Raw genomic sequence first — 114,490 nt, forward strand, 5'->3', positions numbered from 1 at the left:
AATCCCAGCCAGCCACGAACACGTACAACAACCCTGGCGGGGACCTGAGACATGAGCAAAGACCAGCTGAAATCGCCCGACTGGTACGAGCAGATGGCCCGTGTCATCGAGGCCATCGGCACGCCAGGCTTCGTCGAAGCGCTGTTCGGCGCGCTCAACTGCCTGGCCCAATGCCAGGCCATCACAGTGTTCCTCTACCCACGCAAAGGTCTGCCTTCGGCCTTGTTCGAGAAAGACGAAGAGGGCCCTTGGTTGCCTGAAGGCAACGTGCAGAAGTACCTCGAAGGTTATTACCTGCTGTGCCCGTTCTACCGCGCCTGCATGGAAGGGCTGGCCCCTGGCTGCTATCGCCTGAGCGACGTGGCACCGGACCACTTCAAGCGCAGCGAGTACTACCTGTCGTTCTACCAGCACGCGCACCTTGAGGACGAACTCAACTACATCGTCCCGCTCGATGCGCAACTGACCATCGCCGTGGCCCTGGGCAGCACCCGGCGCCTGAGCGCGGCGCAGGTCACCGACCTCAAACGCATCGCCCCGTGGGTGGTGGCGGTCGTGCGCCGGCACTGGGGCCAGCTGGATGCCGACAGCCTGGGCGGACGCTTCGAAAGCGCCCTGGGCCGGCAGATCAACGCCGCCCTGAACAATTTCGGTTCCTCCCTGCTGACCGAGCGCGAATGCCGGGTCGCCCAATACTTGCTGCGCGGCCACTCGACCCGCTCGCTGTCGGAACGGTTGGGTATCAGCGAAGACACGGTCAAGACCCACCGCAAGAACCTCTACACCAAGCTGGACATCGCCAAGCAGTCCGAGCTGTTCTCGTTGTTCATCGATTCGTTGGCCCAGGCTCAGGAAGGCTTGAGCAAGGATCCGCTGGAAAGTTACCTGCGAAGGCGCTGACCGGCCTACCGCATCACCCCACCTACAACCATAACCAGCGGCCGCCCAGGCGGTCGCAAGGGAGTCCTGCGTGCATACATTGAGCGATTGGCAGCAGCGCGCTGCGCAACAAAGCTTCATCGACACCGCGTTGATCGACGGCCGCCGCGTGGCTGCCTGCTCGGGCGCGACCTTCGAGGCCATCAACCCGGCCACTAACCAGCTATTGGCCAAGGTTGCCGCCTGTGGCGAGCTTGAGGTCGATCAGGCGGTGCGCTCTGCCCGTCGGGCCTTCGAGCAAGGCCCCTGGGCCCGCATGGCGCCCACGGCCCGCAAACGCATCCTGCTGCGCCTGGCCGAGTTGATGCTGGCCCACCGCGAGGAACTGGCCCTGCTCGATTCGCTGAACATGGGCAAACCGGTCATGGACGCCTACACCATCGATGTACCGGGTGCGGCGCACGTCTTTGCGTGGTATGGCGAGGCCCTGGACAAGCTTTACGACCAGGTGGCGCCGACCGCAGGCAACGCGCTGGCCACCGTCACCCGCGAAGCCCTTGGGGTGGTGGGGGCGGTGGTGCCCTGGAACTTCCCCTTGGACATGGCCGCCTGGAAAGTCGCGCCGGCCTTGGCGGCCGGCAACAGCGTGGTGTTAAAGCCCGCCGAGCAGTCGCCGTTCTCTGCCCTGCGCCTGGCTGAACTGGCCTTGGAGGCCGGCCTGCCGGAAGGGGTGCTCAACGTGGTGACAGGCCTTGGCGAGCAGGCCGGTAAAGCCCTGGGCCTGCACCCGGATGTGGACTGCCTGGTGTTCACAGGCTCCACGCAGGTGGGCAAGTACTTCATGCAGTACTCGGCGCAATCGAACCTCAAGCAGGTCTGGCTCGAATGTGGCGGCAAGAGCCCGAACCTGGTGTTCGAGGACTGCCGCGACCTGGACCTGGCGGCGGACAAGGCAGCCTTCGGCATCTTCTTCAACCAAGGCGAAGTCTGTTCGGCCAACTCGCGCCTCTACGTGCAGCGCTCGATCCACGACGAGTTCGTCGAACGCTTGCTGGCCAAAGCCCGCGACTGGATGCCGGGCGACCCCTTGGATCCGGCCAGCCGCGCCGGGGCCATCGTCGATGCCGGGCAAAGCGCACGCATCAGAGCGGCCATCGACCAAGCCAAGGCCGACGGCGCACGTCTACTGTGCGGTGGCCAGCGCCTGAGCATCAACGGCTCGGACAACTTCATCGCACCGACGATATTCACCGGCGTGAGCGCCGACATGGCGTTGGCCCGCGAGGAGGTCTTCGGCCCGGTGCTGGCGGTCAGCACCTTCGAGGACGAAGAGCAGGCCCTGCGCCTGGCCAATGACAGCATCTATGGCCTGGCCGCCTCGGTATGGAGCGATGACCTCAACCGCGCCCACCGTGTGGCCCGGCGTCTGAAGGCAGGCACCGTGTCGGTCAACACCGTCGATGCCTTGGATGTGGTGGTGCCGTTCGGTGGCGGCCGCCAGTCCGGCTTCGGCCGCGACCTCTCGCTGCATTCGTTCGACAAGTACACCCAACTGAAAACCACCTGGTTCCAGCTGCGCTGATATTTCTACGGAGAACAACAATGAACGCACCTTTCCAGCCACAACGCGAAACCCGCGACTACCAGAACGCCGATGCCGCCCACCACATCCATGCCTTCCTCGACCAGAAGGCGCTGAACGCCGAAGGCCCGCGGGTCATCGTGCGGGGTGAAGGTCTGCACCTGTGGGACAACGACGGCAAGCGCTACCTGGACGGCATGTCCGGCCTGTGGTGCACCCAGCTGGGCTATGGCCGCAAGGACCTGACCGCTGCCGCCGCCGCACAGATGGACCAGTTGCCGTACTACAATATGTTCTTCCACACCACCCATCCGGCGGTGATCGAGTTGTCCGAACTGCTGTTCAGCCTGCTGCCGGGGCACTACAGCCATGCCATCTACACCAACTCCGGCTCCGAATCCAACGAAGTGCTGATCCGCACCGTGCGCCGCTACTGGCAGGTGATGGGCAAGCCTGAGAAGAAGATCATGATCGGCCGCTGGAACGGCTATCACGGCTCGACCCTGGCCGCCACGGCCCTGGGCGGCATGAAGTTCATGCACGAGATGGGCGGGCTGATCCCGGATGTCGCGCACATCGACGAGCCGTACTGGTACGCCGAAGGCGGCGATCTGACCCCTGCCGAGTTCGGTCGTCGCTGCGCCCTGCAACTGGAGGAAAAGATCCTCGAACTGGGCGCCGAGAACGTTGCAGGTTTTATCGCCGAACCGTTCCAGGGCGCCGGCGGCATGATCTTCCCGCCAGAGAGCTACTGGCCGGAAATCCAGCGCATTTGCCGCCAGTACGACGTGCTGCTGTGCGCCGACGAAGTGATCGGTGGCTTTGGTCGTACCGGCGAGTGGTTCGCCCATCAGCACTTCGGCTTCCAGCCGGACACCCTGTCCATCGCCAAGGGCCTGACCTCTGGCTACGTGCCCATGGGCGGCCTGGTGCTGAGCAAGCGCATCGCCGAGGCGCTGGTGGAGCGCGGCGGGGTGTTCGCCCACGGCCTGACCTACTCCGGTCACCCGGTGGCGGCGGCCGTAGCCATCGCCAACCTCAAGGCCCTGCGCAATGAAGGCATCGTGCGTCAGGTCAAGGACGACACCGGCCCGTACCTGCAGCGTTGCTTGCGCGAGGTGTTCGGTGATCACCCGTTGATTGGCGAGATCCAGGGCGCCGGCCTGGTCGCGGCGTTGCAGTTCGCCGAGGACAAGGCCACCCGCAAGCGCTACGCCAACGAGAACGACCTGGCCTGGCAGTGCCGGACCTATGGTTTCGAGGAAGGCGTCATCATCCGGTCGACCCTGGGCCGGATGATCATGGCCCCGGCCTTGGTCGCCAGCCGTGGCGATATCGATGAGCTGGTGGCCAAGACCAAGAGTGCCGTGGACCGCACGGCGCGGGGTTTGGGCTTGCTGTAAGCCGTCGGCAGCGTGATGGGGGGCCGCTTCGCGGCCCCTTCGCGGCTCGAACCGATCCTGTCGATAACGTGCGCTACCGCAGATGAGGGAACCGTTCGATCAGAAGGTGTAGCTTACGCCGGCCTGCACGGTACGTGGCGCACCGGGGTAGACGTAGTTGTTGAAGGCGCCTTCGTCGTATTCCTTGTTGAACAGGTTCTTTAGGTCCAGGTTCAGTCGTACGTGCTCGTTGACCTGATAGAAGCTCAGCAGGTCGACCACGGTGTACTGCTCCATGGTGTAGGTCTGCGGCGCGGTCTGGCCGGCGCGGTCGTCCACGTACTTCACGCCCATGCCCAGGCCCAGCCCTTTGAGGCCACCATCCTGGAACTCATAGGTGTTGAGCAGGCTGAAGCTGTTGCGCGGAATGTTGGCCAGGCGGGTGCCGGTCGGCAGGCTGGTGTCCTTGGTCACTTCGGCATCGACGTAGGCATAGCCACCGATCATCCGCCACTCGGGGGTGAGATTGCCGGCCACGGTGATGTCCAGGCCGCGGCTGCGTACTTTGCCGGCGGCCACCTTGTAGGTGCCGGTGGGGTCCAGCGGGTCGTTGGCCAGGACGTTTTCCTTGACGATGTGGTAGATCGCCGCATCGACGCTCAACTGGCGATCCAACGCCTCCCACTTCACACCCACCTCGTACGACTTGCCTTTTTCCGGGTCGAAGCCCTGGCCTTGCCGGCTGGCACCGCTATTGGGCTTGAACGAGCGGGCGGTGTTGGCGTAGACGGCGAGCGTGTCGGTCAGGTCGTACATCAGACCCAGACGAGGGGTGACGGCGTTATCGGCGGCGGTCCAGTCAGCAGCGCCCGGCAGGTAGTTGTCGTACTGGTGTTCGAATCGCTCGAAACGCACGCCCGCCAGGGCCTTGAGGCGGTCGGTGAGGGCCACCTGGTCCTGGATGAACGCTGCCCAGGTCTTGAGGTTTTCCTTGTCGTCGGTAGTGGTGCGGGTGAGGGCAGGGCGTGGCTGGCCCAAGACTGGATCGAACAGGTCGATCGGGTAGGCCGTGCTGCCTTTGGCCGAGCGCCGGATGATAGATTGATAGTCGTAGTCTTCGTATTCGATGCCGGTCAGCAAGGTATGGGCGTAACCTGCGGTTTCAAAGTGCCCGGTCAGGTTGAGCTGGTAGTCCCGATCGGTCCATTGCAGTTTCCGATAGCTGAAATTGCGCCCGAGGGTACGGCCATCGGCTTGCAGTTCATTGGCTTCCACCGCATTGCCCTTGAGCGTGCCGTCGAGCCACTGCATGCCACCGCCCAGGGTCCAGTCCTCGTTGAGCTGATGCTCGAAGCGCAGCTGGGCCATGTTGTTGTCGTTGTGCAGCAGGTTGTCGGAGCCTTTTTCCCAGACGTTGGTATCGCGCGAAGCTCGGTCGCGCTGATTGGCAAAGCGTGTCAGCCCGCGGTCCAGAGGGTGGTTGTTGCGCATGAAATCGCCTTCGAAGACGATGCGTGTGGTGTCGTTGACCTGCCAGCTGAGCACGGGTGCGACGTCGTAGCGCTCGGTCTGCACGTCGTCGCGGAAGGTCTCGCCGCCTTCGCCGAGTACGTTCAGGCGGTAGGCCAGGCGGCCTTCCTCGTCGAGCGGACCGGTGGCATCGAGGGTGGCGCGGTGCATCCCTTGGTCATCGAACTGGCTGCCCAAGGTGACTTTGGGGTCGGCCAGCGGCTGCTTGCTGACCACGTTGAACGTGCCACCGGGATCGCCACGGCCGTACAGGCTGGTCGCCGGGCCGCGCAGGATCTCCAGACGCTCGACGGTGTTGGCATCCGGCGCGTTGGGGTAGCCGCGGTTGATGGGGAAACCATTGCGGTAGAACTCGCCAGTGGTAAAGCCGCGCACGGTGAAGGTGGTCAGGCCCTGGCCGCCGAAGTTGTTGGCTCGTCCCACACCACCGGCATAGTCCAGCCCATCCTGCAAGCGGGTGGCGGCGGTGTCTTGCAGCACATCGCTGGGTACCACGCTGATCGATTGAGGCGTCTCGTGCAGCGCGGTGTCCGTGCGTGTGGCACTGGCTGAGCGCGTAGCCTTGTAGCCGATCACCGGACCGTCGGCGCGCTCCAGGTCGCTGGTGGCATCGATGTTGACCGCTTGCAACTCAAGAGCAGGCGAGGCCTGCGAGTCGGCCAGGGCAACGGGAGAAATAGCGGGAATCAGGCAGAGAGAAACGAACGTACGACGCATCGACAGCACGATCCTAGGGAGGGCGGGAGCTGCGGATCTTAACTGATAGGTATTATCATTTACAGTGGTATTTGGTGTACCACAGTACCAATTTCGAAGCGTCGTGAGCGGGCACGAAAAAGGGGGCACAGGGCCCCCGGTTTCGTCATCAGTGCGGTGCGCGCGGGATGGTCTTGAGCAGGTCTTCCGGGCTGATGTGTCCGACCACCTGGGCTACGGCGCTGCCCGGGCTTGGCAGGTCGATGATGTGGTCTTTCATCTTGCCGATCACATGCATCTCGCAGGGCTTGCAGTCGAACTTCAGGGTCAGCACTTCATCGCCATGCACCAGCTGCATCGGCGCGACCTTGGTGCGTACGCCGGTGACGCCCTTGGCCTGCTTGGGGCACAGGTTGAAGGAGAAGCGCAGGCAGTGCTTGGTGATCATCACCGGCACCTCGCCGTGCTCTTCGTGCGCCTCGAAGGCGGCATCGATCAGCTTGACCCCATGACGATGATAGAAGTCGCGGGCCTTCTGGTTGTAGACGTTGGCCAAGAACGACAGATGCGCCTCCGGATACACCGGTGGCGGTGTGGTCTCGGCTTTGCGCCCGCCACGGGGGTGGGCCTTGACCCGCGCCTCGGTCAGCGCCTCGATGGCTTCGCGGCGCAGGGCCTTGAGCTGCGAGTTGGGGATGAAGTACGCCTGCGGGGCGTCCAGCTCGATGGCATGGGCGTAGTACTGGGTGGTGCCCAGTTGACCGAGCAAATCATGCAATTGGTCCAAGGCCTGCTGGGGCTTGTTGGCTTCGCCGAACGGGCCGTCCAGGGCGACCTGCACGCTGACGCCTTCTTCGCTGGTGGCGGTCAGCGCCAGGCGCTGTTCGCGCAGCACGGCGTGCCACTCGACGCCCACGCGACGTTCGGCGGAGGTGCGTTGCAGCGCCTGTTGCCAGTTGTGGTCCAGGTTGCGCGAGAGCGGATGGTTCGGGCGCAGCTTGTGCAGGCCTTCGGGCATTTCGTTGGGCTCGACGCGGTAGCGATAGCGCTTCTGGCCGTCCTCTTCGAATTCACCTTTGGGTTCTGCGATGTTGGCACGAAAGCCCACCACCTCACGCTTGACCAGCACGTTGAGGCCGTCGCCGTTGGTCAGCGGCACCTCGGTGACCACGTATAGGTCGCGCTTGCCGACTTTTTCCACCACGCCCACCGGCAAGCCGGTGAAGGTGGGCGAGTCGAAGGCGCCAATGTCGATCTTGCGGTCGGTTACGAAGTAATCGGTGCTGCCGCGGTGGAAGGTTTTGTCCGGATCCGGCACGAAGAAATGCTCGGTGCGACCGCTGGAGGCGCGGGCCAGGTCCGGGCGGTCCTCGAGGATGGCGTCGAGTTCCTTGCGATAGTGGGCGGTGATGTTCTTCACATAGCCCATGTCCTTGTAGCGGCCTTCGATCTTGAACGAACGCACGCCGGCATCGACCAAGTCGCGCAGGTTAGCGGTCTGGTTGTTGTCCTTCATCGATAGCAGGTGCTTCTCGAACGCTACCACGCGGCCCTGGTCATCCTTGAGGGTGTAGGGCAGGCGGCAAGCCTGGGAGCAGTCGCCACGGTTGGCGCTGCGCCCGGTCTGGGCGTGGGAGATGTTGCACTGGCCGGAGAAGGCCACGCACAGGGCGCCATGGATGAAGAACTCGATGGCCGCGTCGGTTTCGCCGGCGATGGCGCGGATCTGCTGCAGGTTCAGCTCGCGTGCCAAGACCAGTTGGGAGAAGCCGGCCTGGTCGAGGAACTTGGCCCGCTCCAGGGTGCGGATGTCGGTCTGGGTGCTGGCGTGCAGCTCGATCGGTGGGATGTCCAGCTCCATCACCCCCAAATCCTGGACGATCAGCGCATCGACGCCTGCATCGTACAGCTGGTGGATCAGCTGGCGGGCAGGTTCGAGCTCGTTGTCATGCAGGATGGTGTTGATGGTGGTGAAGACGCGCGCGTGGTAGCGGTGGGCGAACTCCACCAGCTCGGCGATATCGCTGACTTCGTTGCACGCGTTGTGGCGGGCGCCAAAGCTCGGGCCGCCGATATAGATGGCGTCAGCGCCGTGCAGGATCGCTTCGCGGGCGATGGCCACGTCACGGGCGGGGCTGAGCAGTTCGAGGTGATTCTTTGGGAGGGACATGTCGTTAGGGTCGGGCTGTCACGGTCAAGGCGCGCATTGTACCGGTGAAATGGCCCGGGGGCATCCATCGGCTGTCCGATGGCGTGCCCCGTGTGGTGGGGCGCTGGGCAATCCGCGGGTGCGTCGGTGGTTTCGCGACCGCATTCGCGGGTAAACCCGCTCCCACAGGGCCTGGCGCGACCCGTGTGGGAGGCAGGGCTTTAATGACGCCCAGCTTTGAGGACCGGCTCAGGCCTTGGCTGCCATTGCCGTGACTTCCACCCGCATCCCCTCGACCGCCAGGGCCGCCACGCCAACCGCCGCGCGCACAGGCCAAGGCTTGGCGAAGAAACGCTGGTACACCTCGTTGAACGCCGGGCGATCGGCCATGTCGGTCAGGTAGATGGTCAGGTGCAGTACGCGGTCCATGGAGCTGCCAGCGCGCTCCAGGGCGTCCTTGAGCGCTTGGAGTGTGCATTCGCTCTGCTCGACGATGCCGCCAAGCTCCAGGCTGCCGTCGGCGCGGGTCGGGATCTGGGTGGTGACCAGCAGGCCGCGAAAATTCGCGACGTCGGAGGAAATGGACTCCGGGTCCGGGTCCGGGATGAAGGTGATGTCTGCGTTTGCCATGAGGGTATTTGCCTTGCAACGGAAGGAAACCAGCAAGCCTACGCGAGCGGCCCAAGCAGGTCGAGCGGTGGCTCTGGTCGGCGGTATTTGAAATGCCGGGCATTGCTCGTCAGAATCGCGCGCCGAACCGGCCACTGGCGCCGGTCGATTGATGCGAAAAGGGGCAAGGGTTGAACGAACAGACATTGTCGATGCGCCTGGAGCGCGTGGCCGCCCATGTGCCGGCTGGGGCACGCCTGGCCGATATCGGCTCAGACCACGGCTACCTGCCGGTGGCGCTGATGCTGCGTGGCCGAATCGAAGCCGCCGTGGCCGGCGAGGCGGCGATGACGCCGTTTCGCTCGGCCCAGCGCAAGGTGCGCAAGAACGGCCTGGAGCAGGCGATCACCGTGCGCCTGGCCGACGGTCTGGAAGCCATCGAGCCACAGGATCGCATCGACGCCATCAGCCTGTGTGGCATGGGCGGGGAGAAGATCCGCGAGATCCTCGAGCGGGGCAAGCATCGCCTGAGCGGCAAGGAGCGGTTGATCCTGCAGCCGAACGTGCGTGAAGGCACCCTGCGCGAGTGGTTGATGGAAAACGACTACCGTATCGTTTGCGAGGAGTTGCTTGAGGAAAACGAGTTCACCTACGAGATCATCGTGGCCGAACCGTGTCAGGCGGTAGCGTACTCCCCAGAGGAGTTGTATTTCGGGCCGTTGTTGATGCAGGAGCGCAGCCCTGCGTTTCTGGCCAAATGGGGCCTGAACCTGCAACGCAAGCAGCGGGTCATGGCCCACTTCGCCCGTGCCCGGCAGGCGGTGCCGACACAAAAGGCCCAGGAAGTGGCTCGACAGGTGCGCTGGATCGAGCAGTTGCTGGCGTAATTCCTGTTACAGCTGCGAGCAGTTGCCCATTTCCCGGTAGTCGACCTTGTGGGTCTGGCCCTGGTGATCGATGTAGACCATATGGGCGGTGCCCACCGCGCAATCGGCCGCATTGCTCGCCGGGGTGATGGAAATCACCTTGGCCACATCCAAGGGCATCCCGTATTCATAGGTCTCGCTGGTGGCCGCTACGGGCTGGCTGTTGGCAGGATCGGCGACGGCACCGAACGAAGCCAGAGCGGCGAACAAGGTGAAGAAGGCGATCGAAGGTTTCATGGCGATGTTCTCGTTTGGCGTTGACTCATGATGTGTTTCTTGGGTATCGCCAATAAAGACTCTGATCCGTGATAGATTCCTGCCTCGAATGCACGAATAGGTCACAGGGAAGACACATCATGGACATGCTGCACGCCATGCGAACCTTCGCCCGGGTTGTGGAATGCGGCAGTTTCGCCGCCGCCGCCAACGCCCTGGACATTTCTGCCGCACAGGTGTCGAGGATCGTCGCGGAACTGGAAAACCAGCTGCAGACCCGCCTGCTGCACCGCACCACCCGGCGTCTGCGCATGAGCGAGGCGGGCGAGCGGTTCCTCGAGCGCTCGCGGCAGATCATGCTGCTGACCGAAGAAGCCATGGACGAGGCACGCGGAGCCCACCTCACCCCCCGTGGTCGATTGCGCCTGCATTGCACTCATGGTCTGGGGCTGTTGATGATGCCGCTGGTGGCCCGCTACAACGCCACCTGCCCGGAAGTGGTCATGGAACTCACGTTGTCCCAGCGCAACCCGGACCCGCTGGCGGACGGCCAGGACGTGGTGATCGCCATCGGCCAGGGCCTGCCGGACTCGCAACTGATCGCCATCCCCCTGGGCAGCATCCACAGCATTCTCTGCGCTTCGCCCGATTACCTGGCACGTCATGGCGTGCCTCAGCGCCCGGAAGACCTGCACCAACATGTGTGCTTGCGCACAGTGGACCCGTTGTTCGAGGAGGACTGGTCGTTCGAAGGGGCAGACCCTTGCGTGATCGTGCCCCAGGACACCTTCCTGACCAATGTGGCAGACGCCATGCTCAAGGCGACGGAGCTTGGCATGGGCATCGGCCTGTTGCCGTATTACTCAGCTACCCAGGCCATCGAGCAAGGCCGCCTGTGCCGATTGCTCGCGCCCCATCGGCTGCGTCAGCGGGAGATCTATGCGATCTACCCGTCGCGGCATTACCTGGACGCCAAGGTCCGCACCTGGCTGGATTTTCTCAAGGAGCAGTTGCCGGTGTTGTTCCAGGCCCATGAACAGGTGGTGGACGACCCGCGCTACTGGCGGTGACCCTTGCGGAGCGGCCCTGAGGTGGCCTCTTGGCGGTTGAACCCCCCACACGATCCAGGTCAGCACCTCATGCCATCCTCGGGTTTGGCCCCGCATCTATTCCAGGCCAATCCAACGTCTGCTCAGCGGCTGTCCTGATCCTCGGCGGCACCGCCCGAGGCGCCTGCACCGGTGCCGGTGGCCTCGCCGGTGTTATTGGAGCCTCCGGTAGTGCCGTCGGGCACGTCAGAGCTGGAGTTGGTATCGGTGCTGTCGTTATCGCGAGTGCTATCAGGGTCGTTGACGCTGTTGCCTTGGCTCCCGGTGGTGCCTTGGGAATGCTCACCGGAGGAGTGGTCGGCCTTGGGGTGGGTGTCGGTGCCGTTCATATCGGTGGCGGCCAGGCTGGCAGTGGTGGTCAGGCCCAGGCACAGGGCGAGGAACAGGGGCTGGAAACGAACCATGGCGAATCTCCTGTCGGGATGATTGTCCTGCGTTCGGCCATGGGAGACGGGGCAGGGTGCCCTTCAGGCGACGGATGGTAAGGGGAGAAGGGATAAGTGGGAGCGTCGGCCTGACACTCCCACAGGGCTTGCCCGGTCAGCCCATCAGGATGAGGGTTCTGTGCGCGACGAAGGGGTCTCCCCGTTCGCTGTCTCGCCCATCGGCGGATGCTCCTGGGCCGCATGCATCAGCTCCTCGGTCACCCGCAGCTCGGCGCCGGTGGGCGAAAAGGTGGCCGTCGGCGCGAAGGGCGCGGGATGTTCCGGGGCCGGGCGCTTGCCGCGGCGCCACAGGAAGAAACCCACCATCGCCAGGTTGATCACCGCAAAGGCCCAGAACAGCCCCGTCTCGCCGTAGACGTTCATCACCGGAGAGATCGCCAGCGGGGCCATCGACGAGCCCAGCGAGTTGATCAGCAGCAGGCCTTGGATCATGGGCACCAGCGCATCGGCCGGGGCACGGTCGGCCGCGCTGCTGACCGCCACCGGGTACAAGGCGAATACGCCGCCGCCGAGCAAGAACAGCATCGCTGGCAACCACTGCGACTCAGCCGGCAGCAGAACGATCACCACCGACAGCACGGTGCACATCGCCGCCAGGGCGACCAGCACGCTTTGCCGGTCCTTGCGGTCCGACCAACGCCCAACAGGATATTGCAGCAACATGGCGCCGAGGATCACCCAGGCCATCATGTTGCCCACCTCGCCTACGTCCAGGCCGATGCGTTGCAGGTACAGCGGCAGCAGGGCGTAGATCCCGGCGATGGCCACGCCCGAGCCAAAGCAGCCGACCAAGCCGGTCGGGGCGATGCCCAGGAGCTGGCGCGGTTTGAGCGGTTCGACCTGATCGAGCAGTGGCGAGACCCGCGGCAGAATCACGATCGGCAGCACCGACAGGGTGGCGAGCATGCCGGCGACCATGAACGGTGCGGTCTCGCCCCAGCCGGTGACTTCGCCCAGCGTCGCCTGGGCCAGGACCCCGGCGCCGTAGAAGGCGATCATGTACAGCGCCAGCAGACGGCCACGTATCTTTGGATCGCCGGCCAGCAGCAGCCAGCTCTCGATGACCAGGAACACACCGACCGCAGCCCAGCCGTTGATCAGGCGCAAAGCAAACCACCAGGTGGTGTCGTAGAACAGGCCCTGCAGCAGGATGGTCGCGGCGATCAGCGAGGCGAAGCTGGTGTAGGCACGGATATGACCAATGCGCAGGATCAACCGGTCGTTGAAGATCGCCCCGAGTGTCAGGCCGATGAAGTAGGCCGACGAGACGATGCCGATCATGGTGGCCGATTCGCCGGCCGAGCCCAGGCGCAACGTGGTGAGGGAGGACAGGAAGCCGTTGCCCAGGGCAATGATGAACAGCCCGAGCAGGGGTGCCAGCGCCATGGCCAGCAAACGCGGAGACATAGTTACCTCTAGTTGGAAAACGCCGAAAGTGTGCCTTTTCGGTGGGCGCAAGGGCTGCGCGGGTATGCCTGGCTGTCGGTGCGAGCGAGGTGCGGCTCAACCGTCTGCAATGACGGCATGGCCGGGGGCGAAAAGGAGGCGCGATTCTAAAGCCTGGGCGGTGGCCGGGCCCTGCGACCAGAAGCCGCACCGGACCGGGTATAGGCCAACGCGTTTTCACCGTTCTGGGAGGAAAACCGCATAATGTCGCTTCGACTTCTGGGGGATCCGCTTCATGCTGGCTTCGCTGTTCGCCGTCCTGGCGCCTGTCTTCATCGTTGCCGGCATCGGCTATGGCTGGGCCCGCCGTGGTCTGGACTACCCCACCGAATTCATCGCCCGCATCGTCATGACGGTCGGCACCCCATCACTGGTGCTCTCGACCCTCAGCCGCACGCAACTGGACCCCGCAGCCTTCACCAGCATGGCCGTCGCGTGCGTGCTGTGCATGTTGGGCATGGCGCTGGCCGGGTTTCTCGTCAGCCGCGCTTCGGGCCAGCATTGGCGCGTGCTGATGCCGGCATTCATGTTCCCCAACACCGGCAACATGGGCTTGCCGATCAGCCTGTACGCCTTCGGCGAACATGGCCTGGCGCTGGCGGTGGCGTTCTTTCTGACCTTGTCGATCTTCCAGTTCACCTTAGGCATCGCCATGTCCGGGGCCAGCGCGTCGTTCAAGGCCCTGCTGCGCAACCCGATCGTGATCAGCCTGGCCGGGGCCCTGCCGATCATCTTCCTGGACCTGGAGCTGCCGCGCTGGCTGGCCAACACCGCGGACCTGCTCGGCGGCATGACCATCCCCTTGATGTTGCTCACCTTGGGCGTGTCCCTGGCCAGCATTCGCCTGCATCACGTGGGCAGTGGCCTGTTACTGGGTGGTCTGCGCATCGTGCTGGGGGCGGCAGTGGGGTGGGGCGTGGGTACTGCGCTGGGCCTGGAATCGTTGGAGCGTGCGGTGCTGGTGGTGCAGTCTTCCATGCCGGTGGCGGTGTTCAACTATCTGTTGGCGGTGCGCGCCAGCCGGTCACCCGAACAGGTAGCCAACCTGGTGATGTGCTCGACGGTGCTGTCTTTCGCCTGGTTGCCAGCGGTGTTGGCCTGGTGGCTATAAGCCCCGGCTGCGGCATCCTGTCCTGCCCACAGGCAAAGTGCCATGGCTCATCCATACTCCACTGACCTGCCGCACTCAAGCGCCAGGCTCAGGCGTCTCGGCGCTGCCGGGACAACCAACGGTTTGCGAGGGGAGTAGGCGATGGCCAAGGCTGTGAACAAGAAGCACAAGGACGAGCTGCCGGAGAAACTGGGACGCAAAACCTACGAACAAGAGCTCAAGCGCCTGCATGTGGAACTGGTCAAACTCCAGCAGTGGGTGGTGGCCAAAGGGCTCAAGGTGTGCGTGGTCTTCGAGGGGCGCGACGGCGCCGGCAAGGGCGGGACGATCAAGGCACTCACTGAACGGGTCAGCCCTCGCGTCTTTCGTGTGGTGGCGCTACCGGCGCCGACCGAGCGCGAGAAAACCCAGATCTATGCCCAGCGCTACCTGACCCACTTGCCGGCAGCCGGCGAGGTGGTGATCTTCGACCGCAGTTGGTACAACCGCGCCGGCGTCGAACGGGTGATGGGCTTTTGCACCGAAGAGCAGGCGCACAAGTTTCTCGCCGTGGTGCCGCTGTTCGAGCGGATGATGGTCGACTCGGGGATCATCCTGATCAAGTACTGGCTGGAGGTGAGCGCCGAGGAGCAGACCCGCCGCTTGCAAGATCGCATCAACGATGGCCGCAAGCTGTGGAAGCTCTCGCCCATGGACATCAAGTCCTACACCCGATGGGACGATTACACCCGCGCCCGCGACGATATGTTCGCAGCCTCCGATTCGTCCTGGGCACCGTGGTTCATGGCGCGCTCCGAAGACAAGCGCAAGGCGCGACTGAACATCATCAGCCACTTTCTGCAGCAGATCCCTTACCAGGACCTGAGTGCCAAGCAGAAGATCGCCCTGCCCAAGCGCGGCAAGATCGGCAAGTACAAGGCGGTGCCGTACCCGTTCAAGATGGTCTCCGAGCGATACTGAGGCCAGGCGGGCATGGACACCTCGACACCACCGCCAAAGCCCTTGGCCTATGCGGCGCAGCCGGTCGACCGTGGCTTGCAGCGCTGGATACCGGGCTTGCGTGTGGTACGTCAGTACCCGATGGCATGGCTGTCCAAGGACTTGGTCGCAGGGCTGGTGCTCACCGCCATGCTGGTGCCGGTCGGCATCGCCTACGCGCAGGCGTCCGGCGTACCGGGCATCCACGGCCTGTACGCGACGATCGTGCCCTTGCTGGCCTACGCCCTGTTCGGGCCCAGCCGCATCCTGGTGCTGGGCCCAGACTCGGCGCTGGTGCCGATCATCCTGGCCGTGGTGTTGCCCTTGGCGGCGGGCGACCCGGGGCGGGCGGTCACCCTGGCAGCGGCCATGGCGCTGGTATCGGGGCTGATCTGCATCGGCGCGGGCCTGTTGCGCCTGGGCTTCATCACCGAGCTGCTGTCCAAACCGATCCGTTATGGCTACATGAACGGCATCGCCTTGGCGGTGCTGGTCAGCCAGGCGCCCAAGTTGTTCGGCATCTCTGGGCAGAGCGCCGGGCCGCTGCGCGATAGCCTGCAATTGGTCAACGCCCTGCTGGACGGCAAGGCCAACTGGCATGCCTTCGCCCTGGGGGCGGGTACGCTGGTGATCATTCTGCTGCTCAAGCGCTGGGAGCGCTTGCCGGGCATCCTGATCGCCGTAGTGGCCGCGACTGGGATCTGCGGGCTGATGGGCCTGGAAGCCGCCCACGCGGTTAAGGTGGTCGGGTCATTACCCCAGGGCCTTCCAGGGTTCGCGTTGCCATTGATCGGTTTCAACGACCTGGCCACCGTGGCCATCGGTGGCGCGGCGGTGGCGTTGGTGTCGTTTGCCGACACCAGCGTGCTGTCGCGCACCTACGCCGCCAAGACCCGCGCCCAGGTCGACCCGAACCAGGAAATGGTCGGGCTGGGGCTGGCCAATCTGGCGTCGGGGTTCTTCCAGGGCATTCCCATCAGCAGCAGTTCGTCCCGCACGCCGGTGGCCGAGGCAGCGGGGGCGCGCAGTCAGCTGGCGGGTGTGTTCGGCGCCCTGGGCGTGGCGGCGTTGCTGTTGTTTGCGCCTGATCTGTTGCGCCACCTGCCGCAAAGCGCCCTGGCGGCGGTGGTCATCGCCGCGGCTATCGGGTTGTTCGAGTTCAAGGACCTGGCGCGGATCTACCGCATCCAACGTTGGGAGTTCTGGCTGTCCATCACCTGCTTCGTCGGGGTGGCGGTGTTTGGTGCGGTGCCGGGTATCGGCCTTGCGGTGGTCATCGCGGTGATCGAGTTTCTCTGGGACGGCTGGCGGCCGCACTATGCGGTGCTGGGCCGGGTCGATGGCATCCGCGGCTACCACGATGTGTCCCGCTACCCCGATGCACGCCGGGTGCCGGGCCTGGTGCTGTTTCGCTGGGATGCGCCGCTGTTCTTCGCCAATGCCGAGCTGTTCCAGCGCTGCGTGCTGGAAGCTGTCGCCCGGTCGGACGGCGAGGTGCGGCGGGTGGTGGTCGCGGCGGAACCGGTGACCAGCGTGGACGTTACCTCCGCCGACATGCTCGTGGAACTTGAGCAGACCCTGCGCGAGGCCGGTGTGGAGCTGCATTTTGCCGAGGTCAAGGACCCGGTGAGGGACAAGCTGCTGCGCCTCGAGGTGCTGAGCCACATCGGCAGCGACATCTTCCAGCCCACGGTGGGCGCCGCGGTGGACACTTACTTGCAGGACCACGCTGTGGACTGGACACCTTGAGCAAGCGCATCACTGGCGGGTATCGATGCTCACCACCACTGACATCCCTGGCCGCAGCCGCTTGGCATCCGGCTGGTCGGGATCGACGGTGATGCGCACTGGAATGCGCTGGGCAATCTTCACGAAGTTGCCGGTGGCGTTGTCGGCCTGCAACAGGGCGAACTCGGAGCCTGTGGCCGGCGAGATCTGTTGCACTTGCCCCCGCAGCTCAAGGTGGTCGAGCGCATCGACGGTGAAGGTGGCCGGTTGACCGATGCGCACGTGGGCCATCTGGGTTTCCTTCATGTTGGCGATGACCCACAACGTGTCGGGCACCAGCGCCATCAACTGTGCCCCTGAGTTGACATAGGCGCCCAGGCGCGTACCGATCTGCCCCAGCTGACCGTCGCGCGGCGCGGCCACGCGGGTATTGTCCAGGTCGATGCGGGCCAGCTCCACCGAGGCCTTGGCGTTTGCCACGGCCGCTTCCAGGGCTGCGCGGTTGACGACCACGGTTTCTTTATCCTGCCGGGCGATTTCCAGTGCCGCCTTGGCCTGTTCCAGGTTGGCGACTGCGCCAGCGTGGGTGGCACGGCTCAGGTCCAGTTCCCGGCGAGACACCGAGCCATCGCTGACCAGTGCCTGGTTGCGGCGCAGGTCCGCCTGGGCCTTGTCGGCCTGGGCGGTGGCATCGAGGATGGCGGCCTCGCGCTGGATGATGGCCGCCTCTGCGCTCTTGCGCTGTTGCAGGTTGTTGGCCAGCGCCGCCTGTTGCTGTTGCAGTTGAGCGATGGCTTGAGCCAGACGCTGGGTGTAGATGCGATCATCCAGGCGCACCAGCAAATCGCCGCGTTTGACGAACTGGAAGTCGTGCACCGGCACCTCGACGATATAGCCGGGCAGTTGTGGGCCGATGATCGTCACCTGGCCACGGACCAGGGCGTTCTCGGTGCTTTCGATGGCGCTGCTGAACGGCGGCAGGCGCCAGGCATAGAGCACCAGCAGGATGCCGGCCAGCGCCACGCAGGCGAAGCTGAGTGAGGAAAGCAGGCGCACACGGCGCGTGCGGGTCTGATCGCCCGGCCCGCTGGGCGGGGCGGTGCCCTCCGGGGTTTCGGCGATGGCGGTGGTGGTCGTGGACTGGGTGGGTTGGGTCATCAGGTCGAAGCGCCACTGGAGGTGTCGGGGGAGGCTATCGGCTGCGCCGCGCGGCGCAGCCAGTAGCTGCGAATCAGAATCCAGATCATCGTCGCCACGGCAATGGCGCCGATGAGCATGAATACATCGTTGTAGGCCAGGATATTGGCCTCGCGGGTCGCCGCACTGGCCAACAGACGCGTGCCGACTTCGGTGCGTAAGGCGGGGTCGGCGATCAGGCCGGCGTAACCGGCACCGCCGCCCTGGACCCTGGCATTGACCAGCGGTTCGAGCGCACTCAGGCGTTCGACCAGGTTGCTGGAATGGAATTTCTCCCGCGCGGTCTGGAAGGTGCCGAGCAACGCTGCACCGATCAGCCCGCCGAGGTTGTTGCAGATCCCGAACATCACCGAGAAGCTCACCAGGTTGCGCGGGTTGGCCCGTACGTGACTGATGCCCAGGGCCATGGATGGGCCGAGGAAGAACGTGCTGCCGAAGGCCAGCAGGAACTGGCTCAGGTACATCTGCTCGGGCCGGGTCAGGTTGCTGGAACTCGAATCCATGAAGGCCCCGGTGGCCATCGCCGCCAGCGAGATGAACAGCGGTGTGACCAGGTGCGCTGGGTTGATGGTCAGGGCGCTGGTGGCAAGGCCCGTGGCTGCGCCCAGCAGCATGATCCAGTACAGGCTGCGCATCTGCTCGCTGCTCATGTTCAGGGCCTGCAGAAAGCCCACCGCGCCGGTGGATTGCTCGGACGTGACCATGCGGATCAGCACCACGCACAAGGCCAGTCGCACCACCGCGCCACTGCCCAGCCAGCGCGTCATCAACAACGGGTTGGTGCGGTTGTGCTCGATGGCAAGGCCCGAGCACACCAGGGCGATGGAAGACGCCAGGGCCACGCCGATCCAGGGCGCCTCAAGCCACCAGTCGATGCGCCCGAGCGAAAGCACGGCGCAGAGCAGGGCGGTGCCGCTGGCCATCAGCGAGAAGGTCAGAAAATCCAAAGGTTCGAAGGTCTTGAAGCGATCGCCCGGTGGCAATTTGAGCTGCAGCACGCAACCCAGCGCGGCCAGCGCCAGGCCGAGTTCGAACATGTAGAGGCCCCGCCACTCGGCGATTTGCAACAGGTCTTCGGAAAACACCCGGGCCAGGGGCACCGCCAGTTGCGAGGCGCCAAGGCCCAACACCATGGCCTTGAGTCGCCATTGGGCGGGGAAGGCCTGGATCATGTAGTAAAGACCCAACGAGCTCAGGGCCGCACCGACCATGCCATGGGCGGCGCGCACCGCGATGGCCGAGTTCAGGTCGTTGACGAACAAATGGGCGAAGGTGACCAGGGCGTAGAGCACCAGGAACACTTCGGTGAAGGCACGCAGGCCGAACTGCTGACGAAACTTCACCAGCAGCAGGTTCATCGAGACGTTGGTCATCACGAACGCGGCGGGCAGCCAGGCCATCTCGGCGCTGGTCGCGCCCAGGGCACCTTGTAGGAAGGACAGATTGGCCGTGACCAGGGCATTGCCCAAGCCACCGGTGATCGCCACCAAAAGACCGACCGCGCCATAGGCCAGGCGTTTGCCGGGTGCGTGCAGGGGGGTGGAGGGTGAACCTGGCAGGCTGGGCTTTTCGTGGGGGAGCCACTGGCGCGGCGTGTATTTGTCCATGAGTGATGCAGCCCTTGGTCGCTTGGAAAAACTCTACGCGACTCGCGGTGGGAATGAAAATACCGGTGCCACGCCTGCGATGGGCCGCGCAGCGCCCCCAGGATCCAGGTGACCCACACATTCGGGGTATGTTCCCCTTCGCCGATTGTCGCGATAGTAGGTCCACCGGCTCATCCCGAGCAGTCACACGATGGAGTTGCTATGGGCAAGGCACTGAAGGTGATTGGCAGTCTGTTGCTGACGTGCGCCGCTACCGCCACGCAAGCGGCGCAAGAGGACACCAGCAAGACGCTGCGGTTGTACAACTGGACCGACTATATCGGCGAAACCACCCTGGCCGATTTCGAGAAGGCCACAGGCATCAAGGTGATCTACGACACTTTCGATGGCTATGAGACCGTGCAGACCAAGTTGCTCACCGGCCGCTCTGGCTACGATTTGGTCATGCTCAATGCCTCCCTGGTGCCGCCCTTGATCCAGGCGGGGGTGTTCCAGCCTCTGGACAAGCGTCAATTGCCCAGTTGGCACAACCTCGACGCCAAGGTGGTCGATGAGCTGCAAGGCTACGACCCAGGCTTGAAGTACTCGGCGCCTTACACCTGGGGCAGCTCTGGGGTGACCTATAACGTCGAGAAGATCAAGGCACGCATGCCCGACGCGCCGATCGGCTCGCTGGCCATGCTGTTCGATCCCAAGATCGTCTCGCGCTTCGCCGATTGCGGTGTCACCTTGATGGACGCGCCCAGCGAAGTCATACCGCTGGCCCTGCAATACCTGGGCAAGGACCCGCACAGCGCCGCACCCGCTGACCTGAAGGCCGCCGAGACGCTGCTGATGGGCATCCGCCCCTACATCAAGAAGTTCGATTCGGTGAACTACCTCACCAGTTTGCCCAACGGGGATGTCTGCATGGCCCTGACCTGGTCCGGTGACTACGCCACCGCTCAGGCCCGTGCCGAGGAGGCGAAAAAGAACATCACCTTGGATTTCTTCATTCCCAAGGAAGGCTCGCTGATCTGGTTCGACAACCTCTACCTGCCCAAGGACGCGCCCCACGTGGCCAATGCGCACCGTTTCATCGAGTTCCTGCTGCAGCCGCAGACCATGGCCAAGGTGACCAATTACATTCACTACGCCAACAGCAATGGCGCCGCCACGGCCTTGGTGCAGGCGGACATCCGCGACAACCCGGCCATCTACCCCGACGACGCCACCCGTGGGCGTCTGTTCGCCCAGAAGACCCAAGCCCCTCGGGACATGCGGGCCATCACCCGGGTGTGGAGCACGGTCAAGACCGGCTACTGAGTTCTTTTTCTTCGTATTCTGCCAAGGAGCTGCCCTATGGCCATGCCCAGCAAAGCATTCGCTTCGACACCTGCCCAGGACGCATTGGTTGAGGCCGACAAGGCCCACTACATGCACGGCTATCACATGTTCGACGAGCACCGTGAGCAAGGCGCGTTGAACATCGTGGCCGGGGAGGGCGCCTATATCCGCGACACCGAGGGCAACCGCTTCCTCGATGCCGTGGGCGGCATGTGGTGCACCAACATCGGCCTGGGCCGTGAGGAAATGGCCCTGGCCATCGCCGACCAGGTGCGCAAGCTGGCCTATTCCAACCCGTTCTCCGACATGGCCAACGACGTGGCCATCGCGCTGAGCCAGAAGCTTGCCCAGCTGGCACCCGGCGACCTGAACCATGTGTTTCTCACCACCGGCGGCTCGACCGCGGTCGACACCGCCTACCGGCTGATCCAGTACTACCAGAACTGCCGTGGCAAGCCGAACAAGAAGCACATCATCGCCCGCTACAACGCCTACCACGGCTCCACCACCCTGACCATGTCGATCGGCAACAAGGCCGCCGACCGGGTGCCAGAGTTCGATTACGCACACCCGCTGATTCACCATGTCTCCAACCCCAACCCTTACCGCGCCCCGGATGACATGGACCAGGCCGAGTTTCTCGACTTCCTGGTGGCCGAGTTCGAGGACAAGATCCTCTCGCTGGGCCCGGACAACGTCGCGGCCTTTTTCGCCGAGCCGATCATGGGCTCAGGTGGGGTGATCATCCCGCCCGAAGGCTACTTCCTGCGCATGTGGCAACTGTGCCAGACCTACGACATCCTGTTCGTCGCCGACGAAGTGGTGACCTCCTTCGGGCGCCTGGGCACCTTCTTCGCCAGCGAGGAGCTGTTCGGCGTGCAACCGGACATCATCACCACCGCCAAGGGCCTGACCTCGGCCTACCTGCCGCTGGGGGCATGCATCTTCTCCGAGCGGATCTGGCAGGTGATCGCCGAGCCAGGCAAAGGCCGCTGCTTCACCCACGGCTTCACCTACAGCGGCCACCCGGTGTGCTGTACCGCAGCGTTGAAGAACATCGAGATCATCGAGCGCGAGCGTCTGCTGGACCACGTCAATGACGTGGGTGGCTACCTGGAGCAGCGCTTGGCTAGCCTGCGCGACCTGCCGTTGGTGGGGGATGTACGCTGCCTGAAACTGATGGCCTGTGTCGAGTTCGTGGCCGACAAAGCCAGCAAGGCGCTGTTCGACGACGCGGTGAACATTGGCGAGCGCATCCACCGCAAAGCCCAGGCCAAGGGGCTGCTGGTGCGGCCGATCATGCACCTGAACGTGATGTCGCCACCGCTGGTGATCACCCATGCCCAGGTCGACGAGATCGTCGAGATCCTGCGCCAATGCATACTCGACACCGCCCAGGAGCTGCACAGCGAAGGGCTGTATCACGGCCAATGACCCACCTGAGACAGGCTGTGCGCGAGCATGTCCGGCAGGCTAGACTGCCGGGCATGACCCAGCCTACCCCCGACACGCCCATCACCCTGACCTTCGGCGCCCTGCAGCAGTGGCATGCAGCCTTGCAGCACGCTTTCGCCCACAGCGACACGCCCGATGCCCTGGCCCACCTGGCCGCCGCTATCGGCCAACTGGTTTGCGTGGAGTCGATGATGATCAGCCTGGAATGCCGGGGGCGGGCGCCGCGCTTGCTGTACCAGCAGGGTATTCCCGAATGCCATCGCGATGCGGTGCTCAATCGCTATTTTGCCGCAGGCTACCTGCTCGACCCGTTCTGCCTGGCGGTGGAGAACGGGCTGGCTGAAGGTTTCTATCACCTGCAAGACATCGCGCCGGACAACTTCTTCGACAGCGACTACTACAAGGCCTACTACCTAGGTACCGGCTGCAGCGAAGACAGTTACTTCATCGCCGATATCGCCGAGGACCGCAAAGTCTCGCTGAGCCTGTTCCAAGGCTGCAGCGGCACACGCCTGAGCGCTGCGCAGCTGGACGTGCTGCGGGCGGTGGAGCCGATGGTGCGTGAGCTGCTGGGGCGCTATGCCCGCGCGCATCTGCTGGAAGCCCCGCACGCCGCCGAGCCGGGCGGTTTGCAGGCAGCGTTCGACAGCTTTGGCTGCCAGGTTCTCACCGACCGGGAGCGCGAGGTGGCGCACATGATCCTGCGTGGGCACTCGGTGAAATCCACGGCCATCGAGTTGGGCATCTCGCCGGAAACGGTCCGCATGCACCGCAAGAACCTTTACCTCAAACTCGAGATCAACTCCCAATCGGAGCTGTTCGCCCGCTTCATCGACTGGTTGCGCCGGGGCTGAACCGGCGCAACCCAAGGGAACGGCAGAGGATCAGTTGCGATCCAGCCACACCGTCTGCACGTTGCAGAACTCGCGCACGCCGAAGTGCGACAGTTCGCGGCCGAAACCGCTCTTCTTCACACCGCCAAAGGCTACACGGGGGTCGGAGGCGCAGTAGCCGTTGATGAACACGCCGCCGGTGTCCAGGGCGGCCGTCATGCGCTCGGCCAAGGCGAGGTCGGCGGTGTAGATGGTCGAGGCCAGGCCGAACTCGCTGTCGTTGGCCAGTTCTACCGCATGCTCGGCATCCTTGGCGGTGATGATCGCCGCGACAGGGCCGAACAGCTCCTGCTTGAAGGCGGTCATCTCGGGGGTAACGTCGCCGAACACAGTGGGTGCATAGTAGTTGCCCACGCCTTCGATCTTGTTGCCGCCGAGCAGCAAAGTGGCGCCTTCGGCCAGGGTCGCCTGGACTTGGCCGTCGAGTTCGTCGCGCAAGTCGAAGCGGGCCATGGGGCCGATGTAGGTGTCGTCGTCCTGTGGGTTGCCGATCTTCAGCTGCCGGGTGGCCTCGACGAACTTGCGGGTGAATGCCTCGACGACGCCTTGTTCGACGATCATACGCTTGGCGGCAGCGCAGACCTGGCCTGTGTTCTGGTAACGGCCGATCACGGCCGCCTTGACCGCCGCATCCAGGTCGGCGTCGGCCAGGACGATGAACGGGTCCGATCCGCCCAGTTCCAGCACGCATTTTTTCAGCGCCGCACCTGCCTGGGCACCGATGGCCATACCGGCACGTACGCTGCCGGTGAGGGTGACGGCGGCGATGCGCGGGTCATTGATGGCTCGGGTGACGCCTTCTGGGGTCACGTTGACCACTTCGAACACGCCCTCGGGTAGCCCGGCCTGCTTGAAGGCGTCGAGCAGCAGGTAGGCACTGCCCATCACGTTCGGCGCGTGCTTGAGGACATAGGTATTGCCGGCCAGCAACGCAGGCACCGCGCCGCGCAGGACCTGCCAGATCGGGAAGTTCCACGGCATCACCGCCAGAATTGGGCCCATCGGACGGTATTCGATGCGGGCTTTTTCGATCTGGGTGGGTTCTGGCGCGAGCATGGCCGGACCGTGTTCGGCGTACCACTGGCACAGGCCGATGCACTTGGTGACTTCGCCGCGGGCTTGGGTGATCGGCTTACCGATCTCGCGGGTGATCATGTGAGCGAAGGCTTCATGATTGGCTTGCAGGGCATCTGCCAAGGCGAGCAGGTACTCGCTGCGCTGACCCAGCGACACCTGGCGCCACTGGCCAAAGCCTTTCTTGGCGCGTTGCAGCGCCGCTTCCAGTGCGGCGTCGGTGTCGAAGGGGTAATGGCCGATCCGCTCACCGCTATGCGGGTCGACGGAAATGGCATGGGTCAGGCTGCTGATCTCGCTCATGGCGGGCTCCTCGTTGTTGTATCCGACTGGCGCCCAGACTAGTGGTGTGTGGTTTTAATGAAAACTGAATAATAATGAGCGAAACATTCACGAATGGAGAAAGACCGTGGACCTGGTGCAACTGGAAATCTTCAAGGCCGTGGCCGAGCACGGCAGCATCAGCGCTGCGGCGCAGCAGATCCATCGCGTCCCCTCGAACCTGACCACGCGCATCAAGCAGCTGGAGGAGGACCTGGGCGTGGAGCTGTTCATCCGTGAGAAAAGCCGGTTGCGGCTGTCGCCGGCGGGCTGGAACTTTCTCGAATACACGCGGCGCATCCTCGACCTGGTACATGAGGCGCGCCTGACCGTAGCTGGCGAGGACCCTCAGGGCACCTTTGCCCTCGGGTCGCTGGAGAGCACCGCGGCGGTGCGCATTCCAGGGCTGCTGGCGGCCTATAACCAACGCTTTCCCAAGGTCGATCTGGACCTGTCAACCGGCCCGTCGGGCACCATGCTCGAAGGTGTGCTGTCCGGGCGCCTGGTGGCGGCGTTCGTCGACGGCCCGGTGCTGCACCCGACCTTGGAAGGCATGCCGGTGTTCGATGAGGAAATGGTCATCATCGCGCCGCTCAACCATGCCCCGGTGGGCCGGGCCCGGGATGTGAACGGCGAGAGCATCTATGCCTTCCGGGCCAATTGCTCCTATCGGCATCACTTCGAGAATTGGTTCGTCCAGGACCAGGCGGTGCCGGGCAAGATCCATGAGATGGAGTCCTACCATGGCATGCTGGCCTGCGTCAGCGCCGGGGCCGGCCTGGCCCTGATGCCGCGCAGCATGCTCGACAGCATGCCGGGATGCAGCACGGTGAGCGTCTGGCCGTTGTCCGAGGATTTTCGCTACCTCAAGACTTGGCTGGTGTGGCGCCGAGGAACGGTCTCGCGCAGCCTGAGCATGTTCGTCAAGCTGCTGGAGGAGCGGCGCGCGGCCTGACCGACGGCTGTCCTCTGCTCGAACACCCCTGGCCCTAAGGCGTCGAACATTGTGTAGACCATCCCTCGCAGGGAGGAATGCACCATGCGCAAACATCATTACGGGCTATGCGCCGCCTTGCTGGTGGCCATGGCCTTGCCTTGGACCCTTGCGGCCGCTGCCGACCTGAATGCGCCAATCGATCCGCAAGCGGTGCAACTGCAACCGCAAGAGCAAAACGGCGTGCGCTACCTGCAAGGCGGGATCGGCCAGGATGAAGCCAATGCCTTGCGTCGCACCCCTGGCTATGACCTGCATGTCACCTTGTCTGTGGGCCCGGAGGGCAAGTTCCAGAGCGGCGCAACGGTGGATATACAGAACGCCCAAGGCCAGCAGGTCCTGGCGTTGCAGGACGTCGGCCCGCTGTTGTTCGTGCAACTGCCGCCAGGGCAATACCGGGTCACCGGCAATGCCGACGGCCAAACCGTGCAGCAGCAGGTGAGCGTGAGCGGCAAATCCCCCGCCAATGTGAATTTGCACTGGCGGTAAAACGTCCCTGAATATCAAGGAGTACATCTGTACTCCTGTCGGATCCAGACCACAGGCCTGATCGTGGCTTCCTGCAGGAGGTACCGATCGGGCCTATATTTTTTTGAACGATCTTGATTCCGCGTCCTTCTGATATTTCAGCAGAGCGCCTGCCGGAGCATGGCCATGAACCTGGAAACTCAGTTGAAATCGCTGGATGAATACGGCTACGTGCTGATTCCGGGCGTCCTGGAGCCATTGCGCATTGCCTTGCTGCGCTGTGCCATCGACGACCTGCAGCCACTTCACTGGGACTACCAAGGCCTGTTGGAACACTACAAATGTGTGTTCAACCGCAATCCGCTGTGGTTGTCGTTTCTGGATCTTCCGCCCTTGATCGATCTGGCCGAGGCCGTCCTGGGACAGGATTGTCATGTGATTGGCCAGACCGCCTGGCGCAGTCATCCCGGTTACCCCGGCATGGAGCTGCACCTGGATTACCTGCCCATCGAGTTGCCGGACTGGATCCGCGCTCGGAAGGACTACAGCCAGCCAGTCCAGATTCTCACCGCCCAGTTGTACTTGTGCGATATCGATGAGTCCGTTGGCCCGACCCGGGTCGTACCGGGCAGCCATTTCGCCGGTCGCTCGCCCCAGGAGGGCGAGGACAGCTGGCAGGGGCAAGGTGCCAGGGATGTGCTGTGTCACGCCGGCGACGCGTTGGTGTTTCGCAGTGACCTGTGGCATGGCGGGGGTGCCAACCATAGCGCCGCAATGCGCGACATGCTGCAAGTGCACTACGGCCGGCGCATGGTTGCGCAGAAGTTCTCTCCCTACTTGGCCTGGCACTTCAACTCTGAAGTGCTGGAAGAAGCGACGCCCAGGCAGAGGCGCTTATTGGGGGAACACGAGGAGTCGGTGTATGACTGAGCGGGGGGCGACAGCATTAGCGAGAGGGAAAGTCGTCAGCATGTTTAAAGTATTTCTGAGCGACCTTCGGACGCTGGGATATTAGATTCCGTGCGACATGCTCAATTGTTTACAAATATGCAACAGAGTGTTTTATCAACAAGCGGCAAATAGCCTTTCAACTTTTTGTTGGGTTGGCCGATAATCCAAAAAGTATTGCGTCTTGTAACTTGGTTGGATGCACCCGGTTCAGGGCACTAAGAAGGAGGGGCATAAGCCCCCAATCTGGAATCAAGCTGGCAGGCATTGCGCTGGCTTGTCCGTGAAGACCATCAGGAGATTCATAGATGAAAACCCGTCTCGCCGCTTCGCTGGCTGCCGCCGTCCTGGCTTTCGCCGGCGCCAACATGGCCCAGGCCGCACAAGTGTCTGGTGCCGTTGGCGCCACCGGCCAAGGCGATATGACCTACCGTATCGGCCTTTCCTTCGACTGGGACAAGAAGTGGTTCGAAAGCAACACTGGCCACCTGACCGGTTACTGGGATGCGGCCTACACCTATTGGGAAGGCGGCGAGGCCAGCGGCGCACACTCGCTGTCGTTCAGCCCGGTGTTCGTCTATGAGTTCAGCGGCTTTACCTACACCCCCTTCATCGAAGCCGGTATAGGTCTTGCGGCATTTTCCAAGACCGATGTGGGCGATCAGCGCCTGGGCTCTTCGGTCAACTTCGAAGACCGCATCGGCTTTGGCCTGAAGTTGCCGGCCGAACAGAAGATCGGTGTACGCGCAATGCACTATTCCAACGCCGGTCTCAAGCAGCCGAACGACGGCATCGAGTCCTACTCGCTGTACTACAGCAAGGGCTTCTGATACCCGTTGAGTGAGAGTGCGGCTGTCGGAGCGCTAGGCTTTGCCTGGCACCGGCTGCGCCGGTGTTCGCGGGTAAACCCGCTCCTGCAGGGATCACCGCCAATCCTGTGGGGGTGGGTTTACCCGCGAATTGGCCAGCGCAGGCTCGCGAGACAACGGCTTCTGCACGCCTGCGACGTCTCTGCATGTCAGCGCACCGCCTTGATCGCCAGCACATTGCACAACGGATGCTCCACCACATGGGCGGTGGTGCCGCCGAGGAAGGTCTGCATCGCATCGTGACGATGGCTGCCCATGACGATCACGTCGATTCGGCTATGGCTGACGAACTGGGCAATCGCGCGCGTGGCCGGCCCCTCCAGAAAGTGTCGACGCTCAAGATCGATCTGATGGTGATCGCCCAGACGGTTGAAAGCGGCGCGTTGGGCCGTGCGCACGCTACCGTCAAAGCCTGGCATGGTCACCGTGCCGGCGCCGAAGTCGGCGATGTGGGTCTTGGCCGCGTCGCACACATGCAGCAGGTGCAGTTCGGCGTTGCACTGCAGGGCCAGGGCATGGGCGCAGCGGATGACCTGTTCATCCAGATGCTCGCCTGCGCCATGGCAGTTCAGATCGACCGCGGCGGCGATCTGCCGGGGCAGGGGCAGACGGATGTCGCTGACCAGGTGCACGGCGACAGGGCTGTCCTTGAGCAGTTGCCAGTCCAACGGCGTCACCAGCAGGCGCTTGAGCACCGGTTCGTGCTGAACGTCCTTGATCAAAAGATCGCATCCCAGGCGCTCCACTTGTTCCAGCACACTGCCCAGCGGGTCGCGAGTCAGTAGCAGCTCGGTGGACACATCCAGCCCGGCGTTGCGCAGCTGTTCGACTTCGTCGGCCAGCCACTGGCGGTTGTGCTCGAGCAGCCGCTCACGCTCGCGGGTATCGCTCATCAAGCCAAAGGTGTCGACATCGTCAACGAACACGTTGATATCCAGCAGTGCGCCGCTGGATTCGGCCAGCGCCGCGGCCCTCTGTAGGGCGGGTGTGTGGCGCATCTGCGGGCCGAGCATCACGAACAATCGCTTGAACTGGCTCATCTCATACCTCCACGTGTGGCGGCCCCCAAACCGCCCGTGCCGGTTTACGCGCCAAGCGGCGCCCAAGTTCCTTTCTCAGTCTAGACCTTGGTGGCTGGTAGGCCTTGTGTCGATGCCTCCGGTGCCCGGCGACTGGGGTATGATGCGAGCCTTTTCTCCTACATCGAGGCCCGATCCATGTCCCTGAGCGTTGAACAGATTGGCGAATTCCGCGCCTTCGCCGAGCAGTTGGCCGATGCCGCCGCTGCGGCGATAAAGCCGTATTTCCGTGCAAGCCTGGACGTCGAGGACAAGGGCGGACGCCTGTACGACCCGGTCACCGTGGCCGACAAGGCCGCCGAAGAGGCCATGCGTGAGCTGATCCAGGCGCGTTATCCGGCCCATGGCATCCTCGGTGAAGAGCAAGGTGTGGCCAAGGGCAGCAGCCCATTGACCTGGGTGCTCGACCCGATCGACGGCACTCGCGCATTCATCACCGGCCTGCCGCTGTGGGGCACGCTGATCGCCCTGAACGACGGCGAACGTCCGGTGGTCGGGGTGATGAACCAGCCGTTCACCGGCGAGCGCTTCGTCGGCACCCCGGAGGGCGCCTGGCGCAGCGGCACGCCGCTCAAGACCCGCGCTTGCGTCGACCTGGCATCGGCGACCTTGATGTGTACCACTCCGGACATGTTCGACACGCCCGCGCGCAAGGCGGCCTTCGAGGCGGTTGCCGGCAAGGCGCGGCTGATGCGTTATGGCGGTGACTGCTACGCCTACTGCATGCTGGCGTCGGGCTTTGTCGATGTCATCGTCGAAGCCAGCCTGCAGCCGTATGACGTGCAGGCGCTGATGCCGATCATCGAGGGCGCAGGCGGTGTGATCACTGCCTGGGATGGCACCTCGGCGCAGGATGGCGGTTGCGTGGTGGCTTGTGGCGATCCGGCGTTGCATGCCCAGGTTATCGAGATGCTGCGTCACGCCATGTGATCGCTTCGCGGGTGAACCCTCCACGGGGTGCTGCGGCGCTTTCAACAACGCGGCAGTCCCTGTAGAGCGGGATTACCCGCGAACAGGCCATTGCAAGCAACACAAGACAGGTGCTGCCACGGCGCAGCGCTGTCTTTGAGTCTGCTGTTTGGCCTGTGAAGCGTCCCAGCACTACAAGCGTTTCGCTTACCCGCCGCACTTTTCTCCATTTGCACGCTCTATCGATGGCCAGGCTGAGCCGATGCCCGACCCAGCCGTTGATCCCAGACCCCGGTGCCGATGGTTGTTTCACTGCCCAGACTTTTATCCCGCCTGCTCCTGGCTGGCGCCCTGACGGCCCTGTGCGCCTGCACCCAGGAGCAGGGGCGCGATGTCCTCACCCAGCTCGGTGACGGCAAGCCCAGCGAGCTGTTCCAGACCAGTGTCGACCGCATGGCGACGATTGCCATGCGTGACAACCTGCAGAGCCTGTACTTGCTGATGAACAAGCTCTACCAGCGCAATCCCAACCAGTGGAAGCAATCGGGCTACCTCGACGCCGCTACCGCCGAGCGCCAGATCCGCCTGGCCATCGAGCAGCGCCAACCCTTGGCACAGCTTGGCAATCGGCGCGACCTGGCGGCCTTGAGCTACGCCTTGAGCCCGGAATTTCGCGGCGACCGGGTCGGCGCCTTCATCTATGCCATCGGCAGCATGCTGATCACCGCTCATGGCGGGCGCACCGAGTTCTACATGACCGACACCATCGACCCGCTGTTCGTCAACAACGCCGCCCGCAACATCGAGAAGGCCACCTGGATGCTGAGCCAGCGCCAGGACGCCAATGGCGTATTGTTGCTGTTTTCCAATGAAATCTCCGAAGAGGGCAGCAACCTGAGCTTTGCCGTGGAGTTCGGCAAGATCGTCGCGCGGTTGGACCTGTTGGCCCAGATGCTTGACGAACGCTACCGGCGGATCGGTCTGAACTATGCGCAAAGCTTGCTGTTGCTGAACTTCCTGCCGGTGCAGTAGCCGGCCTCTGAAGTCGACAAGGTCTGGCAACCTTTCGGGGGCGGGTTTACCCGCGTAGCGCTGTGCGATAAACGAACACGTCTCGCTTGCGGGACGTTCGCTATCCGCACGTCGTTTGCTTAAGTCGCATTGCCCAAGGTCCCGCTTTTTGCTTAGTGTGTGGCGAGCACCACGCCGGTGGTCGCCTGCCTCCATGTTCCCTCCACCGGCTCGATAGACTGACCGTGAATGACCGCAACCACTGGCCCCAGTGCCCGTAGGACGCGGCGACCAGAACAATAACGAAGCCGAGTGCCTTGCCTATGGAAAGCCGCCTGTTGAGCGAGCGCAGCAGCGTGTTTCATCGCGCCGATCCTTATGTCGTGTCCGACTACGTCAACCGGCACGTGGGCCAGCACTGCATCGGCCTGTCCCGCACCACCCATCCCCAATCGAGCCTCAGCCACCGCAAGATGGCCGAGCTCGACCTGTGCCGCATCAGCTACGGCGGCAGCGTCAGGGTCACATCGCCGGCGCTGGAGACCATTTATCACCTGCAGATCCTGCTCAACGGCAATTGCCTGTGGCGAGGGCACCAGCGCGAGCATTACCTGGTGCCGGGCGAACTGCTGCTGATCAACCCGGACGAACCGGTGGACCTGACCTACTCGGAGGACTGCGAGAAGTTCATCCTCAAGGTGCCCACCCATCTGCTCGATTCGATCTGCGAGGAGCAACGCTGGCAGCGGCCCAGCGGCGGGGTGCGTTTCTTGCGCAACCACTACCGGCTGGAAGAACTCGACGGCTTCGTCAACCTGCTGTCGATGGTGTGCCATGAAGCCGAGGTGAGCGATTCGCTGCCCAGGGTACAGGGCCATTACAGCCAGATCGTCGCCAGCAAGCTGCTGACGCTGATGAGCACCAATGTCCAGCGCGAACCCTTGGGCGCGGCGGGTGCGAGCCTGGAGCGCATCCTCGAGCACATCGACCGCAACCTCAAGCACGAACTCACCGCCGAAGGCCTGGCCGAGCAGGCCTGCATGAGCCTGCGCTCGTTGTATGCGTTGTTCGACCGGCACCTGGGCACCACGCCCAAGCAGTACATCCGCCAGCGCAAGCTCGAGCAGGTGCATGCCTGCCTGCGCGACGCCAGCTGTTCGGTCCGCAATGTCACCGAACTGGCGATGGACTATGGCTTCCTGCACCTCGGTCGGTTCTCCGAGCACTACCGGCAGCGCTTTGGCGAGCTGCCATCGGAGACTCTCAAGCGCCGCAACTGACCTGTGCTCGCGGGCTTGCCCGCGATTGCGCAAGCCCTGCACCCTCCGCACCGATCTGCCTGCACAAACTGGATAGCACTCTGCACGATCCGGATATTGCCCCCGCCGCCCAATCCCTAACCTGACCTGGCCTGAACAATAACAATGGAGACCCTGGCCATGTCCCTGGGATTCGACTACGTCAATGCCATGCTCGAGGACGATCGGGAAAAAGGTGTCTACCGCTGCAAGCGGGAGATGTTCACCGACCCGCGCCTGTTCGACCTGGAGATGAAACACATCTTCGAGGGCAACTGGATCTACCTGGCTCACGAAAGCCAGATTCCCGAGAAGAACGACTTCCTCACCCTGACCATGGGGCGCCAGCCGATCTTCATCGCGCGCAACAAGGACGGTGAGCTCAATGCCTTCCTCAATGCCTGCAGCCACCGCGGCGCCATGCTCTGCCGTCACAAGCGCGGCAACCGCTCAAGCTACACTTGCCCGTTCCACGGCTGGACCTTCAACAACAGCGGCAAGCTGCTCAAGGTCAAGGATCCGGCCAACGCCGGCTATCCCGACAGTTTCAACTGCGACGGCTCCCACGACCTGACCAAGGTCGCCCGCTTCGAGTCCTACCGTGGCTTCCTGTTCGGCAGCCTCAACGCGGACGTCAAACCGTTGAGTGAGCACCTGGGTGAGTCGGCCAAGATCATCGACATGATCGTCGACCAGTCCCCCGAAGGCCTGGAAGTGCTGCGCGGCTCGAGCTCCTACATCTATGAAGGCAACTGGAAGCTCACCGCCGAAAACGGTGCCGACGGCTACCACGTCAGCTCCGTGCACTGGAACTACGCCGCCACCCAGAACCAGCGCAAGCAGCGCGAGGCCGGGGAAGAGATCAAGACCATGAGCGCCGGCGCCTGGGCCAAGCAGGGTGGGGGGTTCTACTCCTTCGACCATGGCCACCTGCTGCTGTGGACCCGCTGGGCCAACCCTGAGGACCGTCCGGCCTACGAGCGCCGCGAGCAGCTGGCCGCCGATTTCGGCCAGGCCCGCGCCGACTGGATGATCGAGAACTCGCGCAACCTGTGCCTGTACCCCAACGTTTACCTGATGGATCAGTTCAGCTCGCAGATTCGTGTCGCCCGGCCGATTTCGGTGAACAAGACCGAGATCACCATCTACTGCATTGCGCCCAAGGGCGAAAGCGCCGAGGCGCGGGCTAAGCGCATCCGCCAGTACGAGGACTTCTTCAACGTCAGTGGCATGGCCACCCCGGACGATCTGGAAGAGTTCCGCTCCTGCCAGACCGGCTACGGCGCGGGCACCGGCTGGAACGACATGTCCCGGGGCGCGACTCATTGGGTGGAGGGCGCCGACGAGGCGGCCAAAGAAATCGAACTCAAGCCGTTGCTCTCGGGCGTGCGCACCGAGGATGAAGGCCTGTTCGTGCTGCAGCACAAGTATTGGCAGGACACCATGCTCAAGGCATTGGAGCAGGAACAGCGATTGATCCCCGTGGAGGCCGTGCAATGAGCATTTACGAGACCGTGCGCGACTTTCTCTACCGCGAAGCGCGCTACCTGGACGATGCCCAGTGGGACCAATGGCTGGAGCTGTACGCCGCCGATGCGACTTTCTGGATGCCTTCCTGGGACGATGACGACACGCTCACCGAAGACCCGCAGAGTGAAATCTCGCTGATCTGGTACGGCAACCGTGGCGGTCTTGAGGACCGGGTGTTCCGCATCAAGACCGAGCGCTCCAGCGCCACGGTGCCCGACACCCGCACCTCGCACAACATCAGCAACATCGAGATCGTCGAGCAGGGCGATGGCCAATGCCAGGTGCGCTTCAACTGGCACACCTTGAGCTTTCGCTACAAGACCACCGACAGCTATTTCGGCACCAGCTTCTACACCCTCGATCTGCGCGGCGAGCAGCCGCTGATCCTGGCCAAGAAGGTGGTCCTGAAGAACGACTACGTCCGTCAGGTCATCGACATCTACCACATCTGATTCCAGGTCACGGCGAGGGCCGTTCGGGGTGCCGCAAGGCGCGCCGCGGCCAGGCTCGCCCCGGAGGTACGCCATGAGCTTCCAGATCGCACTGAATTTCGAAGACGGGGTCACCCGTTTCATCCAGGCCGACGGCCACGAAACCGTCGCCGATGCCGCCTACCGCCAAGGCATCAACATCCCGCTGGACTGCCGCGACGGTGCCTGTGGCACCTGCAAGTGCCAGGCCGAGGCCGGGCGCTACGACTTGGGCGACAACTTCATCGAAGACGCCCTGAACGAGGACGAGATCGCCCAGGGTTATGTCCTGACCTGTCAGATGCGTGCGTTGAGCGAATGCGTGATCCGCGTTCCGGCGTCCTCGCAGCTGTGCAAGACCGAGCAGGCCAGCTTCGAGGCCACCATCGCCGATGTGCGGCAGTTGTCCGAAAGCACCATTGCCTTGTCGATCAAGGGCGAGGCGTTGAACCGTCTGGCGTTCCTGCCGGGGCAGTACGTCAACCTCAAGGTGCCGGGCAGCGAACAGACCCGCGCCTACTCGTTCAGTTCGCTGCAAAAGGACGGCGAGGTCAGTTTCCTGATCCGCAATGTGCCGGGTGGCCTGATGAGCAGTTTCCTCACGAGCCTAGCCAAGGCGGGCGACCAGATGACCCTGGCCGGCCCTCTGGGCAGCTTCTACCTGCGCCCGATCCAGCGGCCTCTGTTGCTGCTGGCCGGTGGCACCGGCCTGGCACCGTTCACGGCGATGCTGGAGAAGATCGCCGAGCAGGGCAGCGAGCACCCGCTGCATCTGATCTACGGGGTCACCAACGACTTCGACCTGGTCGAGCTGGACCGCCTGCAGGCCTTCGCCGCGCAGATTCCCAACTTCACCTTCAGCGCCTGCGTGGCCAACCCCGACAGCCAGTACCCACAAAAGGGTTACGTGACCCAGCACATCGACCCACGCCACCTCAATGACGGCGACGTGGACGTGTACCTGTGCGGGCCGCCACCGATGGTCGAGGCGGTCAGCCAGTACATCCGCGAGCAAGGCATCACGCCGGCGAACTTCTACTACGAGAAGTTCGCGGCGGCGGCCTGAGGTTTCACGGGGCTGCCCGCATCGTGCGGGTGAGGGCGGCCCCCTTTTTATTTCGTCCGCGAACGCTGTGGCAGCGGCGCATCGGAGAAGTGCAGATGAACAACAGATTCCAAGGCAAGGTCGCCCTGGTCACCGGCGCCGCCCAAGGCATCGGCCGTGGCGTGTGCTGGCGGCTCAAGGCCGAGGGCGCCCAGGTGGTTGCGGTGGACCGCTCCGAGCTGGTCCACGAGCTGGCCGGGGAGGGCGTGCTGACCCTCATCGCCGATCTGGAGCAGCACACTGACTGCGCCCAGGTGATGGCTGAGGCCGTGGCGACCTTCGGCCGTCTCGACATCCTGATCAACAACGTCGGCGGGACCATCTGGGCCAAGCCGTTCGAGCACTACGCGGTCGAGCAGATCGAGGCCGAAGTGCGGCGCTCGCTGTTCCCGACCCTGTGGTGCTGTCATGCGGCGCTGCCGTACATGCTCGAGCGCGGCAGCGGCGCCATCGTCAACGTTTCCTCCATTGCCACCCGTGGCGTCAACCGCGTGCCCTATGGCGCAGCCAAAGGCGGCGTCAACGCGCTGACCGCCTGCCTGGCGTTCGAAACCGCCGGCCGTGGGGTGCGCGTCAATGCCACCGCTCCGGGCGGCACCGAGGCGCCACCGCGGCGCATCCCGCGTAACAGCACCGAGCAGAGCGAGCAGGAAAAGGCCTGGTACCAGCAGATCGTCGACCAGACCGTCGCCAGCAGCCTGATGAAGCGCTACGGAACCATCGACGAGCAGGTCGGCGCGATCCTGTTCCTGGCCTCCGACGAGGCCTCCTACATCACCGGCGTCACGTTGCCGGTCGGTGGTGGCGATCTCGGCTGAGATTGCCTGCGGCAAGGTTTTCTTCACACAACAAAAACAACAGAGATAGATGCCATGCGAACCCTCGACGTCCAAGCGATCATCGACAACGCACGCTTCACGCCCTTTCACTGGATGGTCATGGCCTGGTGCGGCCTGCTGCTGATCTTCGACGGCTATGACCTGTTCATTTACGGCGTGGTCCTGCCGGTCATCATGAAAGAGTGGGGCCTGACCCCGTTGCAGGCCGGTGCTCTGGGCAGCTATGCGCTGTTCGGCATGATGTTCGGCGCCCTGGCGTTCGGCAGCCTGGCCGACCGCATCGGCCGCAAGAAAGGCATTGCCCTGTGCTTTGCGCTGTTTTCCGGGGCGACCATCCTCAATGGCTTTGCCAGCAGCCCTGGCGAATTCGGTATCTACCGCTTTATCGCCGGGCTCGGCTGCGGCGGGCTGATGCCCAACGCCGTGGCGCTAATGAACGAATACGCGCCCAAGCGCCTGCGCAGCACCCTGGTGGCGGTCATGTTCAGCGGGTACTCCCTGGGCGGCATGCTCTCGGCAGGCGTCGGCATCTACTTGCTGCCGCGCTTTGGCTGGGAGTCGATGTTCTTTGCCGCAGCGCTGCCGCTGCTGCTGTTGCCGGTGATCCTCTACTACCTGCCGGAGTCCATCGGCTTTCTGGTGCGCCAGGGCCGCGTGAAGGACGCACGTGCGCTGCTCAAGCGTGTGGATCCTGACTGCGATGTGCAGACGGACGATGTACTGCAGGTCTCGGAGCGCAAGGCCAAGGGCGCTTCAGTGGCGGCGTTGTTCCGCGAGGGCCTGGCGGTGCGCACCCTGGCGCTGTGGCTGGCGTTCTTCTGCTGTCTGCTGATGGTGTATGCGCTGAGCTCCTGGCTGCCAAAGCTGATGGCCAATGCCGGCTACAGCCTGGGCTCGAGCCTGTCGTTCCTACTGGCGCTGAACTTTGGTGGCATGGCCGGGGCGATCTTCGGTGGTTGGCTGGGGGACCGCTACAACCTGGTCAAGGTCAAGGTGGCGTTCTTCTTGGCTGCGGCCTTGTCCATCAGTCTTCTGGGCGTGAACAGCCCAATGCCGGTGCTTTATGGGCTGATCTTCATCGCCGGCGCCACCACCATCGGCACGCAGATCCTGCTGTATGCCGGCGCCGCCCAGCTTTACGGCCTGTCGGTGCGCTCCACGGGGCTGGGCTGGGCGTCGGGTATCGGCCGCAATGGCGCCATTGTCGGCCCGCTGTTGGGGGGTGCGCTGATGGGCATCAACCTGCCGCTGCAATTGAACTTCATCGCATTTGCCATCCCTGGTGCCATTGCCGCGCTGGCCATGGCCGTGCACCTGGCCAGCGGCCGGCGCCACGGCCTGACCGCGCCTGCCCAGGCCTGACCGTTCACTGACGCAACTGGAGGCCTTGCATGACAAGCCCGACTATCGACCGGCTGGAGGCGATCATCGTCGACCTGCCGACCATCCGCCCGCACAAGCTGGCGATGCATACGATGCAGCAGCAGACCTTGGTGATCCTGCGCCTGCGCTGCAGCGACGGCGTGGAGGGCATCGGCGAGGCCACCACCATCGGCGGGCTGGCCTACGGCTACGAAAGCCCCGAAGGCATCAAGGCCAACATCGACGCGCACCTGGCACCGGCGTTGATCGGCCTGCCGGCAGACAACATCAACGCCGCCATGCTCAAGCTCGACAAGCTGGCCAAGGGCAACACCTTTGCTAAATCCGGCATCGAGAGCGCGTTGCTCGACGCCCAGGGCAAACGCCTGGGGCTGCCGGTCAGCGAACTGCTCGGCGGGCGGGTGCGCGACAGCCTGGAAGTGGCCTGGACCCTGGCCAGCGGCGACACCGCACGCGACATCGCCGAGGCCGAGCACATGCTCGAGGCACGTCGCCACCGGGTGTTCAAGCTCAAGATCGGCGCCAACCCGGTGGAGCAGGACCTCAAGCACGTGGTGGCAATCAAGCGTGCCCTGGGCGAGCGGGCCAGCGTGCGGGTCGACGTCAACCAGTACTGGGACGAGTCCCAGGCCATCCGCGCCTGCCAGGTGCTGGGCGACAACGGTATCGATCTGATCGAGCAGCCGATCTCGCGTATCAACCGCGCCGGCCAGGTCCGCCTGAACCAGCGCAGCCCGGCGCCGATTATGGCCGATGAGTCGATCGAAAGCGTCGAGGATGCGTTCAGCCTGGCCGCCGACGGCGCCGCCAGCATCTTCGCCCTGAAGATCGCCAAGAACGGTGGCCCACGCGCCGTGCTGCGCACCGCGCAGATCGCCGAAGCCGCCGGTATCGCCCTGTATGGCGGAACCATGCTCGAAGGCGCGATCGGTACCCTGGCCTCGGCCCACGCGTTCCTCACCCTGCGCCAGATCACCTGGGGCACCGAACTGTTCGGGCCGTTGCTGCTGACCGAGGAAATCGTCACCCAGGCGCCGGAGTACCGCGACTTCCAGTTGCATGTGCCGCGCACCCCGGGCCTGGGCCTGACCCTGGACGAAGCCCGCCTGGCGCGCTTCGCCCGCCGCTGAAAAAGCGCACGACCCTGTGGGTGCGGCTTAAGCCGCGAAGCAGACAACGCGGTGGATGGCACCGGCTGTGCCGGTGTTCGCGGCTAAAGCCGCGCCCGCAACGACTTAACCAGACTCAAGGAGAATCCCATGCTGTTCCACGTGAAGATGACCGTGAAGCTGCCGGTCGACATGGACCCGGCCAAGGCCGCGCAACTCAAGGCCGATGAAAGGGAACTGGCCCAGCGTCTGCAACGCGAGGGCACCTGGCGCCATTTGTGGCGTATTGCCGGCCACTACGCCAACTACAGCGTATTCGACGTGCCCAGCGTCGAGGCCCTGCACGACACCCTGATGCAACTGCCGCTGTTTCCCTACATGGACATCGAGGTCGACGGCCTGTGCCGCCACCCCTCGTCGATCCACAGCGACGATCGCTGATTCGAACCCTTGCACAAGAACAAGATGAGGTACGCACCATGACCGTGAAGATTTCCCACACTGCCGATATCCAGAAGTTCTTCGAAGAAGCGGCCGGCTTCGGTAACGATGATGGCAGCCCGCGCATCAAGCGCATCATCCAGCGCGTGCTGCAGGATACCGCGCGCCTGATCGAGGACCTGGAGATCACCGAGGACGAGTTCTGGCTCGCCGTCGACTACCTCAACCGCCTGGGCGGGCGAGGCGAGGCCGGGCTGCTGGTGGCAGGCCTGGGTCTTGAGCATTTCCTCGACCTGCTGCAAGACGCCAAGGACGCCCAGGCCGGCTTGACCGGGGGCACCCCGCGCACCATCGAAGGCCCGCTGTATGTCGCCGGTGCGCCTATTGCTGAAGGCGAAGTGCGCATGGACGACGGTAGCGAGGAGGGCGTGGCCACGGTGATGTTCCTCGAAGGCCAGGTGCTCGACCCGAACGGCCAGCCGGTGGCCGGCGCCACGGTCGATTTGTGGCATGCCAACACCCGCGGCACCTACTCGTTCTTCGACCAGAGCCAGTCGCAGTACAACCTGCGCCGGCGCATCGTCACCGACGCCCAGGGCCGCTACCGCGCACGCAGCATCGTGCCTTCGGGCTACGGCTGCGACCCGCAGGGCCCGACCCAGGAATGCCTGGACTTGCTCGGCCGCCACGGCCAGCGCCCGGCGCACATCCACTTCTTCATTTCTGCGCCGGGCCATCGCCACCTGACCACCCAGATCAACCTGGCCGGTGACCAGTACCTGTGGGACGACTTCGCCTACGCCACCCGTGATGGGCTGGTCGGCGAGATCAAGTTCCGCGAGGACGGCGCGCGGGGTGTACAGGGGCGGTATGCCGAGCTCACGTTCGATTTCCAACTGCAGAAGGCTGTGGACAGCGAGGCAGAGCAGCGCAGCGGACGGCCGCGGGCATTGCAGCAGGGCTGATACCCCGAGGTGTCCCCTTCGCGGGTAAACCCGCTCCCACAGGGACGGTGGGCGGGCTTACTCGTGAAGAACGCATCGCACACGCAACGCCAGCCTGCGATGCAGTCAACACAAAACAAGTGCCAGCCATCAAGGCCGGCCAGCGCTTGCGAGAGGTCCCATGAAAGACCTGTTCAAGGATTGCTCCGTGTCGGCCATCGTCGCCGGCATGATCGCAACGATGATTTCCTATGCCGGGCCACTGGTCATCATCTTCCATGCCGCCGAGGCAGCCGGCTTGCCCCACGCGGTGCTGTCCTCATGGGTCTGGGCGGTGTCCATGGGCAGCGCGCTGCTGGGGGCGCTGCTGAGCCTGCGCTATCGGGTGCCGGTGGTGATCGCCTGGTCGATCCCGGGCTCGGCGCTGCTGGTCACCGCCTTGCCGCAGTTGGGCCTGGGACAGGCCATCGGCGCCTACCTGGTGGCGAACCTGGTGTTGCTGGTGATCGGCATCAGCGGCGCCTTCGACCGCATCATCGCTCGCCTGCCAGGCTCCATTGCCGCCGGCATGCAGGCTGGGATTCTGTTCAGTTTCGGGGCCGAGGTGTTCCGCGCGTTACCGGCACAGCCAATGTTGGTGCTGGCGATGTTCGCCACCTATGTGCTGATGCGCGCGCGCCAGCCGCGCTATGCGGTGGCGATGGTGCTGCTGGTCGGTGCGCTTGTCACGCTATTGAGCGGGCAGTTTCGCAGTGATGCGTTGGTGCTGGAGCTGGCCTCGCCACGCTTGATCGCACCGCAGTTCAGTGTTGCAGCCCTGTTCAGCCTGGCGCTGCCCATGGTGCTGGTGGCCCTGACCGGGCAGTTCATGCCGGGCATGGCGGTACTGCGCAATGCCGGTTACAGCGTGCCGGCGAGCCCGCTGATCAGCGCCAGTGCCGTAGGGGGGGCGTTGCTCGCGCCCTTTGGCTGCCATGGACTGAACCTTGCGGCGGTCACCGCGAGCCTGTGCACCGGGCGCGAAGCCCATGAGGACCCACGCAGGCGCTATGTGGCGGCAGTATCCGGCAGCGTGCTGTACCTGCTGCTGGGTATCGCCGGCGCTACCTTGATGTCGCTGTTCGCGGCCTTTCCCGCCGCGCTCATTGCCGCGCTGGCAGGCCTGGCCTTGTACGGCGCGATCAGTGAGGCCCTGGTCAGGAGCCTGTCCGAACCGGGCGAACGCGACGCGGGGTTGTTCACTTTCCTGGTGACGGCCTCCGGTGTGTCCTACCTGGGGTTGTCGGCGCCGTTCTGGGGTTTGTTGTTCGGTCTTGCCGCCCACGTCTTGCCACGCCTGCGTCGCCCCCTTGTTCAAGCGGCCTTGCGCCGCGCCCGCTGAAGAGGAGAGGCATAACTCAAGACCCACGCGTTCCCAGCGCTTTACCCATAAAAACAAGATCAAAGAGAGCTTCGGAATGAACCACACCCCTTGTGTCGCCCTGGGCATCACCTTGCTCAGCCAACCCCTGCTGGCCGCGGAAAACGGCTTTTTCGAGGATGCCAAGGCCAGCCTGAGCGCCCGCAACTATTACTTCAGCCGCGACTATTCGGATATCGTCGGGGCCAATCAGCAATCGAAGGCCCAGGAGTGGGCCCAGGGTTTCATCCTCGACTTCAAGTCGGGCTACACCCCCGGCACGGTGGGGTTCGGCCTGGACGCCCTGGGCTTGCTGGGCATCAAGCTCGACAGCAGCCCTGACCGGGTCAATACCGGGTTGTTGCCGGTTCACAGCGATGGCCGCGCCGCGGACGAATACAGCCGCCTGGCGCCGACCTTCAAGGCGCGTCTGTCCAAGACCGAACTGAGGTTCGGCGAACTTCAGCCCAACCTGCCAGTGCTGACGTTCAGCGACATTCGCCTGCTGCCGCCGACCTACCAAGGTGTGAGCCTCAGCTCCGGCGAACTGACCGGCCTGACCCTGCAGGCCGGACACCTGACCTCCAGCCACCTGCGTAACGAGGCCGGTGACGACAAGATGATCGCCATGCTCGGGCATGTGCCCATGCGCCAGGCACAAAGCGACGCCTTCAACTACCTCGGTGGCGACTATGCCTTCAACGACAACCAAAGCAGCGCTAGCCTCTGGTACGGCCAACTGCAGGACATCTACGAACAGGGCTTCATTGGCCTCAAGCACAGCAAGCCGCTCGGCGACTGGGTGCTCAGCGCCAACCTGGGCTACTTCACCGCCCGCGAGGACGGTGATGCGCTGCTGGGCAACATCGACAACCAGGCGTTCTTTTCGATGCTCACCGCCCGGCAGGGCGGGCATAGCTTCCATGTCGGCTATCAGGGGATCTATGGCGACAGCCCGTTCCCTCGGGTATTCGCCAACATCTCGCCGCTGGGCAATGAAGTGCCGACGTACGAGTTCGCCTACACCGACGAGCGTTCCTACCAGGTGCGTTACGACTACAACTTCGCCGCGATGGGTATCCCTGGACTGACGGCCACGGTGCGCTACATCACCGGCAACAACGTCGACACCGGCCAAGGCTACGAGGGCAAGGACCGCGAGCGCGACCTGGATCTTGGTTACGCGGTGCAGGGCGGGCTGTTCAAAGGCTTGGGGATTCGCGTGCGCAATGCCATGGCACGCTCCAACTACCGCAGTGACATCGATGAGAACCGCTTGATCCTGGTGTATACCTGGCAACTGCTGTAAGCCTTCTTGAGCCTCTACGACGCAAGGCCCAGGTGCAGCCTGCGATAGGCTGCGCAGCCGCCCCTTGGCGAGTACGGTGAATGAGGGTAGGTTCCTGAAAAACACCGATCAGGGACTTTCACCTTGGACTCACTGACCCAAGCTGTCCTCGGCGCCGCCCTCCAAGGCGCGGTGCTGGGGCGTATCCAGGGGCGTCGTTCGTTGCTGTACGGCGCGGCCCTGGGCACCTTGCCGGACCTCGACGTGCTGATCCGCTATGCCGACCCGGTGTCGCAGATGACTTACCACCGAGGCTTTTCCCACTCCCTCTTCGTCCTCACCGCCCTGGCGGCGGCCCTGGCCTGGCTGGTCAGCGCGGTCGCCCGAAGGCGCTGGCCCGACAAAGGCTACCGCCTACCGCGGGTGTTCCTGGCGTTCTGGCTAGTGTTGGTGACTCATCCGATACTCGATGCCTTCACCGTTTACGGCACCCAGTTGTTCTGGCCCCTGCACCTGACCCCGCAGAGTTGGGCGGCGGTGTTCATCATCGATCCTGTGTACACCTTGCCCTTGCTCGGCGCTGTGCTGTACGCGGCGTTCAAAGGCATGAGTGGCAAGGCTGTCACCGTGCTAGGCGTGGCCTTGGCGTTCAGCACCGCTTACCTGGGCTATGGGCTGGCCGGGCGCATGGCGGCCGAACAGCGTTTTGCGCTCGCCCTCGATGAGCAGGGCATTGCCGTGACCCACGTGCGCGCCGTGCCCATCGCCTTCAACAGCTTGGTCTGGCGGGTATTGGCCAAAACCCCGGATGGCCAGTACTACGAAGGCATCAGCAGCGCCTTTGACCAGGAACCGCCGGAAATGCAGCGCCAGTCGCTGAACCTGGAGGCCGCCCAGGTACTGCGTGGCATGCCGCTGCACGAGCGACTGCGTTGGTTCACCGATGATTGGCTGCGCTACGACAGGGTGGGCAATGCCTTGGTGGTGACCGACCTGCGCATGGGCATCCCAGGCAACTACACCTTCCGCTTCCAGATGGCCAGCCGGGACAGTACCGGGCGCTGGAACGCGGTGACGCCGACCCTGTGGCTGGGCGATGGCGTGGGCTCGATGTTCAACGGCGAGGACCTCGCGCTGATCTGGCGGCGCATTGTCCAGCAGAAGCCTCCGCTGCCGCTGGCGGCCTGGACCGAGAAATACCTAGGGCAACGCGAGGCGGGGCGTTGAGCCTTGCCATCGCCCGAGGCTGAGGGATTGCAGTGGGGGCTGCGCGCGCCCAACGCCTATGGGCGAGCCAGGCGCCCGGTGACGAAATGCGCCACATCGTTGAACCCGGGCGTCGAGGCATGCCCCGGGGTGACCAGCGAATCGATGAAGGCCTCGTCCTCGGCGGTGATCTTCACCTCCAGCGCACCGGCATAGGTGTCCCACTGCGCCTCGGTGCGCGGTCCGACGATCGCCGAACTGACCAGTTGGTTGTTCAGCACCCAGGCAATGGCGAACTCCACGATCCCGACCCCTTTGGCCTGGGCGTAGGTCTGGATTTTCTGGGCGATGGCCAGCGATTCCTGGCGCCATTCTACTTCCATGATGCGTTTGTCCTGGCGCGCAGCGCGGCTGCCAGCCGCAGGCTCGGCACCCGGCGCGTACTTGCCGCTGAGCACGCCTCGGGCCAGCGGGCTGAACGGCACTACACCCAGGCCATGGTAGGCGGCTGCAGTCAGTTGCTCGGGCTCGGCCTGGCGGTTGACGATGTTGTACAAAGGCTGGCTCACCACCGGCTTGGCCACACCCAGGCGTTCGGCCAGGTTGCACAGCTCGGCGATGCGCCAGCCGCGGAAGTTGGACACGCCCCAATAGCGGATTTTGCCTTGTTGCAGCAGGTCGCCCATGGCCCGCACCGTCTCTTCCAGGGGCACCTTGTGGTCTTCGCGGTGCAGGTAGTAGATGTCCAGGTAGTCCAGGTCCATACGCGTGAGCGAGGCCTCGATGGCATTGAACAGGTGCTTGCGCGAGAGCCCACTGCGGTTGGGCAAGCCTTCTGCCGGGCCGAAACCGGCCTTGGAGGCGACGATCCAGTCCTGGCGATGGCGGGCCACGGCCTCGCCGACGATCTCTTCGGAGCGCCCGGCGTTGTAAACGTCAGCGGTGTCGATGAAGTTGATGCCTTGGTCCCAGGCCTTGTCGATGATGCGCAGCGAGTCCTCGGTGCTGGTCTGTTCGCCGAACATCATGCTGCCAAGGGTGAGGGCGGAAACCTGAAGGCCACTGTGGCCGAGGGGGCGGTAGATCATGCGCGGCGCCTTGTGTCGAGGAGTGTAGGGCTGTTTTACACACATCCACCTGCCATTGAAAGGATCCGGCTGGCCACAGGGCACGTGCAGGCTCAGCCCGGCCAGGCATCGATCAGTTCCCGCGCCTCGCGACTGTTCAAGGGGCGTTTCATCCGTTGCGACAGTACCGCCATGACGCGGGCGTAGCCTTTGGCGATCACGGCTTCGACCCGATCGTCGATGCATTGCAGGGCAATGAAATCGCCTTTCTCCGGTTCACCCACATACTCGATACGGTTCCAGTGCTGTCCATGACCGAGCACTTCATAGGTGCGTCCGTGTTGGTAGGTCCAGAAGAACGGCACGTCGTCGTAACGGCGCTGCTCACCGAGCATGTTGGCGGCGGCGATCACGCCGTGCTGCTCGGCCAGTCGCCAGTGCTCGATGCGCACGGGGCGGCCGGCCAAGGGGAAGGTGACGATGTCGCCGGCGGCCCAGAGCCCTTCGGCGGCGTGCAGCTCGGCGTCCACCGGCAAGGACTGATCGTCTGCCAGCTCCAGGCCCTGCACGAAACCGGTGGCCGGTCTGACGCCCACTCCCAGCAGCACCAGCGCGGTATCCAGGCGCTCGCCATTGGCCAGCACCACGGTCTGGACGTGGTCGGTGCCTTCGAAGCGTTCGACCTCTGTCGGTCCATGGAACACCACACCCTTGAGCTCGTGCAGCTCGCGCAGGGTGCGGCCGATACGTTCGCCGAGCTGCCTGGCCAGGGGGATTTCATGGCGGCTGACCACATGCACTTGCGCGCCGTACTTGCGCAGGGCCGAAGCCGCCTCCAGGCCGATAAAGCCGTCGCCGACGATGACCACAGGCTGGCCCGGTTCGGCGGCATCGAGCAGGCGTGCGGCGTCGTCCCGGGAGCGCAACAAGCAGATGCCAGGCAACTGGGCGCCGGGAAGGTCCGGGCGTTTGGGTTTGCCCCCGGTGGCCACCAGGGCCGCGTCGTAATCCAGGCGCTTGCCGTCGGCCAGCAGGATTTGGCGCTTGGCGACATCCAGCGCCCGCACCTTGGCGTGCCAGCGCTCCAGATGGCCCTGGCGCAGGGCTTCAGGCTCGAGCAGGGCGGGGACTTCGTCGGGGGCCATCTGCCCGGCGATGACGAATTTGCTCAAGGACGTGCGGTCGTAGGCGGGGTGCTGTTCCTGGTCGATCCACACCAGACGGCCGCCGAAACCATGGCTGAGCAGGGTTGCCACCGCCGCGCTGCCAGCCGCACCCGCGCCTATCACGGCAAAGCAGCGGGCGTCGCTGTGCCGGGGAGGGTTGGCCCTGGGCAGCGGCTGGTCGTCGACCAGGATCTCGCCGTTTTTCACCTGCACGGGATAACGCCGCAGGTCGGCCAGGGCCGGAGGCTCGCAGACCGCGCCTTCGTCCACGGCGAACGCCGCCTTGTGCCAAGGGCACACCAGCAACCCGCCACACAGGGCACCTTCGTCCAGCGGCGCGCCTTCATGGGGACAATGGGCCTGGTAGGCATGCACCAAGTCGCCCTGACGGATCAGGATGACTTCTTCGCTGCCAGCCTGGACGCGCAAAGGCGTGTGGTTGTCGAGCTGTTCGAGGCGGGCCACGCTGTGCTGGGTCATGGGGCGTCTCCGTAGAACCGTTCAGGTTCATTTGACGCCTTCGCCGAGCCGGGGATGCAACAGACCGACGATCGGAGGCGCCGAAGCGCCCCCGAACAGCTTCAGTTGGCGCGGGCAGCGCTCAGCGCGCCGGCACGGGTCGCACGCAGGGCCACGAGGCTGCCGAACACGATCAGCGCGGCCAGCGAATAGAGCGCAGCGTCGGTGGAGCCTGTCTGGTCCTTGATGAAGCCGACCAGGTAGGGGCTCAGGAAACCAGCCATCTGGCCCACCGAGTTGATGATCGCAAGGCCCGCTACGGCAGCGCTGGCACTGAGCAGGGCGGTCGGCATCGGCCAGAACATCGGCAGCCCGGTCAGCGCGCCCATGGTAGCGATTGACAGGCCCAGGATGGCGATGGTCGGGCTCTGGGCGAAATTCACCGCGATCAACAGACCGAGCGCACCCATCAGCATCGGCACCACAAGGTGCCAGCGCCGCTCGTTGCGCAGGTCCGCCGAACGCCCGACGACGATCATGAACACACCGGCCAGCAGGTAGGGGATGGCGCTCAGCCAGCCGATCAGCAGCGGATTGTCGAAGCCCAGGTTCTTGATGATCGAGGGCAGCCAGAAGTTGATGGCGTACACGCCGCTCTGGATGCAGAAGTAGACGAAGCCGAAGGTCCAGACCAGCGGATTAGTGAGCACGGCCAACACACCGTCACCCTGGGTGGTGGGCTTGCCAGCGGCATCGGCCTTGAGGTCGGCCTCGATCACCTGGCGCTCGGCCGGGCTCAGCCAGGCAGCTTTCTGGTAACCGTCGCTGAGCTGCAGCACGGCGAGGATGCCCAGCACCACGGTAGGCACGCCCTGGATCAGGAACATCCACTGCCAGCCGGCCAGGCCGTGCTGGCCTGCGGCGAAGTGATCGAGGATCCAGCCGGAGAACGGCCCGCCCAGCAGCCCCGAGACCGGGATCGCCGACATGAACAGCGCCATGATGCGGCCGCGGCGGTCCGCCGGGAACCAGCGCGAAAGGTACAGCACCACGCCGGGGAAGAAGCCGGCCTCAGCGGCGCCGGTGAGCAGGCGCAGGGCGTAGAACTCCGTGGGCGTGGTGACGAACAGCAGGCAGGTCGAGAGCGTACCCCAGGCGATCATCATCAGTGCGATCCAGCGCCGCGGGCCGAAGCGGTTGAGCGCCAGGTTGCTGGGCAGGCCGCACAGCACGTAGCCGATGAAGAAGATCCCGGCACCCAGGCCGTAGACGGTCTCGCTGAACTTCAGGGCGTCGAGCATTTGCAGCTTGGCGAAGCCGACGTTGACGCGGTCCAGGTAGTTGAACAGGTAGCAGATGAAGATGAAGGGAATCAGCCGCACGGTGATACGCCGGTACAGCGCATCGCGGGTGATGTCTTTGCCTTGGTCAGGGGCGGGGCTGTGTGCCATGATCGGATTCTCTTTTTTTATGGTTGTCGCGGCGTCGCGGGTTCCGGCGCTCGCCACGACGAGTCTCGGTGAGCGCGGCGCGGCTGTCTTTGTGCTTTTGCACAGCTTCTGGCACGGGGCGCTGTGCCGGCGACCAAAGCCTACCACCGCAAGGACCCTTGAATGTTCGAACTGGACCACGACCTGGCGCAGGACATCGTCGACCGGGCGATGGCTATCCTGCCGTGCAACGTCAACGTCATGGACAGCCAGGGTTTGATCCTGGGCAGTGGCGAGCCGGAGCGTATCAACACCCGCCATGAAGGCGCGCAATTGGTGTTGGCCAACGGGCGGATCGTCGAACTGGATGTGGAGGCCGCCAAGTGCCTCAAGGGCGTGCAGCCCGGGGTGAACCTGCCGCTGATGCTCGATGACCGCCTGATCGGCGTGTTGGGGCTTACGGGCGATCCGCAGCAGTTGCGTACCTATGGCGAGTTGGTGCGCATGACCGCCGAAATGCTCCTGGCCCAGCGCCACTTGCAGGTGGAGCAACAGTGGCGGCGTCAGCGCTGCGACGACCTGTTGGCCTTGTTGCTCGGAGGCAGCAGCGACTCCCCACGGCTGCTCGATGAAGCCCAGCAGTTGGGCCTCAAGCCCCAGTTGCCTCGGGTGCCGTGCCTGTTCGAACTCGAGCCTGGGCCGAGCGCGGAGACATTGTCCGGCTGGTTGATGAGTCGTTTTCCCGACAGTTGGTGCGTCAGCCCGGCCCGGCATTCGTTGTTGTGGTGTCGGCCTGCAGGCGTCGCGCTGGATGAACAGCGCCTGGTCGAACGTCTTCATCGCCATGGCTGGCAGGTCCAGCGCTTGGCCATGGGCAATACGGCGCAGAGCCTGGAGCAACTGCGCCGGGGTTATCGGCGGGTGCGCGACCTGCTCGCCTACGGGCGCGAGGTCCTGCCTCAGGAACGGCTGCTGAGTCTATCGCGCTACCGCCTGCCTGCCTTGCTCTGGCGCCATCGCAACGATGACGCGCTGGACGAACTGCTCGAGCCCTTGCAGCGCATCCGCGCCAAGGATGCCAGCGGGCAGTTGCTTGCGACCCTGCGCGCCTGGTGTGCCCACGACGGGCAGAGCCAGGCCTGCGCCGATGCCCTGGGTATCCATCGCAACAGCCTGAGGTATCGCCTGGAGCGGATCGCCGAGGTGAGCGAGGTCGATCCGTTGCGCCTTGAAGGGCTGCTCAGCCTGTACCTGGGCTTGCAACTGCTGCCGACGCAGTGATGCCCCCTGGCAAAAAAGGCATTCGCCCAAACAACACCGCAACGCTTTTGTGCATTCGACAGAGGCCCCGCTGCACCACAACTGGCAGCATGCGGGGTATCTGGACAGGAGAATCCCCATGAAAGTCGTCATCGCCCCCGATTCGTTCAAGGACAGCCTCGACGCTGCCGGTGTGGCCCGCGCTATCGGTGCGGGCCTGGCCGAAGTGTGGCCGGACGCCGAACGGGTCGAATGCCCCATGGCCGATGGAGGCGAGGGGACCATGGACGCGATCCTGGCCGCCAGCCATGGCGAGCTGCGTCGCCAGGTGGTACGTGGGCCGCTGGGCCATAGCGTCGAGGCCGGCTGGGGCTGGCTGGCCGAGAGCCGTACGGCGATCATCGAGATGGCCCAGGCCAGTGGCTTGCAACGGGTGCCGACCGACCAGCGTGATGCGTGCCGCAGCAGCACCTGGGGCACTGGCGAGCTGATCGCCGCCGCGTTGGCTGCCGGTGCGACGCGCATCGTCCTGGCCATTGGCGGCAGCGCCACCAACGATGGCGGCAGCGGCATGCTGCGAGCCCTGGGCCTGCGCCTGCTGGATGCCGACGGTCAGGCACTGGAGGAGGGCGGGTTGGCCTTGGGCCGACTGGCCCGTATCGATGCCAGCGATCTGGACCCCCGCCTGGCGGAGGTTCAGGTAGAGGTGGCGGCCGATGTCGACAATCCTTTGTGCGGCCCCAATGGCGCCTCGGCGATCTTTGGCCCGCAGAAGGGCGCAAGCCCCGCGCAGGTGCAGGCACTGGACCAGGCCCTGGGGCATTTTGCCGACCTGTGCGCACAATTGCTGGGTGACGATGTGCGTGAGTTTCCCGGATGTGGCGCGGCGGGCGGCATGGGCTTTGCGGCCAAGGCCTTCATGGGCGCGCAATTCCGCCCTGGGGTTGAAGTGGTGGCAGAACTGGCAGGGCTCGATGCGCTGGTGCAGGGGGCGGATCTGGTGATCACCGGGGAAGGGCGCTTCGATGCCCAGACCTTGCGCGGCAAGACGCCGATGGGCGTGGCCCGGGTGGCCAAGCGTCATGGTGTGCCTGTGGTGGTGCTGGCCGGAACTTTGGGCGAGGGCTACCAGCAGTTGTATGCCCATGGCATCGATGCGGCCTTCGCCTTGGCCAGCGGGCCGATGAGCCTGGAACAGGCGTGCGCCCAGGCAGCGCAGTTGTTGCAAGCGCGGGCCACTGACGTCGCCCGGTTGTGGCAGGTGGCGCGGGACTGAACGCGATTCGCGGCGATGGGTCGCCTGGACGCAGGAGACGCCGTCAGAGGCTGCAACAGGCGCTCTCCCGGGCGCCACTGAAGGGCGGGTATTCCAGCAGTTGCGCCGGTGACAGAGGCCGGCTGAAGTGGTAGCCCTGAGCGCTGTCGCATCCGGCGAGTTTCAGGCACACCACCTGCTCGCGGGTCTCCACGCCCTCGGCGATCACTTCCAGGCCCAGGCGTTTGGCCAGGATGATGGTGGAGGAGACGATCGGGCTGTCGTCGTGGCTATTGCACAACGGGGCGATCAAGGCACGGTCGATCTTGAGTTTGGTCAGTGGCAGCGCATGCAGGTGGGCAAAGCCTGCATAACCTCGACCGAAATCATCCAGGCTGACGCCCAGGCCTGCCTGGCGTAGGCGGTGCAGGTGGTCCAGCGCGGTGCCTTCGGGGTCGAGCACGGTGGTTTCGGTGATTTCCAGCTCCAGCCGGTGTGCGTCGATGGCATGCTCGTGCAGCGTGGCCAGCAAGCGCTCGCTGAAATCCATCTGGCGCAGTTGCAAGGCCGAGACATTGACTGCCAGGCGCTCATCACGCCCTTGGGCTTGCCAGCGGCCGAGCGCTTCGCAGGCAAGGCGCAGCACCTCCCAGCCCAGCTCTACGATGAAACCACTGCGCTCGGCCATGGCGATGAAGCGATCAGGGTAAAGCAAGCCGAACTCAGGGTGGTTCCAGCGCACCAGCGCTTCGTAGCCCTGCACCTCCAGGGTGTCGAGGCGAATCTGGGGTTGGAAATGGAGCAGGAACTGGCGTTCGGCCAGGGCGATGCCGAAGGCTTGCTCGAGGGTGAAGGCCTGGATGTCGGAAAGGTTCAAGGACGGGTCGAAGAAGCGGTACTGGGCGCGCCCGGCCTGCTTGGCCGAGTACATCGCAGCGTCGGCGCAGCGGATCAGTGTGTCGATGTCCTGACCATCGCGCGGGCAGATGCTCACCCCGACACTGGGGCTGGTATTGACCTCCTGGCCGTCCAGGGCATAGGTGGCAGAGAGCTTGGCGACCAGCTCGCGCACCCAGGTGTCGATCTGCTCCTCGTCGCGTTCGCCGGCCAGCAGCACCACGAACTCGTCCCCGCCAAAGCGCGAGGCCTCGTCGCCGAGTTCCAGCAGGCGCTGGATGCGCCCGGCCACGGCCTGTAGCAGCAGGTCGCCGATCTTGTGGCCGAGGGAGTCGTTGATCGATTTGAAGCGGTCCATGTCGATGAACAGGATCGCCATCAATCGGCGCTTGCCCCGTTGCCGGGCCAGGGCCTGGGTCGCCACTTCGACGAATTGTCGGCGATTGTGCAAACCGCTCAGGTGGTCGGTAGCAGCGGCGTGGCTGCTGCGTCGATGTTCATCCTCCAGGCGGCCGATCAGTTGCTGGTTGACCCGTTGGGCGTGCTCCAGGGCGCTGAAGGCCTCCTGGCGCTTGCCCAGCAGGCGCAGGCTCCAGGCGAGGCTGGCGAGAATCATCAGGGTCATGCTCAGGTTCAGCCAGAACTGGCGGGCGTAGGTCAGCGCCGAGGGGGCGAGGATCTCATCGTGCTGCTGGCTCACCACCACGCTGAACCCCCGGTTGGCCACGCGCCGGTACAGGCTCTGGTAGGCGCCCTCGACGCTGTACTGGGTGAGCAGGCCGGCCTCCTCACCGGTTTCGGGCAGGTTCGGCATCAGTCGGTCGCCGGTCATCACCACGCCGCTGGAGTCGATGCGCAGGCGCTCCTGGCCATCGTCCTGGAGCACACGCATCAACCCGGTGCGGCCTAGGTCGATGTGCTGGAGCAGGACAGCGAGATAGCCGACATCCAGCTGTACCACCAGGAGGCTGTCGATCTCCCGCCCGCGCACGTCGGTCAGCGGCAGAATGAACGGCAGGCGCCAGTGGGGCCCGGACGTTGGGGTGTCTGAAGGCGCGAGGTGGGGCATGAAGGGTTTGAAGCCATCGTGGGAAACCCGCACCTTGAGCTGGTCGAGCCAATCCGGGGGCAGCGCCTGGGGTTCGTCGGCGTGGCTGGAGGCGAGCAGCCGGCCCTGGCGGTCATACAGGCTCATGCGCTTGAACGCTGGGTCTTCGACCAAGATCCGCGCCAGGCTCAGATTGCCCTGGCGCAGGGATTTCATGTCGTGCTGTGTCACCCGGCCCACCGCTTGGGCGCGGTCCACCAATTGGCCAAGGTTCTGCGCGACGATACTGGCCAGGTTCATGTGCTCGGCGGCCTTGGCCGACAGCGCATCCTGGCGCGAGGCGGCCTTCTGGGTGACATGCAGCCCCCACAGGAAGGCGAGGGTGATAGCGCAGAGCGTCAGTATCAGTAGGGGAAGCAACCCTGCGGACGATAAGAAACGGCGAATCACAGCTGATGGTCCCGACCTTGGGTAGTGATCGGAAAATACGACAGAAAGATGACAGCTGGATGACTGGTGGCACATAGCCTTTATTGACCGACGCACCGCAAGTCGCGTCCTGCGATAGCTTTTACTGGGCTGGACTAGACTGCCCGATTGTCCCCACCAGCCTGTTGGAGAACGCCATGGCACAGCCGAACGATGACAAACGCCCCACGCCTGACCCGGCCGAGGACAATGCGTTTTTCCCCTCGCCCTATTCGCTGAGTCAGTTCACTTCGCCCACATCCGACCTCAGTGGCGCCGATTACCCAAGGCCCTACACGGGAGGCCGCTGGAAAGTGCTGATGATCGGTGCCGACGAGCGCTACTTGCTCACCGACAACGGCACGATGTTCTCCACCGGCAACCATCCGGTGGAAACCCTGCTGCCCATGTACCACCTGGACAAAGCCGGCTTTGCCTTCGATGTGGCGACGTTGTCTGGCAACCCGGTCAAGTTCGAGTTCTGGGCGATGCCTTCGGAGGATGCCGAGGTCAAGGGCCTGTACGCCCGCTATCGCGATGCCTTCAAACAACCGCTCAAACTCGAGGATGTCGTCGAGCGTGCATTGGGCCCTGACTCGGACTACATCGGTGTGTTCATCCCCGGTGGCCACGGCGCGTTGATTGGCCTGCCCGAAAGCAAAGCGGTGAAACAGCTGCTGCTCTGGGCGGCCAAGCACGACAAGTTCGTCATCACTCTATGCCATGGCCCAGCGGCGCTGCTCGCCGCGGGTCTCGGCGAGACGCGCGATAGCTGCATCTACAACGGCTACCGCATCTGCGCCTTCCCGGACGATCTGGATGCCAAGACCCCGGACATTGGCTACATGCCCGGGCACCTGACGTGGAAGTTCGGCGAGCAGCTCAAGGCCCTGGGCGTGGAAATCATCAACAAAGACATTTCCGGCGCCACCTTGCAGGACCGCAAGCTGCTCACCGGCGACAGCCCGTTGGCCGGCAATGCACTGGGCAAGCTGGCGGCCGCTGCGCTGCTCAAGGAAGTCGGCGCCGGGTGAGTTGCTTTGGTGTCAGGCGTCGACGGTCAGCACCACCTTGCCCATGTGCTGGCCGCTTTCCATCAAGGCGTGGGCCTGGGCCGCATCGCCCAGGGCGAAGGTGCGGAAGATCAGAGGCTTGACCGCGCCACTGCGCACATGGGGCCAGACGTGTCGTTGCAGGTCGGTGATGATCTGCGCCTTGTCGTCTGCGCTTCGTGCACGCAAGGTCGAGCCTGTGTGGGTCAGGCGCTTGACCAGCATCGGGAACAGGTCAACCTGCGGCGCCGGGCCCTTGATGACGCCAATCTGCACGATCCGCCCGTTCATGGCCGCGGCCTGGAAGTTACGCGCTATGTATTCGCCGGCGATGATGTCGACGATCACGTCCACACCCTGGCCCTCGGTATGGCGCAAGACCTCCTCGACGAAGTCCTGACGGTTGTAGTCGATCGCAACGTCGGCACCCAGGGCCTGGCTGGCCGCTTGCTGTTCGGGGTTGGCGACGGTGGTGAAAATCCGCGAGGCACCGAGGGCCTTGGCCAGCATCGTCGCGGTGGTGCCGATACCGGATACGCCCCCGTGGATCAGCACCGACTCGCCGGCTTTGAACCCGCCTCGCTGGAACAGGTTGACCCAGACGGTCATGAACGTCTCGGGCAGGGCCGCGGCTTCGATCATCGACAGGCCCTCGGGCAGGTGCAAGGTGGTACGCTCGTCGGCCACGGCGTATTCAGCGTAGCCGCCACCGGTCACCAGTGCGATCACCGGATCACCAACGGCAAAGCCTCGGACTTCGCTGCCAAGGGCAACGACTTCACCTGCGATCTCCAGGCCAGGGATGTCCGAGGCACCTGCGGGTGGGTCGTACAGGCCCTTGCGCTGGAGCAGGTCCGGGCCATTGACGCCTGCGGCGCGAACCTTGATCAGGACCTCGCGTGCGGCAGGCTCGGGAATCGTCCGGCGAGTGGGTTGGAGGACATCGGGGCCGCCCGGTTGGGTGATCTCGATGGCGGTCATGTTGGAAACGTTGTTCATGGGTACTGTGCCCTTGTGAGGTGAAGGTTGGCCGCGTTGGCGACTTGCTCCCAAGGGTACGGAACTCGTCGGCCCCGGGCGCGCGGCGATTTCGCGGCGCCCTGTTGCACAAGTGCTGTGAGGAAAGACCATCGATGAATTGGGATGACGCAAGGATCCTGCTGGCCCTGGGCCGCGAACAGACATTGCGCCGGGCCGCGCGCGTGCTGCGGGTCGACCAGGCGACCGTAGGGCGACGGATCGCTGCGTTGGAGGCCGACCTGGGGTCGACCCTGTTCCTGCGAACGCCCGCAGGCTATCAACTGACCGCCATTGGCGAGGAGGCGTTCGCGCTCGCGCAGAAGGTCGAAAGCGCGGCGCTTGAGCTCACCCGGCGTATTCGCGGGGTAGACAATGAAGGCGCTGGGGAGGTGCGGATTTCCACCACCGATTCCCTGGCCTGCGATTTCGTGATGCCAGCCCTGCGTCAGTTGCACCTGGCCCACCCTGAGATCCGCGTGGTGCTGCATGGCTCCTCGGATTTGGTCAACCTGTCGCAACGCGAGACCGATATCGCCATCCGCAACCAGCGTCCGGACAACCCGGACCTGATCCTGCGCAAGCTGGCGAGCTGGCCGATGGGCCTGTACGCCAGCACCGACTATCTGGCCCGCCAAGGCGAACCGGTGCCGGCCAGTGGTTTCGCAGGGCACGATTTGGTGATGTATGAGCCGTACTGGCGTGATCGGACGGTGCCGACGCTGGTCGATGAGGTGATCGACCAGGGGCGGGTGGTGGCAGCGGTGAACTCCAGCATGATGGTGCGCCGCGCCATCGCCGAAGGCTTAGGAATCGGCGAGATTCCCATTGCCCTGGGCGAGCGCGACGGCTTGGCGCGGGTCTGGCCGTCACGTGAACGCAGCGCGCCTTACGAGGTGTGGATGGTCACCCACAAAGATTTGCGTCACACGGCCCGGGTTCGTCTGGTCATCGACCAGTTGGTCCGAACCTTCGAGGGCTGAGCGGTCAGTCCTTGAGCAGGGCGCGCAAGGCGGCCTTGGCTTCAGGGGTTTGCAGGCGTTCGACGAACAGTTGGCTTTCACGCTCGACTGTGGCCTCAAGTTCGGCGCGATGGGCCTCTTTGATCAGGCGCTTGCTGATGAGCAGTGACTCACGGGGCATCGCTTGCAGGCGCCGGGCAAGCTTCCGCGCCGCCGCCAGGCATTGCTCGCCGTCTTCGTGCAGTTCGTTGGCCAAGCCCCAGTCCACGGCCTGCTCGCCGGTCAGCAGTTCGTTGGCCAGCAGCAGGCGAGCGGCGCGGGCATGGCCGAGCAGGCGAGGCAGCAGCAGGCTGGAGCCGAATTCCGGACACACCCCTAGCGGTGCGAAAGGCATGCGCAGTTTGGCCGAGCGGCTGACCAGCACCTGGTCACAGTGCAGCAGCAGGGTGCTGCCGATGCCGATGGCCGCGCCGCTGACGGCGGCGATCAGTGGTTTCTTCACACCCATGACCACACGCATCAGGTGAAACACCGGGCTGTCCCGGTCACGTGGCGGGTTATCGAGAAAGTCGCGCAGGTCGTTACCGGCGCTGAAGCATTGCGGGCCGCCGGTAAGCACGATGACGTCCACCTGCGGGTCTTCGTCAGCCGCCAGCAGCCGCTCGGCGAGCTGCTCGTACATGGCGATGTTCAGGGCGTTGAGCTTGTCCAGGCGGTTGAAGGTCAGGGTCAACAGGCCTTGGTCCAGCTCGCGTGTGATCAGGTCGTTCATGGCAGCCGCTTTTGTTGTTGGAATCGGGGTCTTGGCGCGAGGGCGCCGTGAGGGTTTATCACGGTGCTTGGCTTGTTGTACAGTCGTTCAGCCAGACTAGTCCCCTTGTGGGAGCCCCAGTCGCCCTGGCGCACAGAGAATGAAAGTCGCCGCTGCCAAAGGCGCGTGCCAACTCGATAACGCTGTTTTTCTCCAGGAGCACCGATGAGTCAGGAAGCCCGCTACAACCGCATGCTGCCGGAACTGCGCAAGGCCAATCTGGTGGAGGCGACCTTGGTGTGCCTGAAACGCCATGGCTTCCAGGGCGCGTCGATCCGCAAGATCTCGGCCGAGGCAGGGGTGTCGGTGGGGCTGATCAGCCACCACTACTCGGGCAAGGATGAACTGGTGGCCGATGCCTACATGGCGGTCACCGGGCGGGTCATGGGCCTGTTGCGCGAGGCCATGGCCAAGGCCGCGCCCAATGCCCGCGAGCGGCTGTCGGCGTTCTTTCGCGCATCGTTCGGATCGGACGTACTGGACCCCAAGCTGCTCGACGCGTGGCTTGCATTCTGGGGGGCGGTGAAGACCGCCGAGGCGATCAACCAGGTCCACGACCATTCCTACGGTGAATACCGCAACGAACTGAGCAAGCTGCTGGCGTCACTGGCCACGGAGGAGGGCTGGGAAGGCTTCGATGCGGACCTTGCGGCCATCAGCCTCAGTGCACTGCTCGACGGGCTGTGGCTGGAATCCGGGCTCAACCCGGGGACGTTCTCGCCGGAACAGGGGGTGTTGATCTGCGAGGCCTGGGTCGATGGTCTCCAGGCGGGTGGTCGACGTCGCTTCAGTGTCAGTGGGGGCTGTTGATCGGCTGTTCAGTAACGAGTACGCTGCGGGCGCGGGTTCGATGAACAACACCTATAAAAAAGAGACAACACGCAATGACGCCTCGGGTACTGATCGTCGATGACGATCCGATTATTCGCGACTTGCTGCACGCCTACCTGTCCCAGGAAGGCTACGACGTCCACTGTGCCGACACCGCCGAACAGGCCGATGCCTTCCTCGCCAGCCAGGATGTCGATCTGGTGCTGCTCGACATTCGCCTGCCGGGCAAGGACGGTCTGACGCTGACTCGCGAACTGCGGGTGCGCTCGGAAGTCGGCATCATCCTGATCACCGGTCGCAACGACGACATCGACCGTATCGTCGGCCTGGAATGCGGCGCCGACGACTATGTGATCAAACCCCTCAACCCACGCGAGCTGGTCTCGCGCGCCAAGAACCTCATCCGCCGCGTGCGCCACGCTCGTGTCGCCAAGCCTGCGCCGGCCTGCGTGCAGTCGCTCAAGCAGTTTGCCGATTGGGCGCTCGATACCGATCGCCGTCGCCTGATCGACCCGCGCGGCGCCGAAACCCTGCTCACGCACGGCGAGTTCCAACTGCTCAGTGTGTTCCTGCGCAACAGCGGCCATACCCTGACCCGCGACCAATTGATGGACCAGATCCGCAATCGCGAGTGGGTGCCCAACGACCGCTCCATCGACGTGCTGGTCGGCCGTCTGCGGCGCAAGTTGCATGACGATCCGGCCGAGCCGCACCTGATCATCACCATCCACGGCACCGGTTACCTGTTCACCGCCAGCGTGGCGGCCTGACGCCCATGGGCCGCCTGTGCGCCCTGGCCCTGATGCTGGTGAGCCTGCACGGTGTGGCCGGCGAGCGCATCCGCTACTGCGACTACCCGGTGTACCCGCCGATTTCCTGGAGCGATGGCCGCCAGGTCCGAGGCCTGGCACCCACCGTGGTGCGCGAGTTGCTCGGGCGCTTGGGCTACGAGGTCGAGATCGTTGTGCTGGGCAACTGGAAGCGCTGCCTGATGGACGCCGCCGCAGGGCGGGTCGATGTGGTGCTGGCCTACAACAGCGACCAGCGCGACCAGGGCATGCGCTTTTCCACGGTGCCGGTGCTGCGCGAGGAGGTGGCGGTGTTCGTCAATCAGCGCCGGCCGGTGCGCTTCGAGCACCTGGACGACCTGGCCGGCTACCGGGGCGGTCTGCTCTACGGCGAAAGCTATGGGCCTGAGTTCGACCGTTTCGTGGCGCGGCACCAGAACATCGAATGGGTGTCCTCCAGCCAGCAGAACTTCGGCAAGCTGATCCGTGGTCGCATCGACTTCGTGATCCAGGAGCGGCGTACCGGCCAGCTGTTCGTCGAGCACCTGCCTGGGGCCAAGGATATCCACGCCTTACCCACCGCACTGAGCGTGGATTATCTGCGCGTTGCGGTTTCGCGACATTCCCCTTTGAGCCGGCGCATGGATGCCATCGACCAGCAGTTGCGCAAGATGACCGAGGCTGGCGAAATCCAGCGTTGGCTGGAGCAGAGCGAAGTGACTTACCGCGACATGATCAACCTGCCGGTGGACGCCCGATGATCCGCCTGCACACCGACGGCCTGCTGCGCCGCCTGCTGCTGTTCATCTTTCTGTTCAGCCTGTGCTTTACCGTGCTGGCAAGCTCCGTCCAGCTGTACTTCGAGTACCGCCGGGAAATGCGCGACATCGAGGCGCGCATGGCGTTGATCCGCGCCGGCTACCTGGCGAGCCTGGAGCGCAGCCTGTGGGATCTGGACGAGGCGCAACTGGACGTGCAACTGCGTGGGTTGGTGGACTTTTCCGACGTGGCGCGGGTGCGGCTGATCAGCGAAGACTTCAGGCTGCTGCGCGGCGACGCCACGCCCAAGGGGCCGCTGCGCATCGAACGTTTCGCCCTGGATTACCAACCGCCGTCCGGGCCTGCGCGGCACTTGGGCGAGCTGGAGGTCAGCATCGACCTGGGCGCTGTGCATCGGCGATTGTTTGCCACGGGGCTGACCAGCCTGTTGTGGATGGGCGTGTTCCTCTGCGGCCTTGCGGTGGCGCTGTCCGGGCTGTTCTACCGCCTGGTGACGCGCCACCTGCAAGTGATGGCCGAATTCGCACGGCGTATCGGTGCGGGGCAGTGGCAGGAACCGCTGCGCCTGGCCCGGCGCCGCTCGGCCCGTCCGGACGAGATCGACACCGTGGCCCATGCCCTGGATGACATGCGCCGGGCCATCCTGCGGGACATCGAGCGCCGCGAATTGGATCGCCTGGCCTTGCAGGACAAGCGCGACGAGCTACAGGCGATGGTCGAGCGGCGCACCGCGAGCCTGGCCAGGGCCAAGGACGAGGCGGAGGCGGCCAACCTGGCCAAGTCCAGGTTCCTGGCGACCATGAGCCATGAACTGCGCACGCCGCTCAATGGCATCCTGGGCATGGCCGAGCTGCTGCGCGGCGGCAGCCTGGCGCTGCGTGACCGCGAGCGCCTGGAAGCGTTGTACAAGGCCGGCGAGGGATTGCTGGCGATTCTCAACGAAGTGCTCTATTTCGCCCGCCTGGAAGAAGGCGAGAGCCGTCCGGAAATGGTCGACTTCTCCCTGCGCCAGTTGTGCCAGGAAGTCATGACCCTGCTCGAGCCCAGGGCTGTCGACAACGGCAACCGCCTGCACTGCCACATCGACGAACAGCTGGCCGAGTTCCAGCACGGCGCCGAACAGTACCTGCGCCAGGTACTGAGCAACCTGTTGGCCAACGCCATCAAGTTCACCGAACACGGGCAGGTCACGCTGCAGGTGCAGGTGCTGGAGCCGCGGATGGACCTGCAACGGGTGCGGGTGAACGTAAGTGACGATGGCATCGGCATCGCCCCTGCCATGCAGGCGAAGATCTTCGATCGTTTCACCCAGGCCAGCGAAGCCGTGGCCAGGCGCTACGGCGGTACCGGCCTTGGCCTGGCGATCTGCAAGCACCTGGTGGAGAAACTCGGCGGGCGCATCGGCCTGGACAGCGTCGAGGGGCAGGGCAGCTGCTTCTGGTTCGAGCTGGACCTGGCCTGCGGTCGGCAGCCTAAGACCCAGGCGCTGGTACGCCAGGCCCTGTCACCACTGAAAATTCTGGTGGTCGAGGACGTGGCGCTGAACCGAGAAGTCGCCGGGGGGTTGCTCACCCGAGATGGCCACCAAGTCAGTTTCGCCGAGCATGCCCAGCAAGCCCTTCAAGCGTGCGCCGAGTGCCGGTTCGACCTGATCCTGCTGGACGTGCACCTGCCTGGGATGAGCGGGGTGGAATTGTGCCGCCTCATCCGCGCTACGCCAGGGCTCAACCGTGAGACGCGCATTCTGGCTTTGACCGCAGGTGTGCAACCGGCGCAGGTGCCCGGTTACCTGGAGGCTGGGATGCAGGGCGTGCTGGCCAAGCCTTTGAAGCTGGACAGCCTGCGCGAGGCTCTGGTTGACCTGACGCCGGTGGTGGACGCACAAGTGCCCGAGGCGTCGATGGACTGGGCCTTGCTGCAGACCCACCGCGCGTTACTGGGCGAGCAGAAACTGCAAGGTCTGCTCGTGGTTCTGCGCCAGGCGATCGATCAGCACGAGGCGGCGCTGGGGGAGGCGCTGAAGGCAGGTGACTGCACAGAGGTGGTCCACTTGGCCCATCGTCTGGCGGGCAGCTGCGATTCGTTGGGCTTTGCGGGCCTGGCGACGACGTTACGACACCTGGAGAACGTCGGGTTGAAGGGAGATGCTGGGGCATTCGAAGCCTTGAGCGAACCGCTGGCCGAGCAGATCCGCCTGGCCCGCACCACCTTGGAACAGCTGATCCAGGGCTGACGTACAAAAAAGTTACGACTTTTTACATCTTTGATCCGTCCGTACAACGGCACCTTACATCCGTTTCCAATAATCGATGGCAACCGTGCTCCACACGGTCCATGAGGCTTATTGGAGATAAGAATAATGAAATGCCGTAAAGCTCAAGACCTCCTGAATTGTCTTCCCGCCCAGTGCGCCTGCCAGGTCGAGGTGCGCCATGTCTGAATCCACTGACCGCAAAGGCATCCAACTGACCCGTGCGCTCAAGAGCCGGCACATCTTCATGCTGTCGCTGGGCGGGGTGATCGGCACCGGCCTGTTCATGGGCTCGGGGGTCACGATCAACCAGGGCGGCCCGATGGGGGCGATCCTGGCTTATTTGGTCGCGGGCCTTCTGATGTACCTGGTCATGGTCTGCCTGGGCGAGCTGTCGGTGCAGATGCCCGTGTCCGGTTCGTTCCAGGCCCATGCCACCAAGTTCATCGGCCCGGCCACGGGGTTCATGATCGGCTGGGTGTACTGGATGAGCTGGGCCACCACCGTGGGCCTTGAGTTCACCGCCGCCGGCATGCTGATGACCCGTTGGTTCCCCGAGGTGCCGATCTGGTATTGGTCGGCGCTGTTCGTCGCCGTGCTGTTCGGACTCAATGCCCTGGCCACCCGCGCCTTCGGTGAGGCCGAGTATTGGTTCTCGGGCATCAAGGTCGCGACCATCCTGGGCTTTATCGTGATCGGCCTGTTGGTGATCTTCGGCGGCATTCCGCTGAACAATGGGACGCCGGCCCCGATGCTCGACAACCTCATTGGCGATTCGCTGTTCCCCCATGGGCTGTCGGCGGTGTTCGCGGTCATGATGACCGTGGTGTACGCCTTCCAGGGTTGCGAGATCATGGGCGTGGCCGCGGGCGAGACCGAGCATCCGGAAAAGAGCATCCCTCGCGCTGTGCGCAACGTGGTGTTCCGCGTCCTGATCTTCTATGTGCTGGCCATCGCCGTGCTCTCGGCCATCGTGCCGCACGAGCAGGCCGGCCTGATGGAAAGCCCGTTCGTGCAAGTGTTCGACATGGTCGGTATCCCTTACGCGGCGGACCTGATGAACTTTGTGATCCTCACCGCGATCCTGTCGGTGGGTAACTCGGGGCTGTATGCCTCCACGCGTATCCTCTGGGCCATGTCCAAGACCGGCATGGCGCCCAAGAGCCTGTCGCCGCTGAGCAAGCGCGGCGTGCCGCTGCGGGCGCTGAGCATCACCTTGTGCTTCGCTTTGATCTCGCTGATGACCAGTTTCGTCGCCGCCGACACCCTGTTCATGGTGTTGATGGCGGTGAGCGGAATGTCCGGCACCGTGACCTGGATCGTCATTGCCCTGGCTCAGTACCGCTTCCGCAAAGCCTTCCTGCGTGATGGCGGCAAGCTTGAGGAGCTCAAGTACCGCGCGCCGCTGTACCCCCTGGTGCCGCTGCTGTGCATCACCTTGTGCAGTTCGTTGTTCGTGTTCCTGGCCTTGGACGAGACCCAGCGTCCGTCGCTGTACTGGGGCTTTGGCTTCATTGCCGTGTGCTACGCGGCGTACTTCCTGATCAACCGTCGTCGGCAGGGGGCCTTCGAGCCGAGCGCGCCTGGCGTATGACGTGACAGTGGCGGTGCCTATAAGCGGGTAAGCCCGCTCCTGCAGGGTGTTGCACAAGCCCTGTGGGAGCGGGCTTACCCGCGAATGCTTTGGCGCCGTCAGTGCAAAACCGTAGTTGTGCGAAGTTGTAACAGCCGACGCATCAAAGCCTTTTCTGTTGGAGAAATACTCTTATAAAACAATTAGATATAGCGCTTTATTGAGTTGTTACAGTAACTCAGGCCCCGATTGCCGTCTTGTTGAACACTTGTTTAGTATCTCTCCCAAGTCGTCCCCCTCATACCCACCAACAACAATATCGAGGCCTCCCATGACTAGCCCGTCCTCACTGCTGAGCAAGGTCGAAGCCGGCGTTGCCTGGATCACCCTGAACCGCCCCGAGCAACGCAACGCGCTGGACATCCCCAGCCTCAAGCAACTGCACGCACTGCTGGAAGCCTTCAACACCGATCCAGCCGTGCGGGTGGTGGTGCTGACCGGCACTGGGCGCAGCTTCTGCGCAGGCGCGGACCTGGCCGAGTGGGCCGAGGCCGAAGCCCGCGGTGCCCTGGAAAGCTACGGCTGGACCGAGACCGCCCACGCCTTGATGCAGCGTCTGCACAGCCTGGACAAACCCACCATCGCCGCCATCAACGGCACCGCCGTCGGCGCCGGGATGGACCTGAGCCTGTGCTGCGACCTGCGTATCGCCGCCGCCTCGGCGCGCTTCAAGGCCGGTTACACCAGCATGGCCTACAGCCCGGACGCCGGTGCCAGCTGGCACTTGCCACGGCTGATCGGTACCGAGCAGGCCAAGCGTTTGTTGTTCTTGGACGAGCTGTGGGGCGCCGAGCGCGCCCTGGCTGCCGGACTGGTGAGCGAGGTGTGCGCCGATGACCAGTTGCCGACCGTCACTGCCGAACTGGCCGCTCGCCTGGCCAAGGGGCCGACTTTCGCCTACGCCCAGACCAAGCGCCTGATCCGTGACGGAGCCCAGCGCACCTTGAGCGAGCAGCTGGAAGCCGAGCTTGCCGCAGGCCTGCTGTGCGGGCGCAGCCAGGACGGCGCCGAGGCGCTACGGGCTTCGGTCGAACGACGCGCGCCAGAATTCGTTGGTAAATAACCCCTTACACGACCTTCTTCAGGACGATTCCAGATGAATTTCCAACTGACCCAAGAACAAGAAATGTTGGTGGAAGCGGTACGCAGCTTCCTGACCAAAGAGCTGCTGCCCTATGAGGAAGAGGTGGACCGCGCCGATGCGGTGTCGCCGGAGCTGGCGGCGCAGATCCGCGGCAAAGCGATCGCGGCTGGGTTCTATGCCTTCAACATGCCCGAGGAAGTCGGCGGCGGTGGCCTGGATTATCTGTCCCAGGCGCTGATCGAGCGTGAGTTGTCCAAGGTTTCCTGGGCCTTGCACGTGTTCGTGGCGCGCCCCTCAAAGATCCTCATGGCCTGTAAGGACGAGCAGATCAACGACTACCTGCTGCCGTGCGTGCAAGGCGAGAAGATCGATTGCTTCGCCCTCACCGAGCCGGGCGCCGGCTCCGACGCCAATGCCATCAAGACCCGCGCTGTACGCGACGGTGACGATTTCGTCATCAATGGCAGCAAGCACTTCATCAGTCACGCCGGCCACGCCGACTTCGCCATCGTCTTCGCGGTCACCGACACCTACGAACACAACGGCCGCAAGCGCAATGCCGTGACGGCCTTCTTGGTCGACCGCGGTACGCCAGGCATGACCATCCGCCGTGGCCCCAAGTGCGTGAGCAACCGTGGCTACCACACCTACGAGCTGTTCTTCGACGACTGCCGCGTGCCGGCCAGCAAGGTGCTGGGCGAGGTGGACAAAGGCTGGGAGGTGGCCAACGCCTGGCTCACCGCAGGTCGGGTGATGGTGGCCGCCAACTGCGTGGGCCAGGCCCAGCGCGCCCTTGATCTTTCCCTGCAGTGGTCCGCCGACCGCAAGCAGTTCGGCCAGGCCATCGGCAGCTACCAGGGCGTGTCGTTCAAGCTCGCCGACATGGCCACCCAGATCCGCGCCGCGGAACTGCTGACCCTGCACACCGCCTGGAAGATGGACCAAGGCAGCATGACCGACGGCGAGGCCGGCATGGCCAAGCTGTTCGCCAGTGAAGTGCTGGGCAAGGTGGCTGACGAGGCGGTGCAGATCTTCGGTGGCATGGGCCTGATGGACGAGGGACCGGTCGAGCGCATCTGGCGTAACGCGCGGATCGAGCGGATCTGGGAGGGCACATCCGAAATCCAGCGACACATCATTTCCCGCGAACTGCTGCGTCCGCTGCTGCGCTGATCGGCCTGGAGATTGCCCATGTCGCACTCGATTCGTGACAACCTCAAGCGCCTGCTGGCGCCCCGGCACCTGGCCTTCGTCGGCGGGCGCAGCATGGCGCGGGCGCTCAAGCGCTGCGCCGAAGGCGGCTTCGCCGGCCAGATGTGGCTGGTGAACCCACAGCATGAAAGCCTCGATGGCGTACCGTGCGTGCCCAGTGTGGCCGAGTTGCCCTGTGGGCCGGACGCGGTGTTCATCGCCACCAACCGTGACCTGACCTTGCAATGCGTCAAGGACCTGGCCGCGATCGGCGCCGGTGGCGCCATCTGCTACGCCTCAGGCTTTGCCGAGAGCGGCGAGCAAGGGCGCGTGCTGCAACAGCGCCTGCTCGAGGCGGCCGGCTCTATGGCCTTGCTCGGCCCTAACTGCTATGGCCTGCTCGATTACCTGCATGGCGCAGCCCTGTGGCCGGTTGCCCACGGCGGCAAACAGGTGGAGAAGGGCGTGGCGATCCTCACCCAGAGCGGCAATTTCGCCTACAACCTGTCCATGAGCGACCGCTCGCTGCCGGTGGCCTACATGGCCTCGGTGGGCAACCAGGCGCAGTTGGGCGTGGCCGAGCTGATGGACGTGCTACTCGACGACCCTCGCGTTACCGCCATCGGCCTGCACCTGGAAGGCCTGAAGAACGTGCCGGGCTTTGCCCGTGCCGCACACAAGGCGTTGGAGCGGGGCATCCCGATCATCGCTTTGAAGACCGGCGTGTCGCAGATCGGCGCCGAGCTCGCCCTGAGCCACACCAGCTCGCTGTCGGGCTCCGATGCCCTGTACGACAGCCTGTTCCAGCGCTTGGGCGTGATCCGCGTGAGCGGCCCGGTCAGTTTTGCCGAAACCCTCAAGGCGGCCGCCTGCGGCCACTTGCCCCAGGATGGCCGATTGATCGCCCTGGCGTGCTCCGGAGGCGATGCGGGCCTGATCGCCGACTACGCCGAGCGCAACCACCTGGCCTTGCCCAAGCTTGAGCAAATGCAGGTGGATGAGTTGGCCCAGGTGTTGCCGGCCTACGCCAACCTGGTCAACCCACTGGACTTCACCACGGCGATCTGGGGCGATGGCGCGGCGCTCGAGCGCATGCTCGACAGCGCCCTGCAAACCGATGCCGATGCGGCCATGCTGGTGCTGGATTACCCGGCGGAGTTCACCGGCGAGCGCAAGGAGTGCGACCTGCTGCTGGGGCTGTACTGCGATGCCTTGCAGCGCCACGGCAAAATCGGCTTCGTCACCTCGGCCTTCCCTGAGCTGCTGCCGGCCAGCGCCCGCGAACGCCTGCATGCGCGAGGCATCGCCGCATTGCAGGGCGTGGAAGATGGCCTGGCGGCCTGGGGGCGGATCGTTGCCTACCAGCGCAACCGCCAGCGCTTGCTGGAGCTGGGCGAGTCGGCCTTGGTGCCACTGTGCCCGCAGGCCCTGGGTGGCCAGGCGCAACTGCTCGATGAATGGCAATCCAAGCAGGCGCTGCGTGCCTTTGGCCTGCCGGTACCTGGCGGTGTGCTGAGCACGCCCGAGCAGGCACTCAAGGATGCCGCACGCGTCGGCTACCCGCTGGTGCTCAAGGCGGTCAGCGCACAATTGCCGCACAAGACCGAAGCCGGCGCGGTGGCCCTGAACCTGCGCGATGCCGACGCCCTGCAAGCGGCGCTCGAGCAGATGCACGGGCGCATCGCGGCCTACGCCCCTGGCGTGCCGTTCGACCAGGTGTTGCTCGAGCCCATGGCCCAGGCGCCGTTGGCCGAGCTGATCGTCGGCATCAAGCGCGAGAACGATTTTGCCCTGGCCTTGGTGATCGGTGCCGGTGGGGTGCTGGTGGAATTGCTCAAGGACAGCGTCAATCTGCTGCTGCCGACCACCGACGGCGCCATCCGCAACGCCGTGCTGGGCCTGCGCAGCGCCGGTCTGTTGCAAGGTTTCCGTGGCCGCCCGGCCGCCGATCTCGACGCCTTGGTGGCGGCGATCCGCGCGGTGGCCGACTACGCCTGCGAAAACGCCGGCCAGTTGCTGGAGCTCGACGTAAACCCATTGATGGTCGGTGCCCAAGGCACCACCGCGGTCGACGCGCTGATCCGCCTCGGCCAGGCGCAAGGAGAACAACATGCATGAACGTCCTTTGACCGGCGGCCAAGCCCTGGTACGGCTGTTGAGCAACTATGGGGTCGACACGGTGTTCGGTATCCCCGGGGTACACACCCTGGAGCTGTACCGGGGGCTGCCGGGCAGCGGCATCCGCCATGTGCTGACCCGCCATGAACAAGGCGCGGGCTTCATGGCCGACGGCTATGCGCGGGTCAGTGGCAAGCCGGGAGTGTGCTTCGTCATCACCGGCCCTGGTGTGACCAACGCTGCCACCGCCATCGGCCAGGCCTACGCCGATTCCATCCCGATGTTGGTGATTTCCAGCGTCAACCACACCGCAAGCCTGGGCAAAGGCTGGGGCTGTCTGCACGAGACCCAGGACCAGCGCGCCATGACCGCGCCGATCACCGCATTCTCCGCCGTGGCGCTGAGCACCGAGGACCTGCCGGAGCTGATCGCCCGTGCCTGGGCGGTGTTCGACAGCGAGCGTCCGCGTCCGGTGCACATCTCGGTGCCGCTGGATGTGCTGGCCGCGCCGGTCACCCGCGACTGGAGCAATGACGTGGTGCGCCGCCCAGGGCGCGGCCTGCCGGATCGCGACAGTCTGCAGCAGGCTGCCGTCAAGCTGGCCAACGCCAAGCGGCCGATGATCATCGCGGGCGGTGGCGCTTTGCACGCGGCGGCTGAGCTCGCGCAACTGAGTACGCGCCTGGCCGCACCGGTGTTCACCAGTGTCGCCGGCAAGGGCCTGCTAGCCCCGCAGGCGCCGCTCAATGCCGGTGCCAGCCTGTGCGTCGAACCGGGCTGGCAAATGATCGGCGAGGCCGATGTGGTGCTGGCGGTAGGCACCGAGATGGCCGATACCGATTTCTGGCGTGAACGTCTGCCATTGGCCGGCGAACTGCTGCGGGTGGACATCGACCCACGCAAGTTCAACGACTTCTACCCCTGCGCGATTGCCCTGCACGGCGATGCCCGGCAGACCCTGGCCAGCCTGCTGGAGCATCTGCCGCAGGCCACCCGCGATGCCGGTGCCGCCATCGCGGCCGTCAACAACCTGCGCCAGGCGATCCGGGCAGGGCATGCGCCGCTGCAGGCGATTCACCAGGCGATTCTCGACCGCATCGCCGCCGCACTGCCGGAAAACGCCTTCATCAGCACCGACATGACCCAACTCGCCTACACCGGCAACTACGCCTTCACCAGCCGGGCACCGCGCAGCTGGCTGCACCCGACCGGCTACGGCACCCTGGGCTACGGCCTGCCGGCCGGCATCGGCGGTATGTTCGCCACCGAAGACCGCCCGGGCCTGGTGCTGGTGGGTGATGGCGGCTTCCTCTATACCGCCCAGGAATTGGCCACCGCCGTTGAAGAGCTCGACCGCCCGCTGGTGGTGCTGCTGTGGAACAACGACGCCTTGGGGCAGATTCGTGACGACATGCTGGGCCTGGACATCGAACCGATTGGCGTATTGCCACGCAACCCGGACTTCATCGGCCTGGCCCGCGCCTTTGGGTGCGCCGTGCGCCAGCCGCGCAGTCTGGACGAGTTGCAATCGGATCTGGTCGACGGATTTGCCACGCCAGGCGTGACCTTCATCGAACTCAAGCACGCCTGTGCCCGTTGACCGCACCTTCAGGACAACAAATAGAGAACAAGCATGATGCCATTCCGTCGTACCCTTCTTGCCGCCTCCCTGGCCCTGCTGGCCGCCCAGGCCCCGCTGTACGCCGCACCGCCGTTGTCGATGGACAACGGCATCAACGCCCTGACCATCCAGAACAGTAACGCCTGGGTCGAGATCAGCAAGAGCGCCATCGAACACAACATCCGGACCCTGCAGGCAGAACTGAACGGTAAATCCAAGCTGTGCGCGGTGCTCAAGGCTGACGCCTATGGCCACGGTATTGGTCTGGTAATGCCCTCGATCATCGCCTTGGATGTGCCGTGCGTGGCGGTGGCGAGCAACGAGGAAGCCCGTGTGGTCCGTGCCAGCGGCTTCAAAGGGCAACTGGTGCGGGTGCGCCTGGCCAGCGTGAGCGAGGTGGAAGACGCCTTGCAGTACAACATGGACGAGTTGGTCGGCAGCGCCGAGTTCGCCCGCCAGGTGGCGGCGATCGCCCAGCGCCACGGCAAGACCCTGCGTATCCACCTGGCCCTGAACTCCAGCGGGATGAGCCGCAACGGCGTGGAAATGGCCAGTTGGTCGGGCCGTGGTGAAGCACTGGAGATCGCCGAGCAGCCGAACCTGGAACTGGTCGCGCTGATGACCCACTTCGCCGTCGAAGACAAGGACGACGTGCGCAAGGGCCTGGCCGCCTTCAAGGAGCAGAGCGACTGGCTGATCAAGCATGCCAAACTCGACCGCCGCAAGCTGACCCTGCACGCGGCCAACTCCTTCGCCACCCTGGAGGTGCCCGAAGCGCGCCTGGACATGGTACGCACCGGCGGCGCGCTGTTCGGCGACACCGTGCCCAGCCACACCGAGTACCGCCGCGCCATGCAGTTCAAGTCCCGCGTGGCGGCTGTGCACAGTTACCCGGCCGGCAACACCGTCGGCTATGACCGCACCTTCACCCTGAGCCGCGATTCGCGCCTGGCCAACATCACCGTCGGCTACTCCGATGGCTATCGCAGGGTGTTCACCAACAAAGGCCATGTGCTGATCAACGGTCACCGTGTGCCGGTGGTAGGCAAGGTGTCGATGAACACCCTGATGGTGGATGTCACCGATTTCCCTGACGTCAAGAATGGCAACGAGGTGGTGCTGTTCGGCAAGCAGGCGGGCGGTGAAATCACCCAGAGCGAAATGGAAGAAATCAATGACGCGCTGCTGGCCGACCTCTACACGGTCTGGGGTAGTGCCAACCCGAAGATCCTCGTCGACTGACGCCTTCATAGGAGACGCTCATGCGCTTTGCCAAGCTGACCCAACGCATCGCCGGCGACGGCGCCGCCGCCTGGGACATCCACTACCGCGCCCTTGCGATGCAGGCCGAGGGCAAGGACGTCCTGTTGCTGTCGGTGGGAGATCCGGATTTCGACACGCCGGCGCCCATCGTCGAGGCGGCCATCGATAGCCTGCGCGATGGCCACACCCATTATTCGGATGTACGCGGCAAGCTGGCCCTGCGCCAGGCCATTGCCCGTCGCCACCAGCAACGCAGCGGCCAGGCGGTGAGCGCCGACCAGGTCACGGTGCTGGCCGGTGCGCAGTGCGCGTTGTTCTGCGTGGCCCAGTGCGTGCTCGATCCGGGCGACGAGGTGATCGTCGCCGAACCCATGTACGTGACCTACGAGGCCGTGTTCGGCGCCTGTGGCGCGACGGTGGTGCCGGTGCCGGTCAAGCCTGAGAACGGGTTCCGCGTGTGCCCCGAGGATGTGGCGGCACGTATCACCCCGCGTACCCGTGCCTTGGCACTGAACAGCCCGCACAACCCTTCGGGCGCGAGCCTGCCGCGCGCCACCTGGGAGGCGCTGGCCGAGCTGTGCATCGCCCATGACCTGTGGCTGATCTCCGATGAGGTGTACAGCGAGCTTTTGTACGAGGGCGAGCATGTCAGCCCCGGCAGCCTGCCGGGCATGGCCGAACGCACGGCGACCCTCAACAGCCTGTCCAAGTCGCACGCGATGACCGGCTGGCGGGTGGGCTGGGTGGTGGGTTCGACCGCGCTGGCGGACCATCTGGAAAATCTCGCCCTGTGCATGCTCTACGGCTCCCCCGACTTCATCCAGGACGCTGCGGTGGCGGCACTGGAGCAACAGCTGCCGGAGCTTGAGGCAATGCGCCTGGCGTACCGCCAGCGCCGTGACCTGGTCTGCGAGCGTCTGGCTGGTTGCCCGGGTATCAAGGCGCTCAAGCCTGATGGGGGCATGTTCGTGATGGTCGATATCCGCGAAACCGGCCTCAGTGCCCAGGCCTTCGCCGACCGCCTGCTGGATAGTCAGGGTGTATCGGTACTGGCGGGCGAGGCCTTCGGCCCGAGCGCTGCCGGGCATATCCGCCTTGGCCTGGTGGTCGGTGCACAGGCGCTGGAAGAGGCGTGCCGACGCATCGCCCGGTGCGCCGCCGAACTGATGAAGGAGCAGACTCATGCGTGAGTACGCGCGGCTTTACATCGACGGCGCCTGGCAGGTGCCGAGCGGGCAGAGGATGGCCGAGGTCATCGACCCGGCCAGCGAAGTTGCCATCGGCCGTGTGCCGCTGGGTGACGAGCAGGATGTGGAGCGGGCGGTGAATGCGGCGCGAAGGGCGTTCGCTGAGTGGTCGCATACGCCATCGAGCCGGCGTGCAGGCTATATCCGTGCCTTGGCCGAGCAATTGCGTGCGCGGGCCGGAGAAATGGCCGATGTGATCACCAGCGAACTGGGCATGCCGGTGCAGTGGTGCCAGATGGTGCAGGTCGACGGGCCAATCGAAGGGCTGGAGCAGTATGTCGAACTGGCTGGCTTGATGGATGAGGTGCGTGAAGTCGGTAACTCGCTGGTGTACCGCGAGGCGGTGGGCGTGTGTGCCTTCATCAACCCGTGGAACTACCCGCTGCACCAGATGATCGGCAAGCTGGCACCGGCCTTGGCTGCCGGTTGCACGGTGGTGGTCAAGCCGAGCCAGGAGACGCCGCTGCACGCCTTCTTGCTGGCTGAGATGATCGACGCCATTGGGCTGCCGGCCGGGGTGTTCAACCTGGTCAGCGGGCCGGGGTCGAAGGTGGGCGAGGCGCTGGCCCGGCATCCGCAGGTAGACATGGTGTCATTCACCGGCTCTACCGGCGCTGGGGTGCGGGTGTCCCAGGCGGCGGCGCCGACGGTCAAACGGGTGTGCCTCGAACTGGGCGGCAAGTCGCCGCTGCTGATCACCGCCGACGCCGACCTGGAAGCGGCGGTGCGCCATGGTGTGCAGGACGTGATGATCAACTCCGGACAGACGTGCACGGCGTTGACCCGCATGCTGCTGCCGGTCGAGCGCTACGCCGAGGCCTTGGAGATCGCCTTGGCCGAGACGCGTGCGCTGGTCATGGGCGATCCGCGTGATCCGCAGAGTTTTCTGGGGCCGATGTGTTCGGCAGGGCAGCGGCGCACGGTGCTCGACTACATCCGCCTGGGGCAGGAAGAGGGCGCGCGATTGTTGTGCGGTGGTGATTCGGCGCCTGGGTTCGAGCGTGGATTCTACGTTGCGCCGACGCTGTTCGCCGATGTCGACAACCGCATGCGCATCGCCCAGGAAGAGAGCTTCGGGCCGGTACTGTGCCTGATCCCGTATGCCGATGAGCAGCAGGCTATTTCGATGGCCAACGACTCGCCGTTTGGCTTGTCCAGCGCAGTGTGGGCAGGCGATCGCGAGCGTGGGCTGGCCTTGGCCCGACAGATGCGTGCCGGGCAGTGCTTCGTCAACGGTGGCGGGTTCAACTACCGGGCACCGTTTGGCGGCTACAAACAGTCCGGAAACGGGCGCGAGTGGGGCGAGGAGGGGTTGGGTGAGTTCATCGAAGTGAAGGCGGTTCAGCTCTGAGACCGGAGGGCTGCTGTGCAGCCCATTCGCGGGTAAACCCGCTCCGACAGCAACCTCGCTGCTTTAGGGCAACGGTGAACCTTTGGGAGCGGGTTTACCCGTGAAGAGGACGCGAAGGGAAGGATCAACCCGCCGCCACATCCTCCACGGGCCTGTCGAACGCCACGAACAATTGATCGGCCGTGATCGCCCCCAGATCCAGGCGCATGTTCGCCTCGAGCATGGCGAACAGACGGGTGAACACCTCGTACACCTTGCAGTGATCCTCCATCCCGGAAAACGGGTTGTCGATCTTCTCGGCGATCAATGAGCTTTCCTGCACCGCGTCGTACACCTCGCGCAGGGTGATTTCGCTGGCCGGGCGGGCCAGGGTCAGGCCGCCATGAGCGCCACGCCAGGACTTGAGAATGTCGGCCTTGACCAGTTGCGAGGCCAGGCTGCGCACCCGTGCCGGATGGACCTTGACCCACTTGGCGATGGTCTCCGTACGCAGTTTCTGCGGTGCGTTGGCGGCCACGAACGAGAGGATGTACGAGGCGGTGATCAGGCGAGTCGACTGGCTCATCGGCAAAGGTCCCTGGGTAAAAACCGAAGTCTACACCCCTGTGAAAATCTCACTTGGCAGGGGCGTGGCATTGAGTCTAATGTATTTGTCACGATGACAATTACAAATATTTGGTCGTCGGGCGAACAAGACCTTTCCTGGCGGTTCAACAGAGGCGATGCCATGAGCGATAACAAGAACAAGATCACTCAAGCGATGCCCGATAGCGGCCTGCCGCGTCGGGATTTCCTCAAGTACAGCGCGGCGGCGGCCACCTTCGCCGGCGCCTTCTCGCTGGGCCTGCCGATGTCGGGCTGGGCCGAGGAGGGCACCCCTAAGGCCGGCGGCGTCCTGCGCATGGGCCTGGCGGGTGGCAGCACCACTGATTCCGGCGACCCAGGCTCGTGGAGCGATACGTTTACGTTTGTCGGGTTCTCGGCCGTATACAACACCCTGAGCGAAATCAGCGTCGACGGCACGGCGATTCCAGAGTTGGCCGAGCGCTGGGAGTCCAGCCCCGACGCCAAGGTCTGGACCTTCACCCTGCGCCAGGGCGTCACCTTCCACGATGGCAAGACCCTGGACGCCAACGATGTGGTCGCCTCGATCCAGCACCACCTGGGCGAAAAATCCACCTCGGCGGCCAAGACCGTGCTCGGCGATGTCGCCCAGGTCCGCGCCCAGGGCAACGACACCGTGGTGTTCGAGCTGCATTCGGGCAATGCCGACTTCGCCTATGTAGTCGCCGATTACCATCTGGTGATCATGCCGGCCAAGGACGGTGTGGCTGACTGGCGCTCCGGCAACGGCACCGGCGGCTACCGCCTCAAGCGCTTCGAGCCAGGCGTGCGCATGGACCTGGAGCGCAACCCGAACTACTGGAAGCCCGGTCGTGCGCATTTTGCCAGCGCCGAACTGCTGGCCATCGCCGATGGCGCTGCGCGGGTCAATGCCCTGGTCACCGGCCAGGTGGACGTGATCAACAAGGTCGATCTCAAGACCGTGGCGCTGCTCAAGCGCAACCCGCAGTTGGTGATCGAAGAGACCAAGGGCGCCCAGCACTACACCTTCCCCATGCTCTGCGACAGCACCCAGTTCAAGAACAACGACGTGCGTTTGGCGCTCAAGTACGCCATCGACCGCCAGGCCTTGTTGACTTCAGTGCTGCATGGCTACGGCCAGATCGGCAACGACCATCCGATCCAGCCGGGCAGCCGCTTCATCAACCCGGCGCTCGAACAGCGCGCCTACGACCCGGACAAAGCCCGTTTCCATCTGCGCCAGGCTGGGCTGGACGCGCTCAAGGTGCGTTTGCAGGCTTCGGACGCCGCCTATACCGGCGCGGTGGACGCTTCGGTGCTGTTCAAGGAGCAGGCGCGCAAGTCGGGTATCGACATCGATGTGGTGCGCGAACCGGCCGATGGCTTCTTCACCAACGTATGGATGAAGCAGCCGTTCACCACTTCGTTCTGGTACAGCAGCCTGACCGCCGACCGCATGTTCAGCATCGGCTATGCAAAAGGCGCAGCCTGGAACGAGACGCACTGGGACAACGCCCGCTTCAACCAGCTGCTCAATGCCGCCCGTGGCGAGATGAACGCGCCGCTGCGGCAGGAGATGTACAACGAAATGCAGGCCCTGTGCCGCGACGACGGCGGCGCCATCGTGCCGCTGTTCGCAAGCTCGGTGGCGGCGCGTTCGCGTCGGGTCACCCACGGCGGGGTCACCGCGCCCTATGGCGAACTCGATGGCCTGCGGCTGATCGAGCGCTGGTGGCAGGCCTGATCCCTTTCGTTACTGCACGAGGAGCCCATGGTGAATAGTCTTGGTTCATTACTCGCGCGACGCCTGGCCTTGGGCCTGTTGTCGCTGCTGGCCGTCTCGGTGATCATCTTCCTGGCCGTGGGCATGCTGCCTGGCGATGTCGCCCAGGCCATGCTGGGCCAGGCGGCCACCCCTGAAACCGTCGCGGCGCTGCGGGCACAACTGGGTCTGGACATGCCGGCCTGGAGCCGCTTCGGCCACTGGGCCTGGCAGCTGTTGCACGGTGATCTGGGTGTATCGCTGGCCAACCAGCGGCCGATCGCAGAGCTGATCGGCGCGCGACTGGGCAACACCTTCAGCCTGGCGCTGCTGGCGGCGCTGGTCTCGGTGCCGTTGGCCTTGCTATTGGGCATGCTGGCGGCGCTGTACCGCAACAGTTGGTTCGACCGGTTGCTCAACACCAGTGCGCTGACGGCGGTGTCGTTTCCGGAGTTCTTCGTCGCCTACATCCTGATCCTAGTATTCGCGGTGAAGCTGGCCTGGCTGCCGAGCATTTCCAACCTGTCGCCTGATGCCTCCCTGGGCGAAGTGCTGGAGCGCTCGTTGCTGCCGGTGCTGACCCTGGCCCTGGTGGTGGTCGCGCAGATGATGCGCATGACCCGTGCGTCGCTGATCAACCTGCTGGCCAGCCCCTACATCGAGATGGCCCGGCTCAAGGGCATCTCGCCGGCGCGAGTCATCTTCCGCCATGCCTTGCCCAACGCCTTGGCGCCAATCATCAACGTGGTGGCGTTGAACCTGGCGTATCTGGTGGTGGGGGTGGTGGTGGTCGAGGTGGTGTTCGTCTACCCAGGCCTGGGCCAACTGCTGGTGGATTCTGTCGCCAAGCGCGACATCCCGGTGGTGCAGGCCTGCAGCCTGATCTTCGCCGCCACCTACATTCTGCTCAACACCAGTGCCGATGTGCTGTCGATCGCCAGCAATCCGCGCCTGATGCATCCGAAGGGGTAGCCGATGAGCCTGTTCAAGCAATTGCAGCGTGCGCCGCTGAGCGCCAAGTTCGGTTTGCTGGTGATCGTCCTGTATGTGCTGGTGGCATTGTTTGCTCCGGTACTGGCGCCATTCGGCGAGACCGAGGTGGTGGGCGAGGGCTTCGCGCCCTGGGGTGGGCAGTTCCTGCTGGGCACCGACAACCTGGGTCGCGACATGTTCAGCCGTCTGGTCTATGGCGCGCGCAATACCTTGGGGATCGCTTTTCTGACCACTGCCCTGGCCTTTGCCGTGGGCGGCTTTTGCGGCCTGGTCGCGGCGATCAAGGGCGGCTGGATCGACCAGGGCCTGTCGCGCCTGGTAGATGTGTTGATGGCCATCCCGCAGCTGATCTTCGCCTTGCTGATCCTGAGCGTAGTCGGCACCACGGCCACCTCGTTGGTGCTGGTGATCGCACTGCTCGATGCCACCCGGGTGTTCCGCCTGGCACGGGCGGTGGCAATGACAGTGGTGGTACAGGACTTCGTCGAGGCCGCGCGCCTGCGCGGGGAGGGACTGTGGTGGCTGGTCAGCCGCGAGGTGCTGCCCAATGCCGCAGCGCCGTTGATCGCCGAGTTCGGCCTGCGCTTCTGTTTTGTCTTTCTGTTCATCAGTGCCTTGTCGTTCCTGGGCCTGGGTATCCAGCCACCGACCGCCGACTGGGGCAGCATGGTGCGTGACAACGCCGTGCTGATCACCTTCGGTGACGTCAGCCCACTATTGCCGGCGCTGGCCGTGGCGCTGATCACCGTCAGCGTGAACTTCGTCGTGGACTGGGTGCTGCACACGGCCAGTGGCCTCAAGGAGTGCTGAACATGAGCCAATCATTGCTGGAAATCCGTAATCTGCGCATCGACGGCCACCACGACGATGCCTGGCACCCGCTGATCAAGGGCATCGACCTGACCCTGGCGCGAGGCGAGGTGCTGGGGCTGATCGGCGAATCGGGGGCGGGCAAATCGACCTTGGGCCTGGCGGCCATGGGCTACGTCCGCGACGGCTGTCGCATCAGCGGCGGCTCGGTGCGTTTCGATGGCCAAGAGCTGGTGAGCGCAGCGCCCGAGACCTTGCGCCGTCTGCGCGGCTTGCGCATCGCCTACGTGGCACAGAGCGCGGCAGCATCGTTCAACCCGGCCCATCGTTTGATCGACCAACACATCGAGACGGCGGTGAAGAACGGTGGCATCGACCGGGCCAAGGCCGAGGCCGAAGCGGTGGAGCTGTACCGGGTGCTGCGCCTGCCGGACCCCGAGCACATCGGTCAACGCTACCCGCACCAGGTCTCCGGTGGTCAACTGCAGCGGGTGATGACCGCCATGGCCATGGCCTGTCATCCGGACCTGATCGTCTTCGACGAGCCCACCACGGCCCTGGACGTCACCACCCAGATCGAAGTGCTGACGGCCATTCGCGATGCCGTGCGCACCTATGGGAGCGCCGCGCTGTACATCAGTCATGACCTGGCGCTGGTAGCCCAGATCGCCGATCGCATCATGGTGTTGCGTCACGGCAGCCTGGTGGAAGAGGCCCAGACCCGCGCCATGCTGCAAACCCCCACCCAGGACTACACCCGCTCGCTATGGGCGGTGCGCAGTTTCCACACCCAGCCCAAAGCGCGCCCACCCCAGGCCCAGCCCTTGCTTGAGGTGCGCAAGGCCAATGCCAGCTACGGCGCCCAGCCGGTGCTGCATGAGGTTTCGCTCACGCTGCATCGGGGCCAGACCCTGGCGGTGATCGGCGAGTCGGGCAGCGGCAAGAGCACCACCGCGCGGCTGATCACCGGCCTGTTGCCGGCCAGTAGTGGGCAAGTGCTGTACGACGGCCAGGCGCTGCCAGCGGACTATCGCCAGCGCAACAAGGAGCAGTTGCGGCGGATCCAGATGATCTACCAGATCCCCGACACCGCCTTGAACCCCCGCCAGCGCATCGTCGACATCATCGGCCGTCCGCTGACCTTCTACCTGGGCCTCAAGGGCAAGGCCTTGCGCCAGCGCGTGGCTGAGCTGTTGGAGATGATCGAACTGGACCCGGCCAAGTACATGGACCGCCAGCCCCGCGAGCTATCCGGCGGGCAGAAGCAGCGCATCTGCATCGCCCGGGCCCTGGCGGCTGAGCCTGAGCTGATCATCTGCGACGAAGTCACCTCGGCCCTCGATCAACTGGTGGCCGAGGGCGTGCTCAAGCTGCTTGATCGCATCCAGCGGCAACTGGGCGTTTCCTACTTGTTCATCACCCACGACGTGGCCACGGTACGCGCCATTGCCGACGAAGTGATGGTGATGCAACGCGGCCGAGTGGTCGATCACGGCAGCCGCGAGGCCATCTTCTCGCCGCCGTATCGCGACTACACCGGGCTGCTGTTCTCCTCCGAACCGGAAATGGACCCTGACTGGCTCGACCGCCTGCTGGCCCGCCGCGCCGGAGACTCCAACCTGCAACCTGTGCAAGGACAACCTTCATGAATGTACTGATCGTCCACGCTCATCCCGAGCCGCAATCCTTCACCGCCGCCCTGCGTGACCAGGCGGTGGAAACCTTCAAGGCCCAGGGGCATCAGGTGCAGGTCAGCGACCTGTACGCGATGGGCTGGAACCCGGTGGCCAGCGCCGAGGACTTCGGCAAACGCGAAAACCCCGACTACCTGGTCTATGCCTTGGAGCAGCGCCTGGGCGTCAAGAGCGGTTCGATCGCCCCGGACATCCAGGCCGAGCTGGACAAGTTGCTGTGGGCGGACCTGCTGGTGCTCAACTTCCCGATCTTCTGGTTCTCGGCGCCGGCCATGCTCAAGGGCTGGATCGACCGGGTGCTGGTGTCCGGCGTTTGCTATGGCGGAAAGCGTTTCTACGACCAAGGCGGGCTGGTGGGCAAGAAAGCGCTGGTCACCGTGACCCTTGGCGGGCGCGAGCACATGTTCGGCGAAGGGGCGATTCATGGTCCGCTGGAAGACATGCTCCGGCCGATCCTGCGCGGCACCTTGGCGTACGTGGGGCTGGAGGTGCTGCCGCCGTTCGTGGCCTGGCACGTGCCTTACATCAGCGATGAAGCACGCAAGGGCTTTTTGCGCGACTACCAGCAGCGCCTGGAGCACCTGTCGGACGACCTGCCGCTTGAGTTCCCCAAGCTTTCGCAATTCGACGAGGCGCTGTACCCGCTGGCCAAATGATTGCGACCGATTGTCGCTGAGCGGACGCCGGGGAGGGCGGCGCAGGCCGTCTGCCCCGGTTTGTTGCCCGGCGCGCAACAGATATTCTTTGCGTCAAGACTTTTCAGTGGCGGCCCTACGACTTAAGGTGGCAGCAAGCAAAACTGTCTGGAGCTCCAATGTCGAACTTCCCCACTGTCCGCCCTCGTCGCCTGCGGCAGAACGAATCCCTGCGTACGCTGTTCCAGGAGACCGAATTTCGCCTTGACGATTTGATCCTGCCGATCTTCGTCGAAGAGGGTATCGATGATTTCGTCCCGATCACCAGCATGCCGGGGGTCAACCGCATTCCTGAGAAGATGCTCGCCCGTGAAATCGAGCGTTATGCCCGTGCCGGTATCAAGTCGGTGATGACCTTCGGCGTTTCGCATCACCTGGATGCCACAGGCAGCGACACCTGGAACGAAAACGGCCTGGTGGCGCGCATGGCGCGCATCTGCAAGGACACGGTGCCGGAAATGGTGGTGATGTCCGACACCTGCTTCTGTGAATACACCAGCCACGGCCATTGCGGCGTGCTGCACGATCACGGCGTGGACAACGATGCCACCCTGGCCAACCTGGGCAAGCAGGCGGTGGTGGCCGCGGCGGCCGGTGCCGACTTCATCGCCCCTTCGGCGGCGATGGACGGCCAGGTCCAGGCGATCCGCAGCGCCCTGGACGGCGCAGGCTTCCATGACACCGCGATCATGGCCTACTCGACCAAGTTCGCTTCCTCGCTCTACGGCCCGTTCCGCGAGGCCGGCGGCACCGCACTCAAGGGTGACCGCAAGAGCTACCAGATGAACCCGATGAACCGCCGCGAGGCCGTACGCGAGTCGTTGCTCGACGAGCAGGAAGGGGCGGATGTGCTGATGGTCAAGCCGGCCGGTGCCTACCTGGATGTCATTGCCGACATCCGCGCCGCCTCGCGCTTGCCGTTGGCGGCGTATCAGGTCAGCGGCGAGTACGCGATGATCAAGTTCGGTGCTTTGGCCGGTGCCATCGACGAAGCCCGCGTGGTGCGTGAGAGCATCGGCTCGATCAAGCGTGCTGGTGCGGACCTGATCCTGACCTACTTCGCGATGGACCTGGCGCGCGACGGTATCTAAGCCCTCGGGGCCGCGCTGCGGCCCTTTCACAGGTTCGCGGCTCAAGCCGCTCTGCAGGAACGGCGTTGCCCTGCGGATTCGCATCAGGTCCCGTTCTTGATCTTGCTCCAGGTCCGTGTGCGCATCCGCTCGTATTTGAGCGGCAACGTCTCCAGGGTGAACAACGTGCCCATCACCTCAGCCGGTGGATAGACCGCCGGGTCTTTCAACAGCCGTGGATCGACCAGGGGCAGTGCGTCCTTGTTGCCGTTGGGGTAGCCCACATAGTCGGATGACTTGGCCACCACCTCCGGACGCATCATGTAGTTGATGAAGGCGTGCCCCTGTTCGGGGTGCGGGGCGTCCTTGAGCACCACCATGTTGTTGATCCACATGGGCGCGCCTTCGCGGGGGATGCTGTAGGTCACCTGCACGCCATTGTTGGCCCGCTCGGCCGCCTGCTTGGCGCTGTACACCGAGCCGCCCCAGCCTACCACCACGCAGATGTCGCCATTGGCCAGGTCCGTGGTGAACTTCGACGAATCGAAATAGCGCACATAGGGACGGATGCCCTGCAGCAGTTCCTCGGCCTTGCGGTAGTCGTCCGGGTTGCGGCTGTTGGCGGGCAGGCCAAGGTAGTGCAGGGCGATCGGCAGGATCTCTACCGGCGCATCGAGCATGGCCACGCCACAGGCGCTTAGCTTTTCGATGTTCTCCTTGCGCAGCACCAGGTCCCAGGAATCCACCGGCGCGTCCTTGCCCAGCAGTCGGGTCACCTTAGCCTTGTCGTAGCCGATACCGGTGGTGCCCCACATGTAAGGCACCGCGTAGCGATTGCCCGGGTCGTTGGTGGCGAGCTTGCGCATCAGCTGCTCGTCCAGGTGCGAGCGGTTGCCCAACTGGGCGAGGTCCAGCGGCGCGAGCACGCCGGCCTTGATGAAGTTGGGCAGCAGGTCGTCGGGCACCATCACCACGTCATACCCGCTATGGCCGGCCATCAGCTTACTTTCCATGACTTCGGCGTTGTCGAAGGCATCCAGCACCAAGGTCGTGCCGGTGGCCTGCTCGAAGGCCTTGGGCGTTTCCGGTGCCAGGAAGTCGGACCAGTTGTAGAAATGCACGGTGGGTGCACCGGCGGCGACGGCATCGAGGCTGAGGAGCCCGGCAAGGCCGAGCGTGGCCAGGCGACGGCCGAGGGCTGGGGGACGTACGAGCTGCATTTGTAATCCTTGTTATCGCGCTGCAAAAGGGGTAGGGCGAATGTAGGCGCGTACCGAATGCTTTCCTATCCCGTCGAAGGGTTAACCCCTGGGGTAGGGGAGACTGGCATTGTCCTCAGGCGAAGTCAGCACATTAGGATTCGTCTCATGGGGCGCCGGATGGCCTGGCCTTAACCTTGAGGCTTTGATCGACGCTTGCTCGAGCCGTGGACTGGCAAGAAGAGGAGCCAGACCCATGGGAGATGGCAGGCAGTATGCGTCGGAACTAAGGATCGTCTGATGTCCATTGGCCAGCTCGAATCTTAGATTCGGCGGATGAGATTAAAAAGCTACCTGTTGCAGATCAGCCCTTTGCTTTCCAGTCCCGAAGCCGTCCGCCGACTGCTTCGGGTGTTCGCGATCGTGCTGTCGGTCGGCATCCTCAGCGGTGCCTACAACTTCCTGCTGTTCACCTTCAATAACGACATTTCCCAACGCCGCGGCTACATGAGCAGTGCCATCGCCGAGGCGCACACCTTCTTCACCACCCGCGAAGCATTGCTCGAAAGCCTGAGCCTGTCGGCCGTGCGCAAGGGCTGGCAGGCCGAGCCGCTGGTCTACCTGCCGTCCTTCGAGGAGGTTCACCTGCAACTAGGCGATGCGGCCGGCAAGCAGTGGAGCATCTGGTTGACCCGACGCATGTGCGACTACCTCAGGGCACAGCAGGTCAGTCTTTTGTATGTGGGTAATGGGGCGCATGACCACGGCGTGCGCCTGTTCAGCCCGTCCGGCGCAGAGCCGGCGTTGCCTCGCCGCATTCTCGAGCAATTGCAGGCGTTGCGCGACGACGATGGCTCACCGCTACAAGAACTGTGGCTGACCGATCAGGATCAACAGGCCACGCACCTGTATATCTTCAAGCGCCTGGACGAAGAGGATGCCGATTCCGGCTGGCTGGGCCTGGAGATGGACAGCCGGGCCGTGTCGGCAGCGCTGAGCGACCAGAGCGCCGGCGAATTCATGATGCTCAACGCCGATGAAATGCTGGTGTTCAGCAACATGCCGGGCGCGCGCTTGAGCCGATCGCTGCTGGAGCGCCGGGGCGACAATTTTTTCGGTTTCGTCGGCGACGGCCTGTTTCCGGATCATCTGGTCATCCGCAAGAACCTGATGTCCTCGGACTGGCAGCTGGTCTATTCGATCGATCTTATCGACGTATTGCAGGGGCTGTGGAAGCAGTTGCTCGGCACTTTGCTGTTCTGTCTGCTCAATATTTTATTGATCGTGCTGTTGCTGCGCCGCTTCGAGCAGCGCCTGATCACCCCGACCATCCATCGGATCCAGGCGCTGATCGAAAGTGAGGCGTTCAGCCGTGACGTGATCCAGGCCGCGCCGGTGGCGCTGTGCGTACTGCGCCGCAGTGACGGTCAGATGGTGCTGGAAAATTCGTTGGCCCAGCAGTGGCTGGGCAAGGGATTGGACCGGGAGATCCTCTGCCCAGGCTGGATCCGCCAGGCATTCGACGCGCCCGAAGCTCCCCATGGCGAGACCTTCGAGACCTCAAGCGGTCGTCACCTGCACCTTAGCAGTGTGCCCACCCGCTACAAAGGAGAGGATGTGCTGCTGTGTGCTTTCAATGACGTCACCGCCAGCAAGCAGGTGGAGGCGGCGCTCAAAGCGGCGCGCCAATCGGCGGATGCGGCCAACGAAGCCAAGACACTGTTTCTGGCCACCATGAGCCATGAGATCCGGACACCGCTGTATGGCGTGCTGGGGACGCTGGAGCTGTTGTCGCGTACACATTTGGATGCCCAACAGCGCGACTACCTGCAAGCGCTCGAAGGCTCTTCGGCCACCTTGTTGCAGTTGATCTGCGATGTGCTGGATGTCTCGAAAATCGAAGCCGGCCAGTTGGCCCTGGAGGTCAGTGAGTTTTCCCCGCTGGAGCTGGTGCACGAGGTGATCCAGGGCTACAGCGCCGCGGCCCTGGGCAAGGGCCTGGAGCTCTATGCCTGCCTCGATCCGCAACTGCCGCTGCGGCTGTTGGGGGATCGTGCGCGCATCCGGCAAATCCTGAATAACCTGCTGAGCAACGCCGTCAAGTTCACCGACTATGGCCGCGTTGTGCTGCGTGTGCGCCTGTCGCACCGGGAGGGAGAGCGTTCCTGTCTGCTGTGGCAGGTCGCCGACACCGGGCGTGGCATCGCCGAGGAAGAACACCCATTGATCTTCGACCCGTTCTATCAGACCGCAGGCAACATCCAAGGGGTGGCGGGTACTGGCCTGGGCCTGCCGATCTGCCAGCGCCTGACGCAATTGATGAACGGCCAGATGCGTATGGTCAGCGAACTCGGCTTGGGCACCAGCTTCACCTTGCTGTTGCCGCTGGAGGAGTCCTTGCGCACCCACGAGGCGGCTTTGCCCTGCAACCTGTTGGCCGAGCGCATCCATGTGGTGTCGCCGCTGCGCGAGCTGGCCGAGAGCCTGGCAGGGTGGTTGCGGCGCTGGGGCGCGCGGGCCCAGGTCGGGCAGCCGGTATCGATGAGTGCAGGCGGGGTCCTGCTCGAGGCGCATCCCGGCAGGTTGGACACTCAGCTGGTGCCGCAATGGAATGGACGCCGGGTATTAGCCAGCGCCGATGGCTGCAGCGAACCGCGCCAGGACGGCGAAAGCTGGCACGTCAACCTCAGCCACCTGGTCGCATTACACCAGGCCATCTGCCAGGCCCAAGGGCTTTGGGTGGCAGGTGATCAGACGCGCAGCGCTGGCCCCCAGATCCGCCACCTTGGCCTGAGCATTCTGGTGGCCGAGGACAACATCATCAACCAGTTGATTCTGCGTGATCAGCTCGAAGAACTCGGCTGCACCGTAGTGCTCGCTGGCGACGGCGAGCAGGCCCTGCGCTGCTGGGATCAGGGGGCGTTCGATGTGGTGCTGAGCGACGTCAACATGCCCCGGGTCAACGGCTACGAACTGGCCAGAACCCTGCGCCGGCGAGGCTGCACCGTACCCATCGTCGGTGCCACGGCAAATGCCCTGCGCGGCGAGGAGGAGCTGTGCCTGGCCGCCGGCATGAATCACTGCCTGGTCAAGCCCTTCACGTTGCAGACGCTGTACCACTGCCTGGCCGCCTACCAAGGAAACGCCCATGAGAGCCTTTGAAATCCTCATCGTCGAGGACCACCCGTTCCAGTGCATGTACCTGCAGCACCTGTTCAATGAACTGGGCGAGCTGCGTGTGGACACCGCCCGGGACGGCACCGAGGCGCTGTTGCGCCTGCAGCAGCGCGACTATGACCTGATCCTTACGGACCTGTTGATGCCAGGCATGGACGGTGTGCAGTTCATCCAGCACCTGGCAGCACTGCCAGGCAGGACAGGCCTGGCGATCATGAGCGCGGCATCACGGCGGATGCTGATGGCCGCAAGCTTGGCGGCCAAACATCTTGGCGTGGACGTGGTGGGGTTGTTGTCCAAGCCTGTCACGCCCGAGGCGCTAAGGGCTGTCGTCGAGCAACTGCGCGAGCAGCGGCGAACACCCGCCCATGCCACACCGCAGGCAGTCGATTATGACCGCCAGACTTTGCTCGAAGCCCTGAACAACCGGGCGTTCCAGGCCTGGTTCCAACCCAAGAAGTCTTTGAGCACCGGCCGTATCGTCGCCGCCGAGGCTCTGGTGCGCTGGATACATCCCGAGCACGGTGTGCTGTTGCCAGGGGCATTTCTGCCAGCGCTCAGGGCCTTCGATCTGGAGGAGCGCCTGTTGTGGTCGATGCTCAAGCAGAGCCTGGACGCCCAGGCCCAATGGCGCGCCCGGGGTTATGACTTGCCCGTGTCGATCAACCTGCCGACCCACCTGCTCAACAGTCATGACTTGGCTGACCGTCTGCTGGAATTCGTATTGCACCATGGGGGCAACCCAGCCCGGATCTGCTTCGAGCTGATGGAATGCTCCGTTCCTGACGAGGTGAGCAACTACTACGCGGGCGCCTGCCGTCTGCGCATCAAGGGCTTCGGCCTTTCACAGGATGATTTTGGCAAGGGCTACAGCTCTTACATGAATCTGGTGTCTACGCCGTTCACCGAGCTCAAGATCGATCGCGCGTTGGTGCAGGGCTGCCACGAGAACGACAACCTGGCCTGCGCCCTGGCCAGCATTGTCGCCCTTGGCCGCCGGCTGGGCCTTAACGTGGTCGCCGAGGGTGTGGAGAAACCTGAGGAACTGGCTTTGCTGCGCCGGCTGGAGTGCAGCCATGTGCAGGGCTTCCTGATTTCCCATGCGGTGTCCCTGGACCAGTTCCTGCATTTGCTGAAGGTCGATGGACCGGCAATGAGCCATTAATCGGACCTGGCGCAACGCTCGCGCCTAGCTTAGGAGGTAGACTCCCACCCTTACGCGTATTGCTGGCCCACGGACCCATTGATGAAACACTCCAACGCGCTTCTGGACAATCTCACCCGCAGCTCGTCGCGTCTGAGCAAAGGCATCATGGTGCTGCTCGGGGTGGCGGTGCTGCTGGTGAGCACCACCTATTGGTCGTTCCAGCGGCTGATCGAGGAGCACCACGACACGGTGCGTTTCCACTTCACCCGGCTGATGCAGAACATTCAGGAGCAGGAGCTGTTCCTGACCTCGCTGCGCCAGCGTAGCCTGCGCGGCGAGTTGATGCCCCGCGATGCAGCCCAGATGCCCGGGGTCGAGCCGCGTCAATGGGAAGGCGATGGCATGTACCGTGGTCAGGAGAATCCCTTCTCGATGCCGTTCAGTGTCAGGCTCGCCACTCATGCCGAGGACACTGACAAGGCCGCCCAGGTTGCCGTCCTCGCAGCGCACCTGAGCGCTTATTACAGCGCCTTTTGGGCCACTTCGCATTTCCAGTCTCCCCAAGCCTTCCTGTTCAATCGACAGGGCGATTTCGACGTGGCCGTGCCCGCGAGAGGTGAGCACAGTACCGGTACGGGCACACGGGAGCCAATCGGCCAGATGTTCGACATGGTTCGCGCCCAGGCACCACAGGGCGATGGCCCCGAGGTCAAGTGGCGCGCCTATGGCAGCCCCGGAAACGGGGTGGTTGCCGCGCGCGTGCTGGCCTATGCCAACCTCGATTTGCTGCCTGAACAGCTGCGCATCAAGGATTCCGGTCCGCACGCCACGGCTGCGGTAATGCTCGACCTGACCCATGCCAATGATTTTCAGCGCACCATGGACTGGTCGGTGTATGACCGTTTCACCTTGGTCACCCCGTCGGGGCAAGTGCTCTCGGGCATCCTGCGTCCCGAGATGACGTTGCATGAGGGGTTCAACCTCAAGTCCGACGGGCTGGTGTTCAAGCTGGTCAACCACGACGGGCCAGCCTGGACGGCGATCTACACCATCGGCTTCAAGAGCTTTTTCCGCTATGCGCTGGGTTCGTTGCTCAGTCTAGGCGCGGGGCTGGCCGGCCTGGGCGGCCTGGGTTGGGCGGCGAGCCGCTGGTATCGGCGCCAGGTGATCCTGCCGGCCAACCAGGCCCACGCCGCCATTGCCGAGAGCGAGGCCTTCAGCCGTGTGGTCATCGATACTGCCCCCACAGGGCTGTGTGTGGTGCGCCGGGCAGATCGCAAGGTACTGCTGGAAAACCAGCGCGCAAGGCAGTGGCAAGGGACCGCGGCGTTGGTGGCAGCTTTGGACCATTGGCAGGACAGCGGCGAGGGGGCCGAGCATGCGCTCGAGATCGAGGGACGGCATCTGCAGGTTGGTTTCGTCGCCACTCGCTACCAGGGCCAGGATGTACGGCTTTATGCCTTCAATGACGTGACGCGTCATGTCGAGGATGCCCGGGCGCTGGAAGACGCCCGGCGCACGGCGGCTGCGGCCAACGAGGCCAAGACACTGTTCCTGGCCACCATGAGTCATGAGATTCGCACACCGCTGTATGGGGTGCTGGGCACCTTGGAGCTGCTCGGCCTGACGCCGTTGGCGCCTCGCCAGCAAGCCTACCTACAGACCATCCAGCGCTCTTCGGCCACGCTGTTCCAGCTGATCAGCGACGTGCTCGATGTTTCGAAGATCGAGTCGGGGCAGATGGCCCTGGAGCCCGTGGAGTTCTGTCCACTGGAGATGATCGAAGACACCCTGCGCACCTATTCAGCCTTTGCCCAGCGTAAAGGGTTGCTGCTGTACGGCTGCACCGATGCCCGGCTGCCACAGCGGGTATTTGGCGACCCGATCCGGATTCGGCAGATCCTCAACAACCTGCTCAGCAACGCTATCAAGTTCACCGACAGTGGCCGCGTTGTGCTGCGTACCCGGGTGTTCGACTGCGCCGAGGGCCAGGTGCACCTGGAATGGCAGGTCGCCGATACCGGCATCGGGTTGTCCGACTCGCAGCAGGCCAGGCTGTTCGAGCTGTTCTATCAGGTGCATGGAGGCTCCAATGAGGGCGGCGCCGGCCTGGGCCTGCCGATCTGCGGATGGCTGAGCGAAATGATGGGCGGGCAGATGAAAGTGGTCAGCGAGCCGGGCCTGGGCAGCAGCTTCACGCTGCGGCTTGCCTTGCCGGTGGTGACGGACGCGTTGCCCTCGCTTACCGAAGGCGTGCCGTCGGCGATGCCGGTGTTCGTCCGCGCGCCGATTCCGGAGCTGGCGCAGCACCATTGCGACTGGCTCAATCGCCTGGGACTGCGTGCCCATCTGGCGCCCTCTACGTCCGCTGCAATTCCTGCGCGGGCGGTGCTGGTCGATGTGCTGCCCGATGAAACGGCGCCAGCTTGGCCTGGCCCGCGCATTCGTTGCCATGCTACCGACTCGGCGCAAGCCGGGCGCGGCGACTGGGACATGAGCCTGCACGATGTCCAGGCCATAGCCCGGGCGGTTTGTCGGATCAACCAGGGGCAGATGGAACCTGCTGTGCAGCGGCAGGCCGGCACCGATAACGAGCTAGGCTTGCACATCCTGGTGGCCGAGGATAACCCGATCAACCAGGCGATCCTCAAGGAGCAGCTCGAGGCGCTGGGTTGCAGTGTCGTGGTTGCACGCAATGGCGAACACGCCCTGCAGCTATGGCAGCCGGAAGTGTTCGACCTCGTGCTGACCGATGTGAACATGCCAGTCGTCAATGGCTATGAGCTGGCCACCGCACTGCGTGAACAGGACCCTGAGCTGCCGATCATCGGCGTCACCGCCAACGCGATGCGCGAGGAGGGCGCACGTTGCCTGGAGGTGGGCATGAATGCCTGGATCGTCAAGCCGCTGAGCTTGCAGACCTTGCGCAGCCAACTGCTCAAACTGTGCCGGCCACACTGGCAGGGCGACAAGCAGGAACCCGTGGTGCCGCAAGCCGACACCACGGATGAGCAGCACGAGGATGTGCTGGCGAAGCTATCGCCGGCCATGCGCGCCCTGTTCATCGAGACCATGACCCAGGACATCCAGGCACTGGAGACCGCCTTGGAGCAGGGCGACCTGCAGGCGCTCGGTAGACAACTGCACAGTATCGCCGGCGCGCTGGGCGCGGTACAGGCGAGCAGCCTGGCGCAACAGTGCATCGCGCTTGAGGTGTTGCTCGCCGACCAGGCGTACGATGAGGCCGCACACCTACAGGTCCGAAAGGTCATTCAACGCTTGGCGGCAATGATCGACGCGCTCAAGTAACATTAACCAGACTGTTCACCCACTCGCCTGAGGCTTTATGGAAAAACTCAAGGTCATCATTGCCGACGATCATCCCATTGTGTTGTTTGGCGTTCGCGAACTGGTCGAACGGGACCCGCATTTTTGCGTGGTCGGGGAGGCGGTAAGTTCCAGCGCATTGATCGCTTTACTGCAGGAACAACCAGTCGATCTGGTGATTACCGACTACAACATGCCGGATGACTCGCCCTATGGCGACGGCTTGAAGTTGATCGACTATCTCAAACGGCACTACCCCGCAGTTCAAGTGTTGATATTGACGATGATATCCAGCTCGATGATTCTTGAGCGCCTGCACGAGTTGGGTGTGGTGGGCGTCATTCAGAAGAATCACCTGCACACCGAGATCGAGCGCGCGCTCAAGGCGATTCGCGGCAAACGCCCGTACTTGAGCCCTCAGGCGCCCAGAGCCTCAGTGGTTGATTCGGGGTTGGACACTGACCAGCGCCTGGAAACGCTGTCGCTCAAAGAACGTGAAGTGTTGCGCTTGTTCGTGGCCGGCAAGACCGTGGGTGATATTGCCCTTAGCCTCAGCCGCAGCCCCAAGACAATCAGTGCGCAAAAAGTCTCGGCCATGCGCAAACTTGAAGTCGATAATGACCAGGCACTATTGGCTTATTGCCTGGAGCGGCGTCTGTTTAATTGACGCTTGGCGGAGCTTATCAGGATCGTCTTATGGGGATAGGTGTCCGGGTTTATTAATGTGTTCTGGCAGTTCAGTGCAGCACATTTCAACTAGGACATCATCATGAAAAACTATTCACTCGCCGCTTTGGCACTGTCGACACTCGTTACTTCCATGGGCACTTTGGCCGCAGGAGAACCACCGGTTCCTGTACAAGGTGGCAGCGGCAAGATCAGCTTCAGCGGCGTCATCAACAATGACGCGTGCTCGGTCGACGGCGCCAATGCCGATCGCGTGATCTCTGTGGATATGGGCAACGTTTCGATCAAAGACATGGGTAGCGCCGAAGCTCCAGCCTCGGGTCGTGTCACCAGCAAGGACTTCAACCTCAACGTCAACTGCAACCTGGGCACCAAGGTTTCCATGGTCTTCGACCCGACCATCCTCGGCGGCTCCGGTATCGTCACCGGCAAGGGCGTGCTGGCACTGACTCCAGGCAGTGGCGCAGCCAAGAACGTCGGTATCGCACTGCTCGACAGCACTGGGGCGAAGATCGACCTCAGCAGCAAGACCACTGCCACTATCCAGAGCGGCATGCATGGTGTCGGCGCAGCGGGCGGCGATGCCACCTTGAGTTTCTCGGCCGCCTACGTGACCACCGGCGCCGAGGGCACTGCCACCGCCGGTCGCGGTGATGCCACCCTGCCATTCATCCTGCAGTACGAATAAGTCGTCACCCAGGGTTCTGTACGCGCGAGGCCTCAGGGCCTCGCCGTCCGCTTAGATAAACGGGGTGATTGCACATGTTGACTCCCAGACTCATTGCCTGCCTGGGCCTGCTGGGCATGCTCCTAGCGCCTCCGGCGATGGCCGGCATTTCGTTGAGCGCCACACGTGTGGTGTTCGACGGCGCCCACAAGGAAGCCAACGTGACCGTGCGCAATGGCGGCCAGGACGTCTTGATCCAGTCGTGGATCGACAGTGACGACGACCAGCACCATACGGTCCCGTTCGCGGTGACACCGCCCTTGGCCAGGGTCATGGCCAAGCAGCAGCAATTGCTGCGAATCCTCTATGAAGGGACAGGCTTACCTCAGGATCGCGAGTCGGTCGTGTGGCTCAATGTCCAGGAAATCCCTCAGGCCAGCGAAAAGGCCAACACACTGCAACTGGCCGTGCGCCAGCGCATCAAGGTGTTCTTCCGACCGGCCGGGCTGCCTGGCGATGCGTTGCAGGCGCCGACGGAGCTGGGCTGGCGCTTGACCCGCGAGGGCGCCTCCACAGTCCTGTCGGTGACTAATCCGAGCCTGTACCACGTGTCGATGGCCGACCTCACGGTTACGGCCAATGGTCAGCGAACGCTGGCGGCCGATTCGGCGATGATCGCGCCCGGACAGACCCGCACCTTTGCCTTGGCCAAGGTTTTGGCCGATGCACCGGCGAACCTGTCCTTTCGCAGCATCAACGATTATGGGGCGCAGAGCGAGTACCACGCGGCGCTGATGCCGAGCACTGTGGTCAAGGCCAAGGCTGTCGAGCCCGCCGCTTCTTCTTAACACCCTCAAATATCTTGGGCGCATGCCGGCGCACGCGCGGCATCGCCGTGCCCGGTATTTGCCACGGATGAAAGGTTTCCACGCATGTTTCTGCCGTTCGACAACCGGGGATGCTTCCGTGCACCCGCGCCGCTCAAGCTCGCCGCCTTGTCTCTGGCCATTTACAGCGCCTGTGTACACGCCGATGCAGCTTCCCAGCAGGTTGCCGACCCGCAGTTGCTGGCCTTCAATACCTCTTTCCTGCAGGGCGCGGCCTCATCGGTCGATCTACAACTTCTGCTGGTCGGCACTCGTGTGCTGCCCGGTAGCTACCGTGTCGACCTGTACAGCAACCAAGTATTGGTCGGGCGACGGGACGTTGACTTTCAACGCAACCCCACCAGTGGCCGCGTCGAACCGTGCCTGACCGTCGAGCTACTCAAGCAGTTGGGGATCGACCTGGACAAGCTCCAGGCCCAGGCCAAGCTTGATCTTGAAAATGTTCAGGCCTGCCAGGACCTCTCAGCGCTCATCGACCAGGCCGCCGTGAGTTTTGATGCCAGTCGCTTGCGCCTGGAAATCAGCGTGCCGCAGGTGGCCATGCAGCGCGGTCTACGCGGCTACGTCGATCCGCAGCTGTGGGATAACGGGGTGCCGGCGGCCTTCGTCAACTACCAGATGAGTACCAGCCGCAACGCTGGCAGCACCGACACCCGCTACAACACCAACCTGGGCCTGCGCAATGGCATCACCCTGGGCGGCTGGCGGTTGCGCAACGAGTCCAACTTCAGCAGCGGCACTGGCCGCCCGGACACCTTCAAAAGCAACCGCAGCTACTTGCAGCATGATGTCACGGCCCTGAAAGGACAGTTCAGCGCAGGGGACATCTTCTCCGATGCGCAGCTGTTCGACAGCGTGCGCTACCGGGGCCTGAAGCTTGAATCCGACGACGGCATGCGCGCAGACAGCGAGCGTGGCTATGCGCCGATCATCCGAGGTGTAGCGCAGACAAACGCAACGGTGGAGATCCGCCAGGACAACTACCTGCTGTACACCACCAACGTGCCTCCTGGCCCGTTCGAGATCAGCGACATCTATCCCAGCGGCTCAAACGGCGACCTGCAGATCACCGTCATCGAGGCCGATGGCAGCCGGCGGGTGACCCAGCAGGCGTTCTCTAGCTTGCCGATCATGGTCCGTGAAGGGCAGGTGCGCTACAGCGTCTCGGCCGGTCGCTACAACAGCAACAGCGAAGGGCTGGCCACACCGCAGATGCTCAGCGCCAACCTGGCCTATGGCATCGACAGCAACCTGACCGGCATCGTCGGCGTCCAGGCCACCGATCAGTACAAGGCGCTGGCCTTAGGCGTAGGACGAAATACCTCGCTAGGCGCAGTGTCGCTGGACATCACCCATTCCAGCAGCCAGGCCCAGGGCGAGCGCAAGACGGGCAACAGCCTGCGTGCCCTGTATGCCAAGACCTTCACTGGCACGGCCACCAGTTTCACCCTGGCCGCTTACCGCTATTCCACCGAAGGCTACCGAACGCTGAGCAACCATATCGAGGACCTCAGTAGCGGCCCGCTGCTGCGCTCGGGGCACTCCAAGACCCGCACCGACTTGACCATCAACCAGAGCCTGGGCGCGGATCGACAACTGGGCAGCCTCTACCTGAACGCCAGCGACCAGCGCTACTGGAACCGCGGCGGATCGCGCAGCTTCTCGGCCGGCTATGGCAACAACTGGGGCGATGCCAGCTACAACCTCACCTGGAGCCAGACACAGGACCTGAGCAGCGGCGCTGGCGGCACCGACACCCAGGTCAGCCTGTCGGTGTCGTTCCCGCTCGGTACTCGCCCACGTGCACCGCGGGCGTTCGTCACCACCAGTTCGCAGAAAAGCGGCAACAACACCCAGGCCGGTATCAATGGCTACTTCAACGAAAGCGCCGACACGTTCTATTCGCTGCAGGCCGGCAGCAGCGATGGGGGCGGGCGTTCGGCCTCGGCCAACGTCAGCACGCGGACATCGGTGGCCGATGTCAGCGTCGGCTACAGCCAGGGCAGGGGGTACGACTCGCAGAGCCTGAACGTCTCAGGTTCAGTGGTGGCCCATCAAGGTGGCATCAACCTCGGCCAGACCGTGGGCGAAACCTTCGCGTTGGTGGAGGTTTCGGGTGTGCGTGGTGCCAAGATCAGCAGCTACAGCGGCGTCGAGACCGGGCGCAATGGCTATGCGGTGATCCCGAGCGCACAGCCCTATCGAGTCAACTGGATCAGCTTGGATACCCGAGAGTTGGGCGCCGATATCGAGATCGACAATGCCACCCAGCAACTGGTACCCCGGCGCGGCGCCGTGGTGCTGGCGCGTTACGCCGGCAAGACCGGGCGCCGCGTGCAGTTCGAGCTGTCCGACAGCCAAGGTGGCAAGATCCCGTTCGGTGCCGCGCTGGAAGATGCCGAGGGCAAGCAACTGGCGATCTCCGACCCGAGCGGCAAGGCGTTGGCCTTGGTCGAGCAAGAGCAGGGCAAGCTGACGATTCGCTGGGGCGACCAGCAATGTCAGGCATCCTATGCGTTGCCCGCGCGCGATAAGGCGCTGAACTATGAGCGTTTGCCATTGCGCTGCGGGCAGTAGGCGAGGGGCAGGTGAGAGGCGGCGCTCCACGCGTCGCCCATTTGAGCTATAGCTTAAGGCCTCTGAACGCCTCTGGAAGTCATCGAAATGAGCGAGTCATCACGCCCACCCTTGCCGCCTTTCACTCTGGAAACCGCCATCGAGAAAGTCCGACGCGCCGAGGACGGTTGGAATACGCGCGACCCTGCGAAAGTGGTGCTGGCCTATACGGAGGACACCTACTGGCGCAACCGCAGCGAGTTCATCGAAGGGCGCGACCAGGCTCAGGCGTTTCTGGAGCGCAAATGGCGCAGGGAGTTGGATTACCGCCTGATCAAGGAACTCTGGACATTCGCCGATAACCGGATCGCCGTGCGTTTCGCCTACGAATGGCACGATGATTCAGGCAATTGGTTCCGCTCCTATGGCAACGAAAACTGGGAGTTCGGCCCGAACGGCCTGATGCAGCGGCGCTATGCAAGTATCAATGACCTGCCCATCACCGAGCAGGAGCGCAAGTACCACTGGCCGTTGGGGAGACGCCCGGACGACCATCCAGGCTTGAGTGAACTGGGCCTCTAGCGCTTGGCTGTTCATGGCGGGGCAGCCCGGCATCAAGGGTTGGATTCGTTAAAGGGATTGCCCTTGGCCTGCAAATACATCTTGCCCATCGCCGTGGATGCGAAATCGGTGATATGGCCGATGTCCCGATAGATCGGCAGGCCGTCGATCGACAGCTTGCACTGGCCATCGACGCACTGCACGTCCTTGGGGTCGATGACCAGCAAGTCCGGGTGTGCCTGCTTGGCGTCCCGGAACAGCTGCGCAAGCCAGAGGTTTTCTTCCGGTTGCGCGACGCTCGTCGCGCAATGATGCTCCTCGATCGTGCCCCTGAGCTTGATGCTGCGGTACAGGCAGTCATTGGCGCCTTCGGGCATGACGATGTTGCTCTTGATCAGCACGGGCCTGGCGCCGGAGCGCTCGATGATGTCGAGGCTCTTGAGCAGGGCGGCCTTCATGCGTTCGCGCGACAGGGCCTGGGAGCGTTGGTCATCGATCGACAGCACCACGGCGCTGCTGTTGGCGTAGGTTTCCCAAGTCAGGCCGATGATCACGTAGTCATAGTGGCTGCGAGCGATCAGCTTGTGGTACTCGGCGGCGGCGTCATGGCACTTCTTGTAGAGGGTGTTCTTGTACTTCCACCAGTCGTAGAGATAGACATCCGGCAGAGCCAGGCACCCTGGGCTGCCCTGGGCCATGACGGAAAGGTTGGCGTCCTTGGCCAAAATGTCAATGAAGCCCCAGAAGTGGTTGGAGTAGGAATCGCCCATCAGCAATGCGGTGGTGCTGGCGTTGGCTTGCCCCAGCACACAACTGCTGTCGGAGCCGTCGCTGGCACCGCCCAGGCACGGCCCACGCTGGGGTATTTCGCTTGCCTTCAGACGCGGCAGGATGTGCGTCGGGCCATTGCCGAAGCGCTCCATCCAGCCGCCGGCGGACTTGCCCGCCGAGTGCAGCGCCGAAAACGCGATGGCAGGTACGACCAGCAGCATGAACAGCGATTTGCCAAAACCCAGCCGGGTACGGCGCAGGGGCTTTTCGATGAGGTAGTACGAGGCGATGCCCAGGGCAAACGAGGCGATGAAGTAGCCGGCAAGGATGGCTGGCGTCTTTTCAACGCCCAGGTACTCCACGATGGCGATGACAGGCCAATGCCACAGGTACAGCGAATAGGAAATCGTCCCGATGAATACCAGCGGTGACCATGACAGCAGCCTGGACGTGATGCCCACCCGGCCAACCTGGCCCGAGATCAGTACCGCCGTTGCCAGGCAGATTGCGATGGCAGGGTAGCCTGGATAGGCAGTGGTCGGTATGGATTGCGTTGCGCCATACAGGAGCACGCCAAGGGCGCCCAGGCCCAGTGCGCAGGCACTGACACGGCCGAGTCGTTGGCGGTCGTTGCCGAACACGGCTGCGCACGAGCCGATCAGCAGCTCGAAGCTGCGCGCCAAGAACGCGTAGTAGCTTTTATCCGGGGAGGTTTTTGCGATGAACAGCGCGACAGCCATGAAGACGACGGTCAGCATCACGACAGCGGCTTTCAATCGATGGGGCGCCAGGTAGCGCGTCAGCGCCATCAACCCGAGCGGCAAGAAGATGTACCACTGCCATTCGATGGCCAGCGACCAGGTGTGCAGCAAGGGCAGGGTCGCCGCCTCGGCGGTCGCATAGCCGTCGGTGGCTTTGGAGAAGTACTGGTTGGACAGCAGCAGGCTGGTGTACTTCTCGCTTTTGAGAAAGTCGATGAAGTCCTTGGGCAGATACAGCACGCTGGCCGCGCCGAGCGTGACGATCAACAGCGCCAGTATCGCTGGCTGCAAGCGCCATAGGCGCTTGACATAGAACTGTCCAAGGTTGAAATCACCCCGGCTTAGCGCGCCCAGGATGATCGAGGTGGTGAGGTAGCCGGAGATCACGAAGAAAATATCGACGCCAATGAACCCGGAAGGGAACAGCGCCAGCCCACCATGGAAAATCAGCACCAGCAGGACAGCAACGGCGCGCAGCCCGTCGATATCGGCGCGGTACGAGGCCGGTTGCACACCGGTAGGGGCCCCGTGTGCCTTGCCGCGGTCGGCGGCAGCCTGGGCGCCGGTGCTTGCAGGAGCTTTGAATACCAGGTTCTGATCGGTTGACACGGCACAACATCCTATCGCGTTGAGACTTCTTTGACGCGGCAGGGCTCGCGAGCAAAAGCGGCGAGTTTATCAAAGGCTCTAAGGATCGCTCCTGGCAGGCTATCCGATTGGCTGGATAAATATTACCGAATGTTTCCATGTGAGGGGCTGTCGGCCAAGCGGCTGGTCCATGCCATCGGCGATGGCCAGGGCTTGGCCGACACGATCAGGCCCTGACCTCGGTGCGCGCACTGCGACGCAGATGCGTGGCCAACTTGGCCGTGAGCTTGAAGACGATGGCACTGAAAATCAGCGCGAATGCCAGCGGATACCAGGATCCCATGGGAATGCGTTTGTAGAACGACAGCACGAAAACTCCCGCGATCACCCACGTACCGGTGCTGTGCAGCGCCTTCCAGGTGCGTGCGCCGAGCAGCCGGACGGCCGCAGGAAACGAGGTGAGGGTCAGCAAAATGATGAAGAAGTAGCCGACCGAGCCGGGGATGTTGGTCACGGCCGTGCGACCCTGCCAGAAGGTGTCGGGGAACGAGTTGGCGTACACGATGATCAGCACCGCATGCACCGCGTGGGAAAAGGCGAAAGCCAATCCGAGAAACCGTCGCTCGCGCAGTAGCCCGCGAGTGAAGGCACTGGGCACCAGGGTCGCTAGCGAGGAGGCCAGGAACGTCGCCAGAAACAACAGGAACGATGTGCGCGCGGTCACCCGGATCGCACTGCGCAACGCCTCCACCAGAGGCGATTGAGCCATCAGCGCCAATGCCGTGATGATCAGAACCGAAACAGACAGCACACTGAACAGACGCCAGCCATGCAGGCTGGCAGGTTGAGCATGAAGGTGCATGGCAAACTCCGTCGTTGGGGCGGCGTGCAGGGTGCCACCGCGGTCCGGAGCCATGGTGTCCGAGGTGTTTATCTCAGATGTGTCTGGGATCGGTCTTTATGTATCGCTTTGTAGAGAGGCAGAGCCAGGCAGGCGGCGTCAGAGCAGCAGATAGTCGCTGTATTGACCGATCCCGCTGTGCGCACCTTCGACCAGGTGCACGTAACGGCCATCCACACAGTCGATCGGCAGGCAGTCATCCACCTCGAGTACTGCGTCGGTGTGAGGCTTGAGCCAGTGGGCGTGCAAGCGCTGCTTGCCCAGTTGTCTTGCCTGTTGCTTGTTCCGAGCGACGACCAAAAGGTAGCGGTGCGCTTCACCGAAGACCGCTGGCTCATAGCCGCCGAGGTTAATGAAAAACAGCCTTGGATCGTCTGGCCCAGGCGCCAAGTGGCTGAACTCGACGCGGTAGGCATCGATGCCATCGACTTCCAGCCAGCCGTCGATATGCAGGCCCTCACGGCTACCGAACCAGCCTTGGCGCAATTGCGGGTAGGTCTGCTCCAGGGTCTGCGCCTGGGCGAACACCACATCGTGCACCTCGATGCTGGCGCGTGGGTGGCGACCTCCGAGCATGACTATGTACAACATGAAGGCTTCCTTCTCGGTGCGCTAAGGGCCGCATTCTGAAGGTCAAGGACACCTGTTGCAAAGGGACAGAGCGGACATATGGATCTACCGCGAGATTTTTAAAATCTATACACAGTTTGATTTAAGTTGTACAAGTGGCTAGCCTTTGTATAGATTCTGGTGCATACAGGCTCGTCATGGCATACCTGGTTCGGATGGTCTGTCTCTGTTTGCTGTTCGGCACGATGTCGTCGGTCTCTGCGGACTGGCGGGCTGCGCTGCCGGCCGCGCAGCGGCTCGGCGAGGGGGAGTTCACCTGGTTCGGTCTGCGCCTGTACAGCGCTCGGTTGTGGGCCGCCGGACCGGTGCAGGACTGGAGCCAGCCCTTCGCCCTTGAATTGACCTACCACCGCTCTCTATCCCGGGACACGCTGGTGCAGGCCAGCCTTCAGGAAATGCGGCGCCTGGGAGGCGGCAGTGTGACGGACCGGCAGATCAGCGCCTGGTCCGACACCATGGCAGCGGCCTTCGTGGATGTACGTCCGGGCATGCGCATCACGGGGGTGTACTTGCCACAGGAGGGCTGCCGCTTCTATGTCGACGGACGGCTCGCTCGTGAGGTCGCCGATCCGGCGTTCGCCCGGGCGTTCTTCGCTATCTGGCTGGATCCGCGAGCCCGGGATCCTCAATTGCGCCAGCGCCTGCTCGGCCTGGCCGATGACGACCGAGGAAACTGAACATGTACAAAGCGCTATTGCTGACCGCCTGCCTGCTGCTGGGCAGTTGTGGCAACGTCGGGGTCGAGCGGTATGCCGCTGAGCAGCCCCGCCTTGACCTGGCGGCCTTCTTCTCGCGGCCGGTACAGGCTTGGGGAATGTTCCAAAAGCGCTCCGGAGAAGTGGTCAAGCGCTTTGTAGTGCGTATCGACAGCCGTCGGGAAGGCGAGCGCTTGATCCTAGACGAGCACTTTCTCTACAGCGACGGCACACGTCAGCAACGAACCTGGACATTGGTGCCGGACGGCCCTGGTCGTTGGCGCGGAACAGCCGGGGATGTAATTGGGCAAGCCCGTGGAGAAGTAGCGGGCAACGCCCTGAGATGGCGTTACCAGCTCGATCTGCCGGTCGATGGAAGGCACTGGAAGGTTGACCTGGACGACTGGATGTACCTGATAGATGACGACACCCTCATCAACCGCTCGAGCATGAGCAAACTGGGCGTGGAGATCGGCCAGATCACGCTGTTCTTCCGCCGTCTGCCGGAGGGCACACCATGAACCTGAACACACTCTCCCAGCGGGTATCGGCCGGCGAGGTCGAGTCACTTGAGCTGCTGTCGCTCGAAGGCGGGTTCTATGTCTTGCGCGCGATGACCGGGACCAGCCCGGTCACCCTGAGCGATGAGCGCGGGCAGGCCATTCGATTGCGTTCTACCACTGAGCTGCGCGAGCTTCTGGCCAACCTGCCGCCGGTGCCGTGCATGCTGGTGCAGCAGGTGGTACATGATGAAATGTGCGGACAAAGGGACGGCCCCGTCGCGCCGTTGCGGATGCCGCTGACCTTGGCCAGCCAGTGGTAGCCAGGAAGGTGCGCCTGGGGCTGGTTCTGGGTGATCAGCTGTCATTCGACCTGGCCAGCCTCGCCGCGCTGGACCCTGCCCACGATGCGATCCTGATGGCGGAAGTGGCGCAGGAGGCTCGCTACGTGCCGCATCACCCGCAAAAAATCGTGCTCATCTTCAGTGCCATGCGCCATTTTGCGCTCGCTTTGCGAGCGCGCGGCTGGCAAGTGCATTACGTGACCTTCGACGCGGCTGACAACAGCGGGACCATCGTCGGTGAGCTGCAACGTTGGCGACAATCACTGGGCGCTACGCAAATACATGTGACCGAGTGCGGAGAATGGCGCCTGGAACAGGCGCTACGGGATGCTCAGCTGCCGCTGGTGTGGCACCGCGATACCCGCTTTCTCTGCTCGCGCGAAGCGTTCGCGCGCTGGGCCCAAGGGCGCTCTGGACTGCGCATGGAGCATTTCTACCGGGGAATGCGCAAACGCTGCGGCTTGCTCTTGGAGCCAGACGGCAGCCCCGCTGGAGGCGCTTGGAATTTCGATGGTGACAATCGCAAGCCATTGCCACGAGGATTGCGCGGGCCGTTTCCAGCCCACTTCGAGCAGGACGCCATCACTTCGGCGGTCGTGGCCTTGGTTCGCCAACACTTCAGCGACCATTACGGCGCCGTGGACGGCTTCGACTACCCCGTGACCCATGACCAGGCGCAGCAGCTGTGGCGCCATTTTCTGGACTACGGCCTGGCGGCCTTTGGGGACTATCAAGACGCCATGGCCGAGGGCGAACCCTACCTGTTCCATGCCCGCATCAGCGCAGCCCTGAATATCGGATTGCTGGATGTGCGGCGTGTGTGCGAAGACGTGGACACCGCGTGGCGGGAGGGGCGGGTGCCGTTGAACGCCGCCGAAGGTTTCATCAGGCAGTTGATCGGCTGGCGCGAATATGTGCGAGGCATCTATTGGTTACGCATGCCGGCGTACGCTGAGCTCAACCATTTGCACAACACCCGGCCGTTGCCGGACTTCTACTGGACCGGACGCACCCGCATGCGGTGCATGGCGCAGGTCATCGAACAGACCCTGAAGTTGGGCTATGCGCACCACATCCAGCGCCTGATGGTGACCGGCAACTTCGCCTTGCTCGCGGGCATCGCGCCGACAGCCATTTGCCAGTGGTACCTATCGGTGTACATGGACGCGTTCGACTGGGTCGAGCTGCCCAACACACTGGGCATGGTGATGCATGCCGATGGTGGTTACCTGGGGTCCAAACCGTACTGTGCCAGTGGTCGCTACATCCAGCGGATGTCCGATCATTGCAAGGCCTGCAGCTACAAGGTCGAACAGGCGACAGAAGCCGATGCCTGCCCATTCAATGCGTTGTACTGGCACTTTCTCATCCGTCACCGCGCGCAGCTCGCGCATAACCCTCGCCTGGCGCTGGTCTATCGGAACCTCGATGGCATGGCACCGGCGCGGCGCGAGGCTGTATGGCGCCGTGGTCAGGCGTTACTGGCGCGTCTCGATGCGGGGGACTGCCTGTGAACAAGCGTCTGTTGCCAAGCAAGGTCTGCGTGGTCTGTGGCCGGCCTTTCAACTGGCGCAAGCGTTGGGCCCGATGCTGGGAGCAGGTGCGATACTGCTCCCAGCGATGCCGTCGGTCAGCGCCACGCCGCTATGCGTACCAGCAGCGGTAGGGCCAGCGCCCACACCGGTATCAGTAGAAGGCCTGTTGCCAACGGGCCCAGCGGCAAGCTGACCTCGGCCAGACGGGCTCCGCCCAGATAGGCCAAAGGACCTGTCAGCGCACCGGCCAGCGCACCGCGCCAGAAAGGCCAGCCCGCCCACGCCAGGCTGTGTCGCAAGCCGCTGGCCAACACCAGCCATAACAACACCAGCCACAGCGGGAGCGGCCATGCGTCGAACCTGAACACACCCATTGCGCCCAGTACGCTATCGAGCACACTGCCAGCCAGCGCTGTGCGTGCTACGGCTCTGACCTCTTCCCTGAAGTCCGGGCACAGGCACAGGTGAATGGCCAGGCCGATGGGCACCACCAGCAACCACCCAGGGGCCTTGGCGCCCAGCACGCAGGCCCACCAGCCGGCCTGCAACCATAGGGCATTGGCAATCACCCCGTAGCGCTTGATCATCGAAGTGCGGGCAAGGGCGCACGTCGGGCCTGAGGCGCCGCCCACAACAACTGCGCTACGCCGATGGCCCGTTCCTCGAAGCCGCCCTGGCAATAACACAGATAGAACTCCCACAGGCGCTGGAACGTATCGTCATAGCCTTGGTCGGCCAGCAGCGTTCGACTTTTGCGCAGGTTGTCGCGCCAGTGCTCAAGGGTTCGGGCGTAATCCAGGCCAAAGTCTTCCAGGTGTACGAGGTTGAGCGCAGTCTGGCGGCTGGCGGTGTCCAGCAGCACGCTCAGCGAGGGAAGGGCGCCGCCGGGGAAGATGTAACGCTGGATGAAGTCCACCGAGCGCCGAGCCTGGGCGTAGCGCTGGTCACGGATGGTGATCGCCTGCAACAGCATCAACCCGTCGGGCTTGAGCAACGCGGCGCACTGGCGGAAATAAACCGGTAGGTAGCGGTGACCGACCGCTTCGATCATTTCGATGGACACCAGCTTGTCGAAGGTACCTTTGAGGTCGCGATAGTCATCGCACAGGACCGTGATCTGTTGTTCCAGTCCGAGGGCCCGCACGCGTGCTTGCGTATAGGCATACTGCGCTTGCGACAAGGTTGTGGTGGTGACACGGCAGCCGAAATGAGTGGCGGCGTGGATGGCCAGGCTGCCCCAGCCACAGCCGATCTCCAGCAGATGATCCTGTGCACGCAGCTCCAGTTTCTGGCAGATGCGCTCGAGCTTGTGCAACTGGGCCTGCTCCAGGGACTGCTCGGGGTATTCGAACTGGGCGGCCGAATACATCATGGTCGGGTCCAGCAATTGTTCGAACAGGGCGTTGCCCAGATCGTAGTGGGCGAGGATGTTGCGCCGGGCTCCTCGCCTGCTGTTACGGTTCAATCGGTGCAGTAGCCGCAGGGCAGGTCGCCCTAACCGCGCAAGCCCGCCTTCGAGTGCGTCCAGCACGTCCAGATTGGCCACGAACAGGCGGGTCACCCGCGCAAGATCCGGGCTGCGCCAATACCCATGAATATAAGCTTCGCCCGCGCCGATCGAGCCGTTACCGGCGATCAGGCTCCAGGTTGCGTCATCGAGCACTTCCACTTCAGCCTGCAAGGGGCTGCTGGCCTCTCCGAAGCTCCATTGCTGTCCATGGCAGAGCAGCCGGAGATGGCCGTGACGGAGCTTGCCCAGTTGTGCGAGCACGACTGTTCGGGCCAATGCGCCAAGCAAGGGTGCCAGGACCGTGGTCTTGCTAACGCTCAGGGTGGGATTCGACATGATCAGGGTCCTCGCAAGGTTGGCCGAGTGCCAGGCTGCCCCGGCTGGCGGTGTGGTCATGGATGGGAGTGCGCTTGAACAAAAGGCGCAGGGCCTGCCAATAGATGGCCGAGACGGTGCGCAGGCTCATCCAGGGAAAGCTCAGCAGGTATCGATGCAACGCTTTGCGATCCAGCGGTTGGCGCTGCAAGGCCAAATCGGCTTCGAACACCTTTTGGCAGCCTTGCCAGTTCTCCATGTGGATGCGCACCGACTTGAGGTTCAGGGACAACTGCAGTCGGTAGTCCATGTCCAAGGGCATGAACGGCGATACATGAAAGGCCTTGGCCATGGAGAAAGGCCTGTCCAGGCGGCCTTGCACCGGCAGGACATAGTGAAACCGCTCATGCCATGGGGTGTTGCGCACCTCCAGTAGGATCGCCGTCAGGTGTCCATGGCGGTCGTGGCAGAAATAGAAACTCACCGGATTGAACGACAGCCCCCAGCAGCGCAATTGGGTCAGCAAGTGGACCGGGCCTTCGGGCCTGTGCCCCGTTGCCTGTTCAACGAGCAAGCGGGCAGCCTCGGCCAGCGGCTCCCCCTGGCGGGTCAGCGCTGGCAGGTAGTCGGTCTGGCGCCAGTTCAGCGGCGACAGTCGTCTGCTACCCAGCCAACGGGATAGGCTCATCAGCCAGGCTTGTTCATCCAGGTCCAGATAGAACATGCCGATGCGGTAGCGGAACGCGTGGTACCGCGGGGACAGTCGGCGATGACTGAGCCAACCCAGGCAAAGACCACTGTTCACAGTGTTTCTCCAAAGTGCCGGGCCACCTGCAGCGCGCTGACCACACCGTCTTCGTGAAAGCCGTTGCCCCAGTAAGCGCCGCAGAAATAGCTGTGCTTGTAGCCTTGAAGTCGTGCCTGGCGCGTCTGGGCTTCTGACGCTGCGAGGCTGTACTGCGGGTGGGCGTAGCAGAAGCGGGCGATGATCTGTGCAGGGTCGATGAGCGCGGTCTGGTTGAGGCTTACACAGAACGTCACCGGTGCCTGGATACCTTGCAGGATGTTCATGTTGTAGGTCACCGCAGCTGGGGCATGCGCGGGGCCACCCAGTCGATAGTTCCAACTGGCCCAGGCATTCTTTCGCTGTGGCAGTAGACGCTGATCGGTGTGCAGTACCACGTCGTTCTGCGCATAGCCGATGGCGCCCAGCACGGCGCGCTCTTCAACGCTGGGGGTCTCCAGCAGCGCCAGTGCCTGATCGCTGTGGCAGGCGAAGACCACACTGTCGAACCGTTCGGTGCCAGCGGCACTGAGCAGCGTGACGCCTCCCTCGTCGCGTCCGACACGATGCACCTTGCAGTTCAGGCGAATACGCTCGGCGAACGGTCGGCAAAGAGGGGCGATGTAACTTCTAGAGCCACCCTGGACGACCCGCCACTGCGGACGTCGATTGACCGAGAGCAAGCCGTGGTTACGACAGAAGCGCACGAAGAACTGCAGGGGGAAACCCAGCATTTGCGTCCGGGACATCGACCAGATCGCCGACCCCATGGGCACGATGTAGTGCTCGATGAAGCGCTGGCCATAGCCTTGAGCCTGGAGGTAGGCGCCCAGGGTGGTGGAGGTATCGATCCGCCGTGCGTCCAGATCGTCCAGTGCCTGCCGGTTGAAACGCAGGATATCGCGCAGCATCGCCCAGAACGGTGGGCTGATCAGATTACGGCGTTGAGCGAACAACGTGTTCAGGTTGTGACCGTTGTACTCCAGCCCGGTGAGCGGATCATGGACAGAAAAGCTCATCTCGGTTGGCTGTGAAGCCACCTGGAGCTGATCGAGCAAGCGAATGAAGTTCGGGTAGGTCCAGTCGTTGAAGACGATGAAGCCGGTGTCTATCGCATGGCGTTCGCCGCACCAGTCCACATCGACGGTATGGGTGTGGCCGCCGACCCAGTCGCTGGCCTCGAACACCGTGATTTCGTGTCTGCGAGACAGTAGGTGGGCACAGGTCAGGCCCGCGATACCGCTGCCAATGATCGCTATACGCATGGCGTTTCATTCCTGTTCATGACGTGCCAGACGCCGGCCCAGCGCCAGACGGGCGCGTGGCGGGAGTCGACCCAGCACACGCAACACCCAGGTGAAAAGACCTGGGAAGTTGATCTCCAGCGGACGTCGGTGCAGGTGCCTGACGATGTGCCGTGCGGCGCGTTCGGCTGACCACAGCTGTGGCATGGGGAAGTCGTTACGACGGGTCAGAGGCGTGTCGATGAAGCCTGGGCTGACCAACGTGACATCGATGCCTTCGTGGGCCAGGTCGATGCGTTGAGACTCCACCAAATAACGCACGGCGGCCTTGGAGGCGCCATAGGCGCCTGCCCGGGGCAAAGCCAGCCAGGTAACCGAGCTACCCACCACCACCAAATGAGGATGTTTGCCAGCGCGAAGCAAGGGCAGGGCAGCGGCCAGGCACTGGCTGACGCCCAGAAAGTTGGTGCGCATCACCCGCTCGACCATGGCCGGGTCGAAATGACCAGGTTCCAGGTACTCGCACGTGCCCGCATTGAGGATCACCAAATCCAGCGCTCCCCAGGCAGCCTTGATCTGCGCTGCGATCCGAGCGATCTGGATAGGGTCATCGACGTCGCCGACAGCCAGCAGAACCTGCCCGGGAAACTGCTCCACCAAAGGGGCAAGGCGTTGCTCGTGACGACCGCCTAGGGCAACGTGATGACCCTGCTCCAACAGGCATTGCGCAAGCGCAGCGCCCAGCCCGCTGCTTGCTCCGGTCAACCAGCAGCGGCTCATGCCAACCTGCCTTTGAGCCAGCGGATCGCGCAGCCCATGACCGGAAGATGCTCATAGAGCAGGGCACCGGCATCGAAATAGTCCTGGTGAAAATAGACACGTTCACGCCATCGCAGGTAGCTGCATCCTTGCAAGCTGACCGGCCGGTTGCGGGCCAGTCGGGGGTGGCGAAACTGCAAGCTCCAGCGTAGGTAGCCTTCGCCGGGTGACACTTCATTAGCGCCGCAGAAGACATAGCGGATGTCGCGGGTGTTGGCATACAGCTGGGCGAAGTAGGCCCTCAGGGCCTCAAGCCCCTGAATTTCATGCAAGGGATCACGAAAGGTGATGTCGTCGGCGTACAGTTTTTCCAGCCCATGGAGACGACTGCCATCGAGTTGGGCGAAGCGCTCGGCGAACTGTTGCAGATAGGCTGACATGCTTGGCTCCAGAAAAACCTGTACAACCGCGATTTGTTGTACAGGTATAGCTGAAGCCTGCCATAAAAGCTATACACAAAATGATAGCTGTACAGCTTTTTCGATCAGGACTTGGCCTCGCTCAGTTGCCGGCGCAGTTCGGCGACTTCCGCTTCCAGCTCCCGGACCCGTTCCTCGGCGAAGACCTGGGCCGAGACGTCACGCTGGATGCCAATGTAATAGGTTAACTGGTCCGCTTCGTTGCGCACAGGCGTGATGGACAGTTCATTCCAGAACAGGCTGCCGTCCTTGCGGTAGTTGCGAAGGACCTGGCGGCAAGGCTGGCCTGCACGAATCGCCTCACGGATCGAGGCGACGCCGGGCTGGTCATGGTCCTGGCCCTGGAGGAATCGACAGTCCTGATAAAGGATGTCGTCCGCTCGATAGCCGGTCAGGCGCTCGAAAGCGGGGTTGGTATAGATGAGGATGCTGTCGTTGCCCTCTTGCTCGGCGACGACGATGCCATCGTTGGAGTTTTCGACCATCAGTTGCAGCAGTTTTGCATTGATCATTAGCCAGCCCACCCGAATCTTCATGTGCGGTAAGCGCAGCGTAGCTTCCGAGCGTAGAGCTACGGCACGATTCGCTGCATGATGACCTAAGGTTGCACGGCGCAGAAGGTCTGTATAGGTTTAGAGTAATCCACCGTTCAGATGACTGCTCGCAATGACTGAGTCCGTACCAACCGACCTACTGCCCATGCGCGATGTGGTCAGCCTGACTGGCATCAATCCGGTGACCTTGCGTGCCTGGGAACGTCGCCATGGACTGATCCGTCCGCAACGCACCGAGGGCGGCCATCGCCTGTACACGGCCAAGGACGTTCAGCGAATTCGCGACATCCAGCGCTGGACAGCCAATGGGCTGCCGATCAGCAAAGTCGGCGAAAGGCTCATCGGTGACCATCAGCCAGCCCCGGAGCCGAACAGCGTCTTCCAGCAGTGGCGCGATGCCGTGGCGCGAGCTGCACGGGCATTCGATGGACGGGCGCTGGAAGCCGTGCACGGTCAATTGTGGACTGTTCTGCCTAAGGTGACTGTGTTGCGCGAGGTGTTGTTGCCGGTCTGGCATGAACTGGCTTCAGGTGACGGCTTCGGCGAACGCAGCCAATGGCTGTATCTGGATAATTTCCTGCGCGCCCGCTTGTTGATGCGCCTTCAAATGAACCAGCCTGAGGTGCCGCCCGTATTACTGGCAGGTCTGCAGGAGCAAGCCGAGTTCGAGCTACTGTGCGCTGGCCGGTTGTTGAGCAGCGATCAACAGCGCGTCGAGGTGCTCGGCTGCGGCCAACCGTTTGAAGAGCTGCCTTTGTTGTGCGCAACGCTGCAGCCGGCTGCCTTGGTGGTTGTGGTGCAGGGAGTGATAAGCCCACAGCTGGCCAAGCGACTGCGTTGGTTGCATATGGAGATTGCCTGTCCACTGGCGCTCATGGGAGAGGAACTGGACGCTTCCAAGGCGCTTCTGCAGGGCACTCCGGTGGGCTTGCTGAATGCGCAACGACCCGATGTTGCCAAGACGCTCGGGGCGTTGATCAGAGGTGAGCTGGATCTGTAATCCGGTCTTGGGAGTTGCCTTGTCCTTCGGACCGGTTCTAACTGAAAGCTTGCTTGTGAATGCCAACAACCGAGTCCTCAAGAGGGCATCGGGCGACGGGCATCCCGGCGTATCGCTTGCGGTGGTATGCCGAAGCCCCGCAGGAACACCTCGCGCATATGACGACGGTCGCGAAAGCCGGTTTCCTGGGCGACCACGTCCAAGGGATGCCGGCTTTGCTCGATCATCAGGCGTGCCGCCTCCAGCCTTAGTCCCTCGATCGCCTTGGCTGGGGAGTGCCCGGTTTCGGCGCTGAAGACCCTGGAGAACTGACGTGGGCTCAGGTTCACCACCTCTGCCAGCTCCTCGACGCCCAGTGGGCGGTTCAGATGCTGGCGTGCATAGTCCAGCGCACGCTGGATCCGGTCGGACTTAGGGGCGAGGTGCAGCAGTTCGGAGTGTTGGGACTGTCCGCCGGAGCGGTACTGCTGCATCACCAGCTTGCGTGCCACCGACCGCGCGATGTCCGCGCCGAGGTCCTTTTCCACCAGCCCGAGCGCCAGGTCGAGCCCTGCGGTCATGCCTGCCGACGTCCAGAGGGTACCGTCGGCGATATAGATGCGGTCTTCCTCGACGCTGATATCCGGATAACGCCGTTGCATCTCGCGGGCGAATGCCCAGTGTGTCGTGGCTCTACGCCCTGACAGCAGCCCCGCCTCGGCGAGGATGAATGCGCCAGTGCACAGGCCCACGGTGCGCCTGGCATGGGTGCTCGTCTGGCGAAGGAACTCCAGGGTCGCCGCCGAGGTGGGCACCTCCAAGGGGTTGGTGACTCCGACGATGATCCAAGTGTCGGTCAGGCGGGGCGTTTCGAGTGGTTGGGTATCGAGGGCCAAGCCCAGGGACGAACGCACCTTGCCGCCTTCGAGCGAGAAGTTCTCGACGGTGTAGAAGGTGTCTTGCGCGGCGATGTTGGCCAGTTCGAACGCGGCCTGGGTGGCCAGCGAAAGCACTTGGAACCCGTCTGCCAGCAAATAGCTGATGCGATGCATTGCCTACTCCCCAGTGTCCGGAAACAGTACCTTATACGTCATTTGAGATACCGTCATCCCCCTGCATCCTGTTCTCCAGACCCACCCCAACCCTGGAGATGCATCATGACTCAGTCCCATCCTGGTACCGCCCTCATCACCGGCGCCTCATCCGGTATCGGTGCCCTCTACGCCGAGCGTCTGGCCCATCGTGGCTATGACCTGATCCTGGTCGCGCGAAACCGCGAACGTCTGAATGCCTTGGCCAAGCGCCTGACTGACGAGACTGGCCGTTCCGTCGAAGTGGTGGCAGCCGACCTTGGCAACCCAGATGACCTGCGCCGAGTGGAACTGCTGCTGCGCACTGACGCCAGCATTACCTTGCTGGTGAACAATGCCGGAGTGGGGGCCACGCAGCCGCTTCTGGAGTCGGACGTCGACAAAATGCAAGACATGATCACGCTCAACGTGAACGTGTTGACGCGTTTGACCTATGCCGCGGTTCCAGGCTTGGTCGCGCGCCAGGGCACGCTCATCAATATCGCCTCCGTCGTGGCCCTTGCGCCTGAACGGCTCAACGGCGTGTATGGAGGCACCAAGGCGTTCGTGCTGGCATTCAGCCAATCCCTGCACCACGAGCTTGCGGACAAGCACGTTAGGGTTCAGGTGGTACTGCCTGGTGCGACGGCGACCGACTTTTGGGCGGCGGCAGGCACACCCCTGGATTACCTGCCGGGCGAGATCGTCATGAAGGCTGACGACATGGTGGACGCCGCGCTTGCCGGGCTGGACCAAGGAGAGTTCATCACGATCCCGTCCTTGCCCGACCTGGGTGACCTGGAACGTTACGAGGCGGCGCGGCAAGCGTTGATGCCGAATCTTTCGTTGAGGACTCCCGCGACACGCTACCGCAGCTGACGTTCATCATGCCGTACGAGGTGAAGCGGCCCTCGCGAGGGCTGCCTCATTTTCGGAAACGTCCAGTCACAGAATCGTATCACTGTGTGTACAGCGCCGATGTCCGACGCTCTGGCATACAAATGCCGCCACCTTCGGATACATCGGCGATACAGGCGGGACGTGAAATGGCCCCACCTGGACGAGGCCTGCAGTTCCGCAAGCCCCCATCGCGGACAACGACAACCCACTTTCCGCACACCTGTGCAGCAAACTGAGCCAGGCCAAGCACTGATCGCAGCCAACGCCCTCCCTGTGTGCCTGGTCGGGGAGGGCAGCATGCCCTTTGGAGAACTACCATGCCCAATACCCTGACAACGATCCTCTACACCGCCCATACCCATACGACCGGTGGCCGCGATGGGCGCGGCCAATCTGTCGATGGCGAGCTCGACCTGCCGCTGAGCCCGCCAGGCTCCGGTCGCCCGGGCACCAACCCCGAGCAGCTGTTCGCCATCGGGTGGTCTGCCTGCTTCATTGGTGCCCTGCGCCGCGCGGGGCAGAAGTACAACATTCGCCTGCCTGACGATGTAGCAGTGGATGCCGATGTTTCCCTGGGCAATACCGCAGACGGCGGTTTCGCGCTGGCTGCCCAACTCACGGTGCGCTTGCCTAGCCTGGCCGCCGAGGAAAAGGAGAAGCTGGTAGCTGAGGCGCATCAGATATGCCCGTACTCGAAAGCGACCCGCGGCAATATCGAAGTGGGTTTCGTGATGCTGTGATGGCGTTCAGATACACCCCAGCCCGCGTAACTGATTAGGTACGCGGGCTTCTTGTTGTATGGGCTGCGCTGCTGCGCATAGCGCAAAAACTGAAAGCCTGTACCCACAAAAGACGAAGAGGGCGCTTCGAGAGGGGTCAATGGGCGTCAGCCGACGGTTGTGCTGGGGGTTGTACCTTGCGCATCAACGGCACGAGCAGAGTGGCCAACGCGAAACACGCCATGATCACCAGGAAGGCGTCGGCATAGGTCAACGTTTGCGCTTCACGCCACGTCAGTGCCCAGAGCTGGCGCAGTGCGGTGTGGCTGGCGTCCAGGCTGTCCTGGCCGAGAGCCTGGGCGTTGCTGCTCCATTGCTCGAGCCAGGCATTCATTGTCTCGTTTTGAACGTTAAGGTGCTCGGCAAGGCGCAGGAAATGCAGGTTGAGCACGGTGGCGCAGGCGGCGATAGCTTTGCGCCCCAGGCCATCAGCGTCAGGATCACAGGCCGCAAGTCACGCCCGACCTCGGTGAGCAGGTACTCGAAGCGTGGCGGGTTGCTCTGGTAGGGTCGGTGCTCGAGCAAGCTGGCGGTGACCAGGTCGGTCAGCCGACGAGTAAGCGTGTTGGTGGCGATGCCCAGGCTGCGCTGGAACTCATCGAACCGACGCAAGCCATAGAGCGCGTCGCGCAGGACCAACAGGCTCTAGCCATCACCGATGTGTTCCAGCGCTCGGGCTACAGGGCAGGGCATGGGTTGAAAGCTGGCTTTTTTCATGACGTTGACCTTGGGTTTCATGCTTGGATGAGCCCACTATCCGCCACAAAAAACCTGAGCCGGCGCGCCCGGTTCAGGTTTAGTGCCCCAACGAAGGTTACGAGGCAAAGTCAGTGGACAGGGACAGCGCTCGCCACCGTGCCAGCTCCTGCTCGACTGCGCTGTGCTTGGCCTCGATACGCGCGACGGCATCACTGCCCAAGGCCAGGCGCAACGGCGGATTGGCCGCGTTGGCCAAGGTCATCAGGGCTTCGGCCAGCTTTGCAGGGTTGCCCGGCTGGGCATGGTTGGCCGCTTCGGCATAATTGCGCATGACACCGACAGTGGAGGCGTAATCCGGCAGTTCTAGAGCCGTTTTCACCAGGGACTGCTCATCCAGGAAGTCGGTGCGGAAAAAGCCTGGTTCGACCACAGTCACCTTGATACCCAAGGGGGCCAGCTCCTGATGCATCGCTTCGCTGATGCCTTCGACGGCGAACTTGGTCGAGCCATACACGCCCCAGCCCATATAAGCCTGGTAGCCGCCGAGCGACGAGATGTTGATCACATGACCACTGCGCTGCCGGCGCATATGGGGCAATACCGCACGAGTGACATTCAGTACACCGAAGACGTTTGTGGCGAACAACCGCTCGGTTTCGCTGGCGCTGGTTTCTTCGACCGCGCCGAGCACGCCGAACCCGGCATTGTTGACCAGCACGTCGATTTGCCCAAAGCGCTCGATGCCAGCAGCGACCGCTGCGTAAGCCTCTTCTTCGCCGGTCACGTCCAGGCGCACGGCCAGCAGGTTCGGGTGCTGACCAAGACGGGCCTCGATGTCCTCCGGTTTACGCGCCGTTGCGATGACTGCATCGCCTGCCGCGAGGGCCTGCTGGACGATCAGGGTGCCGAAACCACGGGAAGCGCCGGTAATGAGCCAAGTACGCATGTCAACTCCTCCTGTATCCGACCCTCCACCGTGCGGGGCCTTCTCGATGAGCTGAGCGAATTTTAAGATTTTTGATTTACTGTGATAATCCCATGAATATCGCATGGGCCTTTGAGTAATTTTCATCAATGAAGCCAGCCAGTACCGCCGATCTGTCGCTCTTCCTGTGCATTGCCCGCCATCTGAATTTCAGTCGTGCGGCAGTCGAATTGGGGCTTACACCTTCGGCCCTGAGCCATGCGCTGCGGGCCCTGGAAACCCGCCTGGATGTGCGGTTGTTCAACCGCACCACTCGCAGCGTCGCCCTTACCGAGGCCGGGGAGCGCCTTTACCAGCGGCTGCAACCGGCCTTCCGTGACATCGCCGACGCCTTGGAAGATCTCAATAATTTCCGCGACAAACCGTCTGGCAACCTGCGCATCACCGCCGGACGCGCCGCAGCGGAACTTGCGCTGCTGCCACTGGCCCAGCGTTTCCTGGTCGCGTACCCGGACGTACACCTCGAAATTCTCAGCGACGATGCCTTGGTGGATATGGTGGGTACCGGTTTCGATGCCGGTGTACGCCTGGGAGAGCGGTTACAGGCCGATATGGTCTCATTGCCCATTGGTCCTTATCTGCGCTCGGTGGTGGTCGGTTCGCCCGAGTTCTTCGAACGCCATTTCATTCCGCAACATCCACAAGACCTGAAAAAACTACCTTGTATCGGACACCGTTTTCCCAGTGGCGCACTTTACCGTTGGGAGTTCGAGCGGGGAGGTGTCCAACTGGAGGTCGACGTCCAAGGCCCGTTGATACTGGGTGATGTCAGCCTGATGCTGGCGCCTGCCTTGCAAGGTATCGGCCTGGCCTATGTGTTCGAGGACATGGTCAAGGAACATCTGGAGCGAGGCGATCTGCAGCAGGTTCTGGGCGACTGGTGCCACTACTATCCGGGGCTGCATTTGTATTACCCAAGCCGGCGGCAGGTGCCAGCGGCATTGAAAGCCTTCATCGAGTTCGCACGCGAATATAGCGCGAGCCCGGCCAGTACAGCGTCGCCGACTGGATCGGGGTAGTGATCTATACCCAGTAGACGTTTGCAGCTTGCACCGCCGCTCCAGGAACGTCGTCGTTGCTCGTCTTAGCCTCAGCTACTTCCGCTTGAAGGCTTCTCGGCGAGACTCGCGTTCGGCAATGAAACGATCGCTGACCAGCGCTTCCAGGTCCTTGCGTTCCACAGCGTCGCCGCAGTGAGGACAAACGCTGGCCACACCCACATCATGGCCGCAGGCGCGGTGCACGAAATGCACGGCCAACCCCTCATCCGGGTTCTTGCACCACTTCTCACCCCAAGCGCGCAGCGCGTAAATCACAGGATAGAAGTCCCAGCCCTTGTCGGTCAGATGATATTCGTAGCGCAGCGGCTTCTCGCTGTAGGGCCGGCGTTCGACCAGGCCATTCGCCTCCAGCGCTTTGAGGCGCGAAGTCAACATCTGGGGCGTAGCGGTGGTCTGGATCTGCATTTCCTCGAAGCGTGTCGCGCCCATGTACAGCTCACGCAGGACCAAAAAGGTCCATTTGTCGCCCACCAAATCCATCGAGCGTGCCACCGGGCACACCGTATCGCTTGTCACGTCCAGCCTCGGCATCACGCTGTTTTCTCCGTAGAAACTATTGTTTTCATAGTAACGCAGCCAGGTTAAGCATGTCGCATGGATTAACGCTCAAAGCCTCATCCCCGTTGACACTATGATTATCATAGTTAATATGAAGCCTATGCGGCTTGCGCTGTCGCAGCGCGGCATTTGTCGGTATAGCAAACGTCCTAGATCGCTTCTCCTTTCATCTGGAGCACTATCATGACCCATCCTGTGTATGCCTCGGAGCGGACCGCTCTGCTGCTGGTCGATCCCTACAACGACTTCCTGTCCGATGGCGGCAAGCTTTA

Annotated in this window: 101 protein-coding genes and 1 pseudogene (1 of these 102 only partly in view); 69 read left to right on the forward strand and 33 right to left on the reverse strand. The window is 63.7% G+C overall.

Annotated features, from left to right (window positions below):
• Positions 1–51 precede the first annotated feature (51 nt).
• The 3 genes from BLS27_RS01735 to BLS27_RS01745 all read left to right on the forward strand — a co-directional run bounded on the left by BLS27_RS01735 (position 52) and on the right by BLS27_RS01745 (position 3,864).
• Positions 52–900: a helix-turn-helix transcriptional regulator gene (locus tag BLS27_RS01735; protein WP_043213333.1), complete on the forward strand. Its 849-nt coding sequence runs from the start codon at positions 52–54 to the stop codon at positions 898–900.
• A gap of 70 nt (positions 901–970) precedes the next feature.
• Positions 971–2,461 carry an aldehyde dehydrogenase gene (locus tag BLS27_RS01740; protein WP_090342673.1) on the forward strand — a complete coding sequence of 497 codons (1,491 nt, stop codon included), beginning with the start codon at positions 971–973 and terminating at the stop codon, positions 2,459–2,461.
• Positions 2,462–2,481: 20 nt separating this feature from the next.
• Entirely contained in the window at positions 2,482–3,864 is a 1,383-nt protein-coding gene (locus tag BLS27_RS01745) for an aspartate aminotransferase family protein (protein ID WP_090342676.1), read from the forward strand.
• Between the two features lie 99 nt (positions 3,865–3,963).
• Here BLS27_RS01745 and BLS27_RS01750 read toward each other — a convergent pair whose 3' ends face one another.
• From BLS27_RS01750 to BLS27_RS01760, 3 genes are all read right to left on the reverse strand, one after another.
• Complete coding sequence (locus BLS27_RS01750) at positions 3,964–6,090, reverse strand: TonB-dependent siderophore receptor (RefSeq protein ID WP_090342679.1); 2,127 nt, start codon at positions 6,088–6,090, stop codon at positions 3,964–3,966.
• Between the two features lie 148 nt (positions 6,091–6,238).
• On the reverse strand, positions 6,239–8,239 hold the full coding sequence (locus BLS27_RS01755) for a peptidase U32 family protein (RefSeq protein WP_090342683.1): 2,001 nt from the start codon (positions 8,237–8,239) through the stop codon (positions 6,239–6,241).
• Between the two features lie 228 nt (positions 8,240–8,467).
• The gene (locus tag BLS27_RS01760) at positions 8,468–8,848 is read right to left on the reverse strand and encodes a RidA family protein (RefSeq protein ID WP_090342686.1); all 381 of its coding nucleotides are present in this window, start codon (positions 8,846–8,848) and stop codon (positions 8,468–8,470) included.
• Positions 8,849–9,018: 170 nt separating this feature from the next.
• Here BLS27_RS01760 and BLS27_RS01765 point away from each other — a divergent pair, with 170 nt between their 5' ends.
• Positions 9,019–9,714 (forward strand): tRNA (adenine(22)-N(1))-methyltransferase, encoded by a 696-nt coding sequence (locus tag BLS27_RS01765; protein WP_232092021.1) that lies wholly within the window; start codon positions 9,019–9,021, stop codon positions 9,712–9,714.
• Between the two features lie 6 nt (positions 9,715–9,720).
• Here BLS27_RS01765 and BLS27_RS01770 read toward each other — a convergent pair whose 3' ends face one another.
• Complete coding sequence (locus tag BLS27_RS01770; protein WP_043213319.1) at positions 9,721–9,990, reverse strand: DUF2790 domain-containing protein; 270 nt, start codon at positions 9,988–9,990, stop codon at positions 9,721–9,723.
• Positions 9,991–10,109: 119 nt separating this feature from the next.
• On the opposite strand from BLS27_RS01770, the gene BLS27_RS01775 reads away from it, so the two are divergent.
• Positions 10,110–11,039 carry a LysR family transcriptional regulator gene (locus BLS27_RS01775; protein ID WP_043213317.1) on the forward strand — a complete coding sequence of 310 codons (930 nt, stop codon included), beginning with the start codon at positions 10,110–10,112 and terminating at the stop codon, positions 11,037–11,039.
• A 122-nt stretch (positions 11,040–11,161) separates the two neighbouring features.
• Here BLS27_RS01775 and BLS27_RS01780 read toward each other — a convergent pair whose 3' ends face one another.
• Positions 11,162–11,482 (reverse strand): hypothetical protein, encoded by a 321-nt coding sequence (locus BLS27_RS01780; protein WP_070573800.1) that lies wholly within the window; start codon positions 11,480–11,482, stop codon positions 11,162–11,164.
• A gap of 144 nt (positions 11,483–11,626) precedes the next feature.
• On the reverse strand, positions 11,627–12,931 hold the full coding sequence (locus BLS27_RS01785) for an MFS transporter (protein WP_043210748.1): 1,305 nt from the start codon (positions 12,929–12,931) through the stop codon (positions 11,627–11,629).
• Positions 12,932–13,205: 274 nt separating this feature from the next.
• Here BLS27_RS01785 and BLS27_RS01790 point away from each other — a divergent pair, with 274 nt between their 5' ends.
• The 3 genes from BLS27_RS01790 to BLS27_RS01800 all read left to right on the forward strand — a co-directional run bounded on the left by BLS27_RS01790 (position 13,206) and on the right by BLS27_RS01800 (position 16,808).
• Complete coding sequence (locus BLS27_RS01790; protein ID WP_090342692.1) at positions 13,206–14,081, forward strand: AEC family transporter; 876 nt, start codon at positions 13,206–13,208, stop codon at positions 14,079–14,081.
• A gap of 141 nt (positions 14,082–14,222) precedes the next feature.
• Positions 14,223–15,041, forward strand: a complete 819-nt coding sequence (gene ppk2, locus BLS27_RS01795) for a polyphosphate kinase 2 (protein ID WP_070573793.1) — start codon at positions 14,223–14,225, stop codon at positions 15,039–15,041.
• Between the two features lie 12 nt (positions 15,042–15,053).
• The gene (locus tag BLS27_RS01800) at positions 15,054–16,808 is read left to right on the forward strand and encodes a SulP family inorganic anion transporter (RefSeq protein WP_090342695.1); all 1,755 of its coding nucleotides are present in this window, start codon (positions 15,054–15,056) and stop codon (positions 16,806–16,808) included.
• A 9-nt stretch (positions 16,809–16,817) separates the two neighbouring features.
• Here BLS27_RS01800 and BLS27_RS01805 read toward each other — a convergent pair whose 3' ends face one another.
• Both BLS27_RS01805 and BLS27_RS01810 read right to left on the reverse strand, forming a co-directional pair.
• Positions 16,818–17,945 (reverse strand): HlyD family secretion protein, encoded by a 1,128-nt coding sequence (locus tag BLS27_RS01805; RefSeq protein ID WP_090342697.1) that lies wholly within the window; start codon positions 17,943–17,945, stop codon positions 16,818–16,820.
• Entirely contained in the window at positions 17,945–19,591 is a 1,647-nt protein-coding gene (locus BLS27_RS01810) for an MFS transporter (RefSeq protein WP_070573788.1), read from the reverse strand. Before BLS27_RS01810 ends, BLS27_RS01805 begins: the two co-directional genes overlap by 1 nt.
• A gap of 201 nt (positions 19,592–19,792) precedes the next feature.
• On the opposite strand from BLS27_RS01810, the gene BLS27_RS01815 reads away from it, so the two are divergent.
• Genes BLS27_RS01815 through BLS27_RS01825 form a run of 3 tightly spaced genes read left to right on the forward strand, consistent with a single transcriptional unit; the run spans position 19,793 to position 23,226 of the window.
• On the forward strand, positions 19,793–20,896 hold the full coding sequence (locus BLS27_RS01815; RefSeq protein ID WP_043210762.1) for a polyamine ABC transporter substrate-binding protein: 1,104 nt from the start codon (positions 19,793–19,795) through the stop codon (positions 20,894–20,896).
• A 36-nt stretch (positions 20,897–20,932) separates the two neighbouring features.
• A complete protein-coding gene (locus tag BLS27_RS01820; RefSeq protein WP_090342699.1) occupies positions 20,933–22,351 on the forward strand; it encodes an aminotransferase in 1,419 nt (472 codons plus the stop codon).
• A gap of 53 nt (positions 22,352–22,404) precedes the next feature.
• Positions 22,405–23,226 (forward strand): helix-turn-helix transcriptional regulator, encoded by an 822-nt coding sequence (locus BLS27_RS01825; protein ID WP_090342702.1) that lies wholly within the window; start codon positions 22,405–22,407, stop codon positions 23,224–23,226.
• A gap of 30 nt (positions 23,227–23,256) precedes the next feature.
• Here BLS27_RS01825 and BLS27_RS01830 read toward each other — a convergent pair whose 3' ends face one another.
• Positions 23,257–24,642, reverse strand: a complete 1,386-nt coding sequence (locus BLS27_RS01830; RefSeq protein ID WP_043210770.1) for an aldehyde dehydrogenase family protein — start codon at positions 24,640–24,642, stop codon at positions 23,257–23,259.
• A 106-nt stretch (positions 24,643–24,748) separates the two neighbouring features.
• Here BLS27_RS01830 and ptrR point away from each other — a divergent pair, with 106 nt between their 5' ends.
• The 4 genes from ptrR (at position 24,749) to BLS27_RS01850 (ending at position 27,900) form a co-directional block, all read left to right on the forward strand.
• Positions 24,749–25,615 (forward strand): putrescine utilization regulator PtrR, encoded by an 867-nt coding sequence (ptrR, locus tag BLS27_RS01835; protein WP_090342704.1) that lies wholly within the window; start codon positions 24,749–24,751, stop codon positions 25,613–25,615.
• Between the two features lie 84 nt (positions 25,616–25,699).
• Positions 25,700–26,143, forward strand: a complete 444-nt coding sequence (locus BLS27_RS01840; protein WP_090342707.1) for a flagellar hook assembly protein FlgD — start codon at positions 25,700–25,702, stop codon at positions 26,141–26,143.
• A 165-nt stretch (positions 26,144–26,308) separates the two neighbouring features.
• The gene (locus BLS27_RS01845; RefSeq protein WP_090342710.1) at positions 26,309–27,052 is read left to right on the forward strand and encodes a phytanoyl-CoA dioxygenase family protein; all 744 of its coding nucleotides are present in this window, start codon (positions 26,309–26,311) and stop codon (positions 27,050–27,052) included.
• A 386-nt stretch (positions 27,053–27,438) separates the two neighbouring features.
• On the forward strand, positions 27,439–27,900 hold the full coding sequence (locus BLS27_RS01850; protein WP_371906675.1) for an acyloxyacyl hydrolase: 462 nt from the start codon (positions 27,439–27,441) through the stop codon (positions 27,898–27,900).
• Between the two features lie 188 nt (positions 27,901–28,088).
• Here BLS27_RS01850 and BLS27_RS01855 read toward each other — a convergent pair whose 3' ends face one another.
• Positions 28,089–28,979 (reverse strand): universal stress protein, encoded by an 891-nt coding sequence (locus BLS27_RS01855; RefSeq protein ID WP_043210780.1) that lies wholly within the window; start codon positions 28,977–28,979, stop codon positions 28,089–28,091.
• Between the two features lie 177 nt (positions 28,980–29,156).
• Between BLS27_RS01855 and hisN the strand changes: the two genes are divergently transcribed.
• The 14 genes from hisN to BLS27_RS01925 all read left to right on the forward strand — a co-directional run bounded on the left by hisN (position 29,157) and on the right by BLS27_RS01925 (position 43,971).
• Positions 29,157–29,948, forward strand: a complete 792-nt coding sequence (gene hisN, locus BLS27_RS01860) for a histidinol-phosphatase (protein WP_090342712.1) — start codon at positions 29,157–29,159, stop codon at positions 29,946–29,948.
• Positions 29,949–30,227: 279 nt separating this feature from the next.
• Complete coding sequence (locus BLS27_RS01865) at positions 30,228–30,959, forward strand: hypothetical protein (RefSeq protein ID WP_043210784.1); 732 nt, start codon at positions 30,228–30,230, stop codon at positions 30,957–30,959.
• A gap of 302 nt (positions 30,960–31,261) precedes the next feature.
• Positions 31,262–32,218 (forward strand): helix-turn-helix transcriptional regulator, encoded by a 957-nt coding sequence (locus BLS27_RS01870; protein ID WP_043210786.1) that lies wholly within the window; start codon positions 31,262–31,264, stop codon positions 32,216–32,218.
• A gap of 159 nt (positions 32,219–32,377) precedes the next feature.
• Positions 32,378–33,736: a benzoate 1,2-dioxygenase large subunit gene (gene benA, locus BLS27_RS01875; RefSeq protein ID WP_043210865.1), complete on the forward strand. Its 1,359-nt coding sequence runs from the start codon at positions 32,378–32,380 to the stop codon at positions 33,734–33,736.
• On the forward strand, positions 33,733–34,218 hold the full coding sequence (gene benB / locus BLS27_RS01880; protein ID WP_043210788.1) for a benzoate 1,2-dioxygenase small subunit: 486 nt from the start codon (positions 33,733–33,735) through the stop codon (positions 34,216–34,218). The genes benA and benB overlap by 4 nt, the downstream gene beginning before the upstream one ends.
• 73 nt (positions 34,219–34,291) lie before the next feature.
• A complete protein-coding gene (gene benC, locus BLS27_RS01885; RefSeq protein ID WP_043210792.1) occupies positions 34,292–35,302 on the forward strand; it encodes a benzoate 1,2-dioxygenase electron transfer component BenC in 1,011 nt (336 codons plus the stop codon).
• 95 nt (positions 35,303–35,397) lie between these two features.
• Entirely contained in the window at positions 35,398–36,159 is a 762-nt protein-coding gene (locus tag BLS27_RS01890) for a 1,6-dihydroxycyclohexa-2,4-diene-1-carboxylate dehydrogenase (protein WP_043210794.1), read from the forward strand.
• Positions 36,160–36,213: 54 nt separating this feature from the next.
• Positions 36,214–37,542, forward strand: coding sequence for an MFS transporter (locus BLS27_RS01895; protein WP_090342715.1), 1,329 nt, complete (start codon positions 36,214–36,216; stop codon positions 37,540–37,542).
• Positions 37,543–37,571: 29 nt separating this feature from the next.
• On the forward strand, positions 37,572–38,693 hold the full coding sequence (locus BLS27_RS01900) for a muconate cycloisomerase family protein (protein WP_090342718.1): 1,122 nt from the start codon (positions 37,572–37,574) through the stop codon (positions 38,691–38,693).
• Positions 38,694–38,822: 129 nt separating this feature from the next.
• Entirely contained in the window at positions 38,823–39,113 is a 291-nt protein-coding gene (catC, locus tag BLS27_RS01905; RefSeq protein WP_043210800.1) for a muconolactone Delta-isomerase, read from the forward strand.
• A 38-nt stretch (positions 39,114–39,151) separates the two neighbouring features.
• Positions 39,152–40,078: a catechol 1,2-dioxygenase gene (gene catA, locus BLS27_RS01910; RefSeq protein WP_043210803.1), complete on the forward strand. Its 927-nt coding sequence runs from the start codon at positions 39,152–39,154 to the stop codon at positions 40,076–40,078.
• Between the two features lie 160 nt (positions 40,079–40,238).
• Positions 40,239–41,438, forward strand: a complete 1,200-nt coding sequence (locus BLS27_RS01915) for a benzoate/H(+) symporter BenE family transporter (protein WP_090342721.1) — start codon at positions 40,239–40,241, stop codon at positions 41,436–41,438.
• Positions 41,439–41,514: 76 nt separating this feature from the next.
• On the forward strand, positions 41,515–42,765 hold the full coding sequence (locus tag BLS27_RS01920) for an OprD family porin (RefSeq protein ID WP_090342724.1): 1,251 nt from the start codon (positions 41,515–41,517) through the stop codon (positions 42,763–42,765).
• A 123-nt stretch (positions 42,766–42,888) separates the two neighbouring features.
• Positions 42,889–43,971: a metal-dependent hydrolase gene (locus BLS27_RS01925; protein WP_090342727.1), complete on the forward strand. Its 1,083-nt coding sequence runs from the start codon at positions 42,889–42,891 to the stop codon at positions 43,969–43,971.
• Positions 43,972–44,027: 56 nt separating this feature from the next.
• On the opposite strand, the gene BLS27_RS01930 is transcribed toward BLS27_RS01925, so the two are convergent.
• From BLS27_RS01930 to BLS27_RS01940, 3 genes are all read right to left on the reverse strand, one after another.
• A complete protein-coding gene (locus tag BLS27_RS01930) occupies positions 44,028–45,038 on the reverse strand; it encodes an aldo/keto reductase (RefSeq protein WP_090342729.1) in 1,011 nt (336 codons plus the stop codon).
• A gap of 92 nt (positions 45,039–45,130) precedes the next feature.
• The gene (locus BLS27_RS01935; RefSeq protein ID WP_090342732.1) at positions 45,131–46,663 is read right to left on the reverse strand and encodes an FAD-dependent oxidoreductase; all 1,533 of its coding nucleotides are present in this window, start codon (positions 46,661–46,663) and stop codon (positions 45,131–45,133) included.
• 101 nt (positions 46,664–46,764) lie between these two features.
• Positions 46,765–48,093, reverse strand: coding sequence for an MFS transporter (locus BLS27_RS01940; RefSeq protein WP_090342735.1), 1,329 nt, complete (start codon positions 48,091–48,093; stop codon positions 46,765–46,767).
• Between the two features lie 162 nt (positions 48,094–48,255).
• Between BLS27_RS01940 and BLS27_RS01945 the strand changes: the two genes are divergently transcribed.
• Both BLS27_RS01945 and BLS27_RS01950 read left to right on the forward strand, forming a co-directional pair.
• Complete coding sequence (locus BLS27_RS01945) at positions 48,256–49,353, forward strand: sugar diacid recognition domain-containing protein (protein ID WP_090342737.1); 1,098 nt, start codon at positions 48,256–48,258, stop codon at positions 49,351–49,353.
• Positions 49,354–49,471: 118 nt separating this feature from the next.
• Entirely contained in the window at positions 49,472–50,608 is a 1,137-nt protein-coding gene (locus BLS27_RS01950) for a glycerate kinase (protein WP_090342741.1), read from the forward strand.
• Between the two features lie 43 nt (positions 50,609–50,651).
• Here BLS27_RS01950 and BLS27_RS01955 read toward each other — a convergent pair whose 3' ends face one another.
• Positions 50,652–52,982 carry a bifunctional diguanylate cyclase/phosphodiesterase gene (locus BLS27_RS01955; protein WP_090342743.1) on the reverse strand — a complete coding sequence of 777 codons (2,331 nt, stop codon included), beginning with the start codon at positions 52,980–52,982 and terminating at the stop codon, positions 50,652–50,654.
• Between the two features lie 176 nt (positions 52,983–53,158).
• On the opposite strand from BLS27_RS01955, the gene hchA reads away from it, so the two are divergent.
• Entirely contained in the window at positions 53,159–54,034 is an 876-nt protein-coding gene (gene hchA / locus BLS27_RS01960; RefSeq protein WP_043210822.1) for a glyoxalase III HchA, read from the forward strand.
• A 12-nt stretch (positions 54,035–54,046) separates the two neighbouring features.
• Here hchA and BLS27_RS01965 read toward each other — a convergent pair whose 3' ends face one another.
• Positions 54,047–55,033 (reverse strand): zinc-binding dehydrogenase, encoded by a 987-nt coding sequence (locus BLS27_RS01965; protein WP_090343052.1) that lies wholly within the window; start codon positions 55,031–55,033, stop codon positions 54,047–54,049.
• 152 nt (positions 55,034–55,185) lie between these two features.
• On the opposite strand from BLS27_RS01965, the gene BLS27_RS01970 reads away from it, so the two are divergent.
• Entirely contained in the window at positions 55,186–56,052 is an 867-nt protein-coding gene (locus tag BLS27_RS01970; protein WP_043210825.1) for a LysR family transcriptional regulator, read from the forward strand.
• Between the two features lie 4 nt (positions 56,053–56,056).
• Here BLS27_RS01970 and BLS27_RS01975 read toward each other — a convergent pair whose 3' ends face one another.
• Positions 56,057–56,803 (reverse strand): enoyl-CoA hydratase, encoded by a 747-nt coding sequence (locus tag BLS27_RS01975; RefSeq protein ID WP_090342745.1) that lies wholly within the window; start codon positions 56,801–56,803, stop codon positions 56,057–56,059.
• Positions 56,804–57,007: 204 nt separating this feature from the next.
• On the opposite strand from BLS27_RS01975, the gene BLS27_RS01980 reads away from it, so the two are divergent.
• From BLS27_RS01980 to BLS27_RS02035, 12 genes are all read left to right on the forward strand, one after another.
• The gene (locus tag BLS27_RS01980; RefSeq protein ID WP_090342747.1) at positions 57,008–57,652 is read left to right on the forward strand and encodes a TetR family transcriptional regulator C-terminal domain-containing protein; all 645 of its coding nucleotides are present in this window, start codon (positions 57,008–57,010) and stop codon (positions 57,650–57,652) included.
• Between the two features lie 74 nt (positions 57,653–57,726).
• Positions 57,727–58,443, forward strand: coding sequence for a response regulator (locus BLS27_RS01985; RefSeq protein WP_043210832.1), 717 nt, complete (start codon positions 57,727–57,729; stop codon positions 58,441–58,443).
• Between the two features lie 5 nt (positions 58,444–58,448).
• Entirely contained in the window at positions 58,449–59,222 is a 774-nt protein-coding gene (locus BLS27_RS01990; protein ID WP_090342749.1) for a substrate-binding periplasmic protein, read from the forward strand.
• Entirely contained in the window at positions 59,219–61,474 is a 2,256-nt protein-coding gene (locus tag BLS27_RS01995; RefSeq protein ID WP_090342751.1) for an ATP-binding protein, read from the forward strand. Before BLS27_RS01990 ends, BLS27_RS01995 begins: the two co-directional genes overlap by 4 nt.
• Before the next feature lie 199 nt (positions 61,475–61,673).
• A complete protein-coding gene (locus BLS27_RS02000) occupies positions 61,674–63,086 on the forward strand; it encodes an amino acid permease (RefSeq protein WP_090342753.1) in 1,413 nt (470 codons plus the stop codon).
• Positions 63,087–63,396: 310 nt separating this feature from the next.
• Positions 63,397–64,188: an enoyl-CoA hydratase/isomerase family protein gene (locus BLS27_RS02005; protein WP_090342754.1), complete on the forward strand. Its 792-nt coding sequence runs from the start codon at positions 63,397–63,399 to the stop codon at positions 64,186–64,188.
• Positions 64,189–64,221: 33 nt separating this feature from the next.
• Positions 64,222–65,382, forward strand: coding sequence for an acyl-CoA dehydrogenase family protein (locus tag BLS27_RS02010; RefSeq protein ID WP_090342755.1), 1,161 nt, complete (start codon positions 64,222–64,224; stop codon positions 65,380–65,382).
• A gap of 18 nt (positions 65,383–65,400) precedes the next feature.
• The gene (locus tag BLS27_RS02015) at positions 65,401–67,518 is read left to right on the forward strand and encodes an acetate--CoA ligase family protein (protein WP_043210845.1); all 2,118 of its coding nucleotides are present in this window, start codon (positions 65,401–65,403) and stop codon (positions 67,516–67,518) included.
• Positions 67,511–69,118, forward strand: coding sequence for a 5-guanidino-2-oxopentanoate decarboxylase (locus BLS27_RS02020; protein ID WP_090342756.1), 1,608 nt, complete (start codon positions 67,511–67,513; stop codon positions 69,116–69,118). Before BLS27_RS02015 ends, BLS27_RS02020 begins: the two co-directional genes overlap by 8 nt.
• A 36-nt stretch (positions 69,119–69,154) precedes the next feature.
• Positions 69,155–70,381 (forward strand): alanine racemase, encoded by a 1,227-nt coding sequence (gene alr / locus BLS27_RS02025; RefSeq protein ID WP_043210868.1) that lies wholly within the window; start codon positions 69,155–69,157, stop codon positions 70,379–70,381.
• 20 nt (positions 70,382–70,401) lie between these two features.
• Positions 70,402–71,592, forward strand: a complete 1,191-nt coding sequence (locus BLS27_RS02030) for a pyridoxal phosphate-dependent aminotransferase (RefSeq protein WP_090342758.1) — start codon at positions 70,402–70,404, stop codon at positions 71,590–71,592.
• Positions 71,585–73,000 (forward strand): aldehyde dehydrogenase family protein, encoded by a 1,416-nt coding sequence (locus tag BLS27_RS02035; protein WP_090342760.1) that lies wholly within the window; start codon positions 71,585–71,587, stop codon positions 72,998–73,000. Before BLS27_RS02030 ends, BLS27_RS02035 begins: the two co-directional genes overlap by 8 nt.
• Before the next feature lie 124 nt (positions 73,001–73,124).
• On the opposite strand, the gene BLS27_RS02040 is transcribed toward BLS27_RS02035, so the two are convergent.
• On the reverse strand, positions 73,125–73,565 hold the full coding sequence (locus tag BLS27_RS02040; protein WP_090342763.1) for an RrF2 family transcriptional regulator: 441 nt from the start codon (positions 73,563–73,565) through the stop codon (positions 73,125–73,127).
• A gap of 162 nt (positions 73,566–73,727) precedes the next feature.
• Here BLS27_RS02040 and BLS27_RS02045 point away from each other — a divergent pair, with 162 nt between their 5' ends.
• The 6 genes from BLS27_RS02045 to hemB all read left to right on the forward strand — a co-directional run bounded on the left by BLS27_RS02045 (position 73,728) and on the right by hemB (position 80,630).
• Positions 73,728–75,329 (forward strand): ABC transporter substrate-binding protein, encoded by a 1,602-nt coding sequence (locus BLS27_RS02045; RefSeq protein WP_090342766.1) that lies wholly within the window; start codon positions 73,728–73,730, stop codon positions 75,327–75,329.
• Between the two features lie 27 nt (positions 75,330–75,356).
• Positions 75,357–76,319 (forward strand): ABC transporter permease, encoded by a 963-nt coding sequence (locus BLS27_RS02050; protein ID WP_425262092.1) that lies wholly within the window; start codon positions 75,357–75,359, stop codon positions 76,317–76,319.
• A 3-nt stretch (positions 76,320–76,322) separates the two neighbouring features.
• Entirely contained in the window at positions 76,323–77,150 is an 828-nt protein-coding gene (locus tag BLS27_RS02055) for an ABC transporter permease (protein ID WP_043210859.1), read from the forward strand.
• A gap of 2 nt (positions 77,151–77,152) precedes the next feature.
• Complete coding sequence (locus BLS27_RS02060; protein WP_090342769.1) at positions 77,153–78,799, forward strand: ABC transporter ATP-binding protein; 1,647 nt, start codon at positions 77,153–77,155, stop codon at positions 78,797–78,799.
• Positions 78,796–79,500 (forward strand): NAD(P)H-dependent oxidoreductase, encoded by a 705-nt coding sequence (locus BLS27_RS02065; RefSeq protein ID WP_043213957.1) that lies wholly within the window; start codon positions 78,796–78,798, stop codon positions 79,498–79,500. The genes BLS27_RS02060 and BLS27_RS02065 overlap by 4 nt, the downstream gene beginning before the upstream one ends.
• A 158-nt stretch (positions 79,501–79,658) precedes the next feature.
• A complete protein-coding gene (gene hemB, locus BLS27_RS02070) occupies positions 79,659–80,630 on the forward strand; it encodes a porphobilinogen synthase (RefSeq protein ID WP_043213955.1) in 972 nt (323 codons plus the stop codon).
• A gap of 83 nt (positions 80,631–80,713) precedes the next feature.
• Here hemB and BLS27_RS02075 read toward each other — a convergent pair whose 3' ends face one another.
• Positions 80,714–81,829 (reverse strand): polyamine ABC transporter substrate-binding protein, encoded by a 1,116-nt coding sequence (locus BLS27_RS02075; RefSeq protein WP_090342771.1) that lies wholly within the window; start codon positions 81,827–81,829, stop codon positions 80,714–80,716.
• A gap of 315 nt (positions 81,830–82,144) precedes the next feature.
• Here BLS27_RS02075 and BLS27_RS02080 point away from each other — a divergent pair, with 315 nt between their 5' ends.
• From BLS27_RS02080 to BLS27_RS02115, 8 genes are all read left to right on the forward strand, one after another.
• Positions 82,145–84,970 carry an ATP-binding protein gene (locus tag BLS27_RS02080; protein WP_090342774.1) on the forward strand — a complete coding sequence of 942 codons (2,826 nt, stop codon included), beginning with the start codon at positions 82,145–82,147 and terminating at the stop codon, positions 84,968–84,970.
• Entirely contained in the window at positions 84,957–86,150 is a 1,194-nt protein-coding gene (gene pvrR, locus BLS27_RS02085) for a response regulator cyclic di-GMP phosphodiesterase PvrR (RefSeq protein ID WP_043213953.1), read from the forward strand. Before BLS27_RS02080 ends, pvrR begins: the two co-directional genes overlap by 14 nt.
• An 81-nt stretch (positions 86,151–86,231) precedes the next feature.
• Positions 86,232–89,441, forward strand: a complete 3,210-nt coding sequence (locus BLS27_RS02090) for a hybrid sensor histidine kinase/response regulator (RefSeq protein ID WP_090342777.1) — start codon at positions 86,232–86,234, stop codon at positions 89,439–89,441.
• Between the two features lie 37 nt (positions 89,442–89,478).
• Positions 89,479–90,126, forward strand: coding sequence for a response regulator (locus BLS27_RS02095; RefSeq protein ID WP_043213950.1), 648 nt, complete (start codon positions 89,479–89,481; stop codon positions 90,124–90,126).
• Positions 90,127–90,228: 102 nt separating this feature from the next.
• Positions 90,229–90,834: a fimbrial protein gene (locus tag BLS27_RS02100; RefSeq protein WP_043213948.1), complete on the forward strand. Its 606-nt coding sequence runs from the start codon at positions 90,229–90,231 to the stop codon at positions 90,832–90,834.
• Between the two features lie 74 nt (positions 90,835–90,908).
• Complete coding sequence (locus tag BLS27_RS02105; protein ID WP_167358055.1) at positions 90,909–91,661, forward strand: fimbrial biogenesis chaperone; 753 nt, start codon at positions 90,909–90,911, stop codon at positions 91,659–91,661.
• A gap of 84 nt (positions 91,662–91,745) precedes the next feature.
• Complete coding sequence (locus BLS27_RS02110; protein WP_090342780.1) at positions 91,746–94,277, forward strand: fimbria/pilus outer membrane usher protein; 2,532 nt, start codon at positions 91,746–91,748, stop codon at positions 94,275–94,277.
• An 87-nt stretch (positions 94,278–94,364) separates the two neighbouring features.
• A complete protein-coding gene (locus BLS27_RS02115; protein WP_043213943.1) occupies positions 94,365–94,838 on the forward strand; it encodes a nuclear transport factor 2 family protein in 474 nt (157 codons plus the stop codon).
• 32 nt (positions 94,839–94,870) lie between these two features.
• Here BLS27_RS02115 and BLS27_RS02120 read toward each other — a convergent pair whose 3' ends face one another.
• From BLS27_RS02120 to BLS27_RS02130, 3 genes are all read right to left on the reverse strand, one after another.
• The gene (locus tag BLS27_RS02120) at positions 94,871–96,958 is read right to left on the reverse strand and encodes an acyltransferase family protein (protein WP_167358056.1); all 2,088 of its coding nucleotides are present in this window, start codon (positions 96,956–96,958) and stop codon (positions 94,871–94,873) included.
• Between the two features lie 205 nt (positions 96,959–97,163).
• Positions 97,164–97,799, reverse strand: coding sequence for a ferric reductase-like transmembrane domain-containing protein (locus BLS27_RS02125; protein WP_070573681.1), 636 nt, complete (start codon positions 97,797–97,799; stop codon positions 97,164–97,166).
• 138 nt (positions 97,800–97,937) lie between these two features.
• A complete protein-coding gene (locus BLS27_RS02130) occupies positions 97,938–98,429 on the reverse strand; it encodes a DUF1543 domain-containing protein (protein ID WP_043213941.1) in 492 nt (163 codons plus the stop codon).
• Between the two features lie 176 nt (positions 98,430–98,605).
• On the opposite strand from BLS27_RS02130, the gene BLS27_RS02135 reads away from it, so the two are divergent.
• From BLS27_RS02135 to BLS27_RS02155, 5 genes are read left to right on the forward strand one after another with little or no spacing between them, the layout of a single operon-like run.
• Positions 98,606–99,145 (forward strand): chalcone isomerase family protein, encoded by a 540-nt coding sequence (locus tag BLS27_RS02135; protein WP_090342785.1) that lies wholly within the window; start codon positions 98,606–98,608, stop codon positions 99,143–99,145.
• Between the two features lie 2 nt (positions 99,146–99,147).
• Positions 99,148–99,684, forward strand: coding sequence for a DUF3833 domain-containing protein (locus BLS27_RS02140; RefSeq protein ID WP_090342788.1), 537 nt, complete (start codon positions 99,148–99,150; stop codon positions 99,682–99,684).
• Positions 99,681–99,986, forward strand: a complete 306-nt coding sequence (locus BLS27_RS02145) for a DUF6482 family protein (protein WP_043213933.1) — start codon at positions 99,681–99,683, stop codon at positions 99,984–99,986. Before BLS27_RS02140 ends, BLS27_RS02145 begins: the two co-directional genes overlap by 4 nt.
• 8 nt (positions 99,987–99,994) lie before the next feature.
• The gene (locus tag BLS27_RS02150) at positions 99,995–101,521 is read left to right on the forward strand and encodes a cryptochrome/photolyase family protein (RefSeq protein WP_090342791.1); all 1,527 of its coding nucleotides are present in this window, start codon (positions 99,995–99,997) and stop codon (positions 101,519–101,521) included.
• Positions 101,518–101,673, forward strand: coding sequence for a DUF2256 domain-containing protein (locus BLS27_RS02155; protein ID WP_090342793.1), 156 nt, complete (start codon positions 101,518–101,520; stop codon positions 101,671–101,673). Before BLS27_RS02150 ends, BLS27_RS02155 begins: the two co-directional genes overlap by 4 nt.
• Here the strand turns inward: BLS27_RS02155 and BLS27_RS02160 are convergent.
• The 7 genes from BLS27_RS02160 to BLS27_RS02190 form a co-directional block, all read right to left on the reverse strand.
• On the reverse strand, positions 101,638–102,129 hold the full coding sequence (locus BLS27_RS02160; protein ID WP_090342797.1) for a DUF2878 domain-containing protein: 492 nt from the start codon (positions 102,127–102,129) through the stop codon (positions 101,638–101,640). The two genes, BLS27_RS02155 and BLS27_RS02160, sit on opposite strands and share 36 nt — an antisense overlap.
• Positions 102,126–103,388, reverse strand: a complete 1,263-nt coding sequence (locus BLS27_RS02165; RefSeq protein ID WP_090342800.1) for an SAM-dependent methyltransferase — start codon at positions 103,386–103,388, stop codon at positions 102,126–102,128. The genes BLS27_RS02160 and BLS27_RS02165 overlap by 4 nt, the downstream gene beginning before the upstream one ends.
• Positions 103,363–104,172 (reverse strand): DUF1365 domain-containing protein, encoded by an 810-nt coding sequence (locus BLS27_RS02170; protein WP_090342804.1) that lies wholly within the window; start codon positions 104,170–104,172, stop codon positions 103,363–103,365. The genes BLS27_RS02165 and BLS27_RS02170 overlap by 26 nt, the downstream gene beginning before the upstream one ends.
• Entirely contained in the window at positions 104,169–105,416 is a 1,248-nt protein-coding gene (locus BLS27_RS02175) for an NAD(P)/FAD-dependent oxidoreductase (protein WP_090342806.1), read from the reverse strand. The genes BLS27_RS02170 and BLS27_RS02175 overlap by 4 nt, the downstream gene beginning before the upstream one ends.
• A 6-nt stretch (positions 105,417–105,422) precedes the next feature.
• Positions 105,423–106,175: an SDR family NAD(P)-dependent oxidoreductase gene (locus BLS27_RS02180; RefSeq protein WP_090342809.1), complete on the reverse strand. Its 753-nt coding sequence runs from the start codon at positions 106,173–106,175 to the stop codon at positions 105,423–105,425.
• The gene (locus BLS27_RS02185) at positions 106,172–106,594 is read right to left on the reverse strand and encodes a nuclear transport factor 2 family protein (RefSeq protein ID WP_090342811.1); all 423 of its coding nucleotides are present in this window, start codon (positions 106,592–106,594) and stop codon (positions 106,172–106,174) included. Before BLS27_RS02185 ends, BLS27_RS02180 begins: the two co-directional genes overlap by 4 nt.
• A gap of 104 nt (positions 106,595–106,698) precedes the next feature.
• A complete protein-coding gene (locus BLS27_RS02190) occupies positions 106,699–107,145 on the reverse strand; it encodes a PAS domain-containing protein (protein WP_090342813.1) in 447 nt (148 codons plus the stop codon).
• 154 nt (positions 107,146–107,299) lie between these two features.
• Here BLS27_RS02190 and BLS27_RS02195 point away from each other — a divergent pair, with 154 nt between their 5' ends.
• Positions 107,300–108,187, forward strand: coding sequence for a MerR family transcriptional regulator (locus BLS27_RS02195; protein ID WP_090342814.1), 888 nt, complete (start codon positions 107,300–107,302; stop codon positions 108,185–108,187).
• A 77-nt stretch (positions 108,188–108,264) separates the two neighbouring features.
• On the opposite strand, the gene BLS27_RS02200 is transcribed toward BLS27_RS02195, so the two are convergent.
• Positions 108,265–109,218 (reverse strand): GlxA family transcriptional regulator, encoded by a 954-nt coding sequence (locus BLS27_RS02200; protein ID WP_090342816.1) that lies wholly within the window; start codon positions 109,216–109,218, stop codon positions 108,265–108,267.
• Between the two features lie 105 nt (positions 109,219–109,323).
• Here BLS27_RS02200 and BLS27_RS02205 point away from each other — a divergent pair, with 105 nt between their 5' ends.
• Entirely contained in the window at positions 109,324–110,115 is a 792-nt protein-coding gene (locus BLS27_RS02205; protein WP_090342819.1) for an SDR family NAD(P)-dependent oxidoreductase, read from the forward strand.
• 338 nt (positions 110,116–110,453) lie between these two features.
• The gene (locus BLS27_RS02210; RefSeq protein ID WP_090342821.1) at positions 110,454–110,876 is read left to right on the forward strand and encodes an organic hydroperoxide resistance protein; all 423 of its coding nucleotides are present in this window, start codon (positions 110,454–110,456) and stop codon (positions 110,874–110,876) included.
• A 136-nt stretch (positions 110,877–111,012) separates the two neighbouring features.
• Here BLS27_RS02210 and BLS27_RS02215 read toward each other — a convergent pair.
• The 3 genes and pseudogenes from BLS27_RS02215 to BLS27_RS02225 form a co-directional block, all read right to left on the reverse strand.
• Positions 111,013–111,336, reverse strand: a pseudogene (locus tag BLS27_RS02215) (DHA2 family efflux MFS transporter permease subunit); the annotation flags it as partial.
• Complete coding sequence (locus BLS27_RS02220; protein WP_341845454.1) at positions 111,246–111,554, reverse strand: winged helix-turn-helix transcriptional regulator; 309 nt, start codon at positions 111,552–111,554, stop codon at positions 111,246–111,248. The gene BLS27_RS02220 and the pseudogene BLS27_RS02215, both read right to left, overlap by 91 nt.
• Before the next feature lie 175 nt (positions 111,555–111,729).
• A complete protein-coding gene (locus tag BLS27_RS02225) occupies positions 111,730–112,560 on the reverse strand; it encodes an oxidoreductase (protein ID WP_043210490.1) in 831 nt (276 codons plus the stop codon).
• A 128-nt stretch (positions 112,561–112,688) separates the two neighbouring features.
• Between BLS27_RS02225 and BLS27_RS02230 the strand changes: the two genes are divergently transcribed.
• Positions 112,689–113,618, forward strand: coding sequence for a LysR family transcriptional regulator (locus BLS27_RS02230; RefSeq protein WP_090342823.1), 930 nt, complete (start codon positions 112,689–112,691; stop codon positions 113,616–113,618).
• Between the two features lie 75 nt (positions 113,619–113,693).
• Here BLS27_RS02230 and BLS27_RS02235 read toward each other — a convergent pair whose 3' ends face one another.
• On the reverse strand, positions 113,694–114,191 hold the full coding sequence (locus tag BLS27_RS02235) for a winged helix-turn-helix transcriptional regulator (protein WP_090342826.1): 498 nt from the start codon (positions 114,189–114,191) through the stop codon (positions 113,694–113,696).
• Between the two features lie 210 nt (positions 114,192–114,401).
• Between BLS27_RS02235 and BLS27_RS02240 the strand changes: the two genes are divergently transcribed.
• A protein-coding gene (locus BLS27_RS02240; RefSeq protein WP_090342828.1) for a cysteine hydrolase family protein crosses the window boundary here: on the forward strand, positions 114,402–114,490 show its 5' portion. 538 nt of this gene lie beyond the right edge of the window; only the first 89 of its 627 coding nucleotides appear in the window; it begins with the start codon at positions 114,402–114,404; its stop codon lies beyond the right edge, outside the window.

This window comes from Pseudomonas guariconensis, assembly GCF_900102675.1.
GTDB classification, from domain to species: Bacteria; Pseudomonadota; Gammaproteobacteria; order Pseudomonadales; family Pseudomonadaceae; genus Aquipseudomonas; species Aquipseudomonas guariconensis.

Bases quoted from the DNA above. Each gene is read 5' to 3' on its own strand.
- BLS27_RS01735 (WP_043213333.1), top strand. From the start codon at position 52: ATGAGCAAAGACCAGCTGAAATCGCCCGACTGGTACGAGCAGATGGCC.
- BLS27_RS01745 (WP_090342676.1), top strand. From the start codon at position 2,482: ATGAACGCACCTTTCCAGCCACAACGCGAAACCCGCGACTACCAGAAC.
- BLS27_RS01750 (WP_090342679.1), bottom strand. From the start codon at position 6,090: ATGCGTCGTACGTTCGTTTCTCTCTGCCTGATTCCCGCTATTTCTCCC.
- BLS27_RS01755 (WP_090342683.1), bottom strand. From the start codon at position 8,239: ATGTCCCTCCCAAAGAATCACCTCGAACTGCTCAGCCCCGCCCGTGAC.
- BLS27_RS01760 (WP_090342686.1), bottom strand. From the start codon at position 8,848: ATGGCAAACGCAGACATCACCTTCATCCCGGACCCGGACCCGGAGTCC.
- BLS27_RS01770 (WP_043213319.1), bottom strand. From the start codon at position 9,990: ATGAAACCTTCGATCGCCTTCTTCACCTTGTTCGCCGCTCTGGCTTCG.
- BLS27_RS01775 (WP_043213317.1), top strand. From the start codon at position 10,110: ATGGACATGCTGCACGCCATGCGAACCTTCGCCCGGGTTGTGGAATGC.
- BLS27_RS01780 (WP_070573800.1), bottom strand. From the start codon at position 11,482: ATGGTTCGTTTCCAGCCCCTGTTCCTCGCCCTGTGCCTGGGCCTGACC.
- BLS27_RS01785 (WP_043210748.1), bottom strand. From the start codon at position 12,931: ATGTCTCCGCGTTTGCTGGCCATGGCGCTGGCACCCCTGCTCGGGCTG.
- BLS27_RS01790 (WP_090342692.1), top strand. From the start codon at position 13,206: ATGCTGGCTTCGCTGTTCGCCGTCCTGGCGCCTGTCTTCATCGTTGCC.
- ppk2 (WP_070573793.1), top strand. From the start codon at position 14,223: ATGGCCAAGGCTGTGAACAAGAAGCACAAGGACGAGCTGCCGGAGAAA.
- BLS27_RS01800 (WP_090342695.1), top strand. From the start codon at position 15,054: ATGGACACCTCGACACCACCGCCAAAGCCCTTGGCCTATGCGGCGCAG.
- BLS27_RS01805 (WP_090342697.1), bottom strand. From the start codon at position 17,945: ATGACCCAACCCACCCAGTCCACGACCACCACCGCCATCGCCGAAACC.
- BLS27_RS01810 (WP_070573788.1), bottom strand. From the start codon at position 19,591: ATGGACAAATACACGCCGCGCCAGTGGCTCCCCCACGAAAAGCCCAGC.
- BLS27_RS01815 (WP_043210762.1), top strand. From the start codon at position 19,793: ATGGGCAAGGCACTGAAGGTGATTGGCAGTCTGTTGCTGACGTGCGCC.
- BLS27_RS01820 (WP_090342699.1), top strand. From the start codon at position 20,933: ATGGCCATGCCCAGCAAAGCATTCGCTTCGACACCTGCCCAGGACGCA.
- BLS27_RS01825 (WP_090342702.1), top strand. From the start codon at position 22,405: ATGACCCAGCCTACCCCCGACACGCCCATCACCCTGACCTTCGGCGCC.
- BLS27_RS01830 (WP_043210770.1), bottom strand. From the start codon at position 24,642: ATGAGCGAGATCAGCAGCCTGACCCATGCCATTTCCGTCGACCCGCAT.
- BLS27_RS01840 (WP_090342707.1), top strand. From the start codon at position 25,700: ATGCGCAAACATCATTACGGGCTATGCGCCGCCTTGCTGGTGGCCATG.
- BLS27_RS01845 (WP_090342710.1), top strand. From the start codon at position 26,309: ATGAACCTGGAAACTCAGTTGAAATCGCTGGATGAATACGGCTACGTG.
- BLS27_RS01850 (WP_371906675.1), top strand. From the start codon at position 27,439: ATGGCCCAGGCCGCACAAGTGTCTGGTGCCGTTGGCGCCACCGGCCAA.
- BLS27_RS01855 (WP_043210780.1), bottom strand. From the start codon at position 28,979: ATGAGCCAGTTCAAGCGATTGTTCGTGATGCTCGGCCCGCAGATGCGC.
- hisN (WP_090342712.1), top strand. From the start codon at position 29,157: ATGTCCCTGAGCGTTGAACAGATTGGCGAATTCCGCGCCTTCGCCGAG.
- BLS27_RS01865 (WP_043210784.1), top strand. From the start codon at position 30,228: ATGGTTGTTTCACTGCCCAGACTTTTATCCCGCCTGCTCCTGGCTGGC.
- BLS27_RS01870 (WP_043210786.1), top strand. From the start codon at position 31,262: ATGGAAAGCCGCCTGTTGAGCGAGCGCAGCAGCGTGTTTCATCGCGCC.
- benA (WP_043210865.1), top strand. From the start codon at position 32,378: ATGTCCCTGGGATTCGACTACGTCAATGCCATGCTCGAGGACGATCGG.
- benB (WP_043210788.1), top strand. From the start codon at position 33,733: ATGAGCATTTACGAGACCGTGCGCGACTTTCTCTACCGCGAAGCGCGC.
- benC (WP_043210792.1), top strand. From the start codon at position 34,292: ATGAGCTTCCAGATCGCACTGAATTTCGAAGACGGGGTCACCCGTTTC.
- BLS27_RS01890 (WP_043210794.1), top strand. From the start codon at position 35,398: ATGAACAACAGATTCCAAGGCAAGGTCGCCCTGGTCACCGGCGCCGCC.
- BLS27_RS01895 (WP_090342715.1), top strand. From the start codon at position 36,214: ATGCGAACCCTCGACGTCCAAGCGATCATCGACAACGCACGCTTCACG.
- BLS27_RS01900 (WP_090342718.1), top strand. From the start codon at position 37,572: ATGACAAGCCCGACTATCGACCGGCTGGAGGCGATCATCGTCGACCTG.
- catC (WP_043210800.1), top strand. From the start codon at position 38,823: ATGCTGTTCCACGTGAAGATGACCGTGAAGCTGCCGGTCGACATGGAC.
- catA (WP_043210803.1), top strand. From the start codon at position 39,152: ATGACCGTGAAGATTTCCCACACTGCCGATATCCAGAAGTTCTTCGAA.
- BLS27_RS01915 (WP_090342721.1), top strand. From the start codon at position 40,239: ATGAAAGACCTGTTCAAGGATTGCTCCGTGTCGGCCATCGTCGCCGGC.
- BLS27_RS01920 (WP_090342724.1), top strand. From the start codon at position 41,515: ATGAACCACACCCCTTGTGTCGCCCTGGGCATCACCTTGCTCAGCCAA.
- BLS27_RS01930 (WP_090342729.1), bottom strand. From the start codon at position 45,038: ATGATCTACCGCCCCCTCGGCCACAGTGGCCTTCAGGTTTCCGCCCTC.
- BLS27_RS01935 (WP_090342732.1), bottom strand. From the start codon at position 46,663: ATGACCCAGCACAGCGTGGCCCGCCTCGAACAGCTCGACAACCACACG.
- BLS27_RS01940 (WP_090342735.1), bottom strand. From the start codon at position 48,093: ATGGCACACAGCCCCGCCCCTGACCAAGGCAAAGACATCACCCGCGAT.
- BLS27_RS01945 (WP_090342737.1), top strand. From the start codon at position 48,256: ATGTTCGAACTGGACCACGACCTGGCGCAGGACATCGTCGACCGGGCG.
- BLS27_RS01950 (WP_090342741.1), top strand. From the start codon at position 49,472: ATGAAAGTCGTCATCGCCCCCGATTCGTTCAAGGACAGCCTCGACGCT.
- hchA (WP_043210822.1), top strand. From the start codon at position 53,159: ATGGCACAGCCGAACGATGACAAACGCCCCACGCCTGACCCGGCCGAG.
- BLS27_RS01965 (WP_090343052.1), bottom strand. From the start codon at position 55,033: ATGACCGCCATCGAGATCACCCAACCGGGCGGCCCCGATGTCCTCCAA.
- BLS27_RS01970 (WP_043210825.1), top strand. From the start codon at position 55,186: ATGAATTGGGATGACGCAAGGATCCTGCTGGCCCTGGGCCGCGAACAG.
- BLS27_RS01975 (WP_090342745.1), bottom strand. From the start codon at position 56,803: ATGAACGACCTGATCACACGCGAGCTGGACCAAGGCCTGTTGACCCTG.
- BLS27_RS01980 (WP_090342747.1), top strand. From the start codon at position 57,008: ATGAGTCAGGAAGCCCGCTACAACCGCATGCTGCCGGAACTGCGCAAG.
- BLS27_RS01985 (WP_043210832.1), top strand. From the start codon at position 57,727: ATGACGCCTCGGGTACTGATCGTCGATGACGATCCGATTATTCGCGAC.
- BLS27_RS01990 (WP_090342749.1), top strand. From the start codon at position 58,449: ATGGGCCGCCTGTGCGCCCTGGCCCTGATGCTGGTGAGCCTGCACGGT.
- BLS27_RS01995 (WP_090342751.1), top strand. From the start codon at position 59,219: ATGATCCGCCTGCACACCGACGGCCTGCTGCGCCGCCTGCTGCTGTTC.
- BLS27_RS02000 (WP_090342753.1), top strand. From the start codon at position 61,674: ATGTCTGAATCCACTGACCGCAAAGGCATCCAACTGACCCGTGCGCTC.
- BLS27_RS02005 (WP_090342754.1), top strand. From the start codon at position 63,397: ATGACTAGCCCGTCCTCACTGCTGAGCAAGGTCGAAGCCGGCGTTGCC.
- BLS27_RS02010 (WP_090342755.1), top strand. From the start codon at position 64,222: ATGAATTTCCAACTGACCCAAGAACAAGAAATGTTGGTGGAAGCGGTA.
- BLS27_RS02015 (WP_043210845.1), top strand. From the start codon at position 65,401: ATGTCGCACTCGATTCGTGACAACCTCAAGCGCCTGCTGGCGCCCCGG.
- BLS27_RS02020 (WP_090342756.1), top strand. From the start codon at position 67,511: ATGCATGAACGTCCTTTGACCGGCGGCCAAGCCCTGGTACGGCTGTTG.
- alr (WP_043210868.1), top strand. From the start codon at position 69,155: ATGCCATTCCGTCGTACCCTTCTTGCCGCCTCCCTGGCCCTGCTGGCC.
- BLS27_RS02030 (WP_090342758.1), top strand. From the start codon at position 70,402: ATGCGCTTTGCCAAGCTGACCCAACGCATCGCCGGCGACGGCGCCGCC.
- BLS27_RS02035 (WP_090342760.1), top strand. From the start codon at position 71,585: ATGCGTGAGTACGCGCGGCTTTACATCGACGGCGCCTGGCAGGTGCCG.
- BLS27_RS02040 (WP_090342763.1), bottom strand. From the start codon at position 73,565: ATGAGCCAGTCGACTCGCCTGATCACCGCCTCGTACATCCTCTCGTTC.
- BLS27_RS02045 (WP_090342766.1), top strand. From the start codon at position 73,728: ATGAGCGATAACAAGAACAAGATCACTCAAGCGATGCCCGATAGCGGC.
- BLS27_RS02050 (WP_425262092.1), top strand. From the start codon at position 75,357: ATGGTGAATAGTCTTGGTTCATTACTCGCGCGACGCCTGGCCTTGGGC.
- BLS27_RS02055 (WP_043210859.1), top strand. From the start codon at position 76,323: ATGAGCCTGTTCAAGCAATTGCAGCGTGCGCCGCTGAGCGCCAAGTTC.
- BLS27_RS02060 (WP_090342769.1), top strand. From the start codon at position 77,153: ATGAGCCAATCATTGCTGGAAATCCGTAATCTGCGCATCGACGGCCAC.
- BLS27_RS02065 (WP_043213957.1), top strand. From the start codon at position 78,796: ATGAATGTACTGATCGTCCACGCTCATCCCGAGCCGCAATCCTTCACC.
- hemB (WP_043213955.1), top strand. From the start codon at position 79,659: ATGTCGAACTTCCCCACTGTCCGCCCTCGTCGCCTGCGGCAGAACGAA.
- BLS27_RS02075 (WP_090342771.1), bottom strand. From the start codon at position 81,829: ATGCAGCTCGTACGTCCCCCAGCCCTCGGCCGTCGCCTGGCCACGCTC.
- BLS27_RS02080 (WP_090342774.1), top strand. From the start codon at position 82,145: ATGAGATTAAAAAGCTACCTGTTGCAGATCAGCCCTTTGCTTTCCAGT.
- pvrR (WP_043213953.1), top strand. From the start codon at position 84,957: ATGAGAGCCTTTGAAATCCTCATCGTCGAGGACCACCCGTTCCAGTGC.
- BLS27_RS02090 (WP_090342777.1), top strand. From the start codon at position 86,232: ATGAAACACTCCAACGCGCTTCTGGACAATCTCACCCGCAGCTCGTCG.
- BLS27_RS02095 (WP_043213950.1), top strand. From the start codon at position 89,479: ATGGAAAAACTCAAGGTCATCATTGCCGACGATCATCCCATTGTGTTG.
- BLS27_RS02100 (WP_043213948.1), top strand. From the start codon at position 90,229: ATGAAAAACTATTCACTCGCCGCTTTGGCACTGTCGACACTCGTTACT.
- BLS27_RS02105 (WP_167358055.1), top strand. From the start codon at position 90,909: ATGTTGACTCCCAGACTCATTGCCTGCCTGGGCCTGCTGGGCATGCTC.
- BLS27_RS02110 (WP_090342780.1), top strand. From the start codon at position 91,746: ATGTTTCTGCCGTTCGACAACCGGGGATGCTTCCGTGCACCCGCGCCG.
- BLS27_RS02115 (WP_043213943.1), top strand. From the start codon at position 94,365: ATGAGCGAGTCATCACGCCCACCCTTGCCGCCTTTCACTCTGGAAACC.
- BLS27_RS02125 (WP_070573681.1), bottom strand. From the start codon at position 97,799: ATGCACCTTCATGCTCAACCTGCCAGCCTGCATGGCTGGCGTCTGTTC.
- BLS27_RS02130 (WP_043213941.1), bottom strand. From the start codon at position 98,429: ATGTTGTACATAGTCATGCTCGGAGGTCGCCACCCACGCGCCAGCATC.
- BLS27_RS02135 (WP_090342785.1), top strand. From the start codon at position 98,606: ATGGCATACCTGGTTCGGATGGTCTGTCTCTGTTTGCTGTTCGGCACG.
- BLS27_RS02140 (WP_090342788.1), top strand. From the start codon at position 99,148: ATGTACAAAGCGCTATTGCTGACCGCCTGCCTGCTGCTGGGCAGTTGT.
- BLS27_RS02145 (WP_043213933.1), top strand. From the start codon at position 99,681: ATGAACCTGAACACACTCTCCCAGCGGGTATCGGCCGGCGAGGTCGAG.
- BLS27_RS02160 (WP_090342797.1), bottom strand. From the start codon at position 102,129: ATGATCAAGCGCTACGGGGTGATTGCCAATGCCCTATGGTTGCAGGCC.
- BLS27_RS02165 (WP_090342800.1), bottom strand. From the start codon at position 103,388: ATGTCGAATCCCACCCTGAGCGTTAGCAAGACCACGGTCCTGGCACCC.
- BLS27_RS02175 (WP_090342806.1), bottom strand. From the start codon at position 105,416: ATGCGTATAGCGATCATTGGCAGCGGTATCGCGGGCCTGACCTGTGCC.
- BLS27_RS02180 (WP_090342809.1), bottom strand. From the start codon at position 106,175: ATGAGCCGCTGCTGGTTGACCGGAGCAAGCAGCGGGCTGGGCGCTGCG.
- BLS27_RS02185 (WP_090342811.1), bottom strand. From the start codon at position 106,594: ATGTCAGCCTATCTGCAACAGTTCGCCGAGCGCTTCGCCCAACTCGAT.
- BLS27_RS02190 (WP_090342813.1), bottom strand. From the start codon at position 107,145: ATGATCAATGCAAAACTGCTGCAACTGATGGTCGAAAACTCCAACGAT.
- BLS27_RS02195 (WP_090342814.1), top strand. From the start codon at position 107,300: ATGACTGAGTCCGTACCAACCGACCTACTGCCCATGCGCGATGTGGTC.
- BLS27_RS02200 (WP_090342816.1), bottom strand. From the start codon at position 109,218: ATGCATCGCATCAGCTATTTGCTGGCAGACGGGTTCCAAGTGCTTTCG.
- BLS27_RS02205 (WP_090342819.1), top strand. From the start codon at position 109,324: ATGACTCAGTCCCATCCTGGTACCGCCCTCATCACCGGCGCCTCATCC.
- BLS27_RS02210 (WP_090342821.1), top strand. From the start codon at position 110,454: ATGCCCAATACCCTGACAACGATCCTCTACACCGCCCATACCCATACG.
- BLS27_RS02225 (WP_043210490.1), bottom strand. From the start codon at position 112,560: ATGCGTACTTGGCTCATTACCGGCGCTTCCCGTGGTTTCGGCACCCTG.
- BLS27_RS02230 (WP_090342823.1), top strand. From the start codon at position 112,689: ATGAAGCCAGCCAGTACCGCCGATCTGTCGCTCTTCCTGTGCATTGCC.
- BLS27_RS02235 (WP_090342826.1), bottom strand. From the start codon at position 114,191: ATGCCGAGGCTGGACGTGACAAGCGATACGGTGTGCCCGGTGGCACGC.